Annotated in this window: 104 protein-coding genes and 1 riboswitch (1 of these 105 cut by a window edge); of the genes, 52 read left to right on the forward strand and 52 right to left on the reverse strand. The window is 60.4% G+C overall.

Annotated elements, in window-relative coordinates; all coding sequences use genetic code 11:
* Positions 1–82 precede the first annotated feature (82 nt).
* From ACYVRU_RS05860 to ACYVRU_RS05875, 4 genes are read right to left on the reverse strand one after another with little or no spacing between them, the layout of a single operon-like run.
* The gene (locus ACYVRU_RS05860) at positions 83–3,514 is read right to left on the reverse strand and encodes an ABC transporter ATP-binding protein (protein WP_461185828.1); all 3,432 of its coding nucleotides are present in this window, start codon (positions 3,512–3,514) and stop codon (positions 83–85) included.
* A gap of 38 nt (positions 3,515–3,552) precedes the next feature.
* Positions 3,553–4,167, reverse strand: a complete 615-nt coding sequence (locus ACYVRU_RS05865; protein ID WP_015760586.1) for an MptD family putative ECF transporter S component — start codon at positions 4,165–4,167, stop codon at positions 3,553–3,555.
* Between the two features lie 50 nt (positions 4,168–4,217).
* On the reverse strand, positions 4,218–5,633 hold the full coding sequence (locus ACYVRU_RS05870; RefSeq protein ID WP_086414765.1) for an ABC transporter ATP-binding protein: 1,416 nt from the start codon (positions 5,631–5,633) through the stop codon (positions 4,218–4,220).
* Positions 5,630–6,307 (reverse strand): energy-coupling factor transporter transmembrane component T, encoded by a 678-nt coding sequence (locus tag ACYVRU_RS05875; protein WP_015760584.1) that lies wholly within the window; start codon positions 6,305–6,307, stop codon positions 5,630–5,632. The genes ACYVRU_RS05870 and ACYVRU_RS05875 overlap by 4 nt, the downstream gene beginning before the upstream one ends.
* A 196-nt stretch (positions 6,308–6,503) precedes the next feature.
* Here ACYVRU_RS05875 and ACYVRU_RS05880 point away from each other — a divergent pair, with 196 nt between their 5' ends.
* From ACYVRU_RS05880 to ACYVRU_RS05925, 10 genes are all read left to right on the forward strand, one after another.
* Complete coding sequence (locus ACYVRU_RS05880) at positions 6,504–7,541, forward strand: helix-turn-helix domain-containing protein (protein WP_015760583.1); 1,038 nt, start codon at positions 6,504–6,506, stop codon at positions 7,539–7,541.
* Positions 7,542–8,318: 777 nt separating this feature from the next.
* A complete protein-coding gene (locus tag ACYVRU_RS05885) occupies positions 8,319–9,323 on the forward strand; it encodes a permease (RefSeq protein ID WP_114539416.1) in 1,005 nt (334 codons plus the stop codon).
* Positions 9,324–9,480: 157 nt separating this feature from the next.
* Positions 9,481–10,425 (forward strand): permease, encoded by a 945-nt coding sequence (locus ACYVRU_RS05890; RefSeq protein WP_114549294.1) that lies wholly within the window; start codon positions 9,481–9,483, stop codon positions 10,423–10,425.
* 51 nt (positions 10,426–10,476) lie between these two features.
* Positions 10,477–10,839, forward strand: coding sequence for a thioredoxin family protein (locus ACYVRU_RS05895; RefSeq protein ID WP_302683489.1), 363 nt, complete (start codon positions 10,477–10,479; stop codon positions 10,837–10,839).
* A 97-nt stretch (positions 10,840–10,936) separates the two neighbouring features.
* The gene (locus tag ACYVRU_RS05900) at positions 10,937–11,212 is read left to right on the forward strand and encodes an ArsR/SmtB family transcription factor (protein WP_114539525.1); all 276 of its coding nucleotides are present in this window, start codon (positions 10,937–10,939) and stop codon (positions 11,210–11,212) included.
* Between the two features lie 965 nt (positions 11,213–12,177).
* Complete coding sequence (locus tag ACYVRU_RS05905; protein WP_302683488.1) at positions 12,178–12,567, forward strand: hypothetical protein; 390 nt, start codon at positions 12,178–12,180, stop codon at positions 12,565–12,567.
* A gap of 154 nt (positions 12,568–12,721) precedes the next feature.
* Positions 12,722–13,402, forward strand: a complete 681-nt coding sequence (locus tag ACYVRU_RS05910) for a DUF3800 domain-containing protein (protein ID WP_302683557.1) — start codon at positions 12,722–12,724, stop codon at positions 13,400–13,402.
* A 97-nt stretch (positions 13,403–13,499) separates the two neighbouring features.
* Entirely contained in the window at positions 13,500–13,715 is a 216-nt protein-coding gene (locus tag ACYVRU_RS05915; protein WP_417179393.1) for a hypothetical protein, read from the forward strand.
* A gap of 570 nt (positions 13,716–14,285) precedes the next feature.
* The gene (locus tag ACYVRU_RS05920; RefSeq protein WP_231699577.1) at positions 14,286–14,567 is read left to right on the forward strand and encodes a Fic family protein; all 282 of its coding nucleotides are present in this window, start codon (positions 14,286–14,288) and stop codon (positions 14,565–14,567) included.
* Between the two features lie 29 nt (positions 14,568–14,596).
* Positions 14,597–14,956, forward strand: coding sequence for a Fic family protein (locus tag ACYVRU_RS05925; RefSeq protein WP_231699578.1), 360 nt, complete (start codon positions 14,597–14,599; stop codon positions 14,954–14,956).
* 226 nt (positions 14,957–15,182) lie between these two features.
* On the opposite strand, the gene ACYVRU_RS05930 is transcribed toward ACYVRU_RS05925, so the two are convergent.
* The 4 genes from ACYVRU_RS05930 to ACYVRU_RS05945 form a co-directional block, all read right to left on the reverse strand.
* Positions 15,183–15,473 (reverse strand): addiction module antidote protein, encoded by a 291-nt coding sequence (locus ACYVRU_RS05930; protein WP_114549300.1) that lies wholly within the window; start codon positions 15,471–15,473, stop codon positions 15,183–15,185.
* A 12-nt stretch (positions 15,474–15,485) separates the two neighbouring features.
* Entirely contained in the window at positions 15,486–15,782 is a 297-nt protein-coding gene (locus tag ACYVRU_RS05935; protein WP_114549301.1) for a type II toxin-antitoxin system RelE/ParE family toxin, read from the reverse strand.
* A gap of 70 nt (positions 15,783–15,852) precedes the next feature.
* A complete protein-coding gene (locus ACYVRU_RS05940) occupies positions 15,853–16,260 on the reverse strand; it encodes a hypothetical protein (RefSeq protein WP_114549302.1) in 408 nt (135 codons plus the stop codon).
* 219 nt (positions 16,261–16,479) lie between these two features.
* The gene (locus ACYVRU_RS05945) at positions 16,480–16,908 is read right to left on the reverse strand and encodes a peptide-methionine (S)-S-oxide reductase (protein WP_114549303.1); all 429 of its coding nucleotides are present in this window, start codon (positions 16,906–16,908) and stop codon (positions 16,480–16,482) included.
* A gap of 82 nt (positions 16,909–16,990) precedes the next feature.
* Here ACYVRU_RS05945 and ACYVRU_RS05950 point away from each other — a divergent pair, with 82 nt between their 5' ends.
* Positions 16,991–17,515 (forward strand): type IV toxin-antitoxin system AbiEi family antitoxin domain-containing protein, encoded by a 525-nt coding sequence (locus ACYVRU_RS05950; RefSeq protein WP_114549304.1) that lies wholly within the window; start codon positions 16,991–16,993, stop codon positions 17,513–17,515.
* Positions 17,516–17,732: 217 nt separating this feature from the next.
* On the opposite strand, the gene ACYVRU_RS05955 is transcribed toward ACYVRU_RS05950, so the two are convergent.
* The gene (locus ACYVRU_RS05955) at positions 17,733–18,695 is read right to left on the reverse strand and encodes a DUF5692 family protein (RefSeq protein WP_461185829.1); all 963 of its coding nucleotides are present in this window, start codon (positions 18,693–18,695) and stop codon (positions 17,733–17,735) included.
* A 136-nt stretch (positions 18,696–18,831) separates the two neighbouring features.
* On the opposite strand from ACYVRU_RS05955, the gene ACYVRU_RS05960 reads away from it, so the two are divergent.
* Together ACYVRU_RS05960 and ACYVRU_RS05965 are read left to right on the forward strand one after the other, a co-directional pair.
* The gene (locus ACYVRU_RS05960) at positions 18,832–19,548 is read left to right on the forward strand and encodes a TetR/AcrR family transcriptional regulator (RefSeq protein ID WP_461185830.1); all 717 of its coding nucleotides are present in this window, start codon (positions 18,832–18,834) and stop codon (positions 19,546–19,548) included.
* Between the two features lies 1 nt (position 19,549).
* A complete protein-coding gene (locus ACYVRU_RS05965) occupies positions 19,550–20,692 on the forward strand; it encodes a hypothetical protein (protein ID WP_461185831.1) in 1,143 nt (380 codons plus the stop codon).
* An 875-nt stretch (positions 20,693–21,567) separates the two neighbouring features.
* Here the strand turns inward: ACYVRU_RS05965 and ACYVRU_RS05970 are convergent.
* Positions 21,568–22,560 carry a restriction endonuclease gene (locus ACYVRU_RS05970; protein WP_461185832.1) on the reverse strand — a complete coding sequence of 331 codons (993 nt, stop codon included), beginning with the start codon at positions 22,558–22,560 and terminating at the stop codon, positions 21,568–21,570.
* Positions 22,561–22,776: 216 nt separating this feature from the next.
* Positions 22,777–23,049 carry a hypothetical protein gene (locus tag ACYVRU_RS05975; protein ID WP_461185833.1) on the reverse strand — a complete coding sequence of 91 codons (273 nt, stop codon included), beginning with the start codon at positions 23,047–23,049 and terminating at the stop codon, positions 22,777–22,779.
* A gap of 1,313 nt (positions 23,050–24,362) precedes the next feature.
* Here ACYVRU_RS05975 and ACYVRU_RS05980 point away from each other — a divergent pair.
* The 6 genes from ACYVRU_RS05980 to ACYVRU_RS06005 are packed head-to-tail and all read left to right on the forward strand — an operon-like array spanning position 24,363 to position 33,992.
* A complete protein-coding gene (locus ACYVRU_RS05980) occupies positions 24,363–24,965 on the forward strand; it encodes a restriction endonuclease subunit S (RefSeq protein WP_461185834.1) in 603 nt (200 codons plus the stop codon).
* Between the two features lie 2 nt (positions 24,966–24,967).
* Positions 24,968–26,443, forward strand: coding sequence for an N-6 DNA methylase (locus ACYVRU_RS05985; protein WP_461185835.1), 1,476 nt, complete (start codon positions 24,968–24,970; stop codon positions 26,441–26,443).
* Between the two features lie 5 nt (positions 26,444–26,448).
* A complete protein-coding gene (locus tag ACYVRU_RS05990; protein WP_461185836.1) occupies positions 26,449–28,035 on the forward strand; it encodes a type I restriction-modification system subunit M in 1,587 nt (528 codons plus the stop codon).
* Entirely contained in the window at positions 28,032–29,153 is a 1,122-nt protein-coding gene (locus tag ACYVRU_RS05995) for a restriction endonuclease subunit S (RefSeq protein WP_461185837.1), read from the forward strand. Before ACYVRU_RS05990 ends, ACYVRU_RS05995 begins: the two co-directional genes overlap by 4 nt.
* A complete protein-coding gene (locus tag ACYVRU_RS06000; RefSeq protein WP_461185838.1) occupies positions 29,150–32,317 on the forward strand; it encodes a type I restriction endonuclease subunit R in 3,168 nt (1,055 codons plus the stop codon). The genes ACYVRU_RS05995 and ACYVRU_RS06000 overlap by 4 nt, the downstream gene beginning before the upstream one ends.
* A gap of 37 nt (positions 32,318–32,354) precedes the next feature.
* Entirely contained in the window at positions 32,355–33,992 is a 1,638-nt protein-coding gene (locus ACYVRU_RS06005; protein ID WP_461185839.1) for a hypothetical protein, read from the forward strand.
* Positions 33,993–34,202: 210 nt separating this feature from the next.
* On the opposite strand, the gene ACYVRU_RS06010 is transcribed toward ACYVRU_RS06005, so the two are convergent.
* Complete coding sequence (locus ACYVRU_RS06010; RefSeq protein WP_461185840.1) at positions 34,203–37,931, reverse strand: YobI family P-loop NTPase; 3,729 nt, start codon at positions 37,929–37,931, stop codon at positions 34,203–34,205.
* 258 nt (positions 37,932–38,189) lie between these two features.
* On the opposite strand from ACYVRU_RS06010, the gene ACYVRU_RS06015 reads away from it, so the two are divergent.
* Positions 38,190–38,696, forward strand: a complete 507-nt coding sequence (locus ACYVRU_RS06015; protein ID WP_461185841.1) for a hypothetical protein — start codon at positions 38,190–38,192, stop codon at positions 38,694–38,696.
* A gap of 313 nt (positions 38,697–39,009) precedes the next feature.
* Here ACYVRU_RS06015 and ACYVRU_RS06020 read toward each other — a convergent pair whose 3' ends face one another.
* Together ACYVRU_RS06020 and ACYVRU_RS06025 are read right to left on the reverse strand one after the other, a co-directional pair.
* A complete protein-coding gene (locus ACYVRU_RS06020) occupies positions 39,010–40,311 on the reverse strand; it encodes an ATP-binding protein (RefSeq protein WP_461185842.1) in 1,302 nt (433 codons plus the stop codon).
* 113 nt (positions 40,312–40,424) lie between these two features.
* Positions 40,425–40,874: a hypothetical protein gene (locus tag ACYVRU_RS06025; RefSeq protein ID WP_161128382.1), complete on the reverse strand. Its 450-nt coding sequence runs from the start codon at positions 40,872–40,874 to the stop codon at positions 40,425–40,427.
* 10 nt (positions 40,875–40,884) lie between these two features.
* Positions 40,885–40,975: riboswitch (SAM riboswitch) on the reverse strand.
* 24 nt (positions 40,976–40,999) lie between these two features.
* Here ACYVRU_RS06025 and fic point away from each other — a divergent pair.
* The gene (gene fic / locus ACYVRU_RS06030; RefSeq protein ID WP_461185843.1) at positions 41,000–41,776 is read left to right on the forward strand and encodes a protein adenylyltransferase Fic; all 777 of its coding nucleotides are present in this window, start codon (positions 41,000–41,002) and stop codon (positions 41,774–41,776) included.
* A gap of 170 nt (positions 41,777–41,946) precedes the next feature.
* Positions 41,947–43,065, forward strand: a complete 1,119-nt coding sequence (locus ACYVRU_RS06035; RefSeq protein WP_198161068.1) for an AAA family ATPase — start codon at positions 41,947–41,949, stop codon at positions 43,063–43,065.
* A gap of 38 nt (positions 43,066–43,103) precedes the next feature.
* Here ACYVRU_RS06035 and ACYVRU_RS06040 read toward each other — a convergent pair whose 3' ends face one another.
* Positions 43,104–43,670, reverse strand: a complete 567-nt coding sequence (locus ACYVRU_RS06040) for a radical SAM protein (RefSeq protein WP_461185844.1) — start codon at positions 43,668–43,670, stop codon at positions 43,104–43,106.
* A gap of 36 nt (positions 43,671–43,706) precedes the next feature.
* The gene (locus tag ACYVRU_RS06045; protein ID WP_461185845.1) at positions 43,707–43,928 is read right to left on the reverse strand and encodes a hypothetical protein; all 222 of its coding nucleotides are present in this window, start codon (positions 43,926–43,928) and stop codon (positions 43,707–43,709) included.
* Positions 43,929–44,120: 192 nt separating this feature from the next.
* Between ACYVRU_RS06045 and ACYVRU_RS06050 the strand changes: the two genes are divergently transcribed.
* From ACYVRU_RS06050 to ACYVRU_RS06075, 6 genes are all read left to right on the forward strand, one after another.
* Complete coding sequence (locus ACYVRU_RS06050) at positions 44,121–44,921, forward strand: SDR family NAD(P)-dependent oxidoreductase (protein WP_288219380.1); 801 nt, start codon at positions 44,121–44,123, stop codon at positions 44,919–44,921.
* Positions 44,922–45,079: 158 nt separating this feature from the next.
* A complete protein-coding gene (locus ACYVRU_RS06055; RefSeq protein ID WP_461185846.1) occupies positions 45,080–46,825 on the forward strand; it encodes a SulP family inorganic anion transporter in 1,746 nt (581 codons plus the stop codon).
* A 74-nt stretch (positions 46,826–46,899) separates the two neighbouring features.
* Positions 46,900–47,628: a glucosamine-6-phosphate deaminase gene (nagB, locus tag ACYVRU_RS06060; RefSeq protein WP_461185847.1), complete on the forward strand. Its 729-nt coding sequence runs from the start codon at positions 46,900–46,902 to the stop codon at positions 47,626–47,628.
* A gap of 319 nt (positions 47,629–47,947) precedes the next feature.
* Complete coding sequence (locus ACYVRU_RS06065) at positions 47,948–48,424, forward strand: DUF454 family protein (RefSeq protein ID WP_288219382.1); 477 nt, start codon at positions 47,948–47,950, stop codon at positions 48,422–48,424.
* Between the two features lie 7 nt (positions 48,425–48,431).
* The gene (locus ACYVRU_RS06070) at positions 48,432–48,614 is read left to right on the forward strand and encodes a hypothetical protein (protein WP_412668717.1); all 183 of its coding nucleotides are present in this window, start codon (positions 48,432–48,434) and stop codon (positions 48,612–48,614) included.
* Positions 48,615–48,702: 88 nt separating this feature from the next.
* Positions 48,703–48,996 carry a ferritin family protein gene (locus tag ACYVRU_RS06075; RefSeq protein ID WP_022740591.1) on the forward strand — a complete coding sequence of 98 codons (294 nt, stop codon included), beginning with the start codon at positions 48,703–48,705 and terminating at the stop codon, positions 48,994–48,996.
* A gap of 56 nt (positions 48,997–49,052) precedes the next feature.
* On the opposite strand, the gene ACYVRU_RS06080 is transcribed toward ACYVRU_RS06075, so the two are convergent.
* The 4 genes from ACYVRU_RS06080 to ACYVRU_RS06095 are packed head-to-tail and all read right to left on the reverse strand — an operon-like array spanning position 49,053 to position 52,459.
* Positions 49,053–49,919, reverse strand: coding sequence for a DUF4118 domain-containing protein (locus ACYVRU_RS06080; RefSeq protein WP_461185848.1), 867 nt, complete (start codon positions 49,917–49,919; stop codon positions 49,053–49,055).
* Entirely contained in the window at positions 49,909–51,444 is a 1,536-nt protein-coding gene (locus tag ACYVRU_RS06085) for a TrkH family potassium uptake protein (RefSeq protein WP_418911330.1), read from the reverse strand. The genes ACYVRU_RS06080 and ACYVRU_RS06085 overlap by 11 nt, the downstream gene beginning before the upstream one ends.
* A 5-nt stretch (positions 51,445–51,449) precedes the next feature.
* Positions 51,450–52,031, reverse strand: coding sequence for a potassium channel family protein (locus tag ACYVRU_RS06090; protein WP_461185849.1), 582 nt, complete (start codon positions 52,029–52,031; stop codon positions 51,450–51,452).
* Positions 52,028–52,459, reverse strand: coding sequence for an NAD-binding protein (locus ACYVRU_RS06095; protein ID WP_461185850.1), 432 nt, complete (start codon positions 52,457–52,459; stop codon positions 52,028–52,030). The genes ACYVRU_RS06090 and ACYVRU_RS06095 overlap by 4 nt, the downstream gene beginning before the upstream one ends.
* A gap of 163 nt (positions 52,460–52,622) precedes the next feature.
* On the opposite strand from ACYVRU_RS06095, the gene ACYVRU_RS06100 reads away from it, so the two are divergent.
* Positions 52,623–53,009: a C97 family peptidase gene (locus tag ACYVRU_RS06100; protein ID WP_161128387.1), complete on the forward strand. Its 387-nt coding sequence runs from the start codon at positions 52,623–52,625 to the stop codon at positions 53,007–53,009.
* Positions 53,010–53,216: 207 nt separating this feature from the next.
* Complete coding sequence (locus tag ACYVRU_RS06105) at positions 53,217–55,307, forward strand: SulP family inorganic anion transporter (protein ID WP_461185851.1); 2,091 nt, start codon at positions 53,217–53,219, stop codon at positions 55,305–55,307.
* A gap of 50 nt (positions 55,308–55,357) precedes the next feature.
* Here the strand turns inward: ACYVRU_RS06105 and ACYVRU_RS06110 are convergent, their stop codons facing one another.
* Positions 55,358–55,921 carry a hypothetical protein gene (locus ACYVRU_RS06110; protein ID WP_461185852.1) on the reverse strand — a complete coding sequence of 188 codons (564 nt, stop codon included), beginning with the start codon at positions 55,919–55,921 and terminating at the stop codon, positions 55,358–55,360.
* Between the two features lie 67 nt (positions 55,922–55,988).
* Positions 55,989–56,204 (reverse strand): helix-turn-helix transcriptional regulator, encoded by a 216-nt coding sequence (locus ACYVRU_RS06115; protein ID WP_461185853.1) that lies wholly within the window; start codon positions 56,202–56,204, stop codon positions 55,989–55,991.
* A 582-nt stretch (positions 56,205–56,786) separates the two neighbouring features.
* Between ACYVRU_RS06115 and ACYVRU_RS06120 the strand changes: the two genes are divergently transcribed.
* Complete coding sequence (locus tag ACYVRU_RS06120; RefSeq protein WP_461185854.1) at positions 56,787–57,227, forward strand: GNAT family N-acetyltransferase; 441 nt, start codon at positions 56,787–56,789, stop codon at positions 57,225–57,227.
* 64 nt (positions 57,228–57,291) lie between these two features.
* Here the strand turns inward: ACYVRU_RS06120 and ACYVRU_RS06125 are convergent, their stop codons facing one another.
* Positions 57,292–57,936 (reverse strand): GyrI-like domain-containing protein, encoded by a 645-nt coding sequence (locus ACYVRU_RS06125; RefSeq protein WP_461185855.1) that lies wholly within the window; start codon positions 57,934–57,936, stop codon positions 57,292–57,294.
* Positions 57,937–58,233: 297 nt separating this feature from the next.
* Between ACYVRU_RS06125 and msrA the strand changes: the two genes are divergently transcribed.
* Complete coding sequence (gene msrA / locus ACYVRU_RS06130) at positions 58,234–58,764, forward strand: peptide-methionine (S)-S-oxide reductase MsrA (RefSeq protein WP_461185856.1); 531 nt, start codon at positions 58,234–58,236, stop codon at positions 58,762–58,764.
* Positions 58,765–59,108: 344 nt separating this feature from the next.
* Here msrA and ACYVRU_RS06135 read toward each other — a convergent pair whose 3' ends face one another.
* Complete coding sequence (locus ACYVRU_RS06135; protein WP_461185857.1) at positions 59,109–59,687, reverse strand: 4Fe-4S dicluster domain-containing protein; 579 nt, start codon at positions 59,685–59,687, stop codon at positions 59,109–59,111.
* Between the two features lie 19 nt (positions 59,688–59,706).
* Entirely contained in the window at positions 59,707–62,379 is a 2,673-nt protein-coding gene (locus ACYVRU_RS06140) for a molybdopterin-dependent oxidoreductase (protein ID WP_461185858.1), read from the reverse strand.
* A gap of 219 nt (positions 62,380–62,598) precedes the next feature.
* Between ACYVRU_RS06140 and ACYVRU_RS06145 the strand changes: the two genes are divergently transcribed.
* Together ACYVRU_RS06145 and ACYVRU_RS06150 are read left to right on the forward strand one after the other, a co-directional pair.
* Positions 62,599–64,275, forward strand: coding sequence for an ATP-binding protein (locus ACYVRU_RS06145; RefSeq protein ID WP_461185859.1), 1,677 nt, complete (start codon positions 62,599–62,601; stop codon positions 64,273–64,275).
* A gap of 3 nt (positions 64,276–64,278) precedes the next feature.
* The gene (locus ACYVRU_RS06150) at positions 64,279–64,995 is read left to right on the forward strand and encodes a response regulator transcription factor (RefSeq protein WP_461185860.1); all 717 of its coding nucleotides are present in this window, start codon (positions 64,279–64,281) and stop codon (positions 64,993–64,995) included.
* Between the two features lie 331 nt (positions 64,996–65,326).
* On the opposite strand, the gene ACYVRU_RS06155 is transcribed toward ACYVRU_RS06150, so the two are convergent.
* The 3 genes from ACYVRU_RS06155 to ACYVRU_RS06165 form a co-directional block, all read right to left on the reverse strand.
* On the reverse strand, positions 65,327–66,562 hold the full coding sequence (locus tag ACYVRU_RS06155) for an ATP-binding protein (RefSeq protein ID WP_461185861.1): 1,236 nt from the start codon (positions 66,560–66,562) through the stop codon (positions 65,327–65,329).
* 204 nt (positions 66,563–66,766) lie between these two features.
* A complete protein-coding gene (locus tag ACYVRU_RS06160) occupies positions 66,767–68,476 on the reverse strand; it encodes a bifunctional aspartate transaminase/aspartate 4-decarboxylase (RefSeq protein WP_461185862.1) in 1,710 nt (569 codons plus the stop codon).
* 156 nt (positions 68,477–68,632) lie between these two features.
* Entirely contained in the window at positions 68,633–68,986 is a 354-nt protein-coding gene (locus tag ACYVRU_RS06165; protein WP_461185863.1) for a GIY-YIG nuclease family protein, read from the reverse strand.
* A 122-nt stretch (positions 68,987–69,108) separates the two neighbouring features.
* Here ACYVRU_RS06165 and ACYVRU_RS06170 point away from each other — a divergent pair, with 122 nt between their 5' ends.
* Positions 69,109–69,420, forward strand: coding sequence for a rhodanese-like domain-containing protein (locus tag ACYVRU_RS06170; RefSeq protein WP_461185901.1), 312 nt, complete (start codon positions 69,109–69,111; stop codon positions 69,418–69,420).
* Positions 69,421–69,549: 129 nt separating this feature from the next.
* A complete protein-coding gene (locus tag ACYVRU_RS06175; RefSeq protein WP_117283826.1) occupies positions 69,550–70,077 on the forward strand; it encodes an adenine phosphoribosyltransferase in 528 nt (175 codons plus the stop codon).
* A 29-nt stretch (positions 70,078–70,106) separates the two neighbouring features.
* Here the strand turns inward: ACYVRU_RS06175 and ACYVRU_RS06180 are convergent, their stop codons facing one another.
* The 3 genes from ACYVRU_RS06180 to ACYVRU_RS06190 form a co-directional block, all read right to left on the reverse strand.
* On the reverse strand, positions 70,107–71,651 hold the full coding sequence (locus ACYVRU_RS06180) for an APC family permease (RefSeq protein WP_223899993.1): 1,545 nt from the start codon (positions 71,649–71,651) through the stop codon (positions 70,107–70,109).
* A 225-nt stretch (positions 71,652–71,876) separates the two neighbouring features.
* Positions 71,877–73,787, reverse strand: coding sequence for a fructose-1,6-bisphosphatase (locus ACYVRU_RS06185; protein ID WP_461185864.1), 1,911 nt, complete (start codon positions 73,785–73,787; stop codon positions 71,877–71,879).
* A 132-nt stretch (positions 73,788–73,919) separates the two neighbouring features.
* Positions 73,920–74,570: a putative ABC transporter permease gene (locus ACYVRU_RS06190; RefSeq protein ID WP_114539363.1), complete on the reverse strand. Its 651-nt coding sequence runs from the start codon at positions 74,568–74,570 to the stop codon at positions 73,920–73,922.
* Between the two features lie 189 nt (positions 74,571–74,759).
* Between ACYVRU_RS06190 and ACYVRU_RS06195 the strand changes: the two genes are divergently transcribed.
* Complete coding sequence (locus ACYVRU_RS06195; RefSeq protein ID WP_288219393.1) at positions 74,760–75,803, forward strand: deoxyguanosinetriphosphate triphosphohydrolase; 1,044 nt, start codon at positions 74,760–74,762, stop codon at positions 75,801–75,803.
* On the opposite strand, the gene ACYVRU_RS06200 is transcribed toward ACYVRU_RS06195, so the two are convergent.
* The gene (locus tag ACYVRU_RS06200) at positions 75,800–76,021 is read right to left on the reverse strand and encodes a 4Fe-4S binding protein (RefSeq protein ID WP_302808162.1); all 222 of its coding nucleotides are present in this window, start codon (positions 76,019–76,021) and stop codon (positions 75,800–75,802) included. The genes ACYVRU_RS06195 and ACYVRU_RS06200 overlap by 4 nt on opposite strands.
* A 229-nt stretch (positions 76,022–76,250) precedes the next feature.
* Between ACYVRU_RS06200 and ACYVRU_RS06205 the strand changes: the two genes are divergently transcribed.
* Positions 76,251–77,045 (forward strand): ZIP family metal transporter, encoded by a 795-nt coding sequence (locus ACYVRU_RS06205; RefSeq protein WP_461185865.1) that lies wholly within the window; start codon positions 76,251–76,253, stop codon positions 77,043–77,045.
* An 18-nt stretch (positions 77,046–77,063) separates the two neighbouring features.
* On the opposite strand, the gene ACYVRU_RS06210 is transcribed toward ACYVRU_RS06205, so the two are convergent.
* The gene (locus ACYVRU_RS06210; protein ID WP_461185866.1) at positions 77,064–78,761 is read right to left on the reverse strand and encodes an FAD-dependent oxidoreductase; all 1,698 of its coding nucleotides are present in this window, start codon (positions 78,759–78,761) and stop codon (positions 77,064–77,066) included.
* Between the two features lie 347 nt (positions 78,762–79,108).
* On the opposite strand from ACYVRU_RS06210, the gene ACYVRU_RS06215 reads away from it, so the two are divergent.
* Together ACYVRU_RS06215 and ACYVRU_RS06220 are read left to right on the forward strand one after the other, a co-directional pair.
* Positions 79,109–80,956: a flavocytochrome c gene (locus tag ACYVRU_RS06215; protein ID WP_461185867.1), complete on the forward strand. Its 1,848-nt coding sequence runs from the start codon at positions 79,109–79,111 to the stop codon at positions 80,954–80,956.
* Between the two features lie 166 nt (positions 80,957–81,122).
* Positions 81,123–82,607: a S10 family peptidase gene (locus ACYVRU_RS06220; protein WP_461185868.1), complete on the forward strand. Its 1,485-nt coding sequence runs from the start codon at positions 81,123–81,125 to the stop codon at positions 82,605–82,607.
* A 103-nt stretch (positions 82,608–82,710) separates the two neighbouring features.
* Here the strand turns inward: ACYVRU_RS06220 and ACYVRU_RS06225 are convergent, their stop codons facing one another.
* From ACYVRU_RS06225 to ACYVRU_RS06235, 3 genes are all read right to left on the reverse strand, one after another.
* Entirely contained in the window at positions 82,711–83,463 is a 753-nt protein-coding gene (locus ACYVRU_RS06225) for an SDR family NAD(P)-dependent oxidoreductase (RefSeq protein ID WP_461185869.1), read from the reverse strand.
* 148 nt (positions 83,464–83,611) lie between these two features.
* Positions 83,612–84,064 (reverse strand): hypothetical protein, encoded by a 453-nt coding sequence (locus ACYVRU_RS06230; RefSeq protein ID WP_022740562.1) that lies wholly within the window; start codon positions 84,062–84,064, stop codon positions 83,612–83,614.
* Positions 84,065–84,348: 284 nt separating this feature from the next.
* The gene (locus tag ACYVRU_RS06235; RefSeq protein WP_114539355.1) at positions 84,349–86,061 is read right to left on the reverse strand and encodes an FAD-binding protein; all 1,713 of its coding nucleotides are present in this window, start codon (positions 86,059–86,061) and stop codon (positions 84,349–84,351) included.
* A gap of 254 nt (positions 86,062–86,315) precedes the next feature.
* Here ACYVRU_RS06235 and ACYVRU_RS06240 point away from each other — a divergent pair, with 254 nt between their 5' ends.
* Positions 86,316–87,857, forward strand: a complete 1,542-nt coding sequence (locus ACYVRU_RS06240; protein WP_452039397.1) for a helix-turn-helix transcriptional regulator — start codon at positions 86,316–86,318, stop codon at positions 87,855–87,857.
* Between the two features lie 101 nt (positions 87,858–87,958).
* Here the strand turns inward: ACYVRU_RS06240 and ACYVRU_RS06245 are convergent, their stop codons facing one another.
* From ACYVRU_RS06245 to ACYVRU_RS06270, 6 genes are all read right to left on the reverse strand, one after another.
* Positions 87,959–89,290: a helix-turn-helix domain-containing protein gene (locus ACYVRU_RS06245; protein WP_452039398.1), complete on the reverse strand. Its 1,332-nt coding sequence runs from the start codon at positions 89,288–89,290 to the stop codon at positions 87,959–87,961.
* Positions 89,291–89,376: 86 nt separating this feature from the next.
* On the reverse strand, positions 89,377–90,552 hold the full coding sequence (locus ACYVRU_RS06250) for an SLC13 family permease (protein ID WP_452039399.1): 1,176 nt from the start codon (positions 90,550–90,552) through the stop codon (positions 89,377–89,379).
* 476 nt (positions 90,553–91,028) lie between these two features.
* Positions 91,029–91,784, reverse strand: coding sequence for a carboxymuconolactone decarboxylase family protein (locus tag ACYVRU_RS06255; protein WP_452039400.1), 756 nt, complete (start codon positions 91,782–91,784; stop codon positions 91,029–91,031).
* A gap of 665 nt (positions 91,785–92,449) precedes the next feature.
* Positions 92,450–92,878, reverse strand: coding sequence for an MOSC domain-containing protein (locus ACYVRU_RS06260; RefSeq protein ID WP_114539533.1), 429 nt, complete (start codon positions 92,876–92,878; stop codon positions 92,450–92,452).
* Between the two features lie 240 nt (positions 92,879–93,118).
* Positions 93,119–93,499: a fluoride efflux transporter CrcB gene (gene crcB / locus ACYVRU_RS06265; protein ID WP_418389592.1), complete on the reverse strand. Its 381-nt coding sequence runs from the start codon at positions 93,497–93,499 to the stop codon at positions 93,119–93,121.
* 87 nt (positions 93,500–93,586) lie between these two features.
* Positions 93,587–94,102: a hypothetical protein gene (locus ACYVRU_RS06270; RefSeq protein ID WP_452039401.1), complete on the reverse strand. Its 516-nt coding sequence runs from the start codon at positions 94,100–94,102 to the stop codon at positions 93,587–93,589.
* A 192-nt stretch (positions 94,103–94,294) separates the two neighbouring features.
* Here ACYVRU_RS06270 and ACYVRU_RS06275 point away from each other — a divergent pair, with 192 nt between their 5' ends.
* The 4 genes from ACYVRU_RS06275 (at position 94,295) to ACYVRU_RS06290 (ending at position 97,928) form a co-directional block, all read left to right on the forward strand.
* Complete coding sequence (locus ACYVRU_RS06275; RefSeq protein ID WP_177720319.1) at positions 94,295–94,825, forward strand: GntR family transcriptional regulator; 531 nt, start codon at positions 94,295–94,297, stop codon at positions 94,823–94,825.
* Positions 94,822–95,949 (forward strand): DUF1648 domain-containing protein, encoded by a 1,128-nt coding sequence (locus tag ACYVRU_RS06280; RefSeq protein ID WP_177720321.1) that lies wholly within the window; start codon positions 94,822–94,824, stop codon positions 95,947–95,949. The genes ACYVRU_RS06275 and ACYVRU_RS06280 overlap by 4 nt, the downstream gene beginning before the upstream one ends.
* Before the next feature lie 68 nt (positions 95,950–96,017).
* Entirely contained in the window at positions 96,018–97,214 is a 1,197-nt protein-coding gene (locus ACYVRU_RS06285) for a DNA-deoxyinosine glycosylase (RefSeq protein ID WP_452039402.1), read from the forward strand.
* A 258-nt stretch (positions 97,215–97,472) separates the two neighbouring features.
* Complete coding sequence (locus tag ACYVRU_RS06290; protein ID WP_161127605.1) at positions 97,473–97,928, forward strand: hypothetical protein; 456 nt, start codon at positions 97,473–97,475, stop codon at positions 97,926–97,928.
* Positions 97,929–97,979: 51 nt separating this feature from the next.
* On the opposite strand, the gene ACYVRU_RS06295 is transcribed toward ACYVRU_RS06290, so the two are convergent.
* Positions 97,980–98,528 (reverse strand): phosphatase PAP2 family protein, encoded by a 549-nt coding sequence (locus ACYVRU_RS06295; protein WP_177720323.1) that lies wholly within the window; start codon positions 98,526–98,528, stop codon positions 97,980–97,982.
* A 345-nt stretch (positions 98,529–98,873) separates the two neighbouring features.
* Between ACYVRU_RS06295 and hypB the strand changes: the two genes are divergently transcribed.
* Positions 98,874–99,551 (forward strand): hydrogenase nickel incorporation protein HypB, encoded by a 678-nt coding sequence (gene hypB / locus ACYVRU_RS06300; protein ID WP_452039403.1) that lies wholly within the window; start codon positions 98,874–98,876, stop codon positions 99,549–99,551.
* A 21-nt stretch (positions 99,552–99,572) separates the two neighbouring features.
* Here the strand turns inward: hypB and ACYVRU_RS06305 are convergent, their stop codons facing one another.
* Positions 99,573–100,904, reverse strand: coding sequence for a DNA-binding protein (locus ACYVRU_RS06305; protein ID WP_302384187.1), 1,332 nt, complete (start codon positions 100,902–100,904; stop codon positions 99,573–99,575).
* 380 nt (positions 100,905–101,284) lie between these two features.
* Between ACYVRU_RS06305 and ACYVRU_RS06310 the strand changes: the two genes are divergently transcribed.
* The gene (locus ACYVRU_RS06310) at positions 101,285–103,108 is read left to right on the forward strand and encodes an FAD-dependent oxidoreductase (protein WP_452039404.1); all 1,824 of its coding nucleotides are present in this window, start codon (positions 101,285–101,287) and stop codon (positions 103,106–103,108) included.
* Between the two features lie 69 nt (positions 103,109–103,177).
* On the opposite strand, the gene ACYVRU_RS06315 is transcribed toward ACYVRU_RS06310, so the two are convergent.
* The 4 genes from ACYVRU_RS06315 to ACYVRU_RS06330 all read right to left on the reverse strand — a co-directional run bounded on the left by ACYVRU_RS06315 (position 103,178) and on the right by ACYVRU_RS06330 (position 105,970).
* Complete coding sequence (locus ACYVRU_RS06315) at positions 103,178–104,128, reverse strand: LysR family transcriptional regulator (RefSeq protein WP_302384184.1); 951 nt, start codon at positions 104,126–104,128, stop codon at positions 103,178–103,180.
* A 108-nt stretch (positions 104,129–104,236) separates the two neighbouring features.
* Positions 104,237–104,689, reverse strand: coding sequence for a cupin domain-containing protein (locus ACYVRU_RS06320; RefSeq protein ID WP_452039405.1), 453 nt, complete (start codon positions 104,687–104,689; stop codon positions 104,237–104,239).
* 170 nt (positions 104,690–104,859) lie between these two features.
* Entirely contained in the window at positions 104,860–105,288 is a 429-nt protein-coding gene (locus ACYVRU_RS06325) for an MOSC domain-containing protein (RefSeq protein ID WP_452039406.1), read from the reverse strand.
* Between the two features lie 220 nt (positions 105,289–105,508).
* Positions 105,509–105,970 (reverse strand): cupin domain-containing protein, encoded by a 462-nt coding sequence (locus ACYVRU_RS06330; RefSeq protein ID WP_452039407.1) that lies wholly within the window; start codon positions 105,968–105,970, stop codon positions 105,509–105,511.
* Between the two features lie 297 nt (positions 105,971–106,267).
* On the opposite strand from ACYVRU_RS06330, the gene ACYVRU_RS06335 reads away from it, so the two are divergent.
* On the forward strand, positions 106,268–107,464 hold the full coding sequence (locus ACYVRU_RS06335; RefSeq protein ID WP_452039408.1) for a DNA-deoxyinosine glycosylase: 1,197 nt from the start codon (positions 106,268–106,270) through the stop codon (positions 107,462–107,464).
* Here ACYVRU_RS06335 and ACYVRU_RS06340 read toward each other — a convergent pair.
* Positions 107,422–108,528 carry a twin-arginine translocation signal domain-containing protein gene (locus ACYVRU_RS06340; RefSeq protein WP_452039409.1) on the reverse strand — a complete coding sequence of 369 codons (1,107 nt, stop codon included), beginning with the start codon at positions 108,526–108,528 and terminating at the stop codon, positions 107,422–107,424. The two genes, ACYVRU_RS06335 and ACYVRU_RS06340, sit on opposite strands and share 43 nt — an antisense overlap.
* A 276-nt stretch (positions 108,529–108,804) precedes the next feature.
* Here ACYVRU_RS06340 and ACYVRU_RS06345 point away from each other — a divergent pair, with 276 nt between their 5' ends.
* Together ACYVRU_RS06345 and ACYVRU_RS06350 are read left to right on the forward strand one after the other, a co-directional pair.
* Positions 108,805–109,092: a type II toxin-antitoxin system prevent-host-death family antitoxin gene (locus ACYVRU_RS06345; protein WP_161127610.1), complete on the forward strand. Its 288-nt coding sequence runs from the start codon at positions 108,805–108,807 to the stop codon at positions 109,090–109,092.
* Positions 109,092–109,421 carry a type II toxin-antitoxin system RelE/ParE family toxin gene (locus ACYVRU_RS06350; protein ID WP_161127611.1) on the forward strand — a complete coding sequence of 110 codons (330 nt, stop codon included), beginning with the start codon at positions 109,092–109,094 and terminating at the stop codon, positions 109,419–109,421. Before ACYVRU_RS06345 ends, ACYVRU_RS06350 begins: the two co-directional genes overlap by 1 nt.
* A 79-nt stretch (positions 109,422–109,500) precedes the next feature.
* On the opposite strand, the gene ACYVRU_RS06355 is transcribed toward ACYVRU_RS06350, so the two are convergent.
* Positions 109,501–109,818 (reverse strand): hypothetical protein, encoded by a 318-nt coding sequence (locus ACYVRU_RS06355; RefSeq protein ID WP_114539541.1) that lies wholly within the window; start codon positions 109,816–109,818, stop codon positions 109,501–109,503.
* Positions 109,819–110,026: 208 nt separating this feature from the next.
* Positions 110,027–110,497 carry an MGMT family protein gene (locus ACYVRU_RS06360; protein ID WP_173112062.1) on the reverse strand — a complete coding sequence of 157 codons (471 nt, stop codon included), beginning with the start codon at positions 110,495–110,497 and terminating at the stop codon, positions 110,027–110,029.
* A gap of 193 nt (positions 110,498–110,690) precedes the next feature.
* Here ACYVRU_RS06360 and ACYVRU_RS06365 point away from each other — a divergent pair, with 193 nt between their 5' ends.
* On the forward strand, positions 110,691–111,146 hold the full coding sequence (locus ACYVRU_RS06365; protein ID WP_114539543.1) for a hypothetical protein: 456 nt from the start codon (positions 110,691–110,693) through the stop codon (positions 111,144–111,146).
* A gap of 219 nt (positions 111,147–111,365) precedes the next feature.
* Positions 111,366–113,681 carry an ATP-binding response regulator gene (locus ACYVRU_RS06370; RefSeq protein WP_256156567.1) on the forward strand — a complete coding sequence of 772 codons (2,316 nt, stop codon included), beginning with the start codon at positions 111,366–111,368 and terminating at the stop codon, positions 113,679–113,681.
* Between the two features lie 61 nt (positions 113,682–113,742).
* On the opposite strand, the gene ACYVRU_RS06375 is transcribed toward ACYVRU_RS06370, so the two are convergent.
* Positions 113,743–114,589, reverse strand: the 3' portion of a protein-coding gene (locus tag ACYVRU_RS06375) for a RidA family protein (RefSeq protein WP_256156568.1). The gene runs 416 nt beyond the window's last position; the window shows 847 of its 1,263 coding nt (coding positions 417–1,263); its start codon lies off the right edge, out of view — the gene reads right to left on this strand; the stop codon is at positions 113,743–113,745.

Raw genomic sequence — 114,589 nt, forward strand, 5'->3', positions numbered from 1 at the left:
GCCGCCGGCCAAAGTCCGGTAGCGCGATCGGCGCCTGTGCGGTGGCGCGATTGGCGGGAAGCGGGGGCCCAATCGGCGATTATTACGGTAGCGCTAACACGAGCGAGGCGGTCGCCTCGTCGAGGAGCACCACGGGCGCGTCTTTCAGGAGAGCCCTCGCAATGGAGAGGCGTTGGCGCTCCCCGCCCGAGAGGGAGGCGCCGTTCTCGCCCAGCACCGTGTCGAACCCCTGGGGAAGCCTCTCGATGAACTCCAGGCAGTGCGCCGCCCTTGCAGCCTCGGCCACCTCTTCGTCGGAGGCGCCTTCGCGGCCGATGCGAATATTGTTCGCAACCGTGTCGTCGAAAAGGACCACGTCCTGGAAGACTATGGAGACGTGCGCGAGCCACGATTCCTCGGAGAACTCGGCGATGTCCTTTCCAGAGCAGAGGACCCTGCCGCTGTCGGGCTCCCAGAATTTGGCCGCCAGCTGGGCGCAGGTCGACTTGCCCGAGCCGCTCGGCCCGACGAGCGCGGTGACTTCCCCCTCGCGCGCGACGAAGCTTACGCCGTGGAGCACCTCTTCGTCGCCGTACCCGAACCGGACGCCCTGGAAGGACAGGTCGTGGCCGGGCACATCCGCCGAGGCGGACCCCCTCGCTTCGGGCTCGTCCATGACCGCCTTGATGCGGGCGGTCTTCGTCGAGAGGTTGAGAAGGTTGGGCAGCTGCGAGACGAGGGCGAGGATGGGCCCGTAGACGCGGGAGACGATGAGCAAGAACATGAGCAGAACCATGAAGTCCACGCCGCCGGAGGCGAGAAGCACCGCCCCGACGCAGGCGGTCAAACCGACTCCCGAGCGGAGGATGGCGCTCGCGAGGGAGACGGAGACGTCGACGGCGAGCTCGACCCGCATCGTCACCCTCTTGAGCTCGAGCATCGCCTGCTCCATGGCGGCGGAGTCCTTGCCCACCGCCCTGCAGGCCCTCATGTCCTTGATGCCCTCGAGGTAGTCCTGCACGCACGCCAGCGCATCCAGGCGGACGCGGTTCTGCCTTTCGAAAAGGCGCGACTGATGACGGCGGCTCAAGGCGATGACCCCTGCCGAAAGCGGAAGCGTGACCATAACGCAGCAGGCGAGCCGCCAGTCGAAGAATGCCAGCATCGCGCAGATGACCACGGTCGACACGATTCCGGCGATGAGCTGCGGGAGCGTCGACGAGAGCATGGACTCCTGCGCCGTCACGTCCCCCATGATGCGGTCGGCCACGTCGGTCGTGTCCCGGCGGTTGAAGAAGCTCATGGGCAGCTTCCTCAGGTGGTCGGCGAGGCGCAGGCGGGTGCCTTCGGACTCGGTGTACGCGGCCACGTAGGTTTTCTTGTAGTCGTTTCTCGAAGCGACGAAGACCACCACCATCCCCGCAAGCCCCACGGCGAAGATCGACCAGAGCGCGGCGGCGTCGAACGGCTCGCCCGCAAGGGTCCCCACGAGAGCCGCGAACGCGGCGACCGTGCAGACGAAGGGGATCATGAGCGCCAGATCGCTCAAGGTGCAAGCAATGGCCGAGCGCTTGAGGCCGACGTAGCCCTCGTCGGAAAGGTTGAACGTCCTCTGAAGCCAAGGCGCCCTGCCGCTCGACGGCTTGCCGGGTTTCTCCGCAGGGTCGTACTCCTCGGCGGAGACGCCCTGCGTTGCATGCGGGGCGGTCGCTTCGGAGGATCGGGTGTCGTCGCGCGGGGCCGCTTCGATGCCCCATTCGACCGCTTCCGTGTACTGCCTCCACATCTTCGCGTACGTCCCCGATGCGGCGAGGAGCTCTTGATGGGTGCCTTCCTCGACTTTGCGCCCGCCGTCGAGCACGACTATCTTGTCGGCACCGACGACCGTGGAGAGCCTGTGGGCGACCATGATCACGGTCTTGCCGGCCATGAGCCTCTCGAACGCCTTCTGGATCAAATGCTCGTTCTCGGGATCGGAGAACGCGGTCGCCTCGTCCAGCACCACGATGGGCGCGTCCGAGATGATCGAGCGCGCGATGGCTATCCGCTGCTGTTCGCCGCCGGACAGGTGCACGCCTTCGGAGCCTATTACCGTGGCGTAGCCATGGGGAAGGCCGTTTATGAACGCGTCCGCCTGGGCGGCCTTCGCGGCCTCGACCACCTCGTCGTCGGTCGCCCCCGGCCTGCCGCGCCTGATGTTCTCCGCGACGCTCTCGCGAAAGAGGTGGGAATCCTGGAACACCAGGCTGAGGCTGCCCATCAGCTCATCCTGGCCCATCTCGCGGACGTCGACGCCGCCGACGAGAACCTGGCCCGAATCGACGTCCCAGAAGCGGGCGACGAGGTTCGCGAGGGTCGATTTGCCCGAGCCGCTCGGCCCGACGACCGCGCACACCGTGCCGGCGGGGATTTCCAGCGAGACGTTGCGCAACGCCGGCTCCGCGTCGTCTTCGTAGGAGAAAGTCACGTCCCGAAGGGACACCGAGGCGTCCTTCGGGGCTTTCGGCGCCTCGGGACAAGAGAGCTCTTCGATGCCGAGCACGGAGTCGATGCGGTCGATGTTTGCCTGGGCGAGCATCCCGTCCTCGCTCACGTAGAGGATCTTCGTGAACACGCTCGATATCGAATGCACGAACAGGAGGTAGAAGACGAGCGAGAGCACGAACGTCGGCCAGTCCTGCGCGCCCGGGGCGAGGAGTATGCCGACGGGCAGAACGAACAGGTACGCGTTGTTGAGGACCGCCGTGAAGCCCGGCATGGAGTTCCTGAAGAAGAGCGTGACGTCGAGGGAGAGGCCGGTGTAGTCCTTTATCGCGTCGGAGAGGCGCTTGAACGAGCGCGCCGTCTGGCCGAAAGCCTTCACGACGCGCATTCCGCGGACGTACTCCACGGAGGCGTTGCCCATCTGCTCCTTGACTTCCTGGTAGCGCCCCATGCTCGCCATGACGCGCTTGTCGGCATAGCCGGAGAACTGCACGACGCATGCGACGGCGACCGCCGCCAGCGTGGCGACGCCGAAGCGCCAGTCGAAGACGAAAAGCAGCGCCGCCAAAACGACGGGCGCGGCGGCGGTGGCCGCCAGGTCCGGGATGGAATGGCCGATGAACTGCTCGATCCCGCCGACGCTCTCGTCCATGACCTTCGAGATCCTACCCGTGCCGAGCCGCGCTATGTGCCCAAGAGGGATCCTCCCGAGATGGGCGGCGATATCGAGCTTCGTGCGGTACTGCGCGTCGAACGCCGCGGCGTGAGAGCACAGCAGCGCGGCAAGATAGCACCCCACGTCAACGACTATGCCTGCCACCGCCAAGCCCGCGTAGCCCGTCATCGCCGAAACGTCGACGGCGGCCAGGTTCGGATAGACCCCGACCGCATCCCTAATCATGAAGTAGATCGCCACGTATGGGACGAAGGACGCCGCCGCGGATAGGACCGCCAGCGCCATGGAGGCGAACACGAGGGGCTTTCTTCTCCCCGCGAACCGCAGGCAGCGGGAAAGGGCCCCCGGCTTCCTTCCTTTGCTTTCCTTGCTCATTGAATACCTCTTCTCTCATGTTGCTTTGAAAAAGGGCGCTAGGCGATTCCCGCGCGCTCGAGGTGCTTCTTGAACACCGCCCGTCCGACCAGCGAGCCGATGATGCCGCCCGCGAAGGTCACGACCGCGATGATCGCGAACGTCTCGGGAGTCACCGTGGACAGAAGGGCTTCCATGTAGGCCGGGTCGATGCTGTTGGACCCCATCAGCTCGCGGTAGTAGTCCTGGGAGGCGAACATGGGAACGAAAAGGCCCGCCGCCCAGCAGGTCTCGAAAAGCGCGTACCCCACGGCGACGCCTGCGAACCTCCCGTACCCGAGCGCTTTCCGCGCCAGCTCGGAGACGGCGCCGCCGACGGCGAGGCCGAGCGCCACGGGCCATCCCGACCCGATGACGAAGATGACCACGGCGAAGACGAGGGCCATGATCAGCGAGGTTCCTGCGCGCGGCACGCGCGCATGCATGTAGACCCAGACGATCCCGGCGGGTATCGCCGCGATGGCGCAGCAGCCGCAGTACGCCACGACGCTCATGGAGGTGATTCCCACGACGAGCATGCTCACCACCATGAACAGCAGAGAGAAGACGCCGAGGGCTATGAGGTCCCTGGAGCTGAGGCTGCCGCTTTCCTTCTGTTTTGCTTTTGCTGTCATTTCCAAATCCTTTCTTTCATAGGAATCCTTCTCAGTCTTTGCAGGCCGGCTCACTCGATGAGCACGATCTGGTCGCAGGCCTTAGACAGGAACTCCGTGTCGTGGCTGACGACCGCCACCGTCTTCCCGCGAGACGCCTCTTCGCGCAAGATGAGCGCGAGGCGCTCCATGTTCCGGAAGTCCAGGCCGCTCGTGGGCTCGTCGAGGAGAAGCGCCTGCGCTCCCGATTCCGACGCGATGGCGCAGACGCACCGCTGCTTCTGCCCTCCCGAGAGCGATGCGGGATGGCGGTCGGCGACATCTCCCAGGCCGAACTCCTCCAGGACCGCTTCGAGACGAAGTTCGTCGACGTCGGAAGGAGACGGGGCCGCGGATGCCAACTCGTCGCGCACGCTCGGGCGAAAGAGCTGGTAGTCGGGGTCTTGCATGACCAGAAACGCATGATTGGGTCTTCTCTTGGGAGGGACTACCGAGCCTTGGAACCGGACATGCCCGAGCTCTTCTTTCTTGATCCCCGCCAGGCACTTGAGCAGGGTTGACTTGCCTGCCCCGTTTCGCCCGACCACGCCGACGACCCTCCCGGGGTCGAACGAGACGGTAATCCCCTCGAGGACCGGCACACCCCTCTCGTACCCCGCATAGATTCCCCTCGCCTCGACGGCGGGAAAGGCGGAGGCGGGACGGGAAAGGCGCTGCATCAGGTCGGCGAGCTTCGGCGGCTCGGAGGATCTGAGCCCGCAGGACTCTCGCTCCGCGTCGGACAGCCCCAGGAATCGCTGCGCGTCCCATTCGGCGGCGACGGAACCGCCTTCGAAGAGCAAGTACCGGTCGGCGACGCTCGCGAGGTAGGAGAGCCTGTGCTCGGCGATGATCACGGCAGACCCGCTCGACTTGGCTTTCGAGATGAAGGAGGCGAGCTTCTCCATGGAGGGAGGGTCCAGATTGCTCGAAGGCTCGTCGAGGACGTAGACGCTCGGCTTGCAGGCCCATGCGCTCGCGAAGGCCACCGATTGCATCTGGCCCCCGGAGAGCTCGAAGATGCCTCTGCCCATCAGGCACTCTATGCCGAGCTCGCGCACGACGTCGCGCACGCGCCTGTGCATCTCCTTCCTGGGAACGCCGAGGTTCTCCATGCCAAACGCAATCTCGCCGGTCGTGTCGAGGTTGAAGAACTGGGTGCGGGGATTCTGGAAAACGCTGCCCGTCAAAGACGAGAGCTCCCAATCCTCCAGGTCGTCGATGTCCCTGCTTGCTACAAGGATCTCCCCCGTCCGGCTGCCCTCGTAGAACCCTCCCGCCAGCCCGTTGACGATCCGGGTCGCGGTGGTCTTTCCGCAGCCAGACTCCCCGCAAAGAACGATGCATTCGCCCGGTGCGACGGCAAGGCTCACGTCGTCGACCGCCGGGGCATCGAACCCCGCATAGGTGAAGGAGACGCTTCTGAGCTCGACGGCGTTTTTCGTCACAGCAGGCCTCCGATCCCCTGATTGACCTTCACGGCTACGAGAAGCGAGCAGCAGATAACGAGGAACGCGAGCGACAGGAAATCGACCCGTCCGAACCGGGGCGCGTTGTAGGAGGTCTTCCTCCCGGGCCGGTCGATGCCGCGCGCAACCGCCGCAGCAGCGAGCTCGTCTGCGATCTTGGCGCAGCGCAGCATCACGGGCACGACCGCGGATTCGAACATCAGCGCCGGCTTCGAAACGAGATTCTTAAGCGAAAGGGCGAGCCCCCTCACCCTCATCGCGTCCGCTACGGCAGAAGACTCCTCCTTGAGCGTCGGAAAGAACCGCACCGCTATCACCAGCGGAACGACAACCGTCTTCGGCAGCCTCATCCCGTAGAGGGCGGCCGTGAGGTCGCCGATCTTGGTGGTAGTCGCGAAGACCGCCGCGAACAGGCAGATGGGCATGCAGGTGCGGCAGGCCAGGGCGAACGAGCCGAGGGCTCCGGCGGCGTTCGGCGGAAGCATCGTCGTGACCCAGAAGATGCCCATGAGAAAGAGATAGGCGAAAGAGAAAGAAGCCGCCATCCTTCCGCGCCCGATTGCGAAGGAGAGGAGGACGACGACGGCAAAGAGGACCGAGCCCAGAACGTAATCCTTCACGATAGCCCCGGTCGCTATGAGCACGACGAGCATGGCCACCTTCGTTCTGACATCGATGTCCTCCGCGAGTGTTTTCCGTGTTCTTCTTCGCAAAACCAGAGAGCCTTTCTTTTATCGCTATAATTGACAAAGAAATGTTAGCCTTGGTTAATATGAATCAGGTTGCACCTGGAGGGAAAAGTCCGAGCGCGCAAGAATTGCGTCCGAACGCGAATAAAAGGATCGGAAGATGTACGACAGGGAAACGATGTTCTCCCACGCCGCCCAAGCCGCGGCGGAGACCTTTGCGGCCTCGCTTGAGCCAATCGGCCTCGTCTTGGCGGACGGTTGGAACGGCGAGGGAGCCCTCTTCGAAGGCGACGGATGCCGATGCGAGGGGTGGTACTGGGCGTGGGAGGCGCGGCGGTTCTTCTCCGTCGTCTGCTGCGATTTCACTTTGAAAGAACCCCTGCCCTTCTGTTTCGATTCTGGCGGTTATTTCGCCGTCCGCCGCGAAAGACATGGCCTCATGCCGCAATCAAGCGTTTCCGCCTTTCTGGAAGCAAAGCCCAAGACAAGCTCGATCCTGCTTCCAAAAGAAGCGAGATTCTCTTACACGGAGATCGAGTACTACGACGAATACTGTCAAAGCGTCTTCGGGGAAAGAATCGACAAGGCGCTAAAACCGCTAGCGACCAGCCTGAAGGGTCTTAGGAACCAGGCTTCCTGGGATCCGGAAATAGCGGAGATGCTCGGCGAGATAACTCCAAGGGAGATCCCGGGGCCGGAAGCGAGCCTCCTGTATTCCGGAATCGCGAACTTGGTGATGGCAAGGCTGCTCAGGATGGGAGAGAGCCTGTGCGAGGGAGTGGCCGAGCAGGACCGCCTTTCGATCGCGAGAGCCGTATCGTACATCGAGAACAACCTAGGCGGTGCGATCAGGCAGAAGGATCTGCTCGAGGCCGCGAACATGGGGTCAACCAAATTCAAGAAGACATTCAAGCAGGTGACGGGATTGACAGTGACCGAGTTCGTCTCCTCGGAAAGAATCGAGCTGGCGAAAAGACTGCTCACCGACCATGATATGAGCATAGACGAGGTAGCGCATCGTTGCGGGTATGCACGAGCAACAAGCTTTTCCGCCCTCTTCGCGAAATCGGTCGGCATGCCCCCACGCAAGTGGAGATCGATCGCGAAGGTCGCTTTCGATGACGACCCGGAATCGAAATTACTGGGTGTTCTCGCAAGCGGGCGCTCCTGCGTCAGCGAGGCGGAATCTCATTCTTAGCTATCTTCGGAGACGTCGTGAGTTTGCCCTGAAATGACAGCGAAATCCTTCTGAAGAGCGAACTTGCCCCCTTTGAGTTTCGATCAGAATGATGCTTGGCAAGCCGACTCGAAATGAAGGGCATCAAGAACCCTTATCGTAGTCGCGTTCTCGATGGGTGTTTCATTCGAAAGAAAAGGATTCAATCGAACGGGGATAGCGGGTTTTCGCAGGCCGCGCACCAAATCCATCCTTCGTCGAAACTCAGGCGTAAAACTCACGAAATGGCAAAATGAAAAGAGCTGAGTTTGGGATGAGTTTTCTCTGAGAGAGGCTAACCGAATACAGCTGACAACGAGAAAAAACCACGGATAAAACGAGGACAAAATCGTAAAAATGAAACACTATTGTTTTATCGAGTGGGAGTGAGTTTTACCAGTTCAGAGGCGCTATTTTGCTTCACCATTACTTTCTAATTCTTTGTAAAACTGTGTAATTCTCCACAAGGATTTTGCAAGCCACTCGATTATCCTCTCACTTTCGATTTGATTGAAAATGACCCGTCAAAGCCTTGACGGGTCTTTCTTTTCCCGGTTCCAATACTGTATATTGGCGGCTTCTGGAGTGCTGTGCCTAGAGACAATGTTTCAAATATGCGCTTAGATTTCAGATTCCTTAGCTTTATAACTTTGAATTGTTTTAAGAATCCAGCGATTCATAGACTATACATTGACACATTTCAATGTATGAATATACTAAGCGTATTACATAGACGGTTATCGATGTAAAGGATTTATAATGGAAGTGGTCGGCTCGTACCTTATGGATCAGGTGCTCAAGATGCAGTGGCTTTCGGATCTTGTGACCATGCTCGTGGGCGCATTCGGTTTGGACGTCAACTCCCAATGGGGAGGCACGATACATTTCCTCATCTACGACACCGTCAAGATAGTCATTCTGCTCTGCGTGATGATCTTCATCATCAGCTACATTCAGAGCTACTTCCCGCCCGAGCGCAGCAAGCGCATCCTGGGGCGGTTCAAGGGCATCGGCGGCAACATCGTAGGTGCTTTGCTTGGCACGGTGACGCCGTTCTGCGCCTGCTCTTCTATCCCGCTGTTCATCGCGTTCACGCGCGCGGGGCTCCCGCTCGGGGTGACGTTCTCCTTCCTCATCTCGTCTCCCATGGTGGACATCGCCTCCATCATCCTCATCATGAGCATCTTCGGCCCGCACGTGGCCCTCATCTACACGGTGGTGGGACTCGTGATCGCAGTGGCGGGGGGTACCGTCATTCAGCACCTCCACATGGATGACCAGGTGGCCGACTTCGTGCGCGGCGAGGCGGTGGACGCCGTGCAAGCCGAGACGATGACGAAGCAGGAGCGCGCGACCTACGCACTCGGGCAGACGGCGGAGACTTTCAAGAAGGTGTTCCCCTTCATCCTCCTGGGCGTCGCCATCGGCGCGCTCATCCACAACTGGATCCCGCAGGACATCGTCGAGGCGGTCTTGGGCGACGGCAACCCGTTTGCCGTCGTGCTCGCGACGCTCATCGGCGCTCCCATCTACGCCGACATCTTCGGCACCATCCCGATCGCCGAGGCGCTCTTCGGCAAGGGCGTGGGACTCGGCACCATCCTCGCGTTCATGATGAGCGTCACCGTGCTCTCGATCCCCTCGCTCACCATGCTCTCGCGCGTGGTGAAGCCGAAGCTGCTCGCCACGTTCGTCGGCATCTGCCTTATCGGCATGATCATAAGCGGGTACGTGTTCAACTGGCTGCAGCCATTGTTCGTTTAGGAGCTCTTATGTGCAGGTGCAAGAGAAGACATAGATGCAGGTCGGTGTAGGCCTCCCGGGTTTCAATTGACGACCGTATAGCTGATTCGATTGATTGCGGCCGATGGGCTTTGGGCCATACCCCTTCCCATCGGCATGCGAGCCCAAGGAGGCATAGATGTTCGACAACTTATTCACCGTGGAGAACCTGCTCAACGTTCTGGGCGCGTTCGCCTACCTGTTCGGGGAGCTCTTCCTGCTCTTCATCGCCATAAGCTTCTTCGTGGCCCTGTTGCAAGTGTGGGTGTCGAAGGACCGCATCAAGCGCATCCTCTCTCGTCCCCACAAGGTCACCAACGCCGTGCTCGGCGCGGCGCTCGGGGCGGTGACGCCGTTCTGCTCATGCTCCACCATCCCCGTGCTGGTGGGGCTCTTCAAGAGCGGCGCTCCGTTCTCGGGAGCCATATCGTTTTTGATGACATCGCCCATCCTCAACCCGGCCATCATCGCGCTTTTGCTCGTGTTCTTCGGGCCCGTTCCCACGCTGGTTTACACCGTCATCACCTTCACGTTCGCGGTGTGCGTGGGGCTTCTGCTCGACGCTCTCGGGTTCTCCCGCTACATCAAGAACGTCGCCGTCAAGGGCGGGTGCTGTGGAGGCGACGAGGTCACCTGGGAGAACCTGAAGGGGACGTTCTGGCAGAAGCAGGCTCAGGCATGCAAGTACGCCTTCAAGGACGCCATAGGGCTGTTCAAGGGGGTCGTCGGGTGGCTGCTCCTCGGCGCGGGCATCGGAGCCTTCATCTACGGATTTGTTCCCACCGAGCTTCTGGAAGGGCTTGCCGGGGCGGACAACCTCTGGGCCATCCCGCTTGCCGCCGTGATCGGCATCCCCATGTACATCCGCGTGGAGACGATGATCCCCATCGCGGGGATCCTCATGGAGAAGGGCGTGTCAGCGGGCGTCGTCATCGCGCTCATCCTGGGCGGCGCGGGCTGTTCCATCCCCGAGGTGTCGCTTTTGAACAGCATATTCAAGAAGCCCATGGTGGTGACGTTCGTGCTGTGCATCCTGCTGGTGGCCATAGGCACAGGCTTCGCGTTCACACTCGTCATGCCCTAGCGGCATGAGAAGCATATAGCAATGAAGGCCCATTAGAGAAAGGATAGGAAGATGGGACTGTTCGAAAAGGTGTTCGGCAAAGAGGACAAGAAAGATAGCTGCTGCTGCGACATGGAGATCGTGGAGGTACCCGAGGGCGAGGAGGCACCTGCGGCATGCGAGTGCGATTCATCTGGGGCGGATGCAGTCGTGCTGACCGTGCTGGGGCCGGGATGCAAGCGCTGCCACCAGCTCAACGATAACGCGCAGGCCGCCGCATCGAAGACGGGCGGCGCGGTGAGCGTGGAGTACGTCACCGACCCGGTAGCGATAGCCGAGGCGGGCATCATGGCTACGCCTGCGCTTCTCGTGAACGGCAAGGTCGTCTCGCAGGGCAAGGTGCTCGCGCAATCGGAGATCGAGGAGCTCCTGTAGGCGGAAGCCGCTATCTGACGGGGTGCGTTCTGCGCTTGACAGCCGTAACATCCTGATTGAATATATAGATAAGCATCAATTTCTAAGGTTTGGAATCATGGAGACAGAGAAGACAGCGCTGCTATTCAAGGCTCTCGGAGACGAGAATCGCTTGCGTATCCTAAAACTTGTATCCCAAGGAGAGGATCTCTGCGCCTGTCGTATTCTCGACGAGCTCGACATCACCCAGCCCACCTTGTCTCATCACATGAAGATATTGAAGGATGCCGGTCTGATCAGCGCTAGGAAGCAAGGGCGCTGGATGCACTACTCGATCAGCGAGAACGCAATCAACAAGGGCGTTGAGTGCCTACAGCGTTTTCGAACGGAATAGGCACTCTAATTCGCGACTAGTCTAGTTCATGGAAGCTGCTGGAGGCTTTTCTTCTGCTGAATGGCCGAGGGCATCCCTCGGCCTTTCTTATGCTCTGCTATCTCTGCCTTGACCTAAGTCAGTCTAGTCTCCGCAGAACAATGGCTCTCGCATGGCGGCTAATGGCTTGGATGTGATGTTTTACAGTGATTTGGCCTTCGGAGACACTGAACTCATCGTGAACTCACTTTGAACTCATGGTTTTTCGTTTGCGCAGTTCAGGACTTTACACCCATAGTCTGTTTTTATTCCTGCGTTATTCCTGGGTATAAATGTGAGTCCTGTATAATGGGTAGTTGAACTCAACATAAACATGTGCAGAGAGTTTCGGCTGGTCAGACAAAGTGTTTTCTAGTTTTCTTATTTACTCCCTCATGCTAAGACTAGAGATTGCGAAATAAGTGAGTTCAAATTGGTACTAGGAATGCTCGACACTAGTCGGACATCCTATGATGAGGTGATACGAAATGACTCTGCTCGAACAATTATCCGCCCCTAAAACTATCGAGTGGGAGTGAGTATTGCCAGGTAAGAGGCACTATTTGGCTTCACTAGGCAGCTTCGCGGCAAGGAGGCCATAGATGGCTGCCTGTTCTAGTTTTCGAGAAGTGTCGCCTGCTCAGAATCACTGTGACAATTTGTCACAGTGATTCAGGGAGGTCATTCGATGGGATGGATAATAGCGATACTTGTCATCGGGTTGGCAATAGCCGGATTGGTTGGAGGAGCTGTCTTGCACCCGCCACTCTACGGTCTGTTCATCGCCTCGATACTGATTGTTCCTCTATGGCTCGGGTCTTCGATCGTCAACGGCATCATAGATGCGATCTTCGGAAAGAGGCGATAGGCCATAGGGTGTGCAAAAGTGGCTCTCCGTGCCTGCCGTTATAATTACATGTGAAGGAACCATAAACGAGGGAAACAGCTTGGCCGACATCAGATGCAGGAGATTCTCGGACATTCTCAGAACCAAAGAGGATCACTACCCATATTCAGACAGGTACATAAGCGAGGTTCACGACTCGTCCACCAAGACGGGAAGGACCGAGCGCGAGCACATGGTCGAATGGTTTCGCGCGAACGAGACCAAGGGAAGCGGTTCGTACAGCAGGCAGACTCCGAACTCCAGCGCGAGACGATGCTACAACAGCCTGATGAACGCAGCCTCGCTCCTCTGGATCGCCGAGGCTGTCGGTATAGACGAGCTTACCGTGAAGATTGCATATGAGGCTGCTGTTGGTGCCGGAGATTATCGCCGAGCATGCGGGGCGATTCGAAAGATCATCACCTGGGACATGATCTACGCCTGCGTATAGCCACGAGAGGTCACGATTTCGTGTAGGGCGGAATTGTCTGTTGTCGCAGGGGCTTGCAGGCCTTATAATGTTCAGCAACGGACTGGTCGAATAGATCTTGGTCCACCCTGCGGCGGGGATATTCCCCGCCATTTCTATATCTAGGAGCAAAACCGTGTCTGACCTTGGGATATTCATCGACGAATCTGGAGACGTAGGGTCGAACTCCGAATTCTATCTGATCACGATGGTATTCCATGACCAAGCATCGAGCATCGAACAGCAGGAGCAAAAGCTTTGCTACGAGCTCGATCTTCTGGATGTGCATCCTGAAGAAGCAGTCCATTCCGGGCCCATAGTCCGCAAAGAGGACGAATGGAAGGACGTCGATCTCGAAAAGCGCCGCAAAGTCTTCTTCAAGATGTTCTCGTTCGTGAGACTTTGCCCTATCAGCTACAAGACGTTTTCCGTCAGGAAGAGGGAATGCGCCGATCGGTTCGCGCTGAGGGGGCGGCTCGCAAACGAGTTGGGTTCTTTCCTGAGGGACAACCTCGCTTTCTTCCAGGGCTTCGAGTCGGTCATCGTGTACTACGACAACGGGCAGGCGCTTGTCACGGACCTCATCAACACCGTGCTTTGCGCGTATCTGACGAATGTGGATGTCCGCAAGATAGCTCCCTACGAATACAGGCTTAGCCAGGCGGCGGACATGGTCTGCACGCTGGAGCTTATGCGGGAGAAATCTGAAAATGGCGCAGGCATGAGCAAGTCCGAGTTCATCTTCTTCGAGAGCAGGCGAAGGCTCAGTAAAGTGTTCCTAAAGACGCTGAAGAGACTGGAGTTTCCCAAGAGCTAGCTCACCGGGTGAACCGAGCCCCCTCGTGACATTACCGCCGCAGCCCCAGCCAGAGCGCGCGTCTTCGCAAACGAGTACTTGAGATAGGAGAATTACCATGGAGTCACCCAGGGTCCTGCCAGAAGCGGGCGACAGGGTTCGATTCGAATTCGACGGAAACCTCATCTCCGGTACCGTATTCGTCGTCGATCCTAGGGGTGGCGGCGTTTGTTTCGGTGTTTGCCCCAGCTGCGATGTGAGAGCCGATGACGGCACGCTTTACAAGCATGTTCCCATCAACGAGGTCGTGCCTTTATCGGTTGAGCAGAAGTAAGTTGGCGGGCCCCTTCTTCGCCGCATGCTGGATCTGGGCGACAAATGGGCAGTCGATGCATGCTGCCAAGCGGTTTGGAGCGATTTTGCTCTGCGAACCGGCTCATAAAGACCCTGTACTCACTTGGAACTCACTTTGTACTCAGCGTTTCACGTTCTGCCTGTTCGTGCCTTTACACCCCTATGCTGAATTTATTCCTGAGTTATTCCTGGTAATAAATTTGCGGAGTAAACGATCGGGATCTCGGCATTTTTGTACACTCAGCATTTTCGAAATAGGAGAAAACACCTGTTCACAGGTGCTTTATTGTAACGCCGTATTTATTCCCTTTCCGAGGTGTGTAAAACGGGGATTTAAGGTGAGTACAAAACGATACTGTTGATTTGCTTAACTAGGTGGACGTCATGATACAGGTTGGACGACATAACATGATTTGATACGTATTGTACGCCTGACGGCAAAAACTACGATTGAGTGGGAGTAGGGGTTCTCCTCTTTCCTTTGACGCTTGATCACCCTAGCGGGTGCTCTCCGTAACGAGGGCACCCGCTTCATTATGAGGAGCGCCCCGTGGATGCCCTGCAATTCACGCGCGATCACCAGGCTTATTTCGAAGACTACGTGACACGCAGCACATACCACTCGAACGCCATCGAGGGCAGCACGCTGTCCTTTGCCGAGACCTATGCCATCCTCTGGAACGACAACACCATGAAGGTGACGGCCACGGCTCGCGAGCTGTACGAGGCGATCAACCACAAGTACGCCCTGGCCACGGCATCGGAAAACATGGACGACCCTCTTTCGGAGCGGCTTGTCAAGGCTATAGCGCGGGATTCAACCGCAACATAAGCGGCATCGACGACTATCGTCACGGCCAGGTGATCATCCGCGGGGCGGAGCACCTGCCGCCGGCCGCCAATCAAGTGAACCAGCTCATGATGCAGCTCGTGTACGAGTACAACCACGACGAGGGAGGGGACCCCTTCCTGCGCGAGGCTCGCTTCCATGTCCGCTTCGAGAGAGTTCATCCCTTCGAAGATGGCAACGGTCGGACAGGTCGCATCCTCGTAAATCGCGGTCTCATGCGCGCCGGCCTCGCCCCAGTAGTGATTCTCGTGGAAGAGCGCGCTGCCTACATGGACTTGCTGGCGCGCAGCGACTACGATGGTCTGGCCGCCATGCTGCGCCGCCTGTCCGAGGCGGAGACCGAGCGTATGGAGAGATTCGCCGAGCTATAGCGGCGTTTGGCGCAAGTGGCGAAAGCTATTCCGCCTTTTGAAGATACTTCGTCATGAGCTCCCTGGGGATGTGGCAGTAGTCGTCGGGGAACTTGTCCAGCCGGTCCTGGTACTCCTCGGCGCTCGGGGCGTAGCGGGCAAGTGGCAGGATCTCGACTTATTCATGCATTGCTCCATTGGAAATATAATGAGCAGTCGCAGGTGTGAAGGACTAGGATCCATCTGCTTAAATTTGGGCTGAGGGGGCTACATCCAGTTTTAGTCCAAAAGCCCTTAAGATTTTCTGTACAGTATCGAATGAAGGGTTCCCTGTGGGCGAAAGTGCTTTGTAGAGGCCGTCGCGCGTGATGCCGGTTTCCTTTGCAAGTTGCGTCATTCCCTTTGCGCGGGCGACGTCGCCAAGAGCGGCGGCGATTACGGAAGTGTCGCCGTCTTCAAAAGCGGCATTTAGGTAGGCCGCAATGTCGGCTTCTGTTTCGAGATAATCGGCTGCATCCCAGCTTGTCGCTTTCTTCATTGCGGACTCCCATCATCTGTACTCGAGGTTAAGCTTTTTTGCTTTCGCGATGTCTCGCTGTTGCGATGATTTGTCTCCGCCGATGAGGAGCAAGACCACCGCATTGTCCCGTCTTGCGTAATAGAGGCGATATCCAGGCCCGTGTTCGATGCGCATCTCATAAACGCCGTCACCAACTGATTTAGCGTCTCCGAAATTTTCCGTTAGTGAAAGGCGCCGTATTCTCACGAGAATACGTGCTCGCGCCTCAACGTCTTTGAGTCGTTTGAGCCATTTCACGAACTCGTTTGTTTGCAGGACGGTTATCATCGCTCATGCTCCTTAAGTGTATACTATGTTATACATGTAGTCAATCGTTTGAGAGATGAGAGCTTCAGTTTCATGCGTCTTTTCCTCCCTCTTGGTTGTCGTCTATGTCGGCGAGGGAAACCACTGCGTAAACCACTCGCGATCGGGCCTCCCTTACGCGGCGATAGGCGGTTGCTCGTCCCACGTCGAGCGTTTTCTGGATCTCGGCGATGGGGGCATCGAGAAGCCATTCGTCCATTTGCGCCTGGGTCATTTCCGAAAGTTCGCTGTCTGCCGGAATGGTCTTTCTCTTCCGTCCGGCATTGCGCTTGTGGGCCTCATCATCGTATTCAAACACCAGCGCTCCGCCGGGCAGCGCATCGGGAATTGTGAGGCGTACGCCCATCGTGGCGAGGTCTTTCTTGAGAGTGTTGAGGTCTTCTGCCGCAGAAGCATCGATCTCATCGCTCAGGGGTATTCGGATGGTGCGCTCACTCATTGTCTCCCCTTCTTTCTGTTTTGAAGCATTGTATCATAATTAAAATTGATACAAAGCATAAAAGGAGAGAGAGTCAAGCCAAGGAAGGAAGCGCTTGATTCGAGGAAGAATTGGCTCGGAAGAGGCGAGATGACTTGAGGTCACAAACCGTGACCTCAAGTCATACGGCAGCAAGCTCTCTTATTGCATTTGTGCAGATGGGCCGTAGAACTACTCCTTCTAAAGGTGCTTCGTCATGAGTTCCTTGGGGATGTGGCAGTAGTCGTCGGGGAACTTGTCCAGCCGGTCTTGGTGTTCCTCGGCGCTCGGGACGTAGCGGGCAAGCGGCAGCACCTCGACGCGGATCCGGTCGCGGTCGGGCCTCGCCCGCATGTAGGCCTGCGCCTCGCGCAGGTGGGAGGGGTCCTCGCTGTAAACGCCGGTGCGGTACTTCTCGCCGACGTCGGCGCCCTGCCGGTTCACGCTGTAGGGGTCGATGATCTCGAAGAAGTAGCCCATCAGCTCGGTCACGGTCACGCGGCCCTCGTCGAACGTCGCCTTGACGCACTCGGCGTACCCGTCGTAGGGCCCCTCGAGGTCATCGCCGGCCCCGTTCGGCCGCCCCGCCTCGGTGGCGACGAGGCCGGGCAGCGTCTGTTCTGCCTTCAATCTCTATCTCTCTGGGCGAACGCGGCCAATTGTTGATTTCTTCCGATTGCCAAAAGGTATACACAAGTGTTAACCTTTTGGCATGGCGCATTTCGATGACATATATGAGTTAGCGGCCGACAATTACGGTCTGATCACCTCTGCTGAAGCAAAAAACCTTGGCGTTGCGAAATCCGAGCTAAATCGATGGGTCGGTATGGGAAGACTTCTTAAGCGAGGGCAGGGAGTGTACAAGCTCGTTCGCTATGTGCCCACGGAATACGACAGGTATGCGGAAGCTGTGGCTCTTGTCGGGGATGGCAGCTTCCTTTTCGGCGAAGCAGTGCTCGCAATGCATGGGCTGGCCCTTGCCAATCCGAGGCATATCAGCGTGGGAACGACAAAAAGAGTGAGAAGGGAGCTTCCCGAATGGGTCCAGCCTGTCACCGTGTCTGGCAGGACGGTAACTAGCTACGAGGGCATTCCCTCACAAAGCCTCGCTGAGGCGATATTGGAGTGCCGTGGAATAGTGATGGGGGAGCGGTTAAAAAGTGCTGTCGAAGACGCAAGACGCGAAGGACTCATCACTAAAGACGAGTTTGAGCACCTGAGAAAGGAGCTGTCTTGACTAGGTCTTGTGTGGCTGCAGGGCGCGATTGGGAGATTGGATATAACGCTGCAGCCGAAGGATTGGATATCCTCTCGTTTGATGATGCGATCACTTGGGTGAATCATCTTATTACGGCTATCGATTCATCGCGAGACAGCTAGCGCGTACGCCATTGTGGGGCTACTCTTTCGGAAGGTATTTCCTCGTGAGCGCCTTCTGGATAGGGCGGTAGCTGCTACTCGTTCTCCTCCACAATGCGCTGGTAGGTCTTCGTGTCGGCGTAGATCTGGTCCTTCAGCGGGTTGAGCTTCAGTTTGCGGATGCGGTAGAGCTGGTAGGCCGCCAGCGCCACGTTCGACGCCAGCGCGATCAGGCTCACCACGAAGAACGCCGTGGGGTTGTGCGTGGTCGGAATGGGGGCGAGCACGTCGGCGAACTGGGGCACTGTCATCACGAACATGATCCACAGTGCCAGTGTCTGCGCCTGATGCTGCAGCCATGCACCGCGCTTGATGAAGAACGTCGGGATGGTGCAGGCCAGAAGCAGCGCCAGGCCGCAGTAGGCGGAGTGGTCCGAGATGCAGTTGTAGGTGTAGGCGAAGTTCCAAAGGTCGTAGGCGATGATCCAGGCCCAGATCATGTCCGGCCAGATCATGTCCTTCGAGGGATCCTTCGAAATGAAAATGCCGAACCAACCGCAGATCGTGAGGATGTTCAAAATGCCCGCGATGCCGTTCATGATGTTCCACGGGCCCGATATCGTCCAGAGGTTCTCGACGACGCCGCCCTGCCACAGCCCGAAGCTGAACACCTGAAAATCGCGGATGACCGCCTCGGCGATGTTGATCGCCAGGATGAGCGGCGGGAAGCACAGCGCCCAGCGCTTCTCGTACAGGTAGTGGGTCTTGCCGTCCTTGCCGCGCCATTTCACGAAGCGCAGGGCGATGAACCCGAGGCACCCTGCCAGCGCGGAATAGGTCTTCACCCAGTTGAACCAGGTGCCTGTGCCGTACTCGTTGCCGGGGGCGGCGGTTACGGGCCACACAAACAGGGTGAGCGCAATCGGCACGACCGCGAACAGGGCGAGCCCGCACCACAACTTGACGCGCCCCAGCTCGTTGAAGGCCATCAGGGAGAAGAGAACGAAGAGCCAAATGACCCAGTAAATCGGATCGGCTGCTTGATAGAGGATGCCCATGGGGTCTCCTTTCGTCGGCATGTGCCCGCGCGTTTCAGAAGCGGGAATGCGGCTTGCGATGCGCCCGTGTACGGGTCGGTTTGTTTGAAGTCTAGCAAATGCCGGTATCGCAATTTTTCACAAAAGGATATGATTTGTGCAGGACATTTCGCGGAGAAGAGACGGGGCGTTCCAGGGGATGACGATGGTGCACGACTATGGGAAGATGACGCCGCTGCAGGCGGCCGGCTGCGTACGGGAGAGGCGCCGCGACCTGAAGGAATCGCGGCGCCTGACCGACACGCCGGGCGCGATTGTGGCCACGGCGCGCAAGCTCTTCGAGCTGAGAGGGGTGCGGGCGACCTCCATCGCGTCCATCGCGAAGGAGGCGAACGTCACCCGCGAGCTTATCTACTACCACTTCGCGAACCGCAACGGGTTGATTGAGGCGGTCATCGACGACTACGTGGAAGACTTGGTCGAAAGCGTGATCGTGTGGAACGAGGCGAGGGTCTTCGGCGACACGTCGGGATCGCTGAAGAAGTGCATCCGAACGTTTCGGTACTCGCTCTACGACGGGACGGGACGTCCGCGCCCGATGATAGGCGTGCTGGAGGAGCTGGGCGTGCGGGACGCCTTCGACGTGCGCGCCACGCGCGAGACGGCGGACTGCCTGGCGAACCACATCGCGAAGGAGTATGCAGCCTACCACCGGATCGAGATCGAGCTCGTGCATGAGATGTTCTGCGTCGTGATATTCGGCCTGGTGGGCCTTGTGAAGATGAACCCCCGAATAGAAGACGACGTCCTCATGAAGGTGATAGAGCAGACCCTGCGCCTCGACATGGCACCGATTGGGAAGGGGGAGGGGTAAGATGAGCGATGTCTGGGGCGAGAGCCTGCCGATTCTCTACGGCAGGAGCGTTGCGACTGGCGAGCTCGTCCATGTGGACGATGCTCCGAACGGGAAGGCGTGTGGGTGCGTGTGCCCTGATCCGGCGTGCGGCCAGCCACTCATTGCTCGCAACAACGGCAAGAAGAAGATCCACCATTTCGCCCATATCGGCGGCACGTGCGCCTGGTCAGCCGAATACCTGCTGGCCGAATTGGCCTTGGAGGTCATAAGCGAACGAGGGAGCGTGTGGTTTCCGGAGCTGTCTTACGAAGTGCCCGGAACGCATCTCCCGGAGAGAATTTCGAAGGGCATGGAGCTGCCGGTGGATTACGCGGAGAAAATCGATGTGGAAAGCAGAAAAGCACCAGCTATTGCCCTGGATGTCCGAACATCTCGCGGCTGTGCCCGATACGTGTTCGTCTCCGAGCTGGCGCACGTTCTCAGCGGCGAGCAAATCGCGAGTCTTAGAAAGGGATGCCGTGGGATTGTCAAAATCAATCTGCGTGGCTTAATGCGCGCGATGAAGGCGCTTGAGGGAAAACACTACGACCGTGAAGAGCTTGCGGTTAGGATCCAAAGCAAAGAGATTATGGAAGAGCTGCTGTCTGGGAAATGGCAGCGGCATTTGGAATGGGCGTGGAATGCCAAGGCAAAAGAACTCAGCGATCAGGTATGGAAAGCTTACATGCAGCGCAAAGAAGAGGAAAGACGAAGAGCTCAGGAAGAGAGAGATCGTCGGGCCGCCATTGAGCTGGCGAATCAGGAGAGGGAGCGTCTGGCGGCTGCCAAAAAGGCTGAAGAGGAGCGTGAAGCTCGGGCTCTAGCGGCGAAGGCGGCTGCAGATAGGGAGGCCGCACGTTGGGCTTGGGAGGAGGCGCATCCCGTGCAGGGGAGGGCGATACGCGACGAGGCGCGTCGCCAGAAGGCCCTTAGCAGCATGGATCGCGCCCGCGAGATAATGGTTCCCGTTGTGGACGATGCGCGAAAGCCTGCAAAGAGCTTGGGCGGCAAACGATGGTATCGGTGCGAGAAGTGCGGCAAAGTGGGCCCAGCTGATGAGTTCGCCGTCGGCGACGTGGGCGGAGTCTGGAATCGTGGACTTTGCTGCGAATGCGCTCCATGACGGCGAGGCCGCGGAGAGCGGCGACAGCATCCTCATTTTTCGAAAACATGTGTGTCGCCTAAGATGCTTGTGCATGCTGGATGATCGTAGATTTTGCAGGATCTTGAGATCATAGAGCCATATTCAATCACAAAGCTGTCGCTTGATAGGGAGTAGCTGAAATGCTTTCCGATAGGCGTGTCGTCCAATTGCCTTAGGAGGCGTTCGCTGCCGCACCATAAAATCTCACTCAATGCGCTAAGCCCTACTTCGAGGGCGCGCTTTATGATCTCCTGTGTCTTTTCCGGCGGAACACGATAGCTGACATTGAACGTGAGCGCCCCAGGATACTTGAGCTAATATAGGACTCAAGCTCCTCAAAAGGAAGCTCGTCGCCGTCGAAAGAGCAGTAGGTGATTCCTCTTAACTCGAGAGGAGGTCGGCCGTCATCCCCTTCGGCGTAGAAGTCCAAACACCAATCGTCTCTATAGCAGAAGCCTCCGGTTCTGGAGTGCATTGCTTTGTCGTCTACCCCGCGCATTGCGTCGATGCACTGATCGGTCAGCAATGCTTCCATCTTCGAGATCTGTACGGGAGTTAGCTGCACCCCAATGACACTAGCTCGCTCCTCGGTCCGCTCTGTTATCTTGTGCGCAGCGAAGCGCTCGTCTCGGTTATGGCTGTACAGCAGGGAGGGGAGGTGCTCTTCTGTGTTCTCCGGCCAGTATCGAAGAACGCCTTCATCTAAGTCACAAGTGAGATAATAATTGATCATCGTCCCGTATGCGCGGAACATAAAACGCCTAGCGCCTGAAGGCGAAGATGAGGTGCAGCTCACGAGAGTCCTCTTTCTGCGGTGACCAGATGCTGAGTGCTTATATCTTCAATTGTTTTCACTAGGCTGGCCAATAGATGCGAACGAGGGGCAGGATTGCCCGCGTATCCATGTCGGCGTTGTCGTAGTTGTCTACGATCAGGCGAACGAACTGGTCGAGGTTGAGCAGTTTTATCGGCATGAGCGCCCGATCTGCCTCGTAGATAGCTTCTTTAGTGAAACCCCCTGTACTCACGTAGAGTCCACTGTCGGTGCTACGAAGGCCGCCGATGAAAGAACGCAACATGGGAGCGCTTATGGCTTCTTTACGATGCTTGACTTCGACCACGATGCGGGGCGATTCAAGCCCGAGCCCGTCAGGCGATGCGATGATGTCGCGCCCACCATCGGAGCCTCTTGAAGTCATTGAGGTCTTGTAGCCCATGGAGCGGAGAACGCCGGCGACAAGGTATTCCATATCGTCCCAGCTAAGTTGCAGCACTCGATCCTTGATTCGCTCGATGCCGTCTTCGGCTGTAGCTTCGCGGATCTCGGACGAACTCTCCTCTTCTTGCTCTTCCTCTGCGTCCGGGTGCGCGCCGCTTGATGCCTTCTCTAGCTCACGCAAAGTGTCGGCGGAAACGGCGAACAGAGTTGAAATGCTGCCTAAGGAATGCTTGGCACGTGCCGGAAGGGCATCACGGGGAGTCGTGAACTCCCAGTCGACCGCGCGACGATAAGATCCGTCGTCATCGTCGGAATCCTTCGGAGACACGAACACGCAAGGGCCAGACACTTTGCCGATATGGTACAAGCGAGTTGCGGGATCGTACATAACCACCGTCGATCCCTTGGTTATTTCGGTGGCAAAACGGAAAATCATTCCTGCGTTAGCAGCAACAACCTGGCGCGAGGCGTCGGGAAACTGAGTCCGGTACAAAGCTTTTATATCATCCTTGCTAAGTGCGGAGATATCGGCGCCGCTTAGGTTCCAATAAATAGCAATGTAGCCGCCATTGATCCATTCAGGGGCCCTGACGCCTCCCTTACCGGCTCGAATAATCCAAGCAGACATACGACTCCTTCGACAAAGTGGCTGATCTCATTATAAATCGAGTCTGTTAATTTGCTGCTATGGCTTGAATGCCCCAAATCGAATGCGCGCAGACAAACTTTGTGACACTCGAGACAACGAAAACAACGAGCCCTCAAGCAATGAGGCAGCTAATGACAGGAAATCGTCAAGCGTTGCTGCTCTTGCTCGTATGACCGTTCTGATCGAATTCTGAGATCAGGTAAACCAATACTCATACATCGCTTCGAGGAACTCCTTGGTGATGGGATAGCCACTGGCATCTCCTATTACGGAATCGATATCGCAGTAAGGGCAAAGAGCCGTAGGTCCATTTTTGTCCTCGATCCACTCCTTGATTTCTGCCGGGTCGAAGATCTTTAGGCAGTAGAAGCATCCGCATATCGACGATGCTTCCAGCTGATTGAAGTTGGACATACTGCTCTTGCGTGCCTCTATGATAGCGTTGTTGTTCACGATGGCTTCTTCCAATTAGGTACAGATCCTTTTCCCAGCAAAGGAGTATGCGTGATCGCTTATTTTGGCTCCTTGGTGCTCAGCTGTCAAAATGCTCAGCGCGAATTCCCGCGGCGAGTCATAGCTGTTCTCTTTTGAGATACTTAGGATGGTTTTCTCGACCATGAAATACATCAGACGCGAGACTGTTACCACAGATCAGTGATATGCCAAGTTCTTCCGATGTATTCGTCGCAGCACGTCGCTTCGACCCTATGGATCCAGTAACTCTTTCCGCCAGAAAGACCTAAGGTCAGTTTGCTTTCGGATGCTACCGCTTTAAGGCAAAGATGCTTGCTCGGGTCGCTTTTCGCTATTACGCATCCGGTTTCCTGGATAATTGCATAGCCCTCATCGAACGGAAAGTTTGCGACGAGGTTCAAGTACTCCTCGGCATCACCGGCGTGGGTTGAAAGTGCAAGAGTCAATCGCATCAAGCAAGTTTGTAGATAACGCAACCGTTTTGCAGCATCAGCACGCAGGGTCTTATCCCTTGTTGCTTTGGCGAGCTTCTGTTCAAGAATGTTTATCTTTGTTTTTCGGAGAGCCTATTTTCGTTGTTTTCACTGGTCCTGATTTTCGCTTGCAGTATTCCTCGTAGCGCCTTGCTCTCTCCCTTTGCCTTTTACGCCATGCGGGAGAGGTTTCGTATGCCCCCAGAGATTCACCTGTGATGCCTTTGCGTGCCATATACCTTTCTCAGCCTTTAACTTGCTATCAGTAATCGGTTGGATACTCGATCGTCTTAATCTCATTAGTACGCTCATTTCTGCTGGAGGTGGGGGTGCTTCCTGATTCTGGGAAAAAACTCCAAAAGATGATTGAAGCGAAGAGGCCAAACGGGCTCTCCTTTTAGCTATCCTCCTTGCTTTGAATTCCGCTATTGCTCTTCGTGCTGCTTGGTAGGGCAGAAGGGAGAGTGATGCCTTCCTCGTTGCCGTCACGGTATCGTCTTTATACTTTGAATTAGTTTGTCCAAAATAATTTGGACAAACTAATTCAAAGTACTTGACTCATGGAACAAGTTCATAGATACTGCAACCAGAGTGATTTGGACACAGAGATAACAAGTCCCAATCAAAAAGCACCTATAACAGGAAAGGAGGCGAGGAACGAAGTAGCGACCAACTAGAAGGGGGTACCAAGCAAACAGAAGTAACGCCCAGTCGGAAGGAGGAATCAGCCGAATACAGCTAGTACTTCGCAAAAAAACAGCACCCGCCCCAGAGGGGGCGGGCGACAACCCAAAAAAATTATACCAGCAGATTATCAGCATTGAAAGGATTCTAATGGATATCACAACTATGAAGCTCGAAGAACTTTGCACCATCAAGACAGGGGCTCCGACGAGCCGTGCGAAGAAGATCGCTGAGGGTATAGAGCCCAGGGAAGTCAAGGTTCTCCTGCCCCGCGCGATGCAGGGCGGTGCCATCATCGACGAAGAACTTGCTATCGAGACGGTTGGCGAGGTCAAGGAGGAGAACTTCACCCGCGAGGGCGACGTCGTCATCAAGCTCTCGACCCCGTACGACTCTGTGTACATCGACAAGGCCCACGAGGGCATCATGATCACCTCGTTCGGCATGGTGCTGCGCAAGAAAGACGATGCCGAGCTGGACATGCGGTTCCTGTCCCTGTTCCTCAACCTTCCGCAGACCAACTCGATTCTCCAGGCAGTAAGCACCGGCCAGAGCGTGGCCATGGCGATGCTCAAGCGCCAAACGGTGGCCGATATTGAGGTGTCGCTGCTCCCGCTTGAGCGCCAGGAGAAGCTTGCCAGTCTATTCCAGGTTGTTCGGGAGCGCAAGAATCAGTATGAACGTCTAATCGAGCTTGATAACGAGCTCGTCACCAGCCAGATGATCAAATCGATCTGGGGAGAGGAGAACTAGCCATGCGCAAGAGGGTAGGATTCGAGTTCGCCTCGCTCTCCGTCTCGACCCCAGACGGCAAGAACCTAGCGCCGAAGCTGCAGAAGCTCATCTGGTCTTTCTTTAGCGAGATGCGCCCCTATGACCCGAATGATAAGCTCGACCTAGCGTCCTTCATGCTCTACTGTTCGTACGTTTCGCGGAACATTGACGATCTCGGGCTCGACGGCTTCGATCCCAACTACTCCATCGACGAGGTGAAAGACAAGCTTGGGAACAAGTACGTGGCATCCGAGTTCGTGGAATACTACGCCGCACTATGCACCCAGAATGCTGATCTTCCCGACCTCCGGGGCATCGAGCTTCGCGCATACGACTTGTCGAAGGCTATTGCAAGCTGGTCGTCAACTCTCGGCGCGTCTGGCCTGAGCCTGATGGAGAGCTCGGGCGGTGAGACGGCGGCCGCCATCCAGCGCGTTCTGGCCGAAACGCTCGCATCCGATGCCTGGGGCAGGTACGGCGGCGAGTTCTCGACCCCGCTGCCGATCACGGAGCTCGCCACGAAGCTCGCCGGCGTCGAAGGTAAGGGCGTGCTCGATTTCGCCTGTGGCAACGGTATCTATCTCGCTGCGGCGCTTTCGAAGGGAGCGGCGTCGGTTACTGGCAGAGATGTCAACGCCCAGGCTGTCATGCGGGCAAAGATCCTCTGCTTCTTCGCAAATCCGACTTCCTACCGCGATATCGTCGTCGCCGACGTCTTGACGGCCGCCTCTGCGACCATTCCGGCGCAGCGCGTCTTCGTTGCGCCCCCGCTCGGCATGCGGCTCCGGGAGTTCGACATCCAGGAGAAGGGCTACTACGCAGACGTACTTGCCTCTGTTATGGGCGATGCGGTGACAAACGCCCCCAACATGGAGGACTTTTGCATCGCGAAGGCATTTGCCTCGCTGGCCGATGACGGCGTCGCAATCCTTCACGTCTCGGCAAGCTTCCTGTTCCACCAGCAGAGATCCCGCCAGTCGCTTCGCCGGATCCTGGTCGAGGGCGGCTACCTGCAAGCAGTCATCGAGCTTCCGGGCGGCTGCATCCCGGGCACGGGAGTCAAGAGTGCCCTGATTGTCATCGCCAAGCAGCCCACGCAGGAAGGCGTCTTCATAGTCGACTTCGGCAGCAAGGAGATTGCCGACAAAGGTTATGTCAACAAGGGCAGGGGCCGATGCGACATTACGGATAAGGGAATCGACTGGCTTGTCGAAGCCGTCAAGGGCAGAGAAGAGATTCCGCTGGTCTCGATTGTCGCCGACCGCGAGAGAATCCTCGCCTCCGGCAGCAACCTGTGCTATTCCTCCTACGGAGACGTCTTCGACTACAACTCGATCCTGGCCGAGACTCGCCCAACCAAAGAAATCATGGGCGACATCCAGGTCGTCCAGACAAATATCGACTCCCTCAGCGAACAAATCGCTGATATCCTGAAATCTATCGAAATGAAAGGCTAAACGATATGTCTGCAACAAAAGAGCAGCAGCGCAACGAGCTGCACAAGACCATCTGGTCCATTGCCGATGACCTGCGCGGCAGCGTCGACGGCTGGGATTTCAAACAGTATATCCTGGGCACCCTGTTCTATCGCTTCATCAGCGAGAACCTGTGCAGCTACCTTGCCGAGCAGGAGGGCGACCCCTCGTTCGACTATGCCAAGCTTCCCGACGAGCAGGCCGAGTACGGCCGCGAGGAGACGGTCAAAGAGAAGGGCTTTTTCATCCTCCCCAGCGAGCTCTTCTCTCGCGTGCTAGACACCGTCGACAAGGACGGCATGTCTTTCGCCGAGGGAGGTGACGATCTCAACGAGATTCTAGTTCGCGTGTTTGCCAACATCGAAGGAAGCGCCGTGGGTACGGAGTCCGAAGACGCCCTTAAGGGTCTGCTCGCCGATTTTGACCCCAATAGTCCCAAGCTCGGCAACACCGTCATAGAGCGCAACAAGAAGCTCGTCACGCTCATCACGAAGATTGCCGGCCTCGACTTCGGCGGGGCCTTCCAGGACAACTCCATCGACGCCTTCGGCGATGCGTATGAGTTCCTGATGACTATGTACGCATCGAATGCGGGAAAGTCGGGAGGTGAGTTCTTCACTCCTCAGGAGGTCGGCGAGCTCTTGGCCCGCATCGCCATCGGCAACCGCACCAGCGTGAACAAGGTCTACGACCCCTGCTGTGGCTCGGGCGGCCTGCTGCTCAAGTTCGCCAAGATCCTCGGCGCGGACAACGTGCGCAGCGGCTTCTTCGGCCAGGAGATAAACCTCACCACCTACAATCTAGCCCGCATAAATATGTTCCTGCACGACATCAACTTCGACAGATTCAGCTTCGCCCGCGAGGACACGCTGAAAGCCCCGGCCCACTGGGACGACGAGCCCTTCGACGCCATCGTGTCCAACCCGCCCTACTCCATCAAGTGGGAGGGCAAGAATAACCCGCTCAACATCAACGACCCGCGCTTCTCGCCGGCGGGCGTGCTCGCTCCGCCCAGCAGGGCTGACCTCGCCTTCACCATGCACATGCTCAGCTGGCTCTCCACCGAGGGCACAGCTGCCATCGTCGAGTTCCCGGGCGTGCTCTACCGCGGCGGTGCCGAGGGTAAGATACGCGACTACCTCGTGCGCAACAACTTCGTGGACGCCGTCATCCAGCTGCCGTCCGATCTGTTCTTCGGCACGACCATCGCCACCTGCGTGCTCGTGCTCAAGCGGTCCAAGGCCACGAGTGATGTCCTCTTTGTAGACGCTAGCGGCGAGTTTGTGCGTGCCGATGCCAAGAACAAGCTCACGCCCGCCAATATCGACTGCATTGTCTCGGCCGTCATCAACCGTACCGAGAAGGACAACTTCGCGGTGCTTGTTTCCAACGATGACGTATTGGCGAACGATGCTAACCTCTCCGTATCGAGCTACGTCGAAAAGCCCGACGATCGTCAGGAGGTCGATATCGCAGCCCTTAATGCCGAGATAGCCCGTATCGTCGCCCGTGAGCAGGAGCTACGCGATGCTATCGACGAGATCATCGCTGACTTGGAGGGTGGTGTGCGATGAGTAGGATTGACGAGCTAATCAAGCGCCTTTGCCCCGATGGGGTGGAGTATAAGAAGTTGGGCGAGATTATCGTACTGAACTTTGGCGAGCGAATTACAAAGACAAGCAATATGGGGACCAAGTTTCCCGTTTACGGGGGAGGTGGGGAAAGTTTTAGAACCGACTCATTTAATAGAGAAGAAGAATACGTTGTCTCCCGTTTTGCTATGTCGCCACATTGCGTTCGATATGTTTCAGGAAAATTTTGGATGCTTGATTCAGGCTTTACGTTCAATGTTGTCGACGACAATAAAGTATCTAAGGCCTTTGTAGCTCAAAACCTTTTGGCTATGCAGCCTGCAATTTATGCGTGTTCAAATCAATCAGCTCAAAAGAACCTTAAAACTTCGAAATTTCTTCAGTTTGAAATCCCTGTTCCTCCCATGGAAATTCAGCTAGAAATTGTGAAAGTGTTAGACTCCTTCGCGGAGCTGGAGGCGGAGCTGGAGGCGGAGCTGGAGGCGGAGCTGGAGGCGCGCAAGGCGCAGTACGCCTACTACCGGGATAAACTGTTTGCGGAGTGTGATTCTATCCAGTGGGTTGGACTTCTTGATCTTGCAACAGATTGCGATAGAGCACGTAAACCGATCAAGCAGGAAGAACGAACTCCTGGTGCTACACCTTATTACGGCGCCTCTGGCATTGTTGACTATGTCGAAGGATTCACGCATGAGGGCGATTATCTTCTCGTGTCGGAGGATGGTGCAAATCTCACAACCCGAACGTACCCCATAGCGTTCCAGATTCATGGTCGTAATTGGGTGAACAATCATGCTCACGTCTTGCAGATTGATGACAATCTGGAACGAAAACTTATAGAGATTTACCTAAATTCAATTAGTCTTGAACCGTACATTTCGAAGGGTGCCCAGCCTAAACTGACGAAGAAAAAGCTGGGTGATGTGAAAGTACCCGTTCCTTCCAGTGCCGACCTTATACGCATTGTTGGAATTTTGGAGCAATTTGACGTGCTGACGACTTGCATTAGTCAGGGGTTGCCAGCAGAAGTTGAGGCGCGTCGTCGACAGTACGCATATTATCGCGATAAGCTTCTCTCGTTTAAGGAGAAGGTTGCATGAGTGAAGAAATCCGGTCTCATAAAGCAGATGGTTATGGCAAAAACACAGCTCGTCGTACCAAAGATGGAGACGAGAGCCCTATCAATTATGCAGTTGTAGAACTGCATGATGAAACGCATGAAGACGAACAGCCAGATTCTCTGGTTCATGGTCTTCCAACATCAATTGATTTTGAGGTCATGGCCTTTGGTGGGCAGGCAACGGTGTGTGCAACCGCACCAAAACAAGGACGACGTTCGATCGCATTCCAGAGCGAAGCGGACTTAGAGGCTGCCTTCATTGCACAGCTGCAGAGTCAGGCGTATGAATATGTAACGTTTTCAACAGAGGAACAGCTCGTCGATAATTTGCGCAAGCAGCTTGAGTTACTGAATGGCTTCATGTTCACTGATAAAGAGTGGCAGCGGTTCTTCAGAGGTAGCATCACTAACGAGAATGAGGGAATCGTAGAAAAGACGCGCCGTATTCAACGCGATCATGTGCAGGTGCTCCATCGCGATGACGGCAGTGTGAAGAATGTGCAACTCATCGATAAGCGCAATATCCACAACAATCGTCTTCAGGTGATGAACCAATATGCGCAGTCGGGCACTTATGGCAATCGATACGATGTCACCATACTGGTCAACGGATTGCCGCTTGTGCATGTGGAACTCAAGCGGCGTGGTGTCGCGATCAAGGAGGCATTCAATCAGATAGAGCGATACCAGCGTGATAGCTTCTGGTCTGGGTGTGGGCTCTATGAGTATGTTCAGATATTTGTCATATCGAATGGCACTCATACGAAGTACTACTCAAACACTACGCGTTGGAGCCATATCGAGGAGACTAAAGGCAAGAAGAAGGGAGGCAAGAAAACTTCGAACAGCTTCGAGTTTACCAGCTGGTGGGCCGACGCCGACAACGTCTCCATCTGCGACCTCGTGCCGTTCACATTGTCCTTCTTCGCCAAGCACGCAATCCTGAACATCCTCACGCGCTACTGCGTGTTCGACGTCGATGAGCGCCTGCTCGTCATGCGCCCGTATCAGATCGTGGCGACGGAGCGCATCCTCAACCGCATCCTCGTGTCGGAAAACGACAAGTCGATGCTCGGGACGTTGCGGGCGGGCGGCTACGTGTGGCACACGACGGGCTCGGGCAAGACGCTCACCAGCTTCAAGACGGCACAGCTTGCATCGGCTATGCAGGGCGTGGACAAGGTCATGTTCGTCGTCGATCGCAAGGATCTCGACTACCAGACCATGCGCGAGTACGACCGCTTCGAGAAGGGCGCGGTGGACGGAAGCGAATCCACGGCGGTGCTCGCCAAGCAGTTGGCAGACCCGAACTGCCGAATCCTCGTCACCACCATCCAGAAGCTCTCGACCTTCATCAAGAAAAACAGAAAGCACTCGATATACGCAAGCCACGTGGTCATCATCTTCGACGAGTGTCACCGCTCCCAGTTCGGCGAGATGCACCAGGCTATTACTGAGCACTTCAAGGCTTACCATCTGTTCGGCTTCACAGGCACGCCCATTTTCGCGAACAATGCCAGCTCGTCCGGCAACCCCAAGCTGCGCACGACTGAGCAGGCGTTCGGCGACAAGCTGCACACCTATACCATTGTGGACGCCATCCGCGACGGCAACGTCCTGCCGTTCCGCATCGACTACATCCAGACCATCAGAGAGCGCGAAAAATACGAGGACCAGAAGGTCTACGACATCTATCGCGAGGGCGCTTACAAGGCCAGGGAGCGTGTCGACCTCATCGTCAACTATGTGCTCGACCGCTTCGCGCAGAAAACGCGCCGAAGCTCTGGCTACCTGCTCAAGGACCAGCGTGTCATGGGTTTCAACTCGATTTTCGCCACAGCGTCCATTGGCATGGCCAAGGTTTACTATTCGGCATTCAAACGCATCCAGGAGGGGCGCGGTGGCGAACGGCTCAAGGTCGCCCTCATCTACAGCTTCGGCGTCAACAAGGACGATGGCGATTGCGGGCTTCCCGACGAGAGCTTCGACGTGGAGAGCCTCGATACGCCCGACCGCGACTTCTTGGCCTCCGCTATCGCCGACTACAATGCCATGTTTTCCACGTCGTTCGACACGTCCGCCGACGGGTTCCATGGCTACTATAAGGACCTCTCGGACCGCATGAAGAAGCGAGAACTCGACATGGTCATCGTGGTCAACATGTTCCTTACCGGATTTGACGCTACCACGCTGAATACCCTATGGGTTGATAAGGATCTCAAGGATCATGGTCTCATCCAGGCGTTCAGTCGCACGAATCGCATCCTCAACAGCGTGAAGACCTACGGCAACATCGTGTGCTTCCGCAACCTCGAAGATCGCGTCAACCGCGCCATCAGCCTGTTCGGAGACAAGGACGCGGGCGGTATCGTGCTGCTTAAGCCCTACTCGGAATACCTCGGCGAATACCGCGACAGGCTCGATCAGCTCTTCGGCAAGTTTCCCCTCGGAGCGGTCATATTGGGCGAGTCCGCCGAGAAGTCGTTCATCCGTCTGTTTGGCGCCATCCTGCGTCTGCGCAACGTGCTCACCGCCTTCGATGAATTTGAGGCCGACGATCCGCTGCTGCCTCGCGATGAACAAGATTATCGGAGCGTCTATACCGACCTTTATCAGAAGTGGCGCAGAGACAAGGAAGAGGCCGCCATCATAAACGACGACCTCGTGTTCGAGATCGAGCTATTGAAGCAGGTCGACATAAACATCGACTACATCTTGATGCTTGTGCAGAAGTACCACGATGGCAACTGCGCCGACAAGCTGATCCTTGCCGACGTGGAGCGCGCCATCAACGCCAGCTACGAGCTGCGCAACAAGCGCGACTTGATCGAGCGCTTCATCGACAGCCTTGAGACGAGCGAGGACGTTACGGCGGACTGGAAAGCCTACATTGCCGAGCAGAAGGAGAAGGAACTTACGGCTATCATTGCCGACGAGGAGCTGGACTGCGCGGCTACGCGCGAGTTCGTGGCTCGTTCGTTCGCCGAAGGCGAGGTAGCCGAGACCGGCACCGAGATAACCAGGCTTATGACCAGAAAGCCCAGCCGGTTCGCCCCGTCAAACGTCTATGCCGAGATGAAAGCACGCGTCGTCGAGAAGCTCAAGGCGTTCTTCGAGCGGTTTTCAGGTATGGGGCCAGAATGATTGTCCGAACCGTTAGTTCTAACCAACGAGGTGACGCATGCCCAAAACTTTAACACGCTATACAGTATTGCTATCCGCCCCCGGTGATGCAGCGCATGAATGCGAAATCGCAGATGAAGAACTGCAGAAGATCACTCGTACGCACAGCGGTGAAACCGGTATCGAGTTCTATCCGACGGACTGGAGAAGGGACTCGCGAGCCGACAGCGGCGATGAGCCGCAGAAGCTGTTGAACAAGCAGATTGTCGAGGACGCCGACATAATCCTCGCTATTTTCAAGGAGCGTTTCGGTACGCCGACGAGTCAGTACGGCTCAGGTACTGAAGAGGAAATAATGCTCGGTCTTGAAATGGGTAAGACGGTTCTTGTGTACTTCTGGGAGCCTGAGAATGGGTTCGTGCCGAGGGATTCCGCTCAGTTTGCAAAGATTGCAGAATTGAGGAAGAAGCTGCAGACTAAGGCGGTTTATAAGTTTTTTGCTGACGACGCAAAGCTCGGAAACTTGATAAGGCACGATTTCACGAAACTGCTATTCGAATTAGAGGGCGGAGCGGTCTTGCCGAAGCCACAGCTTGCGCTCATGGGCATTTTGGAAAATGGCGAAATCGCCCAGGGGTCGGTTCCTTTCGTGCGCTCTGTAATTTCAAGTCGGTTAAATCCGGCCGCTTACGATGGAGCTGTTAGGGAGGCGTATGAACGCCTGCGCGGAATTAAGCTTCCGCGCAAGCAAGAGCCTGAATGCCGCCCTGCAGAAACGAACTCACTTTCGCCGGCCGTGGCTTTTCCGGGCCTGTCTGCGCAATTGGGTGAGTTGTCTGAGCGGCCGACGCCTTGGGCTTCGATTTTTCCTTCGAAGCTTATAGAGGTTACGCAAGCTTCGCGCGATCTAGTAGCTTCGGAGCTCGAATCGCTTGGTCTGCGCATGACGGAAGAGCTCTTTGATCTTGGCGGCCTTAGAGAAAGTGAGCGGTACATTCCAACAGGCCTGAACTCCTCTGAGAGGATGTTGCTTGGCAGCGATGTTGAGAAACGGAAATATAAAGCATTGCAGACGCTGATTCACAAGTGTGAACTCAGGCGTGACTTCGCCGTTTTCCTAAGGACGAATGTTGATGCAGGAGCCATATCGCTCGCTATATCAAATAATGGTGGGGTGCCAGCGCATCACGTGAATGTGGATATCGAAATCCCTGCGGCAGCTTGTGTCCAACCGCGAGAACTGGTGGCTCCATCCGACTTTTTGATGGCGCATGGAATTGACACGCAAGAGAATTGCGAAAGCATCATCAACCATATATTTAGTATTGATGAGACCGTGAGTTTCAAGTCGTACGAAGATTCCTGCGTGAAGACTGAGTCGGGGCCAAGGATACCGCCGATGCTGATCGGGCCATCAACGAATCCGCTGTACGGCACACGTTACCTTGAGTCCACCGACTTCGATGATCTCATTGATTTCAGGTTCGGGGAATATAAGTTCATCCCTAACGCCAAGGAACATACGGTGCTAGTGCGACTCTCGTTCGACAGGTTGCAACAATGTCGTTCGTATGCATTCCCGACAAAAATCCTCGTTCGTAATGCTGAACTCGCGTGCATTCGCTACTGGATAACAGCGGATGAGCTTGAGAAGACGGTTATGGGCGAACTTGCGGTGGCCAAGGTGGCGGAGTAATAGCTGGCTGACGTTCTTTCGACGTCGTCGAGGAGATTGTCATGTAATGGAACGGCATGAAGGAGGTGGCGCTAGCATCTCGGCTAGAAGTCTAGACTGCGCAGTTTCGTGTTCAGGATGGTTGGCGTTAGCTAGTGCAATGGTTCGTATTCCAGGGGCGGCGGATTTTTGCAAAGATGCATAGACGGGCTGCCCCCTCTTTCTGTTCGTTTATTTCGGGGTGCGCTTACGGCGATATCCGAGAGAACTCACCCTTCTCATTCCGCGATCATTTACCTCGGATGAGATAGCGCCGCACATTTCGAGGGCCGACAAAACTTCTAGCAAGTAATCATCCGCAACGGTAGAGTGGATCATCGATGATGGTCCCTCAATTAGTTTCACGTAATTCGTTAAACACGCCTTCTGAAGTATTGATTGCACGCCAGCCCGATTTCCCTTTCTGCCCAAGGCGCGAATGCGGCGCGCGGCGAGATCGACAAGATCAGCGCGTGATTCCTTTCTTGGACTCTGCATTAATCTCGTTTCCAAATCGTCGGGTAGGGCAATTTCGGCGAAATCGTCAGGTCGTGATTCGACCTCTGATGCAATCGATTCTTTGAGTGGCTTGCTGCCGTGCTTATATAGCGGGATTAGTGAGTCGAATGAATCGTACAGATCGCGCTCGATTAAACGGATGTTGACCTCGTCGGGATAGCTCGCTTTCAGCGGAATCTTCTCGTCGAGCGCCTCTGCGATCTTCGCCTTCTGTTCGGCATCGACGCTTGGGTTTTCGAATATCTCAATGGCTTCGGCTGCAACAAACGCGCATTGTTCCTCCACGGCTTCCGTTCCGCATACTAGGTCGATGTACGCTTCTAAATCGCACATAGCAAGGCGCACAGCGAGCGTAGGGTAGGTGTCTCTCACTGATGTTAGATTCTGCTTCGTTACCTCTAGGACATGAAGGTCTATGAGCTCTGCAATTGCCTGAGGCGTGCTTGCTGGTAAGGATAGCTCGCTAAAAGAGCACTTGAAGGATCTGGCAACGTTCGCAATGGTGTTAATGTTTAAGCTGGCGTCAGTTAAGCAGCACTCTAGCAGGTTTCGGGCGAGTTTTTTGGTCGTTGCGTCTTCGATGTTAGGCGCGTCTGCTTCGATTTTTCCGCATTTAGATATAAATTTGCGCAGACTAGCCTCAAAGCCTAAGCGGCTATAGCTATTCAGCAGGTTTGTCGTTGTTGCTTTTAGCTTACGCTGCTCGATGATGATTCGAGCAAACTCATCGGACGTAACCTTGCTTAAATCGTGGATAGGCTTATCCAGGGAACTGACATATCCGTTGCATGCAGACGCCGACAGGCCATCAGCGCCTAATATCATCAGGACAGCTTCGTCCCCATCGTGCAATGATTCTTTTGCGCTAGAAACGAGCGACCCGATATAGTCATTAATATCGCGCAATGCTCTTTCGCGTATATCTCGGTTCTCCTCTCTGCAAAGCGCTTCGTTTAGCTTGGAGAGGGGGATTGGATTGCGTTGCCCTTGCTTCCAACTGACAAGCTTTGATACGAGATTGGCGTTAGGGACGTACATACCAAGTTCGATAATCTTCCCCAAGACGCAGTCGTCGCAAGTGTTTACGTCGATGTCGTTTGGATTGTAGGGCACTTTTGCGAGCGATTCTGCAAAACGCTGGGGATTGGAGATGGGGGCGGAGGGAAAATCGGAAAGTACGGAAATGTATTCACCGACTTCCTGAGCATTATCTGCGATGGCGCTGGGAAGATTGTTGGCGGCAAATGCGTGACGTAAAGAGAGAGTCTTCTGGCTATCTGTTATTGCGCTGTCTGCGATGACGTCAATGGCCCAGGCGGGATAGATTTCATCTAGCAAGGAAAATGCGGATTGATTGAAATGATCGGACGAGAGAAATCCGGCGATGAATCGGCCGTCTCTGTCATGGCCGACTCCTCTAAGCATAGCTTTAGTCATCTGCTCGTTGTCGGAGGATAGTAGTGATGCGAGCAGCGAATAATTCCGTGCGCTCGAGCGCGAGATCGCTTTATCGTCAAGGCGAATGACGACGGCTCTAGAATTCGCTATCTCGTATTCTGGTTGGGGCAGCCCGGCACCTAACACGGAATTCACAAAGTCAAGGTCACTGGGCAGTATGGAATCAGGATAGATGTGACTCATGTATCGAGGGTACGTTTCGTCAAGCCATCCCTGCGAGACAAGAAACCGTATCAATGGAAAATATCTGCTCGTCATGACCTGACCGATAGCGAATTCGTCGTAGTCTTTCCCCCGTGCGAGTTCTTTTGGGCTCACCATAAAGAAGGTCTCCCTGTCGGCGCTTTCTTCGATTAGGTCGGATAGCTTCATTCTTGCATATTCAGGGGAACGATTCTTGAGGGCTTCGATTCGGCGACGATATATTGCTGAGGCTGCGTCAGAGCTTCTTCTGATTTCTTTGAGGCGGTCTGTGTACTTCGTATCGCTGTTTTCGATTCGCTCGAGCATTTGATCGATCCTGGAATCCTGTCGTAGGGATTCGCGCCACTGTGAAGGCTCTGTCGGGCTGTTGGTATTGTAGCGCTGGTATGCACACACATCCCTAAAGTCTGGCAACGTTGATAGGTAAAGCAACTGCAGCTCGTTTTCATTGAGCGCAAGGTTTTGCCCAATGCGGCGAAGTTCTTCTTGGCACTTATCGATCTCATCTTGATTCTGACGGAGAAGACTATCAATGAGTCTATCCTTTTTATCGAATAACGATTTGACATATCCTCGTCTTCTCTGGAGATTCTCATAGTCCTCGGGAAAGATGACTTTGTATGAGACGATGCCAACTAGTTTCTCGGGAGAATGCTTGGATATTTCATCTTCCGGGAACAAGAAATCCCTGTAATGGATGCTCTCGTTGCAGATTTCTGTAAGGATTCTCGGGTCGTCAACGAAGCTAGAGAGTTGGTACAAAAACGCTTCGTCGACTTCCAGCCCTCCCGCCTTCAGCCCTCTCTTCAAGAGGTTAACGGAGTTGCTCGGGTCAACGAAGGGGATGATTGGGATGATGAAATCAAAAAATTTAGTTCGGTCATGAGGCTCATCGAAAAGGCTGTCCTTGATGAGGTAGAGAAAGCGCAGAGTCGAAGATCTCCCTTCGTTGGACAAGTCGTTGATTCTTCTCAGTTTCTCAAACACCGTTAGATTACCGAAACGATCTATGTCCTCAAACACAATTGCGTCAATCTGTGAATTTTTTAGCACATAGACGATGTCGTCCATGTATTTGTCGAGTGCCGTGTCGCTGTCGCCGTCGAATAGCTCTACTTCTGCGTTGAGCATTTTCAGTCTCTTGAAGGTTCTTGAGATGGATTTCGTTCTGATCTCGCGATAAATAGCGTAACCTGCCAAAAGACACCATGTTGTAGTGGCGATTGCAAAAATGAGCTCGGGCGAAGCGAAGGGTAACGAGAGGGTTATTCCATGGCGTGCTTCGTAGGCGAGGAACGCTGTGTCCAGTCCAAAAAGTATGAGTAGGGCAGTGCGGAGCAAATCTTTACATGGTGGTTCATCGCGGAGCGGCTTGAGTGCGGATTTGGACAGGGCTTTTGGCGGAACCTTGTAAACGAGTTGGCTTAAGATTTCGTCTTCAACGGACCTTTCAGTGGACACACCTTTGAAATCGGCTAAAGAAATATGCGTCCAAACTTTACCCTTGGTCGTCTCCTTTGCCTCTATTGTCCTTGCCACGGAAGACTTGCCTGCTCCGTATGGGCCAGACAGCGCGATATTTCTAGCGTCTTGATGGGTGAGCGCAAAGTCGAATTCGTTTGAGTAACGTGCTGCTTCTTGTTCTTCGAGAAGGGTGGGGGACAGCAGGGAGTATTTGCACTCGGCGACAGAAGTGTTGGATCCCTCCCTCCGAAACTTCGCCCCTATCTTCAAAAGCAAGTTCTTCATCCTTCGCGTCATTAATAGATCATCCTAAAACATCGCAGATTTGCCTATCGGATTAGTTGGCATTTTATAGTATTCCAAATGCATTTTGTGCATGAGCTGGAGCGCTGCGCTTCTCTTTCGATCCATGGTGACTCTTGCTAGCTCAAAAGTATCAATCCCGAATCGGACTAGTGGGACTGTTGAATGTGACTGCTGTCGCCTGGTATGGTGGTGGCCATCAAATGGTCGGCGCGTGGAAGAGGTGGTCGCGTGGAATTCACATCGGCTAGTGCCAACAAGTACCTGCGGAGGTTGCAGGACGAGAAGGATCGGCTCCTGCGGACCGAGCAGGAGGTGAGCACCTACGTGCTCGCGGACGGGGAGGCGGCCGAGCCTCCTGCCTACAGCTACGGGGCTGTGCGCGAGAAGGTTGCGCAGATCGACGGGCAGGCGCAGGCCATTCGCCACGCCCTGCATCGGTTCAACATGCAGACGGTTCTGCCCGAGCGGGGCATTACCATCGACGAGGCCCTTATCCTGCTCGCGCAGCTGTCGGGGCGAAAGGATCGGCTGAACGAGCTCGCCTCGCGTCAGCCCCAAGAGCGACTGGGCAACCGGTACTTCGGCAGCGGCAACGGGCCCATCGAGTACCGGTACGCGAACTACGACGTCGCCCAGGCGGAGGCGGACTACCGCGCCGTCGCGGACGAGATCGCCGCGCTGCAGCTTGAGCTGGATCTGGTCAACCAGACGGAGGTCTTCTCGGTCGAGCTGTAAGGGTTCGCCTGCTTTCCGGATCTGCGGCTTTTCCCGCAAAGGATACTTTGGAACGTTGCGGTTTCGCGTTGGAGTTGTCGGGTAGTTCGTTGTCGGCAGTGCCGTGCGGTTTGAGCGTTGGCATCTTGCCGGAAGATCTGGCTTCCACCCATTCCGCCGCAGATCGAAAGCTTCGGGCGCCTCCCCGCGAGGTCGCCCGCGATGCCGAAGCACGGTCATAGGCATCACTTTCCGCAACGGCTCGTGGCGGCTAGCGAGATCTTGGCTGAGTTCGGCCGCATCGAGTTGTAGGGGCGGCGAGCCGCCCCCTGTTTTAGCGTAAGCGGTACCTTGTCCCGCGCGCTGAGCCTTCGGACGCAATAATGCCCATGCCCAGCAATTCGGCGATGAGCCCCTTGGCCTTGGTCGCCCCGCAGTTCAATGCGGATTCAACATCTCTACGTGTGAAACCTCCCTTTTCTTGGGCGACTTCCACGATTTTTGCGAGATCGTGGGAGAGGGCAAGTTGTGGAGCGGGCACGGATGGCTGGGCAGAGCTGGAAGAAGCCGGCGTGTGGTTTGTCTCGGAGGGAGAGCTATTGCTGGGTGCGTCGGTGTCAAGATAGAACGCAGACAGCTTCCCTGTGTAGACTTTTACCATTACGCGGTCCGGGTTGAAAAGCTCCTCGATTTCGGGCGGGGGAGCGCTTGCCGCTTTCGCAGCGTTGCTCATTACATCGAATCCGCTTCCCATTCGCTCACAAGCGCTGATAAGCCCGAACATTCGCATCAGAGTCGGATTGCGCGCATCTGAAATTCCGCCCGCTCTCACCACATCGAGCGCTACGCGTGAATTGCCGGGATTGGCTATTTCGATTCGGTCAGAATATCTCAGAGCGACGATGCCTCTTCTTCCATAGTAGTCCGAATGAACGAGTGCGTTCGCGAGTGCCTCTCTTATTGCGGCGTGCATCTCGGTGTCTTCGATGCGCTGGAGATTGTTGTCGAGCGCAAACGGCTTCTTAAGGCCGCTTGTCAGTCGCGGTAGCGCTTCCGTCCAAAAATCGAAAAGGTTTCCCGTCCATGTTCCGTCTTGCGATGTGATGCGGTCTGCCCATCGGCGTTCTTGGTCTGCTTCGCGATAGTCTAGGAAGTAGTTCGCATATTCCTTTGCGATTTCGTACTCGAAACCGAACATGAGAAGACCGGCACGTGTTGGATGAAATTCTCCCTCTCCATTTGTTCGTCCAATGGCATTCAGCTTCACGAGGAACCCCTCATCATCGAGCTTGAGCCACGGATGATTCGGTCGGGCAGCTGACACCACGGCTCGATATCGGCTTACCGTGTCCCATGAAAGAGCATCTAACGGGAACTCTTCAAGCACGGTGTCGTCGAGCGGCTCGTTGCTCGCATCGCGAATCATGGCAACGATTTCTTCGGATGAGCAGCGATAATCTCCCTTGCCATCTCGACGGTAGGTTCCCTTTTCCCGATTGCCGCAGATGTAGATAGGTCTCAAATGACGGCTGGCGCGAGGAACTTGAATGCGGATAATGTCGCAGTCGTTAATTGTCTCAATGGTGATCGAATCATTTGTGAGAATGTTGGCGCTGACTTTCGAGGGATTGTGCACTCCGTCCCAGAATTTCTTAACGAGCTGTTCAGGGTTCGGGACTCCGACGTACTCTACCTCTCCTTTTCGGTCGTTATCGGTCGTTATCGGTCGTTATCGGTCGTTATCGGTCGTTATCGATTTGCTGGACGAGAGGCGCCCGCTTCCACCGCCGCTATCCTTCGGGCGGTGCGCAGCAGGTCGTAGTCATGCGCGCTGCGGGAGGGGAGGGCGGCGGCGCGCACGGCTTCACGGCAGACGTCCATGAACGCGTCGGCTGCTTCGCAGAAGCACGTGCGAGCGAACTCGCTGGTTCCATGGGCACACTTGAGACCGTCGGCGTAAAGCGTCCACGACTGGGGCTCGCGCTCGTCGCCTTCGCAGGCCAGCTGGAGCACCCGCGGCTCGCCGTTGCCGGCCAGTTCGGCTTCCAGACGTTCCACGCTGTAGCGCATCTGGTGGCCCAAGTTGGCCTTCCCCATGGCCGAAATGTAGCCCGTGGGCTCATCGAGGAGGTGCATCCTCGGCCGCTCGACGCTCAGGTTAAGGAATTCGCGCGCATCGCGCACAGAGACGTTGTCCATGGCAGGACTCCTTTCATCGATGTTGGCGGGACCACCGTGCCGCACGGCCGGTTGGTGCCGGGATCGTCGAGCCAACTCTCTACCCCGACTCTGGATAAAATGCGCCAGCACTCTCGCTGACGGAAGTGCAGTCTAGCAGCAGAAGGGCCAACCGCGCAAGAGGGAGGGCCGGGTATTGGTATACTCGTTTTCCGCAAGGCGGGATCGAAAGGAAGGCTATCGAGCGCATGGCGGGTGGTCGCGGCGGCTTGATTGCTGCGGCAGCCGCGCGACCGATGCGACAGGGAAAACATATGGTTCTTGGTAACAAGTTGGGCATAAGCAGCGATGCCGAATTGGCGCGCGAGGAAGAGCGGCTGACGAAGGTGCGGGCCCTCGAGCTTTTCGAGCGCGGCCTGCTTGACGAGCTGGAAGCGGGAACGTTTGCCGGCCTTGCCGAGATTCATGCCTATCTTTTCCAGGACATTTACGACTTTGCCGGGCGCATGCGTCGGGAGAATATCTCCAAGGGCGGCTTTCGCTTCGCGCCCTCGCTCTATCTGGAGGAGGCGCTTGCCGCCATCGACCGCATGCCGCAGGCAACGTTCGACGAAGTGATCGAGAAGTACGTTGAAATGAACGTCGCCCACCCTTTCCGCGAGGGCAATGGGCGCAGCATGAGAATCTGGCTCGATCAGATGCTGAAACGCTCATGCGGCGTCGTGGTCGACTGGAGCCTTGTCGACGGGGAGGACTATTTGCTCGCCATGGAGCGAAGCCCCGTGAAGGATGTGGAGATCAAAGCACTTCTCAAGGAGGCCCTTACCGATCAGGTGAATGATCGGCGGGTGTACATGAAGGGCATCGACGCCAGCTATCGCTACGAGGGCTACAGCACGTATTCCATGGAAGATCTCTCGTAAGATTCTCCATCGCGATTATCCGTATAGGCGTGTTTCGGGCAACGCCTCGCACTCAAGGCGCTCAAGGACGCTAAAACAAATCAAGGACGCTAAAAGAGATCAAGATTGCTAAAAGAGATCAAGGATGCTACGATCTTACTGTTGCGGCGGGCAGATGGCAGGAGGTTTCCGTGGCAGACAAGATTGCGAAGGTGCAGCAGGAGACCTTCAACCCATTTACGCCGGAATTCGGAAAAGTGCCCGCTTATTTCGCTGGTCGCGAACAGGTGCTCTCGGATATCTTGAGTGCCTTCGAAGAGCAGACGATGAATCTCTGCGCATTATTTGTTGGTCCGCGCGGATGTGGCAAAACGGCGCTCCTTACCTATCTCGGCAACGAGGCGTCTCGGCTCGGATGGGTAGTGGCCAACGTTTCGGCAACTTCGGGTATGCTCGAAGATATTGTCCAGCGCACCGAGGAGTCGGCTTCGCACCTCATTGCGGCCTCGTCCGAAAAACGTCTCACGGGCGTGAACATAGCGGGTATAGGAGGAGCGACTTGGGACGCGAAAAGCAACACGAAAGCGAATTGGCGCACCCGCATGAACAACCTTTTGGAGCGTCTCGGCGAAGCGGATATTGGCCTGCTGATAACCGTTGACGAAGTGGACGTGTCTCTCGACGAGATGAGCCACCTGGTTTCAACGTACCAGCATTTCGTGCGCGAGAATCGTAAGGTCGCTCTTGTCATGGCGGGGCTTCCCTTCCATATAAGCTCGCTTCTGAGCGGAAAGAACACGTCGTTTTTGCGCCGGGCTCAGCGGTTCGAGTTGGGCCCGTTGGCCTCCTATGAAGTTGAGGAGGCTTTCCGTCTGACCGTGGAAGAGGGCGGTAGGCTCATCAACGAAGAGGCCTTGGGCGAAGCCGTTGAAGCCATCGACGGGTTTCCCTTCATGCTGCAGCTTCTGGGCTACCGGGCGTGGCGAATGCATCCCGATGACGCCTTCCTGAGCGTTGACGATGTCCGTGCCGGTGCGCAGAGGGCTCAGCGCGAGTTAGAGGATCGCATCTTCGATGTCACCTATGCGGAACTCTCCCGAGCGGACAGGGCATTTCTTGCGGCAATGGCTCAAGATGGGAAAACAAGCCGCCGCATCGATCTGATGGAACGGCTGGGTAAGCCCTCGGGGCATATTTCCACCTACAAGAAGCGGCTCGTGCAAAGCGGCGTTATTGGCGAAACTCTCGATGGCGACTTCTACTTCGCATTGCCCGGCTTCAAGGAGTATGTCGAGCGGCGACAGGGGTAGTCGGTGCTTTTAGTGGCGCGGCCCTTAAGTTTTGATCGTTAGCAATTTCCTACGTAGACGTGCTTCAAGTAGCGCCTCGCTACGTTGGCTAGGTGATGGACGGTTTCGGGCGGGGTGGCGGGGCGATCCGTCAAGCGGTGGCAGGGGAAGAAGCGGGTCAGGTGGTAGGGGATCGACGGATCCAGGGAGGCGAGCCATTGGGCCGCCTCGGCGATTTCCTGATCGCTGTCGTTCAGGTCGGGGATGACAAGCGTCGTCACTTCCAAGTGGCAAGTGGGCGTGACGGCCAGCACTTCTATGGTGTGCTTTACGGTTGCCAAGTCGCCGCCGACGAGGTCGTAGAAGCTCTGGGTGAAGCCCTTCAGGTCGATGTTCGCGGCATCGATGAACGGTGTCACCTCGTGCAGCGGGCCGTCGTTCACGTAGCCGTTGGATACCAGCACGTTGACCAGGCCACGCTCGTGGGCGAGGTGCCCGGTGTCGCGGACGAACTCGAGGCCCACGAGCGGCTCGTTGTAGGTGAAGGCGAGCCCGATGTTGCCCTCGGGCGCAAGCGATGCGGCCGCATTCACCAGCTCGGCCGGTGCGATTTCGCGCCAGGGCACGTCGCTTTCGCCGGCGCAGGCGATGGAGGCGTTCTGTCAGAACGGGCAGCGCAGGTTGCAGCCGTAGGAACCTACGGAGAGCACCTTGCTTCCAGGGCGAAAGCGGGCCAGCGGCTTCTTCTCGATGGGATCCAGCGCCAACGACGTGATGCGCCCGTAGTTGGCGTCCACCACCTGCCCGCCCTCGGCGACGCGCGCACGGCAGAGCCCCGTCTGCCCCTCGGCCAGCGCGCAGGCATGCGGGCAAATCGAACACACAGCGTGGTCTGCGCCAAGGTCGCGGGGCTCTTCCTTCGAAGAACCCTGCGCTGCAATTCTGCCTTCGGTATTTTCCACGACGTCTCTTTTTCTCGCTCGCCTTGTTTGTGCGGCCTCTATGGTAGCGCAAAGGATGCCTACTGATAGAATCATCGTTGTTGGCTGGCATTCTTGCGTAGAAAGAGGGAAACCATGGATCGTTTGAAGGACAAAGTCGCCATCGTCACCGGCTCCACCAGCGGCATCGGCACGGGCATCGCGAAGATGTTCGGGGCCGAGGGCGCGCGCGTGGTGGTGTGCGGCCGCAACGAGGAGCGTGGCGCGGCCGTCGTGGACGCCATCGCCGAGGCGGGCGGCACCGCCTGGTTCCACAAGCTGGACATCACGCGTCCCGAAACGGTGGACGCGCTGTTCGCCGACACCAAGGAGAAGTGGGGCTCCATCGACGTGCTGGTGAACAACGCCGCCGGCATGGCGCTGAAGGACGGCCGCGTGGACGAGATCTCCCTGGAGGACTGGGATGCCGTGTTCGCGAGCGATGTGCGCTCCACGTTCTACTGCACCAAGACCGTGCTGCCCTTCATGCAAGAGCAGGGCGCGGGTTCCATCATCAACATCGGCTCCATGGCCTCCTGCGGCGGTGACTTGGGCTCGACGGCCTATGCCTGCGCCAAGGCCGGCGTCGACATGCTGACCCAGTACACGGCGCTGCAGTACGGCAAGCAGAACATCCGCTGCAACTGCGTGCGCCCCGGCCTCATCGTCACGCCGCAGAACGAGGCGAAGGTGCCCCAGGCGCTGAAGGACATCTTCCTGGACAACATCGAGGTCGCCCGCTACGGCACGCCCGAGGACATCGCCGCCATGTGCGTCTATCTGGCCTCCGACGAGAGCTCGTACTTCACCGGCCAGGTAGTGACGGTGGACGGCGGCCTGAACTCCCACGTCTCCACGGTGGCCCAGTTCCGCGCCATGGCCTCCCGCACCTGGTAGCAGGGCGAGCGAGCGGCAGCAGAGCAGCTGAGCGTATTCAGCATCCGACGGCCCCGCACCACCCTGCGGGGCCGTTTTTCATGCGTCGAAGGGCGACTTTCGGCCGAACGCGGGTTCTCTATTGCTGGGCGATTTGGTCAGCGATAGAATGCGGCCTCGTGTCTTTTCACCCGCGATCACCGAAGGAGCCGAGTTTTCCCGCCATGCAGCAGCGCGACAAGTTAAAGCCCATCCTCTTCAGCATCATCAAACATTCCAGCAAGGAGGAGCTGAAAGAGCAGATTCCCAAGGACATCGTGGCGGGCATCGTGGTGGCGGTGGTGGCGCTGCCGCTTTCCATCGCGCTGGGCATCGCCTCGGGGGTGTCGCCGGAGCAGGGCCTCTACACCGCCATCGTCGCTGGATTCCTCATCGCGTTCCTCGGCGGCAGCCGCGTGCAGATCTCTGGTCCCACGGCGGCGTTTGCCACCATCGTCGCCGGCATCGTGGCCACCGATGGCATTGAAGGCCTCATCGCCGCCACCATCATCGCGGGCATCCTGCTCATCTTCATGGGTCTGTTCAAGCTGGGCGCCCTCATTCGCTTCGTGCCCTTCACTATCACGACCGGGTTCACCGCGGGCATCGCCGTCACGCTGACCATCGGCCAACTGAAGGACTTTTTCGGCCTTACCTATCCGCCGGGCACCGCCACGGTGGAAACGACGGAGAAGCTGGCCTCGCTGGCGGGCAACTTCTCCACAGTGAACGGGCAGGCGTGCCTGGTGGGTGTCGTCTGCCTGGCCGTGCTGTTCCTCTGGCCGCGCGTGACCGAGCGCGTGCCCAGCTCGCTTATGGCCCTGCTCGCGGGCATCGCGCTGGTGAGCGGGCTCGGCCTTGACGTCAGCACTATCGGCGACCTCTACGTCATCGACAGCGCCCTGCCCACCTTCCATATGCCCCACCTCAGCTTGGAGCTGTTCCGCGACCAGTTCGCCAACGGCGTCACCATCGCCATCCTGGCCGCCATCGAGTCGCTGCTGTCCTGTGTGGTGGCCGACTCCATGATCAGCGGTCACCATCGCGCCAACATGGAGTTGGTGGCCCAGGGCGTCGGCAACATCGCCTCGGTGCTCTTCGGCGGCATTCCCGCCACCGGCGCCATCGCGCGCACCGCCGCCAACGTGAAGGCCGGCGGCCGCACGCCCATCGCCGGCATGGTGCACGCGCTTGTGCTCATCGCGGTGCTCGCGTTCCTCATGCCCTATGCGGCGCTCATCCCCATGCCCACCATCGCCGCCATTCTGCTGTACGTCGCCTACAACATGTCCGGCTGGCGCAACTTCTCGCACCTGTGCCAGACGGCGTCGAAGGGGGCCGTCGCCACGCTGCTGCTCACCTTCGTGCTGACCATCGTGTTCGACCTGGTGGTGGCCATCGGCGTGGGCATGCTCATCACCGTGGTGCTGTTCATGAAGATGGTAAGCGAGGAGACTGAGGTCAAGGGCTGGAAGTACTACTGCGACGAGAACTCCGAGGTCACGCATTTGCGCGAGCTGCCGAAGAGCGTGCGCGTGTACGAGATCAACGGGCCGATGTTCTTCGGCATGACCGAGCGCATCGCCGACATCTCGGTGAAGGACTTCACGCACTACCTGATCATCCGCATGCGCGGCGTGCCCTCCCTGGACGCGACGGGCATGAACGCGCTGGAGAACCTCTACGACTACTGCAACGCGAACGGGGTGAGCCTCATCTTCTCCCATGTGAACGAGCAGCCGATGAAGACCATGCGCCGCGCCGGCTTCGTCGATCTGGTGGGGGAGGAACATTTCCGCAGCTGCATCGACGACGCCATCGCCCACGCCCGCGAGCTGCTGGCGGCGGAGGAAGGCGCTGAAAACCTGATGAAAACTCACGGCTGACCTTCGCTGCAGGGAAGGCATGGTTTAGCATGAGCACACATATTTATCTAGCGGCTCCAAGAGAGAGGCTTCCCATGAAGTTCATCGTCACCGAAGATTACGAGGCCATGTCGCGCACTGCCGCGCGCGTGATAAGCGGTTATGTTTCCTCGCACCCCGATTGCGTGCTGGGTCTGGCCACCGGCTCGACCCCTATCGGCCTGTACCGCTGCCTGGTTGAGGACTACGAGGCCGGCGCGCTGTCCTTCAAGGACGTGACCAGCTTCAACTTGGACGAGTACCGCGGCCTCGATCCGCAGCACGACCAGAGCTACCGTTACTTCATGGAGCACAACCTGTTCTCCCATGTCGATATCGACCCGGCTCGCACCCATGTGCCGGACGGCGCCTGCCCCGACGCTGCTGCCGCGTGCGCCGCTTACGAGCAGAGCATCGCCGAGGCCGGCGGTTTGGGCCTGCAGCTTCTGGGCCTGGGCCACAACGGCCACATCGGCTTCAACGAGCCCGCGCCTGAGTTCCCCAAGGAAACGCACTGCGTCGAGCTGACGGAGAGCACCATCAACGCCAACTCCCGCTTGTTCGATTCCATTGACGACGTGCCCCGTGAGGCGTACACCATGGGCATCGGCACCATCATGGCGGCCAAGGAGATCCTCGTGGTCGCCAACGGCTCCGACAAGGCCGATATCGTTCGCCGCGCCTTCTTCGGGCCGATCACTCCTGAGGTGCCCGCCTCCATCCTGCAGTTCCATCCGAACGTCACCGTTGTGGTGGATAAGGAGGCCGGCGCCCTCTGCCAATAGTGCCGGACCCCAGCTCTTGGCTGATCGGATCGCCCCGCTCTTGCACGTTGCCGTTCTGTCGCGCTGCAAGATGCGGGGCGTTTTGCGTTGGCCGTCACGTAGCGCGCGTCGGGCCCCTGCGAGGCAAGGCGACCGCAGCTGATGGGATGGCCGCGGCTGGCGGGGGCCTTGTCGCGTTCCCATATATAGCTCATTCGGGTGATGCGGCGGCCGGGCGCTGGTCGCTAAGATGTCTCTACTGTGGTGCACGCTGCGCCTTTGGGACGGCGAGCTATCGAAATGACGGCCCATCGGGTCGGTGGATGAAACGGGAGACACAATGACGATCAAGCGCTATCTGTATGCGGGGTTGGGGCTGCTGTTCTTGGGGCTAGGGGGCATAGGCGTCATCATTCCCATTATCCCCACAACGCCGTTTCTGCTGCTGACCTCGTTTTTCTTCCTGCGCAGCTCCGAGCGTCTGAACACGTGGTTCGAGGGAACCCGCATGTACAAGCGCTTCATCGCCAACTTCATGGAAACGCGCTCGCTCACACTGCGGGCCAAAATCCTGTGCGCTGCCCCCGGCGTGACCGCCATGCCGATGCTCGCGCTGGTGGTGCCGCAGTGGTGGCTGAAGGCCATCCTCATCGGACTGACCGTGTTCGAGATCTGGTACTTCATCGCCCGCATCGAAACGGTTTCGGTGGAAGAGGCCCGCGCCCGCGGCAAGGCCCGCGTCGCCGAGGCGAAGCGCGACCAGGCCGCCTCGGCCGCTTCCGCCGCCGAGGGTCTCGCCCTGGCGACCGAGGAGTAAGGGCCTCATGAGGATCGCGTTTGTGATGGACGATCTGAGCGTGCATTCCAACGGCACGTCGGTGACGGCGGCGCGCTACGCCCTGGACTGGGCGCGCCGTTGGCCGTCTAATCCAACGCTTCTTGTCGCAGTGTCTACAGGCCGGTGGCAACAAGGCGGCCTGGGCTGCGGCTCCAACCCAATCGCCTAGGATGGCCCACAGACCCTCGCGCTTGCCGCCGTGCTACCGCAGGCGTTGCAGGCGCGGGCCTTTTAGAAGCTGCGAGAAAGGAACCGTCATGGCCACAATTTCGAATCCGTTCGTGATGGAAGTGCCGCGCAAGCTGACTGACGAGGAGCTCGTCAACGCTATTCGCCAGGACATCATCGGGGAGCTTGAGGCTATCCACGAGTACGACGCCCACGTCCAGGCGACGGATAACGAGGATGCGAAGAAGGTGCTCTCCGACATCCGCGACGAGGAGCGCGAGCATATGGGCGAGCTGCTGGAGCTTCTGGAGCGCCTGGCGCCCGACGAGAAGGCCCTGCACGACGAGGGCCGCGGCGAAGTGCGCGAGATGCTGGACAAGTAGCGCGCCTGGAGCCGAGAACCGCCCGTCGCGATTGGCCTTGGGGTATCGCGATCGGTCTATGAGAGCGCTGCCGGACGTATCGGTTCGGCAGCGCTCTTGTCGTTGGACGGGGCCGATGTGGCCGCTGGGGCGCCGGCGCCGTCGGGCTCGCCTTCCGCCAGCTCGTTGCGCTCCACGGCCACGAGGGTCTGGGCCACCACGGCGTTGACGAGGGAGAGGCTGCCGCTATCCACATCCCCCGAGGAGCAGTCGATGGCCACTACCCCGTACAGGCGCCCCTTCATGCCGAGCGGCAGGTACTTCTCCGTCGCATCCCGCCAGCCCGGCTCGCCGTAGCCGGTGGGCGCGCGCCGCTCGTAGCAGTCGCGGGCCGCCGCGCTGCCCGCGGCCGGCGGCTCCCCCAAGGTGATGGTCACCGGCCGCCTCAGCACCCGGGTCAGGAACTCCTGGGCGAAGCTGCAGGCCGCCTGCGGGGTGGAACTCTCCAGCAGCCCGACGCTCAGCCGATTCAGCCGCCCCAGCGCGCAGGCCGTGCGCTCGGCCGCCTGCACCTGGCGGCTCATGCGGTGGGTGATCACGCCCATGATGAGCGACACGACGAGGAAGATGGCGAGCGCCGCCACGTCGGTGCGGCTGAGCACCTTCAGCGTGAAGAGGGGCGCGGTGAACAGGAAATCGTAGGAGAGCAGGTAGGCCACTCCCAGCGCGGCGCCCCACAGCCCCGAGTCGGTCTCCAGGCTGGTGATGAGCACGCCCAGCACGAAGACGGGGAAGGCCACAAGCGTGCTCACCCCCAGGAGCGAGAAGCCCCACACGGCGGCCAGGCCGGCCCCGTAGAGCAGGGCGAAGGCGACCAGGTTGCGCAGGACGCGCCGTGCCGAGAGGGAGCTTCTCGGCGGGAATCTGCGACTGCTAGCGGCCATGGCGAACCCCTTTCCGAATCATCGACGCCAAGGTGCCCACCCCCATGAACAGGGGGATGATCTCGAGACGGCCCAGAAGCATCCCGGCGCTCCCGATCAGCAGCGGCGCGGGGCCGCTTTCCGTACCGAGGAAGCCCGTGCCCACGCCGGTGCTGCCGAGGCACGAGACGAAGTCGAACACCGCCTCCTGCAGGGTGGCCCCGCAGAGGATGAGCGCGAACGCACCGGCCGCGCACAGCAGCAGGTACAGCACCACGTAGGTCTGGGCCTCGGCCACGTCCACCTCGGTGAGCACCGACCGCTTCCCGAAACGGTTGATCTTGATGCTCGTCACATGGCGCTTGTTACCGTAGCGCTCGTGCAAATCGTGGCCGAGCCCCAGCGAGGCGACGGCGACGCGGTAGAGCTTGATACCGCCGGAGGTGGAGCGCGCCTCGGCCCCGACGAGCATGAGCAGGCCGAACAGGAACAGGAGCGCCGGCCCCAGATCGGCGAAGGAGGGGATGGTCTGAAACCCCGTGGAGGTCAGGATCGACACGACCTGGAACGTGCCCTGCCGCAGCGCCTCGGCTCCGTCGCCGCTGACGCCCTGGCCTAGGAAGAAACCGGCCACCACCAGGGCCATGACGGCGATGGTGCCGAAGTACAGCGGCGTCTCGATATGGGTGAGGAACGCCTTGAGCTTGCCGCGCAGCAGCAGGAACAGCAGAAGGAAGTTCGTGCCGCCGGCCACCATGAGCACGATGGTGATGGCCTCGATGACTGGGCTGTTCCAATAGGCGATGCTCTCGCCGTGGGTGGCGAACCCGCCGGTGGGCACGGCGCACATGGAGATGTTGATGGCGTCGAAGGGGGTCATGCCGGCCGCCCAGTAGGCCACGGCGCCGGCGATGATGAGCCCGTTGTAGATGAGCAGGATCATGCGGGCGGTCTTGGCGGCGCTCGGCAGCAAGTGGTCGGTGTGGCCCTCGGCGTTGTACACGCCCAGGCCGCCGGTCTGGGTCACCACGCAGGTAAGGATGAGCACGAGCCCCACACCGCCGAGGTAGCAGGTGAGGCTGCGGTGGAACAGGAAGATGGCCGGGCAGGCGTCCACGTCCACCACGCTTAAGCCCGTGGTGGTCAGCCCGCTGGTGGACTCGAAGACGGCCTGGACGGGGGAGAGCAGCCCCGCGGCCACGTAGGGCAGCGCGTAGACGGCGATGGCGAGAACCCAGACCAGCACCGTGCAGGCGGCGGCCTGCCCGCGGGTAAGGCGGGCGCCCGGGGCGGGGTCGGGCGAGGCGAAGTACACGAGGTAGCCCGCCATGGCCGCGCCGATCCCGGGGAAGATGAAGCACGGCGCGAGGGCCACCTCGTCGGGGTAGGCCGGCAGCACCGCCAGGGGTGCCAGGCCCGCCAGGCCGACGAACATGACGGCCACGCCCACGTAGCGCGCGAGCAGGGGCCCGGGGCCGGAGCGCTCGCCGCCCGGCTCGCCCAGGGCGATGGCCGGCGCAAGGTTGTCGCCGCGCGTCTTTCCCATGACGGTCACCGGCGCTCTTTTCCCAAGTGGTGCCACGAGCCCAGAATCGAGCGGAAGGGCGAGGGGGCACCGGGGTCTTCCTCGTCGTCGGTGGTGCCGTCGGCGCCGTCCCCTTCGCCGTTGCCGGCCTCGGCCGCAGCGGCGGCCACCGTCGCCGCGGCCGAGGCCTTCGCGTCGGCGGGGTCGGGAAGCTCCAGGGCCCCGCGAATGGCCTGGGCCAGGGTGGCCGTGGCGCTGATGGCCGCCGTGACGCCCAGCTGGCGGAAGATGGCCGTGTTCTCGGGGTTGGACACGATGCACAGTTGGATGCGGATGCCGAGGAACTTCTTGGCCACCTGGCAGATGGCCAAATTGTCGGCGTCGAGGCCGGTGAGGGCCACGATGGCGTCGAACCCGGCGACGCCGGCCTCCTCGAGCACGGCCAGCTTCATGCCGTTGCCCCAGATCACCGTGCCGTCATGGCGGCTGGAGAGGTACTCGCAGAAGCGGCGGTCGTCGTTGATGGCCACGACGGTGTCGACGGTTTCAGCTAAGGCGCCCATCAGATAATCGGCCCGGGAGCGGCCGCCCACGATCACCACCCTCATAGGTCGGCCTCCTTCCGTGTCAGCCCGGTGAGGCGGAAGAACTCGTCCTCGCAGATGCGATGGGGGCAGATGGGGGCGATGCCCATGTCGTCGAGGATGTCCGCCAAAGCGTCGTCGTCCACGAGGGGCAGCACGTGGGGCACGCCGAAGATCTCGCTGGCCAGCTCGGCGATGAGCAGGTTGGAGGCGTCGTCGTCCGTGGCGGCCACCAGGTGGGTGGCCCGGCGCACGCCGCACTCCTCCAGCACCAGGGCGCTCTTGCCGTCGCCGGTGAGCGTCTCGCCGTCGAAATCGGGCCCCAGCCCTTCCAGGGCGTCCTCCTGCATGTCCACCACGATGACGTCGTGGCCGGCCGCCGAGAGCGCCTGGGCCACGGCGCACCCGAACAGGCTGCATCCGACCACGATAATGCGGGCCCTCTTCGCCACTGCTTGTTCCTCCTTCGCGCAGGTCTTTTCACGGGAAAATGCTAATGATTGCAACGGCGGCGGAAGGCGAGAAGGGCGAACTGTCACCAAGCAGTGACGGGGCCGAGGACTGGGAGGGCGCCCGAATGGCGAGGTCGCGGTAGAGCCTATGAAACGGTAGCGGATGGCGGTCGGCCCGCGCCGGCCGGGGAACTGGTGGAACGAGCACGTGAACTGCGCCATCGCCCTGTGGTGCGACGAGGCGACCTTCCGCGCCGTGCAGGCCTGCGCCGAGGACCGCCGCGCCCATACCGGCACCTACAACCTCATCACCTACAACTGCCTCACCTTCTGCGACGAGGCGCTGGCGGCCGGCGGCATCCACCTGCTCACGGAAAGCGGCCGCGAGCTGCACACCATCGTCCCCAAGGACGCCTTTAGGGACGTGGACCGGGTGGAGGGCGCCCATCCCTTCGAGGCGTGGAAGTACTGGTTCCCCCTCGGCGAGCCGCCGTCAAACGGCCTGCGCACCATCCAGGACGTCCCTGGTCGGGACAAGCCGTTGGAATAAGCGCTGCGATCTCGGCATTTATCTGGTACAATCTCGCCTTTCTGGAAGACGGGCGCCCCATGATGCGAGGATTGCCGAAAGTCGGCGGAGAGGTGGCGTCGGGCGTTGGACGGCTGTGTGGCGTAAAAGGCCATGGGCGGCGGCCGGACGAGGCACGCGAGCTGAGCGGGAAACGGGAGACGAGAAGATAAAAAGTGAGGAGGGGCGATGATCGTTGAGGCCATAAAGGGGTATCGAGCGGCCGATCTGCCGAAGGACGCCGTCGCGGGCCTGGTTATCGCCGCGCTTTCCATCCCCATTGCTATGGGCTATGCGGAGGTGGTGGGGCTGCCGGCCATCTATGGCCTATGGGCCTCCATCGTGGCGCCGCTGGCCTTCGGGCTGCTCACCGGCACGCGGCGGGTGGTCTTCGGCATGGATTCGGCCGCGGCCGCCATGACCGCCTCGATGCTCGCCGCCGCCGGCATTGCGGCCCAGGGCCAGGACGCCATTGTCTCCGCCATGCCCCTGCTCACGCTTCTCACGGCGCTGTTCCTGCTGCTGCTCGGCTGGGCCGGTGCCGGTCGCCTGATCCGCCGTACGCCGCTGCCGGTCATGCACGGGTTCATCTTCGGCATCGCGCTCACCGTGGTCATCGGCCAAGTGCCGCTGCTTCTGGGCACGACGGCCGACACCTCCGGCGCCATCGTGTCGAAGGTCGCCGCCATTGTCTCGTGCCTGCCGGGCGCCTCGTGGGCCTGCGCCGTGGTGTCGGCTCTCTGCATCGCTGGCATGTATCTCCTGAAGCGCTTCTTCCCGAAAGTGCCCTCGGCCATCGTGGTGCTCGTCGCGGCCGCGCTTGTGTGCAACGGGCTGGCAGCGGCGGGGCTTCCCATCGTCTTCCTTCCGCAGGTATCGGGCACGCTTCCCCATATCGCGACCGTGCTGCCCGAGGGGCTCGACATCGTGGCACTGCTTCTGGCCGCCTTCGCCATCGCGGTGGTGGTGTCGTTGGAATCTTTGCTGTGTGTCGAGGCGTTCTCGGCGGGCGATGTGCCCGCGCCGTCTCCCGACGGCGAGATGCGCACCTTCGGCCTGGCCAACGCGCTGGTGGGCCTCATCGGCTGCCCGCCGTGCTCGGCCTCCATGTCGCGCACGGCTGCGGGCATCGCCTCGGGCTCCCTCTCCCAGGTGGCCAGCGTGTTCTCGGCCCTCATTGTGGCCGTGGTCGCCTTCGCCGCCGGCTCGTTCATGGGCTTTCTGCCCCGCTGCGCCCTGTCGGCCATCGTCGTGGTGGCCCTGCTCGACATTGTCGACTTCGGGAAGATCACCACCTACGCCTTAAAGACGCGCCGGGAGTTCATGGTCTTCGCCGCCTCGGCGGCCCTCGTGGTGCTGCTCGGCGCCGTGGCGGGCATCCTGGGCGGTTTCATTCTGGCGCTCGCCCTGCGCGCCGGCCGAGAGAAGATCGACACCTCCGGCCCCGAGCTTTTGGGCGCGGTGCCCTACAAGCCCGACGATCTGCCGGCGAAGAAGGACATCGAGGTGGGCTACGCGCTCGGCATCGCGAAGCTCTCGGGCGATTTGTCCTTCATGAACATCGCGAAGGCCCAGGAGGAGATAGAGGCCGCCGCTGCCGGCAACGAGGCCCTCATCCTGAAGCTGTCGAAGCTCGACACCATCGACACGACCGCCGCCGACAAGCTGGACGAGACGCTGGATTCCCTCATGGCGCGCGGCGTGCACGTGAAGCTCGTGCGGCCCATCAAGGAGACGAGCGACCACTATACCCGCTACGAGCTGCGCCGACTCATGCAGGACTTCAAGTTCTACCCGTCGGTGCGCACGGCCATGCACTCGCTGGCCGAGGAGTACGCGGCCGGTATGGAACCCCAGCGCCCCGACACCTGGCTCGCCGATGCGCCGGCGCCGCGCCGGTTGCGGAAAGTGGCGGCCGAGGCCTCCATCATCGACGGCGATCGTCCCGTGGTGGCCATCGCCGGCTTGCGCAACCACGCCGGCGACGTCGTGGACTCCGACGGCGCCCCCTTTCTGGAGGACATTCGCGGCAAGTTGTCGTTTCTGCAGTCCCGCCGCGCCTTCCAGTTCTCTGCCGACTATTTGGAAGGGGCCGCGCGCGGGCAGGCCGACGAAAACGGGCACTTCTTCTCGAAGCTGCTTTTGTGGGACGAGGTGACCGGCGAGGTGGTGCTCGACTACCGCGGCGGCGCCATGCGAATTTGCCGCGACGAGGCGGTGGCCGTGGCCCTCATGGAGCCCATCGACCGCACCATCCGCGAGTTCGCCCTGGCGCAGTGAGCGTCGCGCCTAAGCGCGCGGCAAGGGCGCTGCCGGGCGCACGTTTTCGATTACTCCTCCAGCTCTTGCTCCAACTGGCGACGGCGGTCGATGGCGCTGTGGAAGGTGGCGGCGAACAGGCCGAAGGCCAAAAAGAACGCCAAGGTGAAATAGACGATGCCCATGGCGATGTCTCCGCCCCAGGTCACGTTCTCGACGCCGACGATCTGCACTTCCGCGAGAATGCGCATGGCCGTCGTCGTGACGCCCAGGCCGAGGCCGCATAGAAGCGACACCAGGGCCACGTAGTCCCAGGGAATGCGATCCGCTTGGGCGATGCGCGTATGGGTGTCGAAGGTGCCGCTGCGCACCTGCAGGTACGTGGAGATGAGCCCCGAGGCGAGAATGATGATAAGTAGGGCCGTGTCCACAGGGAAGACGGACTGCCCCAAAGGTGTGAGCAGGGGATGGCCGGTCGTCTCGGCCACCTGGTTCAACATGATGCCGTAGTACAGGCACAGGGCCGAGCCGATGATGAGAATGGTGTAGCCCACGGCGGCGCAGCGGTTTGATTCCGCAGCCAAGCGCTCGTCTTTCGGGCCCATGAACTCGTTCCAGCGATCGATGATTTTCATGACGGAACCTCCTCGTTCCAAAGTTGTGCCGTTGCAGGGGGGTGTTCTTCTTTGGCGCGAGCCCTGCTCACGAGGCGGCGTCCTCGTCCCAAAACAGGTCGTTCAGGGTAGCGCCCAGGGTTTTGCAGATGGCCGTGCAAAGCTTGAGGCTCGGGTTGTAGCGCCCCGCCTCGATGAGTCCGATCGTCTGCCGCGTGGCGCCCACGTGCTCGGCCAGGTCGGTTTGGGAAAGACCGAGCCGCGTGCGTGCGTCCCTCATCCGCAGGTTTTTCTCTTCGTTCACGAAATGCTCCGCTCCTTTCTGCGCGCTCACTGCTATGTTGCGACTGAACGGCGCGTCTCCGGATCCGAGCGCCTTGATCATCCCGTCGGGATCGCTGGCTACCATGTTGCGCTTGAATGGGTGCTCTCTTGGATCCCTCTCGCGCTTCTTGGGTAATGCAAGATATATCTTCCATTTGCAAATTATATATTGCATTCCTGAGCTGTCAAGAAGTGAGGTAACCCTTGGAGACAAGGGGAGTGTTTTGCACAGGACAAAATTCCGAGTTGTTAGACATTTCCTGCGGCCGCGCGTCGGCCTCGGAGGGAGCTGCGTAAAAGACGACTGAAGAAATGCCTGATCGCGCTATATTCCGGGAAGGGGCGATCAGGCAAAGTCTTGCAATCGTTCGGGCGGAAGTCTAACAAGTCGAAATTCTTGCCCAGACAACCTCGGATGATTGTCGGGAGCGGTCGATGGAGTGTCGCGGCTTCTTGCGAATAGGCACGATACAATAGCTCCATGAGTAAGAGTGCGGCAACCGTGGAATCTGCGCTCGCTCCAGTGGGCTTTGCGGTTGCCCGATCAAGAAAGAGGCTGGCTATGGAATTGGTGGCGAAACGTTTCAACGAATTGAGCCTGGACGAGTACCACGAGCTTTTGAAGCTGCGTTGCGCGGTGTTTCTCGTGGAGCAGCAGAGTCCCTACCAGGAGGTGGACGATGCCGACAAGGAGGCCATCCACCTATACTTCCGCAACGATGAGGGGGCGCTTGCCGCCTACGCGCGGGTGCTGCCGGCCGGCGTCACGCACCCGACGGTCTCCATCGGGCGCGTCATCGCCGTGGAGCGCGGGTGCGGCATGGGCCAGCGCATCATGGAAGAGGCCATCCGCGTGGCCCAGCAGGAATTGGACGCCGACGTCATCACTATCGAGGCCCAGGCTTACGCCCAGGGCTTTTACGAGAAGCTCGGTTTCGTGCGCACCTCCGACGAGTTTGACGACGGCGGCATCATGCACGTCGAGATGAAGCTCGCGCGCTAGCGAAGGGCCGCCGAACCAGGGCGCTTGGGGTTCGGCGCCATGCGAGCGACGCGCTGTCCGTACGCTAGTCCCGTGCCCGCACCGGATGCCGCAGAACCGTCTTTAGCTTCTCGGGCGCGGTGCGGCGCGGATCCGACAGATAGATCTCATGGTGGTGGCGTCCCGCGGCGGTGTCTGACATATCGTTTTCAAGCCCCTGTTCGGCGACGAACGCATCCAACAGCGCCACCGTGGCCGGTTCGTCGTCGTAGGGGCCCAGGTGCATGATCTGGGCGCACAGGCCCTCGTCGATGGTTAAAAGCTCGGCAGCCGTTGTGTCCAGCCCCTTCTTGCGGGCCGCCTCCTCCTTCGCCCACTCGAACTCGTCAGGCGTCACGAAATCGGGCAGGCGGATGGCGGCAATCCAGTGGAACGTTGCCTTGTTCGCGAAGTCGACGCCTTCCACGCCCGGCTGCCACCAGAAGCCCTCCAACGGGGGCACTACGAAATCGTAGTAGCCGTCGATGCGGTGGTCGCCCATTTTCGACATCTTGATGGTATAGGCGATGGCGTACAGCACGCCGACGGCCTCCTTGTAGGCGCCGCCCTCCACGTTGGGGTCGCCCTCGCCGCGCACGGCCACAAAGGTCATCGGCGGCACGCCCACCAGTTCCGGCGTGCGTTTCGGCAGGTAGAACTCCTTGTATTCCTTCTTGAAGTCAAATGCCATGGGGGATCCTTTCCGGCAGAGGAGCAAATTGGAGGATAGCGCTATGCTACCACAGGCTGCGGATCGGATAATCGCCGGGAGCGTGCGACTTCGGCGTGCCACGTGCCTGTCGGTTCCGCCCTCGTCGCCTCCCTCCGCTGATTAGAGCAGTCGCCCATGCAATCGTCTGGCGATGCTGCTCCGATGAGCTCTGCAAGCGGCAACGGCCCCGTGCCAGCTTGCCTTTCACAGTGCCCCTCCGGTCTCGTTCTGCTACGGTAGAGAGGTACGCGAGAAGGCGTCTTGAAAGGGGGCGGCATGAACAGGCGCGAGATCTACCTGGCCGGAGGTTGCTTCTGGGGCACTGAGGCGTACCTGAAGCGCATCCCCGGCGTTCTTGAAACCGAGGTCGGCTATGCGAACAGCACGGTGGACGATCCCGCTTACGAGGAGGTGTGCTCGGGCGAAACAGGAGCGGCCGAGACTGTGCGCGTCATCTATGATGCCGAGGTGCTACCGCTGCCCCTGCTTCTGGCGGCCTACCTGCGCACGGTGGATCCCTTCTCGCTGAACCGCCAGGGCAACGACCGTGGCACCCAGTACCGCACCGGCATCTACTGGATCGACGACGCCGACCGGGCCGCCGTGACCTCGGCGCTTGTGAACCTTGCGTGCACCAGCGGCCGCAACCCGCGCATTGAGGCGGCGCCGCTCGTTAATTTCTATCCCGCCGAGGCTTACCACCAAGACTACTTGGGCCGCAACCCCTTCGGCTACTGCCACGTGAACCTCGCCGACGCCCGCGCCTTCGTAGAAGAGCACGCGGCGGATTTTGGCTCCGCCCGATAACCGGCCAGCGCTGCTGCATCAACGGCAGCGCCCTCCGCTTCGTCCCCGCCGACAAACTAGAAGCCGAAGGCTACGGCTACTTGTGCAACATCGTATCCCGATGAAGAGAGATCTCCATCTCCAATTCAGGCAGTTAGCAATATTCGAATTTTGAACTATACGGATAGAGTGTGCTTTTGTTGCAGGAGATTGTGTTGCGCAATAATAGGTAGCCGCCTGTCGCTACGGCTCGAAAGGGAGTGAGCAGCGGCAGGCGGCCGATAGGGGATGGCCTAGTCTTTGTCTTGCGTAATCGAGTTGGACTAGAGACGGTTCACTCGATAAATTCTCTGGACAAGAGCGATTCAGAGGCGTAATTCTTTAAAGGCTGTCTCCAGAGCGGCCTCCTTTGTTTGGATTAGCAAGCTAGGTCCAGTGGCGGATGATTCGGGCAGAGCCGCAATGTCGCAAACTGCCTCGGGATGGGCTGCCTGCAGCTCATCGAGAGGGCCGAATTCGATAGCTCGCTGGCCGCACGCAGCGACACATGTCGGTGACCCATCGACCTCTCGAGTATCACGGCAGGCGTAGCACTTTCCCGAAATATTTTGATCTGGAAGGTAACGCGGTACGCCGTAGGGACAAGAGTTCACGCACTGCTGGCAGCCGATGCATACACCGTCGTCGTGCTGTACCGTCCCGTCGTCTTCCGACTTATACATGGCACCCGTTGGGCATGATCGCACGCATGCGGGATTCTCGCAATGGTTGCATGTTGCTGCGAAGTGGTACATACGTGCGTTGGGGTATTGACCGGTTTCGTAGGTGTATACGGTTCGGTAATTAATCCCTATGGGAAGTTGGTTGCGCTGTTTGCAAGCCACCTGGCATGTCTTGCATCCTACGCAGCGCTCCATATTGAAGAAAAAACCAAGCTGTGTCATTTCTGCACCTTCCTAGCATCTAAGCCGACGCCTGAATAACTGACTGCCATTCGCAGTCTTCGTCAAGCTCGTTGTCCTCCCATTTTTCGATATTCACCCATACATTGTTGTGCCCTGTGACGCCCATGCCGCTCGGTTTGCCGCCGATGAGGGTGCTTCCACATCCGCCGCGATCGATTCCCTCTTCGTCTATCTTCGGCCAGCAGCCATTCGGGAGACCGACGGTGCCTTCCATGATGAGGTTTGTTACGCAAACCTTGCGCAAGATACTTCCCGCGGCACTTGAGATATGAGCGACATCTCCGTCAGAGATGCCCAGGTTCTCCGCGTCTTTCGAATTGAGCAAAAGAGGCGCCGGCCATGCCTCGCGTAGCGTCAGTACGTTCGAGTAGGTGGATCCTGCAGAGCGAGGATAGTGCGGGCTGAAGCACCGGAAGCGGTAAGCTTCGGGCTTTGTCTGCTCCGAGTAGATGGGATAGGGCTTGAACGTGCGACCATCGAAACTGATCATGTTGAACGTTTCGGCTTTTGCTTGGCAGTACAGCTCAAACTTGCCCGAAGCAGATGGCAATGGATTGGCGTCGGGGTCTGCAAAAAAGTCCGCTAATCCGATATGGGTAAAGGCATCTCCGGCTTTTCGTTCAACGGTATAGATACCCTTTTCCTTGAATTCGCTCAGGCCGATTTTCCCTTCCTGAGGGGCACCCTCTACCCCCATTTCATCTATATCGCTCTGGGTGATCGTAAATAGTGTTTCGTATTCCCCCTTCTCGTTCATGACCGTTGCGCCAGCCATTTGGTTATAGAGGGCCTGCTGGGGGCTCACGGGGTAAACTTGGGCGGGATCGTATCCGAGCCGCTCGAGAAGTTGCTCGTTGACCCACCGATTTGGCTTTGCTTCGTCATCGGGACTGGCGACAACGGAGTAATAGCATACTTCCTCTCGCCTTGTTCCCAAACTCTCCTGCTGCTGTCTGCCTGCCAAGGGAAGAACGATATCGGCATATACGCAATCCATTTTGGGAACATGGTCACGCATAACTACGAAGTCCACCTTTTTAAAGGCCTCGATTCCCCTCAGAATGTCTGCGCCCGCTCGAAGGGCTGACGAAAACTCTCCCCAAATCAAGTGTATGTCGCATTCGCGTTCCTCGATCGGGCGCCATTGGCCACCCCAGCATATGCCGACGTTGCTGTATCGTCCGTCGAGTACGGCGTTGTAGAGCTCCAGTCCGTTCACGTTATCGTCAGCGGCAGTGCGAATGATGCTGCTGCCGGTTTCTCTCACGACGACTTTCTCGTCGGGCGAACATAGCGGCACGCACGAAGACACGTCCCATCCATCACCGCCTTTGCCGAGCTTCACCAATGCAGGGCCGCCGCAGCCGCTGCCGTCTACCCATAGCGGTCCATAGCAGTTTCCGGGTTTTCCCATATGGCCGCCCATGCAAGCGATAGTCAGGAAAAGCTGGGGAATATCTTCTGAACCGGAGCAGCGTGCCGCAGCGTAGCCGTGAGACATCACGACGTTGTCTTGCTTGCCCACGGTGCGGGCGAATTCGGTGATTGTTGACTCGGGTGTGCCGCAAATTGCGCTCGCCCAGCTGGCGGTTTTTGGAATGCCATCGTACTGGCCGAGTACGTAACCTTTGATGTTCTCGTTGAGGGTCGCGTCTTGTGGCATCGACTCGTCATCGAAGCCTATGCAATACTTATGAAGGAAGTCCCAGTCGATGATTCCCCCTTCTTCCTCGTCCAGCCTCAACATTTCGAAAATGACACCCAGCATAAATGCGGTATCTGTGCCCGGGAAGACGGGAACCCAATCTGCGTCAAACGCATTGGCGCTTGCGTTGTAGAAAGGGCCGACGCAAACGAAACGGGCACCTTTGTCCTTGGCGGCGCGTAGATTCCAGGCCGCAAATGCAATGGCCGACCATGCTGGGTCTTGGGCGTACAAGACGATCGTCTGAGCATTTTCGATGATATCGAAGCGATCGTTCACCGTTCCCAAGCCGCCGTAAGCAACTTCGGGAAGCCCCAGTTGGGCGAGATCCATAAGATAGCTTCCGAAAGACTGGGTGTCCCAGCTTGCGATATAGCCCCCGCAGGCATCAAGCACGGGCGTGCGGTCATTGCGCTGATCCCAAGGATAGAAAACTGCGCGCGGGCCGTAAGTGGTGTATACCTTCTTCAACTGGTCGGCGACGATATCGAGGGCTTCATCCCAACTGATGCGCTCCCACTCATCTTGGCCCCGCAGCTCTCCATGCGGATCGTCGGGACTCCAGTGCTTGCGCTTGACAGGATAGGTGAGCCTGTCGGGACCGAAATCGAGTTCTGCAGCGCACCTCCCACGAAGGCATCCGCGAAACTGAGGGTGCTCTAAGGAGTCCTCATGGCTAGAGTCTGTTTTGGTTCTCACCACTTTGCCATCTTTGACTAAGGCCATGTTGACGCATCCGCCCCCGCAACCTTTGTTGCATTCCATGAACTTCCACTCGCCGTCGTTGAGCGATGTGTTGGCGAGGCCGCCTTCGTAGGCGCCTTGCTGCGCATAGCTCGCTTCCTTGCCAGTGCCCACCATTGCCTCGGGCGCGCATCCGGACGCCAGGCAAGCGCTAGCGGCAACGCCTGCAGCCACGAAGCTGCGTCGGTTGAGCGTCGGTGCGGACGTGGTGTTCTTTGCCACGGTTTCCTCCTTCTCCTCAAGGTCATCGACGCCGGCGAGTATAGGAACGGAAGGTGCCTAAGGGTATTGATAAGTTATAACAGATATCTAAACAAATTATTACTTCCCTGTTCAAACCCTATTTCTTGCCCCCTCGCTAAACCGCTGTGCACTCACGGGAACCTTATCTGCCATGATAAACTATACGTTGTTGACAGAAGGGCGACAAAAGGGAGTGCCGTGCGGCGTTTCGAGACGATTCGCGCCAAATTTATCGTGCTTCTGGCGTCGGTTATCGTGGTGATGCTGGGAACCAACATGCTATGGCAGCACTATGCCAGCGAGCAGTCCACCGAGCGCGAGTTGCTCGACCAGGCGCGGGCACTGTCGTCAAACATGGATGCGGTATGGACGTTTATGACTCGCAATCAGGACCTCATCAACTACGATTCGGCGGGCAACTACGAATTCAAGGGGTTGCAGTGCTCCATCGCCGGACGATCCATCGGTGCGTTGTTCTCGCGGGTCACGGACTATGGCACGAGCTATGTGGCACTTTCGCCGCGCAACGACTATGACTACCCCGACGAGTTCGAAGCATCGGGTCTGAACGCTTTCGCGCAAAATGCTCAGGCAAACGAGTACTATGGCTACGACGAGATCGATGGACACAGCTACTTTCGCTATCTGCGTCGCATGAACATGGAAGAGACCTGCCTCGATTGCCATGGCGAGCCGGCCGGCGAGCTGGACATGACGGGCTATCCGCGTGAAGGGCTGCACGAGGGGGATCTCTACGGTGCCATCTCACTTGCCATTCCCGTGGATGCCTATCAGCAGGCGAGTCGCACGAGCATGATGCAGACGATTGCGCTCTCGGCACTTATGATCCTCGCGTGCATGGCGGTGATCTGGCTGGCCTTAAGTCGCCTTGTCACACGGCCCATCGACCGGGTGCGCAAGGGTATGGAACGCTTCGAGAAGGGGAACCTGGACACTCGTCTTGTTCTCGAGGACACCACGCGTGAGATGAAGCTGCTCACCCGAGGGTTCAACAGCATGGCCGATGAGCTGCAGGAGTCGCACGAATCGCTGGAAATGAAGGTGGAGGAGCGTACGAGTCGGCTGTCGGAGGCCAATGAGGAGCTGGCGGCTCAGCAGGCCAAGCTAGAAGAGGCCAACGGCCGCTTGGCTGACGAGAGCCAGTACAAGAGCGATTTCCTTGCCATGATGAGTCACGAACTGAAAACGCCCTTGGCGGCCTCTATGGCCTTCTCGCGCATTCTGAAGGAGCGCCAGGGCGAGCCAAGCGACGAGGACGCCCAGTTGTGGGCCGAGCTGGAAGCGAATAACCGCTCGCTCCTTGCGCTCATCGAGAGCATTCTGCAGATGGCCCGCATTGAGGCTGGCAAGGAGACGCTCAATCTGGAGCTGATCGATCTGGTGGATGTGTTGGGGCCGCTTCAAGCCACCATTGAGCCCTTGGCCAGTGACAAGGGCATTGTCCTGGAATGGGATATCGCCGACGACATGCCACTTTTGTTCGCCGACGGGGAGAAGTTGCGCCGGGTGTTCGAGAATCTGACCAGCAACGCCCTCAAGTTCACCGAGTCGGGTGGTCGCATCGCGGTGCGCTGCCAGAGTCTTGCTGCCCAGTCCGCCATCGAATTCCGCATCACCGATACCGGCATCGGCGTCAGCGCGGCCGATGCGGCGCGCATCTTCGAGAAGTTCACCCAGGCTGACAGTTCCATCAGCCGCAGCTACGGCGGCAGCGGTCTGGGGCTTGCCATGTGCAAGGAGCTGGTGGAGATGCATGGGGGCACCATTGCCGTGGAAAGCGAGCCAGGGGCGGGAAGCACATTTACCGTGCGCATACCGGCGAACCTGCAGCCGCCTGTAGAGAAAGGGGAGTAGCCCGTGTACAAGATCATGCTCATCGACGACGATCCGAGCTTGCAGCTGGCGTTGCGCCACATTGTGACCGACGAGGGCTATGCGTTCTGCGGAGCCACCGATGGTCGCCAGGGATTAGCGATGCTAGATGAGGAGCATCCCGATCTGCTGCTGCTCGACATCATGATGCCGAAGATGAACGGCTATGAGGTCTGTCAGGAAATGCGCGACCAGGGGCGGCGCATCCCGGTGATCTTCCTGTCTTCGAAAGGCGACATCGTCGACAAGGGCATGGGGTTCAAGGCCGGAGCTGACGACTACTTGGTGAAGCCCTTCGACAACGAGGAGCTGCTCATGCGCATTGAGGCGCACCTGCGCCGCTACAAGAGCGATTTTGCAGCGGCCCGCGCTCGGAAGGCGCCCCCCGTGATCCGAGCGGGAGATTTGGAGATTGATCTGGCCGGTCACGAAGTGCGCAAAAGGGGCGAGGTTGTTGAGCTGACGAACAAGGAGTTCCAGACCCTCGCCCTTCTGGCGAGTCATGCGGGCCAGGCGTTCACCCGCGAGCAGATCTACGAGCATTTGTGGGACGAAGACTGTGTGGTGGACGGTAATTCCATCACAGTATTCATCCGCCGCATCCGCGAGAAGATCGAGGACAAGGCGAGCCAGCCGGCCTACGTGCTCACGGTTTGGGGCGTTGGCTACAAATTTGCCGCCGATTTTGGCTCCGCCCGATAACCGGCCAGCGCTACTGTATCAACGGCAGCGCCCTCCGCTTCGTCCCCGCCGACAAACTAGAAGCCGAAGGCTATGGCTACCTGCGCAACAACATGCCCTAGCACGCCGTACGGGCCTGCACGGAGATGGACTCCTGCGCTATATAAACATGGCCATGAACTGCGGCGATGTCACCTTGCAACCGTCTTCTCCGATGTTGCCATCGATGAGCTTGTAGGCCAATGTGCCATATACTTGGGACGATGCATCGTTTTTTGACGATGGTGTACCGCATTTTTGCATCATTTTCGACCTTTATTGCCTGGATAGGTTGATGCACGCCGCTTGCCGCTTAGGCCGTTAGTGCCCGGATGGGAATAACGTAGATGCCGTCTTCGACGACGCGTGCGTAGGTGCCGATCCCTGTGATGACGGCCATGAATGCGGGAGGCTTCATCTGGGCACGAGGGTTCTCGCAGAGTTTCTTGCGAAGCCGTTTGAGGTTGGCGACTGCGGGAGCGACTTTGCTTTCGCTGGTTTTGATTTCGAAAGCGGCCCAGCGTCCGTCGGCCAATTCTACGATGGCGTCCACTTCAAGTCCGGAATCGTCGCGGTAGTAGCGCACGGGAACTGGCCGAGCGAGCTCGTGGGCTCGGGCGTACACCGTAAGATCGCGGAGGCAGAGGTTCTCGAAAACCAGTCCGAAGGTCTGCCAATCCTCCATAAGGCCTTCGGGGGACAGGCCGAGGGCGGCCACGGCCAGCGAGGGATCGGCCAGATAGCGCTTAGGCTTGGTTTGGAGCCGCTTCTTCGGGCGAGAGGGGGGCTCCCAGCCGGGTATCTCGGCGAGTAGGTAGATGCGGCGCAGGAAGCTCAGGTATTCACCGATCTGCCTATCCGTTAGGTTGAAGCCCGTTGATCCCAGGGCGTCCTCCCTAATGGTGCCGTAGGTGGCGGCCTGCCCGAGGCTGCGCGCCAGCGAAGCGATGACGCGCTCGGTTACAAAAGGATCGAGGTTGTGGTCCGGCGCGCTTTCATAGCATACGGCCGTCAGATACTCGCGAGCAATCGTCTGCGCGTCCAGGGCGGTCAGGTCGAGCGCTTCGGGCCAGCCTCCCCGGCATGCTAGTTCGACGAGCCGTTGCGTGTCGTCCTCTACGATGGCGGCGGCGGGAGGTTCCTCGAAAAGCCGAGCGAGAGAGACGGCGTTTTCGGAATCTCCTGATTCGGAAAGTGTCATGGGGGACATCTTGATGCGCCCGATTCGCCCCGCGCCGCTATGCCGTTTGGTCGCCTCGTCTGCTCCGCCCTGTCGATCCGGTGGCGTCGAGGAGCCGGTGAGAATCCAGCCGCCGCGCAGGGCCCGCGTCTCGTCGATGCCGTGACGCACGAGGTTCCAGATGGCGGGAACGCGTTGCCACTCGTCAATGATATGCGGCTTCTCCCCCAAAAGCATGAGCGAGGGGTCGTCTTGGGCGAGTGGCAGTTGCTCATCGACATAGCTGATGGAAGCGCCGTGCTGACGCGCTGTCCATGTCTTGCCACACCATTTCGTGCCTTCGATTTCGATGGCGCCAAAAATTCGCAAGTAGTGCTCAACTTGCTCGTCGACAATACGTGGAAGGTATCCTTCTGGTTTAACGGAGTTGTTACCCATTGCGATTCCTATCAGGAGTTTTACTAAAATCCGAATTTGTTACAACCAAAATCCGAATCTTGGGCGCGAAGGGGTTGATTGCCGTTCTTGGGCGCAGGGGATTAGGCGCGGGGCCAAACCAGGGGCCAGTCGCTACTACCGGCTCATCTCTGCCTTCCACGTCTCGGCGTAGTCGGCCAGCATGGCCGAGAGGCGCTGGCCGATGGCGATGTAGTCGTCGGCGTTCAGGTTCGCCAGCGATACGCGCACCGACCATTCCGGGGCGTCGAAGCCGTGGCCGTCCATGAGCACGACGCCGGTGTCCTGGGCGAGTCGCACCACGATGTCCAGCGAGTCGTAGTTCTTCTTCAGCCACGTGAAGAAGTCGGCACCGTACAGGCGCGTGGCCCAGATACCCAGGTCGATCACCGAGTAGTAGCCGGCGCGCTCGGGGTCGGGCTCAAGCGTCCAGCCGAGGCTCTTCCACAGAAGGCCCAGACGGTGCTGCACGAGCTGCTGCATCTTCGTGCGGTACACGTCGGCGTTGTCCAGCAGGCAGTACAGCGCGAACAGCGACATCATCACCTGCTGGGGTGTGCCGAGCCCCGCCGTGCCGTTTAGGGCCACCAGTCGCGAGTCGGCCACCATGCGGTCGGTGAACTTCACCTTCTCGATATGGTCGGTGAGACATGCGTAGCGGCTCGCGAGCACCTTCTTCTTGTCCTCGGGTAGTTTTGCGATGAGGTCGTCGAACACGTTGTTCTGCGCCGTGGCAATGACGGCCAGCCGCCAGCCGGTGGCGCCGAAGTACTTCGAGAACGAGTACACGCAGGCGGTGTTGTAGGGCAGATCGTCCAGAAGCGACCGGTAGTGGGGAACGAAGGTGCCGTAGACGTCATCACTGATGATGATGAGGTCGGGCCGCTCGTTCTTCACGAGGCTGACGAGCTTGGCCCGCGAGGCATCGTCCAAGGTCACCGACGGCGGGTTGGACGGGTTCACGAGACACAACAGCTTAATGGACGGGTCGCGTAGTTTCTCCAGCTCGCTGTCGGGGTACTGCCAAGTGTGCAGCCCGTCCGCATCGATGGTGTTCGCCTGGATGTAGGTGACGTCCAGGTCGTAGTCGTTCAGGGTGGGGATGTTCAGATACGGCGTGAAAATGGGGGTCATGAGCGCGATGCGGTCGCCCGGGTTCACGAGGAAGTTGCACTTCAGGCTGTAGAACAGGTAGCACATGGCCGCCGTGCCGCCCTCGGTGGCGAACAGGTCGTATGGGGTCGCGGGCGCGTGGCCGTCGTCCAGGGCCTTCACCAGGTAACGGTTGACGATCTCTTGGGTGTAGCGCAGGATGCGGTCGGGCATGGGGTACTCGTCCCCGGCGATGCCGCCGGTCCACTCGTGGACGAGCTCGTCGCCGGCCAGGCCCTCGGCATCCAGGTAGTCCCAGGCGCGCTTGAGGAACTGCGCCGGCCTCTCGCGGTCGTGCTCGTCGAGGAAGGCGAGGAAGCGCGCGGCGGCCCCGTCGGCGGCGGGCATGCCGGCCAGGTCGTAGTCCGGCTCGTCCATGGTGCGCCGCGCTTCTTCCATGGCGAAACTTCCCAGCAGGAAGAAGGCCTCGCGGGGCAGCGTGGTTATCCAGTTCGGGTTGCCGCGCCCGGCGTTCAGCAGGGTGCGCGTGGTGCCCTCATCGCCCTTCTTGGCCATCTTCACCAGGAGGTTTTTCACCTCGAAGGGCGACATGGCCCCGAGGGATTCCTCGAAGGCGCGATCGTCGTTGGCCTTGATGCCGGCCTCGATGGCGGCGGGGGAGTCGGTGGCAGCGGTGCCGGCACCGTGGGAAGTCGAAGGGGTGGAAGTGCTCATGGGGCGTCCTTTCTCGTGTTGGCCCCATTGTGCCGCGCGCGAGCGCAGATGCCCCTCGCGTGCCGTCACCTGTAAGGAAAGTGAGAACCTCGAAGGCTCGTTTTGGCGCAGCCGCTTAAATTGCGCGCAGCCGCTCGTTCAGCCGCACGCAGTCGGTTACTTCCACAGAAGCGAGGCGTTCTCGTCGCGCTCGAGGCACAAATCGCGTAGCTGCTCCAGTTCCTCCTTGTAGTCGGCGGGAGCATCCGACTCGTCGCGGTAGTCGAGCTCCTCCAGCACTTCCACCTGGAAGTTCTCCTCACCGTAGCGCCGCCAAAGCTCCAGCAGATGCCGGTTGGGATGGTAATCCGAGTTCAACTTGAACGTGACGCCGTTGGTGTCGCCGGGGATGTTGCGCGATGCCAGAAGGAAGCTCTCTCCCGTAGGCACGCAGCGAAACGACAGCACGCCCATAGGCGGCCGACTGGTGCGATACGCTTCTTTCAGTTCGCGTTTGCGCTGGTTGTTCATCGATGCCTCCTGTCCGTTGAAATTTAGTGATCGAGAGTGCGCGCGAATAGGCGAGAACGCAGAGTATCATAAGCGGCAGCAAGCAAAAATAACTTCACAAGGAGGATGCAGCGGTGGGACTGATGGATTTTCTGAAACCGGCCGATATCAACGCCGGCGTGGAGGAGTTCCGCGCGACGCCCGGCGCGCGACTGATCGATGTGCGCACGGCGGGGGAATACGCGGGCGGCCACATTCCCGGCGCGGTGAACGTGCCGCTGCAGCAGATCGGCGCCATCGCGAGCGAGGTGCCCGACAAGAGCACGCCGCTGTTCGTGTACTGCATGAGCGGGGCGCGCAGCCAGCAGGCGGTCGGCGCCCTCAAGCAGATGGGCTACACCGACGCGCGCAACATCGGCGGCATCGGCAGCTGGCGCGGAGACGTAGAACGCTAGGGCCATCGCTCGGCTTACGGCCCCCACAGGAGAGGACCGCGACGGTTACAGTGAAGCTTCGAAGTTGGCCGAAACCTCGCCAGGCGAGTGCGTCTCAGCGAAAATAGGCGGTGCGAGAAAGGATGCCCCATGCGCCCCTATGAGGAATTAATCGTCGACATTCCGAACTATCCGAAGCCCGGGGTCGTGTTCAAAGACCTCACGCCGGCCTTCGCTGACGCCGACGCCTTCGCCGCCATGGTAGACGATCTGGCGGCCCATTTCGCCGATCGCGGCATTACCAAGGTGGTGGGCGCCGAGGCCCGCGGGTTCATCGTGGGTGCGGCCGTGGCGCTGCGGCTGGGAGCCGGGTTCGTTCCCTGTCGCAAGCCGGGCAAGCTGCCGCGCACGGTGCTGCGCGAGTCCTATGCGCTGGAATACGGCACCGACGTGCTGGAAATTCACGCCGACGCGCTCACCTCCGACGATGTGGTGCTCATCGTGGACGATCTGGTGGCCACGGGCGGCACCACGACGGCCATGGTGCGTCTCGTCCGCGCAAGCGGCGCGCGTCTGGCGGGCCTCGGCTTCGTCATGGAGCTCGCCTTTCTGAACCCCCGCGCTGCCATTGCCGCCGAGACCGACGCCGAGGTGTTCTCGCTGGTCGCCGTCGAGTAGCCGCATCGGACGGTCGCGCTTCTTGGACTCTACCCTAAAAACAGCAGGTTGATCAGCAGATTCAGCACAAATAGGCCGGCAATGATGAGGGCGAACAGCCCGATGCGGCGCGTATCGCCCACAGCGAGGCCCGTGCGCGGATCCTGCGGGTAGGCCACCGGGTTCTCCACGGTAAGGCCTCCGTAGATCTTCTTGAAGATGATGTAGGCCACCACGCCCGAGGCGAGGAACGCCGCCGTGAAGAAGAAGTTCTGCACGGGATTCAAGCACAGCGTGAAGGTGGCGATGATGAAGGCCAGGGCGGAGTACACCACCACGCCCACCTTGCCGCCGCCGATGACGAACATGTCGGCGGGGCGATCCTGCACAGGGTACATTTTTCGCAGCTTCAAGACGATGAAACCGAGGAACATGTAGCGCGCCAAGATGAAGATGATGTTCATCTCGATGATGGTGGTGAAGTCGAACTGCGAGAAGATAAGCGATGAGACGGCAATGGTGAGTACGCCGATGTAGGGGCTGCGACCTGCGCGATCGACTTTGCGGATGAAGCGAGGGAACAGGTTGTCCTCAGAGAGCACCCAGAAGCTGCGCGATCCGCTCGCCAGATACGTGTTATAGATCGTGCACTGGCTCATAATGGCGATAACAAGGAACAGCACGACGCCGGAGTGCCCAAGCACCGTCGAGAAGATCGTGCCGTAGCCCAGCACGTCGGAAGAGAAGCCGCCGTCGATGCCCCATTGGGTCCAAGAGCCGGCCGGGTAGGCCGCAAGGCAGGCGAGGGTGGGCAGCACGTAAGACAAGGCGATGAGCGGCAGCGCGATGCGGAAGCCCTTTGCCACATTGCGGGACGAGTCCTCGTATTCGCCGGACATGGCGGCAATGCACTCGTAGCCGCAGTACATCCAGATACCGATGGAAAGCGAGTCCACCAAACAGCTCATAGGGGCCTCGGGGTTGGCAAGGATGGGATCGAAGGGGTTGGTCTGCCAGTTGACGAGGCCGAACACGACGGCCATGCCGAACACGAGGATGATGAGCACCGAGAAAAACGAGCTGATGCGCTCGACTTCCACAAGTCCCACCAGGTTGATGACGGTGAAGCTCGCCACGACGAGCAGCTTCACGCCGAAGGTGCCGGCATCGTCCAGCGAGAGCAGCTGCGAGGTGTAGCCACCGACCATGGCGATGTAGGCGCCCGATGAGATGTAGGTGTCCATGGAGGTCCACCAGCCGGCCTGAAAGCCCCAGAATTCCCCGAAGGTCTCCTTGGCCCAGGCGTAGATGCCGCCCTCGCGCGGAAGAATGGCGTTGGCCTCGGCAACGAGGCGACTGATGGGGCGCGCCCAAACGAAGGGCAGCACGATCAAAATGATAAGAGTGAGGCCCGGGCCGGCGGAGGGAATGATCTCCTCGATGCCGAAGGCACCGGCCGATACCAGGCAGAAGAGCATAAACGCAATGCCAAGAGCGCTGATTTTGCTCTTGCGGAGGTTGCCGACGGTTCCATCAGGAGAAGCCGGCGGGAAGAAGTCTTCGCTGCCCGGAGGGAGCGCATCTTTGGCAGACAAGCTCAAACCACCCCAATCGTTGTATGAGAAATGCGACAAGGACGAAGTGTAGCCCATCGGGGGTGGTTTAGCGAGGGATGTTTCGTGCATGCGCACAAACGGCCGCCCCGCGGTGACGACGGCTCTTCGCGCGAAGCAATCGGCGTTTTGGCACCCCTGGGGCGGCGTTGCAGTGCCGGCTTCAATTGCCCGAGTAGGGGCTCATCGAAGCCGGCGTGCGGGCAGCTAGAGCAAGGTGCGCAAAAGCGCGATGCGTTCGCGCAGGCGCGCTCCCTCGTCGGTGTCGGCCACCGTGCGGGGCATGTCGTAGGCGGCAAGCACGCGGCGCTCGGCATGGATGTCGGCGGTACCCTCCACGGCGGCGTCGCGGGAGATGAGCGGCTCGTTGGCATCGAGGAACAGCCCCTCGGCGTTCGAAACGAGCGTGAAGCCCGCCAGCCCCGTCGTCTTCTGGTAGGCCGCCGAGAAGCCGCCATCGATGCAGAGCACCCGTCCGTCCGCCTTCACGGGGTCCTCGCCGTCCTTCACCTTCACCGGCACGTGCCCGCAGATGATGCGCGAGGTGGCCGGATCCATGCCGAAGTCGCGGAAGATGCCGTCGACGACCGCCTCGTCATCGAGCAGCGAGTAGAACGGGTTCTTCACCTCTTTGCGGGCCGCTTTGTCGGCGATGAGGTACAGCTCGAAGGTCGCCATCTTGCTCTTGGCGAACAGGGGCGAGCCGGGGCCGAGCCATAGGTACCACAGCATGTCGAGCCCGCGCTTGCGCTCGGCCTCGTCGGTGGCCGAGAACGCCGCGCGCACCGAGGCGTCCACCATGTCGTAGAGGGCGCGACCCCGGTAGGTCTTGCCGAACAGGGTCACTTCCAGAAGCGATCCGTCGTCGGCCAGGGGCACGCAGGCGTGCAGCATGAGGTTGCCGTTCTCGATCTTGTACAGGCTGCCCCGATCCAGGAAGAAGCGCATGTGGCGCTGCAGGCGCTCGCTGCCGGTGAATGCGGCGCACAGCTGCTCGATGACGGCGGCCTCGTCTTCGGTGAGGCGGTAGGGGTCGTCCCAGTCGACCGTGGGGAAGGTCGTGTCAAGAAGCTCGTATTCGATGCCGTCTACCACGACCGTCCCGTGCTCGCGGTCGATCAGGTGCAAAAGGTTGCGGTCGTCCAGGCCGAACGAGGGGTTCTCGGCAATGAGCGCTGCCTCTACCTTGAACTGGATGACAGCCATGGCCTTCTGGATCTTCTCGGTGAGGCGTGTCTCGGCCTCGGAAAGCCCGGGGTTGCCCTTCAGGGCGAAGGCGGCGCAAGGATCGTTCGCGTAGGCGTCGGCGGCGAAGGTGGCCAAGGGGCGCAGGTTGATGCCGTAGGCGTCCTCCAGAATGGATAGGTTGCCGTAGCGGGCGCAGATGCGCACGACGTTGGCCACGCTGCCGGGGCTGCCGGCGGCGGCGCCCATCCACAGGATGTCGTGGTTGCCCCACTGCACATCGACGTTGGGGTAGGAAAGAAGCTCGTCCATGATGAGCTGGGGCGCCGGCCCGCGGTCGTACACGTCGCCGATGAGGTGGAGCTGGTCGACGACGAGGTGCTGGATGAGAGCGCCCAGCACCTCCAGGAGGGCCACGCCCTCGCCGGAGGCGACGAGGCTTTTGATGAGTGCATCGCGATAGGGACGCCGGGCCGGCGTGCTGCGCCCGGCGACGAGCTCCTCGACGATGGCCAGCTCGTCGGGCAGAAGGGCGCGCACCTCATCGATGGTGCGGGTGCCGGCGGCTCGGCGGGCGACTTTGGACAGGCGCGCGGCGGCTTCGGCAAGCCATGCGCTGGCGTCTTCGACGTGCCCCAAAGCGTAAGCGCAATGTTCGGCAGGATAGCAGGCGAGTGCGAGCAGCGCGGCTTTCTCGTCGTCGTTCAGCGTGCTGCCGAAAACGTCCTCGATGAGCGCGCGCACCGCGCCTGAGCCACCGCGCAGCACATGGGAGAAGGCGTTGTACTCGCCGTGGATGTCCGAGGCGAACAGCTCGGTTGAGCGCGGTAGCGTAAGGCGCCCCTCCAGCTCCGCGATTTCCGTCGCCACGTCGGCTCGTGTCGGGTACAGCTCGGAAAGTGCCTCCGTGTACGCCCACCCGCTTGCTTCCATAAACGCCTCCTTGCGTCCGTGCCCCGCGTCAGTTGCATCGCCCTATTGTATCTGCTTGGGCGTGCCTGTGCAGCGCGGGCACGCAAAATTGGCGCTTCGGAATGCGAGAGGGCGGGCGAGCCGCATTGCTGCCTAGTACTTCTCCCAGAGCTTCAGCTCCAGGTAGGAGGCGGTCACGCAGGCGGCGAAGCCGACGATGATGAGGGCGAAGGCGACGTTGGCCGCCTTGGGGGAGAGCCGCGAGAAGCCCTCGCAGACGAGCGGGAAGATGACCCATACATATATCATGGCCACCAGTCCGATGAAGAAGTCGTTCACGAGCCACGCCTGGCCGAACACGTTGCCTGGCAGTTGGGAGTTGTCCCAGAAGGGGTATTCGCCGGTCGTGGGATCGGGCTGGTTGATGAGCCAGCCCATGACCAGCTCCAGCACCATGGCCGCGAGAATAGCAATGACGAGCGATTCCAGAAACGCGCCCCACAGCGTTTTGCGGTGCAGGATCAGCCGCTCCTTCAAAGGCTCGATGAGCAGCGTCATGAACACCGCGCCGAAGCCGTAGACCCAGTAGGGGTGATACCACGGGTCGGTCCATACGGCGTAGTCGTCGGCCACAATGCCGAAGAGGCGGTCCATAAGCCAGCAGTAGGGCATCTCGAGCCAATGCCCCAAGATGCAGCACAGGCAGAAGCAGACGATAAGCGCGCGCCAGAAATCCCACGTGCGCGGCGCGAAGTAGCCTATCTCGTCTTTCTCGGTCAGTTTATGTATCCTGAGAAACGCCATGGCTGCTTCTTCTCTTCGGCTCCTTCGACCCCTTCGGACGGTCGATAGCTCAAGGGTACTCCCTGAAACGCCCGCGCGACGCCGCGATCGCCTTCCATCGTTCAGCTTTTGACTCAACGTTGCTTGCCTGTTGCCGAACGGGCTTTCTGGAATTTGCTACACTGGGAACATCCGTGGAAGGGAGGATGTATGCGCGTTGTGTATCGGGAAGACCAGCAGCAGCGGGAGCACGAGGTGCTCTCCGAGGAGGCCGCCTTCGCCGACGGCACCGAGGGGCGCCGCTCCTCCAGCGAGCCTGACGCGCTGCGCACCGACTACCAGCGCGATCGCGACAAGATCTTGCACTCGAAATCGTTTCGGCGGCTTTCCCACAAGACCCAGGTGTTCCTCGCTTCCGAGGGCGATCACTTCCGCACGCGGCTCACGCACACGTTGGAAGTGGCGCAGATTGCCCGCACCATCACGCGGGCGCTCGGGCTGAACGAGGATCTGACCGAGGCCATCTCGCTCGGCCACGATCTGGGCCACACCCCCTTCGGACATACCGGCGAGGCGGCGCTGGCCGCGTGCCTCGCGCGCCATAAGGGGCTCGCGCCCGGCACGCCCGAGGCCGCGGCGCTCTACCGCCACAACGAGCAGTCGGTGCGCGTGGTGGAGCGCATCGAGAACGGCGGCGCGGGTCTGAACCTCACTTTCGAGGTGCGCGACGGCATCTTGAACCATACGGGCGACCTGCAGGCCGAAACCTGCGAGGGCCGCATCGTGGGCACCGCCGATCGCATTGCGTACGTGAACCACGACATCGACGACGCCATCCGTGCAGGGATTCTGCGCGAGGCCGATCTGCCGGATACGACCCATCGGGTGCTCGGCGCCAACCACTCGGCCCGCATCGAGACGCTGGTCACCGACATGGTGCGCACCTCGGCGGAGACGGGGGACATCGCCATGAGCCCCGAGGTGTGGGACGCCATGATGGAGCTGCGGGCGTTTCTGTTCGAAAACGTGTACACGGCGCCTTCGGTCATGGCCGAGGTGGAGAAGGCGAAGCACCTGTTGGCGGATCTGTTCGACTACTACGCCGCGCATATCGACGAGGTGCCCGAGGACTACCGCGCCATCTCCGAAGGCGACGATCTGCGCGCCGTCACCGACTACATCGCCGGCATGACCGATCGCTACGCCACCGCCACCTACCAGCGCCTGTTCATCCCCCACGCCCTTTCGTATTAGGGAAGGCGGCGGCCCTTCTTCAGCTGATACAGCTCGTAGGGGCGCGTGACGGCGCCGAGGCGGCAGGCGCGGAAGCACATGCCGCAGTGGCGGCAGAGCGTCTGGTCGATGACGGGTACGGGGCTCGCCGTCGTAAGGGCCCCGTGGGGGCATACCTTCTGGCAGGCCCCGCAGCGGCAGCACAGGCGGCTGTCTATGACGTAGTAGGTCTGGCGCACCGTCTCTCCTTCGCTCCTCGTTGCGGCTGTCGTCGGCCGGCCCCGAATCGTGTTGGCGTCATGTCGCGGATCCTCTTTCGGCGTCGATGCCAGTGTAGCAGGTCGCGGGGCTCTATCTCTACAGGGCAACAACGCATGAAGGCTGATGCCACTGTATCGATGGCGGTACGCTATGCTTGTTCCGCGACGGCGTCAAGAAGCCGTCGAGAAAGTTGGAAAGGAAGCAGCGATGGAAAATCCCCTGGTCGCAGGCGTGCTCGTGGCGCTCCTCGTGCCGTTTCTGGGGAACACCCTGGGGGCGGCGCTCGTGTTCCTCATGCGCCATGGCATGTCCGAGCGCTTCACCAAGGCGCTTTTGGGCTTCGCGGCCGGCGTCATGATCGCCGCCAGCGTGTGGAGCCTCATCACGCCGGCGCTGGAGGCGGCCGAGGGAGGGCCCGTGCCGGCGTGGGCGCCGGCTGCCGTGGGCTTTCTCGGCGGCATGCTGCTGCTTTTGGCCATCGACCACTTCACGCCGCATCTGCACGTGGGCTCCGACGAGCCGGAGGGGCCCGTCACCACGTTGAAGAAGCCCACGATGATGTTGTTCGCCCTGGCCATCCACAACCTGCCCGAGGGCATGGCCGTGGGCGTGGTGCTGGCGGGCTTTCTGGCGGGGGATCCCACCATCACGCTTGCCTCGGTGGTGGCGCTCTCCCTCGGCATCGCCATCCAGAACGTGCCGGAGGGCGCCGTGGTGTCGCTGCCGTTGACGGCCAACGGCATGTCGCGGCCCAAGGCGTTTCTCGCCGGCACGTTGTGCGGGGCCGTGGAGCCGGTGGGCGCCGTGCTCATGGTGGCCATCACGGGGCTCGTGACCCCGCTTCTGCCCTACGTGCTGGCCTTCGCCGCCGGCGCCATGATGTACGTGGTCACCGAGGAGCTCATCCCCCAGACCCAGCAGGGCCGCCACACCAACATCGGCACCATCGGCGTCGCCTTCGGCTTCGTGCTCATGATGGTGCTCGATGTGGCGCTGGGGTAGGGGAGGTTGCGGACGCTTCTAACAGGCGTCGGCGCCGCAGGGGGCGGCGCGTTCGATGAGGCGCGCGTCGCCCGTCACGATGTCGTGGAAGCGCAGGCCCCCGGCCAAATGGCTCACGTCGGCGAAGCCGTGGCCCGCCAACATGCGGGCGGCCACGTAGCTGCGCAGGCCGCTCTGGCAGACGAGGCGGACGGGCAGCGCGGGATCCAGCTCGCCCAGGCGCTCGCGCAACTCGTCCAACGGGATGTCGCGGAAGCCGGGGAGGGCGCCGCGCTCGAACTCGGCGGGCGTGCGGATGTCGATGAGCTGCGCCGACCCGTCGCGCGGCAGCTTCGCCACCTCGTCCCAGCGGTACTGGGACACGAGTCCCAAGGCGAGGTTCTCCACCATGAAGCCGGCCATGTTCACCGGATCCTTCGCGGAGGAGTAGGGCGGCGCGTAGGCGAGGTCGAGATCCTTGAGTTGGATCGCGGAAAGCCCCGCAAAGAGGGCCGTGGCCAGAACGTCGATGCGCTTGTCGACGCCCTCGTAGCCGATGGCCTGGGCGCCGAGCAGGCGGTACGTCTCGCGCTCGAACACCACCTTCAACGTCATGACCTTGCCGCCGGGGTAGTAGCCGGCGTGGCTCATGGGGGAGAGCACCACGGCGTCGTGCGCGATGCCGGCGCGCTCGCAGACGGCCTCGGAGAGCCCGGTGGCGGCGGCCGTCAGGTCGAACACCTTGATGACCGAGGTGCCTTGGGCGCCGGCGAAGCGGCTGCTCAGCCCGCAGATGACGTCGGCGGCCACGCGCCCCTGCTTGTTTGCCGGCCCGGCGAGCGAGATGAGCGCGTCGTCGCCGGTGACGAGGTGGCTCACCTGCACGGCGTCGCCCACGGCGTAGATGTCCTCGATGCCGGTCTCCATGCGGTCGTTCACGACGATGCTGCCCTTGATGCCCGTTTGAAGCCCCGCCGCATCCGCAAGGGCCGTATCGGGCGTGACGCCGATGGCGAGCACCACCATGTCGGCGCGCAGAGGCTCTTCGCCGGCCAAGAGCACCTCGATGCCGTCCTCGCGTGCTTCGAAGCCCTCCACGGAACGGCCCAGCGCCAGGTGCACCCCGTGGGCGCGCATCTCCTGGTGGATAAGGGCGGCCATGTCGGCGTCGAAGGGGTTCATGAGGTGGCGCGGCCGCTGCACGATGGTCACGTCCAGCCCCAGGTCGCGCAGGTTCTCGGCCACTTCCAAGCCGATGAAACCGCCGCCGCACACAACGGCCGAGCGCGGGCTTTCCGCGTCGATGAACTCCTTCATGGCGAAGGTGTCCTCCACGGTGCGCAGGGTGAACAGGCGATCGAGTCCTACGCCGGGAAGCTTCGGTCGCGTGGGGCGGGCGCCAGGCGAGAGAATGAGCTTGTCGTAGGGCTCTTCGAACACCTCTCCGGTTTCAAGATTGCGCACGGTCACCACATGGCGCGCCGCGTCGATGGCCTCCACTTCGTGGCGTACGCGCATGTCCACGTTGAAGCGGGCGCGGAAGCTTTCGGGGGTCTGCAGGGTGAGGGCGCTCTTGTCGGCGATGGTGCCGCCGATGTAATAGGGCAGGCCGCAGTTGGCGTACGAGATGTAGCCGGAACGCTCGAATACGACGATCTCGGCCGCCTCATCGAGGCGCCGAAGCCGGGCCGCCGCCGTGGCGCCGCCGGCCACGCCTCCTACGATAACGACTTTCATAGAACTTCCCTTCTCGCGTTTTCTCTTGCCCATAGCATAGCAGAGCCTTGCTGCAGGCAGCGTTCTCGCCGCGGCGATTGCCCGTGGCGCGGTAGGCCTTTTTACGGGCAGGTAACGGGCCGATGGAGAAGCGGCAACGCTTGGATGCAGGGTGGCAACGGGTCGGTAGAGGATGGCGGTACTTCGCCGAAAGCTCGTGTGATGGGTCTATGATGGAGCCATCGAAGGGAGCGAAAACGACGAAAACCGTCAATGTTGATACGTTTTTGGTACCAAACTGGTGAAATTCCCAAGAAGCAGGTGACGTACCAGCACGCTCGTTCGAAGCTCGACCTAGGGAGGCTATTATGTCAGGTTGTTCTCGTCGACAATTTCTCACAGGAGGCGCTCTTGCCGCGCTGGGAGGCACGCTGGCTCTGGCCGGCTGTGCGCCCATGAGCCATGAAGAGGCTGCGGCCAAGAAGAGGGAGGCCGCTGCCGGCAACGACAAGAACGCCGATGGCGAGGTAACGGCTATCGGCACCGGTATGGGCAAGCATGGCGAGTTCACGGTAGAGGTGTCGGCCAAAGACGGCGCCATCGATCGCATCACCGTGCTCGATTCCCGTGAGACGCCGGGGATGGGCGATGTGGCCATGGAGAAGATGACTCAAGCGATCATCGACAATCAAACGCTTGCGGTAGACACCATCAGCGGCGCGACGCTTACCTCGATGGCCTTCCTCACCGCCGTGGGCAGCGCCTTGGATGCGATGGGGGAGAGCGCGGACGATTGGAAGAATCGCGAGCCAGCCGCTTGGGTGAGCGACGTTGAGCTCCCGGAAGAGGCGGACGTCGTGGTCATAGGCGCGGGCGGTGCCGGCTTCGCGGCGGCCATTACGGCGGCCAATGAGGGCAAGAGCGTCGTGCTTATGGACAAGATGGGCGTCTTCGGCGGCGATACGGCCCTCTCGGGAGGCGAAATGGCGGTGCCCGGCAACTGGATCCAGGTGACGCAGGGCATAGAGGACAGCCCCGAGAACCTCGTGTCCGACATGCTCGTCGGTGGCGACAACAAGGGCGATCCGGAGCTGGTGGCCATCATCGCCAACGGCGCGCTCGACTCGGCCAACTGGCTCACCTACGAGGGCGGCGTCTCCTGGAAGCACGACCTCATGCAGTTCGGCGGCCACAACATCAAGCGCTCCATCATCCCCATCACCCATTCCGGATCGGAGATGACCACGAAGCTGACCAACCGCGTCAACGGCATGGACGACATCGTGCTCATCGACAACACCAAGGCCGTCGAGCTGGTCACCGACGATGCGGGCGCCGTGGTGGGCGTGAAAGTGGAGAACCCCGTGACAGGCGATACGTCCGAGGTGAAATGTAAGGCCGTGGTGCTGGCGACGGGAGGCTTCGGCTCCAACGTCGATATGCGCGTGAAGTACAACCCCGAGATGGACGACAAGATCCTCTCCACCGACTCGGTGGCCGCCCAGGGCGACGGTATCGTGATGGCCGAGAAGATCGGCGCCGACACCATCGATATGGAGTATATCCAGACCTATCCGGTGTGTGACCCCGAAACGGGCGCGCTGCTGTACGTCGGCGACGTGCGCCTGGAGAACCATGGCATCCTCGTGAACAGGGAGGGCGACCGCTTCGTGCAAGAGCTCGACCGCCGCGACGTCATTTCCAACGGCATCAAGAACCAGACCGATGGCGTGGCCTTCCTCCTGTTCGATCAGGCGGCCGCCGATGAGACGGGGCTGCTCAAGCAGCATGCCGACGAGTACGAGAACAGCGAGGCTCGCGGCGTTATCGTGAAAGCCGATACGCTGGAGGACGTGGCGAAGGCCCAAGGCGTCGATGCCGCCGAGCTGAAGAAGACCGTCGAGAAGTGGAACCAATACTGCGCCGACGGGAAGGATCCGGATTTCGGCTACAGCGCCGAGATGAACGTCATCGGAGACGGTCCTTACTACCTCATGGCCTGCAAGCCCGCCGTGCATTACACCATGGGAGGCCTGCACATCACGCCCGAGGCAGAGGTGCTCACCGTGGAGGGCGCGCCTATCGCCGGCCTGTATGCCGCCGGCGAGGTGGCCGGCCACAAGATGGGCACGAACCGTCTGGGATCCTGCTCTATGACCGATATCTACACCTTCGGCCGCATCGCCGGCAAGAACGCCGCCGACTACGCCGCCTAAAGAGCTGACTGTCCGGTCAGTTCACGATTCGGCCACGGCTGCCCCCGCGTTTCGTGACAGGGGGGCGACCGTGGCCTTTCTGCATCGGCGATGCGTGTAGGCTCAGCGTTGTTAGTCGTGCGCGCGGCCCTGCGGCCGGGCGCCTCAACGCGAGTAAGGAGCCATTATGGCAGAGACAAGCCCCTCCTTCACCGTCACCATGAACGACGGGAAGAGCGCCAAACCAGAGCAGCTCGTTCCTGAGCCGGCCAGCAAGGATATGACCTGGACTGACGGCAAGCAGACCATCAAATACACTGCCACTGCCGAGATGCTGCCGTTGCATACCGACGACGGCACGCTCATCGGGCACATGTTCGCTCTCTCCTACGTAAGCGATGCGGCCGACAAGTCCGATCGCCCCGTCACCTTCTGCTGGAACGGCGGCCCGGGCGGCTCGTCGGCCATGGTCAACATCGGCGGCTTGGGCCCGCGTCGCGTGCCCATCAATACCATCAAGCAGCTGCCCTGCCCCACGAAGCCCGAGGACAATCCCTACTCGCTTCTGCCCACGACCGACCTGGTGTACCTGGACGCCATGGGCACTGGCTACTCGAAGGTGGCCGAGGGCTACGACCCGAAGAAGGTCTGGGGCGTCGACGGCGACGCTGACGCCTTCATGCGCGGCATCGCCCAATGGCTCACCACTCACGAGCGTTGGAACACGCCTCTGTACCTGTACGGCGAGTCCTACGGCACCATGCGCAACTCGGTACTCATGCGCGTGCTCGGCGAGCGCGGCATCGCGCTGACCGGCGTCATCGAGCAGTCCACCATTCTCGATTACGCGCCGACGCTTTCGGGCAACGACCTGTACTACATGGGCATGCTGCCGGTCTACGCCGCCACGGCCAACTACTTCGGCAAGGCCGGCGCCGGCGTCGACCAGTTCGAGTGGTTCGACCGCGCCTGGAGGTTCGTCGATGAGAAGTACGGCCGCGCCCTCATCGCGAGCGACTCCATCACCCCAGAAGAGGAGCACGAGCTGGCCGTCGAGATGAGCGAGCTCATCGGGCTTCCGGCCGAGTTCATCGAGGGCAAGCACCTGCGCATCGAGCTGGACACCTTCCGCAAGACCATCATGGCCGACGAGGGCCTGTTCACCGGCCGCTACGATACGCGCTTCACCGAGCCGGCCTACATGGATGTGCAAGGCGACAACGAGTTCTTCGCCGGCGAGGATCCCTCCGGCGACGCCATCATGACGCCGGACCAGTCCGCCTGGATGAAGCTCGTCCAGGAGACGGGCTTCAAGGGCTCGCCGATCAACCTGCTGCTTTCCATGAAGGTGAACGAGGAGTGGAACTGGACGCACCAGGCGCCCGGCACCATGGGCAGCCCCGTGTGCCCGAACACCGCCTACGATATGGGCACGGCCCTGCGCCGCAACCCGTTCTGCCGCGTGCTGTTCTTCGGCGGCATCCACGACGCGGCCACGCCGTTCTGGAACGTGAAGCACTCCATCTCGAAGATGTTCTTGCCCGAGTCCATCACGAGCCGCATCGAGTACAAGGTGCATGAGAACGGGCACATGGCCTACGAGGACCTGCCCACCTTGGAGAAGATGGCCCCGGAGCTGGCCGCCTTCTACGAGAAGAGGCACGAGGCGTAAAACGCGCTGTATTGCTTGTGCGGATGCTTGGAACTGCAGATGCATGAAAACGGCCGCCGCCCTTTGAAGGACGGCGGCCGTTCTGTATGGCTCTGCGAAGTGCTTACGGACGCGACAGGCCGTCGACGGGAAGCACGGCGCCCGACACGTAGCTGGACATATCGCTGGCCAGGTACAGACAGGCACAGGCGATGTCCTCTGGCTCGCCCATGCGGCCGAGCGGGATGGACTCGATGAGCGGCTTGATGACCGAGTCGGGCAGCGCGTCCACCATGTCGGTGTGGGTGACGCCCGGGGCCACGGCGTTCACGCGGATCTTGTGCTTGGCAAGCTCGCGGGCGAGCGACAGCGTGAGCCCGTTCACGGCGAACTTGCTCGTGGGGTAGGCGAAGCCGGAGGGCTGGCCGTACTTGCCCACCATGGAGCTCGTGTTCACGATGGCGCCGCCCTCGCCCTGCTCGATCATGATGCGGGCCGCCGCCTGGGTGCACACGAACACGGCGGTCACGTTAATGGACATGACTTTGTTGAACTCCTCCAAGGTGTAGTCCACCAGCGGCGTGCGGGAACTCACACCGGCGTTGTTGCACAGCACGTCCAAACGGCCGAAGCGGTCGACCACTGAGGCGAAAGCCGCCGCTACGGAATCGGGGTCGGTCAGCGAGGGCGCGATGCCCATGACGTTGTCGGTGAAGCCCTCCTCAGCGAGCTTGGCCAAGGCCGCATCCACGGTCTCCTGGCGCGAGCCGGCCAGCGCCACCTTCGCGCCGTTCTTCAAGAACTCACGCACGATAGTGAACCCGATGCCGCGTGTGCCGCCGGTGACGATGGCCACCTTTCCTTCTACGATGCCCATGGGCGTCCTTTCTCTAGGGTAAACTCGCATAATCATATCGCGGAGGAACTGTCCCGTTGGTTTCGGGACGGTTACAAAGCGAGAGGCTCAGAGCGAAGGCTAGGGCAGAGAGGGGCAAGGGCAGGGGCGGGGCGCAAGTCGGCAGCTGCTAATTCCGCGTCCAGCGTTCGTTCTCGTCGTACCACATGAACAGCTCGTAGACGCGAAGGCTGGGGGCGATCAGGTAGGTCTCGGGCGTGAAGCCGAATGCGGGGCTGTCGCCGTTGACGACGGCGGTGCCCAAAAGCATCTCCGGCGTGGCCTGGGTGCGGCGGTGCTCGGCGGCGATGCGGGCCGCCTCGTCGGGGTGCTCTTCCAGCCAGCACTCGGCCTGGGCTTCCACATGGCGCATCTCGGCCAGCAGCGCCTCGCGGCGCAGGGCGCGCAGTTCGTCGATGCGGTCGTAGTAATCGATGCGCACCCGTGGCGTGCGCACGCCCTCGGTCACGTAGAGGCGCACGAGCTCCATGGGCATGCGTTGGGCGAGATCGTGCAGGCCGGCGCTGAACTCCTTGGACTTGCGCCACGTGGAACGGGCAAATGCCACTTCAGTGGTAATCATAAGGGCCCCTTTTGTCGTTTCAGCAGTGTTTGAAGCCACGCGCTCACTATAGCATGCGCGTACTCGCGGCGCGAGGGCGATTCTGTGTCGGTTTGCTGGCGATTTCAGGGAAAGGGAGGGTGGTCTGGATGGCGTCCGGCTTTTCAAGCCAAAAACCTGCAGAAAGTCCACCGCCGCGCGACGGGGAGGGTCGTACGCGCGGCGGTGGCGATGGTTGGCGGTTGGTGAAGCGGGCTCACGGGAAGGCGAAATGGACGAATGAGCCTTCCCGTGCTCGCAGGCTGCTATTGAGCGGCGCCGGCGAGCAGCTTCGCCACGTGACGGCCCTCAACGGAGCTGCGGCCGCAGGCCACGCCTACGACATACTCGGGATAGTTACCCGAGAAGAAGCTGCCGGATACGTCACCAGCGGCATACAGGCCCTCGATGACGTTCAGCTCCGGATCGAGCACCTGGCAGTTCTCGTTAATGCGCAGACCGTCGATCGTGGTGAGCAGCGAGCCGCCGAACCAGCAACCGTAGAAGGGGGGCTGGCGGATGGCGGAGAGGCGGTAGGCCTCCTTGCCGAAGTCCTCGTCCACCTGGTTGTCGTAGAAGCCGTTGTAACGCTCCACCTCGGCGAGGAAGTTATCCTTGTCCTGGCCGGTGAAGCCGAGCATGTCGGCCAACTCTTCAATGGTGTCGGCTTTCATGAGGATGCCGGCCTCTTGGGAAGCGGCAGTGTACTCGTCGTAGGTCATGCCCATCTCGATGTAGGGCACCACGCGCGAGCAGCCGACGGTTTCGAAGCGCAGCATATCGTCCATCATGTTGCTGTCGTAGACCTGGCACCACACCCCGCCGGGCTGGTAGGTAGCGGCGAAGCAGATGAAGTCATAGGGGGTGGACTCGTTGGCGAAGCGCTGGCCGTGGCGATTCACCTTCATGAAGGGCTGGCTGCCGATATTCTCCTGGAAGATGCTTCCGCGGAATATGGCGCCTTCGCCTTCGCCCTCGTAGCCGGCATCCACGCCAGGAGCCACGGCCCCACGGTCGAAGACCATGGGGGCGGCGTCCTTGTCTTTAGAGGCTCCGGCCCACAGCCCCGCCTTGATGCCGTCGCCTGTGCAAGTGGGATTGAAGCTGGAGGCGGTGCAGCAGGCTACAGCGGAGGGCTGCAGGGCGGTCATCATCACGGGGTTGGCCGCGTAGCCGCCCGTGGCGAGCAGGGTGTTTTTAGCATTGATCTGCTTCATACCGTCTTTGGTTTCGAAGATAGCGCCCGTCACCTTGCCATCGGCGTGAACAAGCTTCACCATCTTATGCTCGAACAGAATGTCGTGACCTTGGCCGGACAAGCGCTCGGCGATGACGTCGTTGCGCGTGGGCGGGACGTAAGAGGGCTCCCACAGGTGCTGCACATAGGGCACATAGTAGTCGGTACCGCCCGTGGCGTGCTCGGGCGGCATGTCCAGCATGACCTCTTTGCCGGCGTCTTTCATTACCTCGGTCACCCAATCAATGTATTCGGCCGAATCGTCGATCCAACGCTTGATGAGCTTCTGGTTGCACTTGCCGGAGGCGTAGCGCGTCAGCTCGTTCAAGAGCTTCGGCCGGTCGATGGTCACGTTGTTGGCCTTGGCGTAAGCGGTGTCTACGCCGCCGAGGTACTCGCGGGTCTCGGGAACCTGGTTGCTCTTATCGCAGGCAATGAAGTTGAGGCCCAAATCGGCCGCCGCGCCAGCAGCGGCAAGGCCGGCCGTGCCGGCGCCAATGATGAGGAAGTCGGTGTCGAGGGTTTCGACGATGTCGCCCTCAGCGACTTCGGGCTCTGCGCCAAGCCAGTCTTCTGCGGCCGCCGTGGCTTCGGGCGTCGCGGCTGCGTCGCCGGTTGCGCTGAGGTCTTTCTCGGCCGAAGTCTGGGGCGCGCATCCTGCCAAGCCCATGGCCCCCACGGCGGCCACGGCGCCAAGGCCGAGGAAGTCGCGGCGGTTCATCTTCATCGATTCTTTGCTCATAGTCCCTCCTGTATCGTGGATCTCTCTTGCGTCGACGAGCGGTGTGATTGGCCGACGCAATGCGTCATCATGGAGGAACTGCGCGATAGAGGCCATCGCTTGCGCGCGGTTATTCGAGAAATCACCTCTCTGAGGTGATACCGCTACCAGGGGTTTTCTGAACCTGAGGGAGGCGAGTTGCTATACTTCTCTTTTGAGGAGGGACTCCTGTGGAGTGCGGGTGCGATGACATGAGAGGCTCGGGGAGGGAATCGATGGGAAAGGCAATAACCAAGGACAGCGTATTTGACTCGATGCGTCGTGTTGAAGCGGCGCTCAAGTTGCGCTACATGGGCATTGGGTTTGTCTGGGCGTGGCTGTATTGCACCTATGCAACGTCAGCGGTGTTTCCCTATCGAAGCGGTCAGTCCATCAACTCCGATGAATCATGGCTCCTCTCGGCGGTAGCTGTCGTGCTCGGATTTTTCGTCGGCGGCTTGTTGCTGAGTCGAAGACCGCTCGGGGCCCGCTGCTTGCGAAGATTTTCCATAGCGGCAGCGCTGCTTTTGGCGGCGGGAACCATTGTTTCGGCTCTGGGCGCATTTGCATTGGGGCTTGCGTGGCTGGGAGGGGCCATGACAGGCGTGGGCTATGCGTTGCTCAGTCTGCTGTGGGCCCGTGCGCTCATGGTGCTGGATGTGGAGGAGCTGGAAGCGGTAGTGCCTCTCTCGTCGCTAGTTATCGTGCCGTGCGTTGTGGTATACCCTCTGCTGGAGGGGGTTGTGGGCGTAGTGGCGACGGCGTCGCTGCCGCTGATGTCCGGCGTCTTGCTTCTCCTTTGCTTGCGTGAGGGGGCTAAACGGTGCGGCGTCGAAGAGGCGGCGTCAGGCGTTGGGGGGATGTCGCCCTACCTCAAGGAAGCTGAAGCGTCGGGCGCCGCTTCAGCTTCGTCGGGTGCCGGCGCGTCTCTATCCCGACGCTTCGGAATTGCAGAATCGTGGGGCTTCTATCTTGGACGCGTCGCGGTTGTTCTCGTGGTGCTGTATCTCGCCATCGGGTGGCAGGCCGCTTTGACCGATGTCCGCGACAGTATGCATGCGCTCATCGATCTTGATGTCTCCATGCTCATTTCCAGCCTTGCCAGCGTAGCTTTGGGCATTGCCATCGTATTCTTTTCGAGAAGGGTGAGTTTCACGGGGTTGTTCCGCTGGGCGGTTCCGTGCGTGATCATAACGCTTGTACTGCATGGGTCTTCCGGTCTGTGGGCCGGATTTGTCTCCAACGCCATCGGGGATACTCTTGATTCGCTCATTCAGGTGCTGGTGTATTTGTTTGCGATCACTCTTGCCAAGCAAGGAAAGGCGCCTGTGGCCTTGGGCGTGGGGCTTCTCAATGGCTCCGTGCAGCTGGGTGTGCTTTTTGGCAACCTTGCGGGGAGCGCATGCGCTGGTCCCGCCGCGGCGTCTTCTGAGGTTGCCTTTCTGTCGGCGCTCATCTGCCTCGTGGCCCTCGTTGGCATTGTGGCGCCCCAGCGCGAACCGATTGAAGTGCGGCCGATGGCTGAGGCGGGTTCGGATGCGCTTGAGCACTCACTCATGGTGGGGTGCGAACTGCTGCAGAAGAAATTCGGCCTGTCTGATCGCGAGACGGAAATAGCCTTTCTCCTAGCCCGTGGTTACAGTCGTCCCTATATCCGCGAGAAGCTGTTCATCTCCAAGAACACGGTGGCAACGCATATCAGGCACATCTATGGAAAACTCGGCATTCACTCGAAAGAGGAACTTATCGATTTAGCTACCGAGGCGGCAAGGAAGTAGAAGGCTCGGAGCTGCCTCTTCTTTCGATGCCTTTACGGAGATGTCTTTGTGGGCGTTTTCTGGGCGCGATGGGCAGGGCGGTGCTTGGTCGTGTGTTGCTTCTAGCCGAACAGCAGATGCAAGAAATCGATGCGCTTCTGCAACCCTTCGTAGATGAAATCGGTGCGGCCGTACATTGAAGGGTTCTCGTCGAGAAAATCGCTGGCCCATTCGGGGAATCCCGCGAGTTTGTCCAGATCGAGCCAAGAGGTGTCGCCTATGAGACGCAGCTGCCGGTCGGCGTCTTCGTAGAAGGGACGCATATCCACCACGAAGGGCGTGTAAGCCAGCTCTCGCGTGGGCACGCGGCACCAGAGGCTCGAGCCGGTGTCGAACAACGGGGCAGCGCGGTACTCGAGGGTTTCCACATCGCGGATGAGACCGAAGTTGCGCCAGTGACGATCGGTGTTGGCCATGATGTCGTCGCAGAGGATCATCTTTCCGAGGGCTGTTTCGATGTCCTCCACGCCCAGCGCGGCGCAGCATTCCACGTAATGACGGTAGCTGTCGCGGTGGGGGGCCTGAGGGAGAACCTCGTTCACGTAGTAGGCGGGGATGAACTCCTCGGTGGGGCCGACGAAGTTCGGGCACGAGCTGACCGGCGCGCCGCCCCATTCGATCAGCGTGTAGGGAACGTAGTCTCCGTCAGACAGCAGGCGCGAGAAAAGCTCCGTGGCGATAACCTCGTTGTAGGGTTCCTGATCGAGCAGCGTACCTCCCTTGAGCAAGCATCGCTCGCCATTGCGGCACACCCAGCGTTTGGAAAGAACGCCATCGGAGGTGTTGTCGGGGGAGTCGAGGCCCACATCGGCCATCCATTCTTCGACCGGCGCTTCGGAGAAATCGTTCTCAAAGTAGTTGACGTCGCTCCAGCGGATTTCGCTTCCATAGGGCTTGATCCAGTACTGGTCGGAAAGGGAGAGCCCCATACTTTTGAAGGGGAGGTCATAGGTGTCGGCAATGCCGAGCTCGACCAGCTTCGCTTCGATGCCGTGGCGCGCCTTCGGAATGGCACGATGGGACCACCAGTAGGAAAGTGCGGTTTTCGAGGCTTTTGTTCCCCGCGGGGACATGATGGAAAGGGGAGCGCGTTTGGCGTCGATGATCTCATCGGCATCGAGAAATTCTCCCGTCGAGGCGTCGAAACGGAAAGCGAGCACCTCATGGTCGCGGTTCATGAGCAGGTAACGGGAGATGTTTGGCTGGCTCAGGCGCGCGCTTGGTCGGCCGCGACCGGGGTTGTGCTCGCGGCGTGCCTCGACGCTCTTTTCGTCTATGAGCCAAATGCCCGCAACTTGTTCGGCGGCTAACACGCCGCTTCTGATGAGCTGGCGAACACGGGTGGGACTCACGCCGAGCTTTGCGCTGGCTTCGGCAACGGTAATGCTGAACATAGGCTCCTCCAAAAAATCTTTCGATTGCGAAATATTATCACGGAATTAGTAATTCTAGAAAAATCTTTCGAAATCGAAATATTTTTCTAGAAGGAAGACGCCGTCCCGCAAGCGATCAAGAGGATGGCCAGGAAACCAAAGTTCAGCACGCTGAACAGGGCGAGGAAGCGACTGGTGGATAGCTCGGGCAATGCGGTCGCTCGGGGGAAGATTTTGCGCACGCTGGTGAAGTGCTGCAGTGTGATGAGGCTCGCGAGCGAGCCGACGAGCGTGCCGGCGCCTCCGATGTTCACGCCGACGAGCAGGGGCTGCCATGCGCCCGTGAAGTGGGAGAGCAGCACAGCGGCGGGCACGTTGCTGATGATCTGGCTTAAGCCGGCGCTCACGAGCAGGCCGTGATTGGCCATGAGGGGCGAGAGCCATGCGGACACCTCTGGCACGCGCGCCAGGTTGCCCGCGAACACGAAGAAGCAGGCGAAGGTGGCGAGCAGGCCCCAGTCCACGGCGGCCAGGGCGCGGCGGTCGAGGGCGGCGAGCGCGGCGGCTACGACGGCGACGGCGGCAGCGACGGGCACGATGCGGAATACGGCCAGCAAAGTGAGGGCGACAAGCGCTCCGTAGATTGCCAGGCGCCGTCGGCTGAGCGGCATCGGCGCGGCGAGACTGCGCGTATCATCTCGGCCACAGCTGCCGTTCGACTGACCGCACAGCCACCAGGTGCAGGCGACGATGCCGGCGGTCGACAGCGCGAAGGGCAGTGCCATAGCGGCCAGGAAATCGCCGAGGCCGAGCCCGTAATAGGAATAGAGGTAGAGGTTCTGCGGGTTGCCGAAGGGAACGATCATGCCGCAGAGGTTCGCAGCCAGGCTCTGCAGCACGAACACGGGAGCCACGAGACGGGGGAGGTTCGCGCCCATAAGGGTGGCCGCCGAAAGCGGCAGCATCATGATGAGGGCCATGTCGTTGGTTGCCATGCACGAGAGCGCGGCCGTCGTGAGCACGAGGGCCAGCGCGAGGGGCCCAGGTCTGCGAAACCGTGCGATGACGGCGCGGGCCGCCCGGTCGAAAGCGCCCATGAGCCGCAGCGCGCTCGCCACGGCCAGCACGCAGAACAGGCATCCAAGTGTCTTCCAATCGAAATACCCCAGATAAGCCTCGTCGGGCGGTACCGCCAGGGCGGAAGCCGCAGCCGCCACCGCCGCCACGACGAGCACGGCGTGCTCGCGTAGAAAGGCAGCAGGAGTGGTGGCGGAGATACGCAAGGGACGCTCTTTCTCGAAACAGGACAGTGCCCGTAGTGTACCCCAACGTCGCACAAACAAAGAGCGCCGTTACCGGGATGAGCAGTAGCCCCGAGCCACCCGGGAAGGGCTTTGCTCTCGAGGGAGGCCTTTTTTGCACGAGATCTCGAGTTATAAGCGTCTGAACTCTGCGTTGCGTTCGGTCTTCGGAAGAAGTTTTTGGAAAACACCTGGTCAAAGCTTCGCGCGCATCGAGACTATTCCGGGTCACTGAAGGATATGTCTCCCAAGACGCTTATAACTCAAGATCTCATGCATTTTCCGAACGGTTCGTTGACCGAGAGGCGGCGAGGCGCTTATAACTCGATATTTGACGCATGCTTGAATGCGATGCAAGTATGCGGAACGGCTCGGCTCCTACTTCGATGGCGTCGGAGCCGAGCCGTTTAGGGTGCCAGCGATTTGCGAGACACTTGGGCGGCCACTCGTGCGTGCTGTTACGAAAGGGCGGCGTACTCTTCGTCGGTGACGGGCTCGCACCACTCGTTGGAACAGTCGGTGCCCGGGGCCTCGAAGGCCACGTGGCTCATCCAACGGTCGGCGGTGGCACCGTGCCAGTGCTTCACGTTGGCCGGGATGTACACCACATCACCCGCGACGATCTTGCGGGCGGCCTGGCCCCACTCTTGGTACCAGCCCTCGCCGTCGGTGACGAGCAGAATCTGGCCGCCGCCTTCAGCCGCATGGTGGATGTGCCAGTTGTTGCGGCAGCCCGGCTCGAAGGTGACGTTGGCGATGAATTGGGTCTTTTCCGGGTCGGTCAGCGGGTTCAGGTAGGACTGACCCGTGAAGTACTGCGCGTAGGCGTCGTTGGGCGCGCCGAGGCCGAACAGGCCGCCGTGACCCTCGGGGTTTTCAAAGTCCAGCGAGTCTGTGGCGTACACCTTCAGCGCCACGCGGAAGGCAGCCCAGGCGTTGGGCCAGCCGGCGTAGAAGGCCACCTGGGTGAGGATGGCGGCCATCTCGCGGGCCGTGACGCCGTTCTTCTTGGCGTTGGCCACGTGGTGCTCGAACGAGCCGTCGGCCATTCCCTTGGCCACCAGCGTGGTCACGGTGAGGATGGAGCGCATCTTCAGGGTAAGCTCGTCGCTGCTCCACACCTCCCCGAACAGCACATCGTCGTTCAAGGCGGCGAACTGAGGCGCGAAGGTGCCGAGCGCATCGCGGCCGGCGGTCTGTACTACTTTGGGCATGAGGTTCCTCGATTCTTTTGGGGTGTTTCCGACGCTACTGCTCATTGCGCGCCTTCAAGTTTTGCGCACTTGCTTTCTCGTTACCCTAAACCTTCGAGTAAGCTCAAAGTCAAGGCACAATTGCGAGAGCGAAGAAGTTTCTGCCGGTCGTTGAATCCCCCTGTTTTTGCATGAGATTGACGGTTATGAGCGTCTGGTTCTCGCGCGAAGGAGTTCAGCGCGAAAGGCCCTTGGCAAAACTCCAGGTCAACAGACTGTATGTGATACGGCTCTTTCAAATCCGTATTCGGTTAGCGCCTCCAGACGCTCATAACCGGTGATTTGCTGCAATTTCGAGGTGGTTCGTCGACCGAGAACGTGAGTGAGTGCTCTTATGCCTATCTTTTATGGGCCATGACGAACATGCAGTTGCTTTTGACGAGAGTGCCCGCGACAATAGGGAAAACGATGCGGAAAGCGGCGGCCCGGCCGCCGCTTCGAAGCAGGCGTCTCGGAAGAGGCCATCGACGAGTTCGTTACCCCCTACGCCGAGTGGCCGCGCAGTTTAACCTTCACAAAACTGGTCAAGTTGCCTTGCCAATTATTGAAAAACTGGCAGAGTTACTTGGCCAGTTACGGGGACGTTAGATTCTGCGCGTCCCCGCTGTCTGCCTCTTCGCGACCTGCTATGCGATCTCGATAAGGTCGCCGGGGGCGATGGTGCCGCCGGCGAGCACCTTGCAGAAGACACCCTCCCGGGGCATGATGCAGTCGCCCATCTGGTGGTAGATGGCGCAGTGGGCGTGGCACTGCTTGCCGATTTGGGTCAGTTCCAGCACCACGTCGTTGCAGACGAAGCGCGTGCCGATGGGGAGGCTTTTCAGGTCGAAGCCCTCGACGATGATGTTCTCGCCGAACGCCCCATGGCCCACTTCGGCGCCGCGGTTCTTGAATGCCTCGATCTGCTCGTAGGGCAGAAGGCTCACCTGGCGGTGCCACGGCGCAGCGTGGGCGTCGCCCTCGATGCCCCAGTTGGGCCTAAGCTCGATGACGGCTTGCTCGGTTTTCTGGATTCCCTTGATATCGCTCGTGCATACGGCTTTGATCACGCCCATGATGCACCTTTCTCGCTGGCGATGGGTCGTGCGCCACTCTCGACCCACCCGGTGCATAGGACTTGGCCCCCGACCCGCTGCACGACGCTGAAGGGGGAATGCCGGCGCGCCCAAATTCTAGCGAACCCCTAGACTATTTGCAAGCGGGGATAGTAGAAGCGAATGCTCCTTTACCAGTTTTAGAGCCTTTAGAATTTTTAGCAGTCTTAGCCAAGGCACCCGACGCGGCTCTTCTGGCGTCTAGCCTGTCGGCATGAGCGCGCGAGCGAGCACCTTTCCGACCAGCACGCCGGCGACGCACAAAACGACGCTGACCAGGGCGTAGGCGCCAGCGATGGCGTATTGACCGCCCTCGATGAGCTCGAGGGTCTCCAGCGAGAAGGTGGAGAACGTCGTGAACCCGCCGCATAGGCCCACCTTCAAAAACAGCACCGCCTCGCGGGAAAGGGCGCCGGCGGCCAGCTCGGAGGTCTCCACGATGGCCCCTATGGCCACCGACCCCAGGAAGTTGATGAGCAGCGTCATGAGCGGCAGCTCGCCTCCCAGCGGGATGAGTCCCAGGCCGTAGCGCCCCATGGCGCCCAGCGCGCCGCCCGCTCCCACGCACAACAGGCCCATCATCGCTCGCTCTCCTTTCCCGAGTCCATCGCGCGCCCAGTATACGCTATCGGGGGAGAACGCGCTGCGCCATTGGGGGAGCGCGCCCCTCTAGCGGCGGGTGTGGCGCACGCCGTCGGGGAGGCCCGCTTCGGGCATGCGCAGGGTGCCGGCCTTCTCGCGGCGGCGCATGTTCCACAGCATGGTCGCGGCTACGACCAGAAGCGGCAGGCCGCCCACGATGCCCGTGCACAAGGGCCCCACGAAGGGGTTGCCGCCCGAAAGCGAGAACAGCGTCACGCCGTTAGTCGTGCCGTTCGCGGCCCCGTGCCCGATGGCCGCGGCAAACGTGGAGCCGGTGCGGATGGTCACGTAGCTGAGGAAGATGGCGAGCACGGTGCACCAGGCGCACATTTGGAATCCCTCGCGCGTCACGAGGCGCGTGAGCACCACGCCCAGGGCGGGGAAGAGCATGGTGAGCGCCACGGAGACCATGTAGGCGAGGTCGGGCGAGAGGAACTCGCTCGCGTAGGGGGCGGTGCCTTGGGCGATGGGGTACACCACGAGAAAGTCGTAGGCGTAGGTGATGCCGAAGGTGATGGCGAGAAAGACAAGGGCGCGTTTCATAGCGGAGTCCTTTCGTCGGGAACGAGCGGGCAGGGCTTCGGGTGGCCGCGGCGGCTTTCGCGGGGCGACGAGAAGCCGATCGCCCGTATTTTGTTCTATGACAACTAGAACAGTTTATGTTATACTCCGAGTAGAACAAGAAGTCAATGGCCCGTAGCGCGCCGCTACGGGCCGCTCGGAAAGGACGCCCCCATGCTCATCGCCGTCGACGCCGCGGCCGCCGAGCCGCTCTACCTGCAGATACGCAACCAGATTGTGGCCGGCATCGCCACCGGCCAGCTGGAGCCGGGCCAGTCGCTGCCCTCAGTGCGCTCCCTAGCGAGTGACTTGGGCATCAACCTGCACACGGTGAACAAGGCCTACGCGGTGCTGCGCGACGAGGGCTACGTGCGCATGCGCGGTCGCGCCGGGGCGGTGATCGCCGATCCGGCTGCCGCCGATCGCGCCGACGCCGACGCATCGGCCCAAGTGAAGATGGAGGACGACCTCTTCAAGCTGGCCTTGGCCTTCCGAGCCCGGGGCGGCGCGCGCGGCCAGTTTCTGGAAGCGGCCGCTGCCCAGGCCGCACGCGCCTACGGGGTGATGGAAGATGCCGAGCCCGCCCCGCGCCCGACGCGGAAGAAGAAGGCTGCCGATGGGTCGTCGGTGGCGGCCGCGGGTGCAGGCACGTCGTCGGTGGCAGGTGCGGCTGCAGCCGCGGGCGAGGCGGTGGTGCCCCAATGAGCGTGACGTCTCCCGTAATTCCTCTTCTCGGGCTTTTGACCCTCGTCGTTCCCCTCATGGGCGTGCTCATGGCGCTCACGCCCTACCTCATGCCGAAGCGCGAGTGCTTTGCCGTCACGGTGCCCGACGATGCGGCGCGCGATCCTTATCTGCGCCGCCTGAAACGCGCCTATCTTGCGATCATGCTGGCGCTTGCGGCGGCGGCAACGATTGCGTGCGCGGCAGCCCTTGCGCTCGATCCCGAGCATGCCTTCGTCGCGACGCTGGTCGTGGCCGCCCTCGTCCTGTGCGTGGGCGGCTACGCCCTCATGCTGTATTTCCGCGCGAAGGTGCAGCGCTACAAAAAGGCTCAGGGCTGGGTGGCCGAGGGGCGCCGCAGCGCGGGATTTATCGGCGACGAGCCCTTCCCGAAGCCTCTCTCCCTTGCTTGGGATCTGCTGTACGTGCCCGTAATCCTCATTACGCTGGCCATGGGCATCGTGGGCTATCCCGCCATGCCCGGCAAGGTGCCCCTGCACATGGATTTGGCGGGGAAGGTGACCGAGTGGGCCGACAAGTCGCCGGGCATCGTTGCGTTTCCCGTGCTGTTCGTGGCGCTCATCGCCGTGTGCCTCACCGTGGCCCATTGGGTGATTCTGCGATCGAAAAAGGGCAGCGATCCCGCCATGCCGGCGGCGAGCGCCTGGGCCTACGGCATGTTCGCCCGCGCTCAGAGCGTGATGCTCGTCGGCATGGGCCTGTTCGTGAGCTTGCTGGGGCCCGTTATCCAGCTGACGTTTCTCGGCGTGCTTTCCATGGCCCAGGCTCTCGTGCCCATCGGGGTCGTGGTGGCGGTCATACTGGTGGCGAGCACCGCGGTGAGTCTCGTGTACGGCCAGAACGGCAGCCGCCTGCTCGCCCGGGTGAGCGCCGACGGGCGCGGCGGCGCCATGCCGCGCGACAACGACCGATATTGGAAGGGCGGCATCTTCTACGTGAACCCCGACGACCCGGCGCTGTTTCTGCCTGAGCGCTTCGGTATCGGCTGGACGATCAATTTGGGGCGACCCGCAGCGTGGGCTTTTGTGGTAGGCTTCGCTCTGGTGATCGCGGGATTCATCGCGGCGTCGTTTCTGCTCACCTAAGGGGTCGGGCGCAAGCGGCCGTTCGCGTCCCGCCGGGGCCATCGCGCGAGGAGCAAAGGGAGGCTGCCATGAAAGATTGCGCCCAGCCGCTGCAGCACATCGAGCACGGTATTCCGCCGGTGTTTGACGAGCGCTCGGAGGTGCTCGTGCTGGGCACGATGCCCTCGCCGAAATCGCGCGAGGCGGCGTTTTTCTACGGGCATCCGCAGAACCGGTTCTGGCGCGTGCTCGCTGCGCTGTTCGACGAGCCGGTGCCCGAGGACAACGCCGAGCGCGCCGATCTGCTGCTGCGCCATCACATCGCGCTGTGGGACGTGCTGGAAAGCTGCGACATCCGGGGCGCCTCGGACGCCTCCATCGCCAACCCCCACCCCAACGATCTGTCGCGCGTTTTGGAAAAGGCGCCGGTGCGCCGGGTGTTCTGCACGGGTGCGGCGGCGGGGCGCTACTACGCGAAGCTATGCGAGGCTGCCAGTGGCTTGGCCGCCGAGGTGCTGCCCTCGCCGAGCCCGGCCAACGCGGCCTGGTCTCTGCCGCGGCTTGTGGAAGCCTATCGTCCCGTAGCCGATGCGACGACCCCCTTTAAGCCTCCCGTGCTTGAGGTGTCCCAGGTGGTGGCGCTCGAGCGGGCCATCGCGGAGGCGGGCACGCCGCTCGACGCGCTCATGCGCCGCGCCGGCCGCTTCCTTGCTTTCGAGGCGTGTAAGGCGCTGGAAGGGATGGAAGGCGCGAAGGAAATAGTCATCTTTTGCGGAAACGGCAACAACGGCGGTGACGGCTGGGTGGCCGGGGAGTACCTGGACCGCTGGGGCATCCCCGTCTGTCTCGTGACAGCGGTGGAGCCTGCGGCGCTTACGGCTGAGCCGGCGCGTGCGGCCGCCCTGCGGGCGACGGTGTCCCTGAGCGCGCACAGCCAGGTGGTTCTCGCGCCGACGGACGCGGAGGTGTCGGCCCTGCTTAACGGCGCCTCGCTCGCCATCGATGCCCTTTTGGGCACTGGGTTCGCCCACGAGACGGTGAAGGCGCCCTTCGACGGCTGGATCCGCGCTCTCAACGCTGCCCGCGACCGAGGCACGTTCGTGGTGGCCGCCGACGTGCCGAGCGGACTTTCGGCCCAGACGGGCCGCGCGGTGAAAGACACCGTGCGCGCCGACCTCACCGTCACGATGATCGTGCCGAAGCCGGGTCTTGCCGCCAAAGACGGTGCCGCACACTGCGGACGCTTCGTGGTCGCCCCGATTGCCTACATCGAGCCGCTCGTCTAGAACTTGCCAGGATTAGCCATCGCAGAATACGCGGGGATCGGGCCGAACTGCTGCCCCGCATCGCATTTCGACTGACGCGGATGCGTGTGGCCCCTATAAGGTTTCCGCAAGTTGAAATTTTGCTGTCGAGACCATGTGCCTTATGGAAGTGGGCGGGCGAGGGTGCTATGGTGCCCAGGAAAAACTAGTGACCGCGCGGCACCCTCCCCAAAAGGGGCGAACGCGCCGCGGCGGCATTCAATCAAAGGAAAACTCGCCATGTTCAAAGTTCGCTCGAAGTACCTGCTGCTCATCGCGGCGGCCGTGTGGCTCATTGCCGGAAGCCAAGTCGCCCGCATGGGCATCGAGGCCATCGCGGCCGGCAACGGCAACCTGTGGCTTCTGCTCATCGGCATTCCCGCCGCGTTCGTCGTCTTCCACATGATGTTCTCCAAGCTGGTGGGCAAGCATGCCGCCCGCATCCGCAGCTACGGCGAGGAGAAGATGCACGTGCTGAAGTTCTTCGACGTGCGCGGCTACCTCATTATGGCCGTCATGATGGGCGGCGGCATCGCCCTGCGCTCCTTCCACCTGGTGCCGGGTTGGTTCATCGCCTTCTTCTACACCGGTCTCGGCATCGCGCTCGCGCTTGCCGGCGTGGGCTTTCTCGTGCACTACTTTCATCGCGACGGGTATATCACCTGCCCCGTGACCGGGAAGGTGCGAGAGGGATAGGGGCTTCGGCCTCAAGGTGATTCCTCGCGTGCCCGTTTCGCGCGTCGGCGCCTAGGTGTGCGATTGCGATCGCCGTTCCTGAAGTTTGCGGCTTGCCGCTTCGACGATTTTGGCGGCGGCGAATCCCGCGAGCAGCCCGACGACGGTCCCCGCCAGCACATCCGTGGGGTAGTGCACGTAGCAGTACAGCCGCGTGAGCGCCATGAGCAGCGCGCCGATGCCGACGACGATGACGAGGGGCTTGGGCCCCTTCGAGAACAGCAGCGCCCCGAACGCGGCAAAGGCGGCGGTGGCGTGCCCCGAGGGGAACGACGAGCCGTGGGGTCGGTCGACGATCATGGGCACGAGCGGGTTCACGTCGCACGGTCGCGGGCGTATGATCAGGGGCTTTAGAATGCCGCTCGTGACAATGGCGCCGATGAGAACGGCGACGAGGACGGCCGCGCCCAGCTTGCGCGTCTTTGGAATGATGGCGAGCACGATGCCGAGCAGGATCCAAATCTGGCCGACGTCGCTCGTGCTCGTATAGGCGGCAACAAGGGCGTCGAGCCAGGGTGTGTGGATGAGCTGGATGGCATCCAGGATGGCAAGTTCGTTCACGGCAGGGGAGGCGAGTGTCTTAAAGAGAGGGATTCGGGAAAGGCTCGCCCCGCGCTCCTTTCAGGCACAAGGCTACAGGAAGCGGCGCCGGCGGGCAACCCGTCGCGCTCTCAAAAACGCAATGCCGATCGTCCCGAAGCGCTCCACCGGCTGCGATATCCATGGTTTTCCAGGTAATCCGCGCGCTTGCTTGCCCATGCGCGAACGCGGCGATGCGCATTCGGCAATCCGCATAGCCGATTCCCTTTCTGCATTGCCCAAAGGGCGCTGCGCCCGTTACTATGGAACTGAACAGTATTTGGAAGGCGCCGGGCGGCAGGGCTCGGCGCCGGCGAAGGAGGCATCATGGATCAGACGCGCGTCATCGAAGTGAAGAAGAACATCCTGGCGGCCAACGACGAGGCGGCTGACGCCTTCCGCGCCGAGCGCGCCCAGGAGGGCACGTTCTTCGTGGACGTCATGGCGAGCCCAGGGGCCGGCAAGACGACGCTTTTGCTCGCGTTCATCCGCGAGCTGCGTGCCCGGGGCGTCGAGGCCCTCGGCGTCATCGAGGCCGACCTGGAATCCGACGTGGACGCCCTCAAGATCAAGGAGGCCGGCGTCGCCTCCGTGGAGCTGAACACCCGCGGGGTGTGCCATGTGGAGATGGGCATGGTCACCATGGCCTTCGAGGCCTTCGACGGCGACCGCTTCGACTACCTGTTCCTTGAGAACATCGGCAACCTCGTGTGCCCAGCCGACTTCGATACCGGCGCCCACACCCGCGTCATGCTGCTGAGTGTCCCCGAGGGCTGGGACAAGGTCATGAAGTACCCGCCCATGTTCGCCGCTGTGGACGCGCTCATCGTCACGAAGTGCGATTACCTGCCCTTGAACGAGGATTTCGACATGGATCGCCTGAAAGAGCAGGCGCGCCTTTTGAACCCCGCGCTCGACATCTTCGTCACGAGCGCCCGCACCCACGAAGGCATCCCCGAGCTGGTGGACTGGCTCGAGGCCCAGCGCGCCGCGAAGGTGAAGTAGCGTCTCCGACGCTCCATCGGTTTAGCCGAAGAGCAGCTGCAGGAAATCGATGCGCTTCTGCAATCCCTCGTAGATGAAATCGGTGCGCCCGTACATGGAGGGGTTCTCGTCGAGCAGGTCGGTGGCCCATTCGGGAAAACCCGACAGCTTGTCGAAGTCGAGCCAGGAGGTGTTGCTCGCGAGACGCAGCTGCCGATCGGCGTCTTCGTAGAAGGGACGCATGTCCACGGCGAAAGGGGCATAGGCGAGCTCGCGGGTGGTAAGGCGGCACCACAGGCTCGACCCGGTATCGAAGAGGGGTGCGGGACGGTACTCCAAGGTCTCCACATCCCGGATGAGGCCGAAATTGCGCCAATGACGATCGGTGTTCGCCATAATGTCGTCGCAGACGATCATCTTGGCGAGAGCGTCCTCGATATCATCCACTCCGAGCGAGGCGCAGCATTCCACGTAATGACGGTAGTCGTCGCGATGGGAAACGCGCGGCAGAATGTCGTTCACGTAGTAGGCGGGAATGAGCTCCTCGGTGGGGCCGACGAAATTCGGACAGGCGCTGACGAGTGTGCCTCCCCATTCCTCGAGGTGATAAGGAACATAATCCCCCTCGTTCAGCAGGCGTGAGAAGAGCTCCGTAGCAATGACCTCGTTATAGGGTTCCTGCTCCAGCAGAGTGCCGCCTTTGAGCAGCGTGCGCACCCCGTTGCGGCAGACCCAGCGCTTTGAGAGCACGCCATCGGAGGTGTTGTCCGGTGAATCGAGGCCCACGTCGGCCATCCAGTCCTGCACTTCTGCTTCGATGAAGTCGTTCTCGAAGAAGTTGACGTCATGCCAGTGGACGTCGCTGTCGTAGGGCTTGATCCAATACTGGTCGGAGAGAGAAAGCCCCATGCTCTTGAAGGGCAGGTCGTACGTATCGGCAATGCCGAGCTCGACGAGCTTGGCCTCGATACCATGGCGCGCTTTGGGAATGGCCCGATGCGCCCACCAGTAGGAGAGGGCCGCGCTCGAGGCCTTCTTTCCCCGCGGCGACATGACCGACAGGGGCGCGCGTTTTGCGTCGATGATCTCGTCTGTGTCGAAAAACTCACCAGTGCTTGCGTCGAATTTGAAAGCAAGCACCTCGTGATTGCGGCTCATGAGCAGGTACTTTGCTGTGGACTTGCCCTTGGGCTTAGAGCTCGGACGCCCGGGTCCAGGGTTGTTTCGCACACGTGCCGCAACGCTGCCTTCGTCAATCAACCAGATGCCCGCCACCTGCTCTGCGGCGAGCGTGCCGCGGTTGACAAGCTGGCGAACCCTCTCGGTGCTAACGCCGAGCATTCGACTTGCTTCGGCAATAGTGATGCTGAACATGCGACCTCCAAAACCTTGGTTCTAAACAAGGTTATCATGAAAAAGTGAAATTACATAAAACCTTTTATGAAACCAAGGTTTTTTAAACGGAAAAATTTCTGCGTACGCCGAAATTCTACATACTGAGGCAAGAATTACTGCGTACGCAAGAATTACGGGATAGGCAAGTACTTCGTCTTTGACGAAAAAAGTCTTGTCTGGCTTTTCATTTTCTTTAGGGGTGTAAATATGTTTGCCAGGGAGCTTTGAAAGAGAGGTTTGGCGGCAAAGCTTCTTTGGCAAAAACGTCCACCTGCCCTTCTTAAAATCAAATGCGTCATTGGTCTTGCTTGCGATGAGACGTTGCAAGGCCTGGAATGCTACATAAGGAGGTAAGAGACATGGGAGAGGCGAGGAACACGAGACTTCGTGGAAACGGGCTCAGTCGTCGCGGGTTTTTGAAGGGAGTAGCGACCGCTGGCGTCGCGGCAGCATCGGCTGCAGCTCTGCAGGGATGTGCCAGCCAAGGGGGATCCTTAGCCGACACGGCGAGTGATGCTGATGAGAAAGCGCGTGCTGCCTTCGAGGCCGAGGCTGCCCCGATTCCGCCCGTTGATGTTCCCGACACGTGGGATGCTGAGACCGATGTGATCGTTGTTGGTTCGGGTGGTGGCGGAATGGTCGGCGCTCTGCGCCTTGCTCGCGCTGGCAAAAAAGTCATCGTCTTGGAGAAGGATCCCGAGACGGGTGGCGCCTCCCGTTACTCGGGACTCATTGTGAATTTGGGCGGTCACCGCTTGGCGGAGGAAGTAAAGTGGGCCTGGCCGAGCTACCCTTACGACCCCGATGCCATTGTCCAGTACCTGAACGATCGCTGGCAGATGACAGCCGATACGGTTCTGCTCAAGGAAATGCTTGTCCAAGGGCCGAAGTGCATCGACTGGATGGAGAGTGAGCTTGGTGTTCCGTGGGCGCCCATGATTCCCGGCCTGCCTGCGGGAGTACAGGCCATCTACTGGGATGGCCAGATGACGCCGAAAAACTCCATAAAGATAAATGATCACACGTTCAATTACTTGACCGACCTCGCAGAGCAAGAAGGCATTGAGATTCGCGTAAATACTCGCGTTGACGCCCTCGTTGCCGAAGATGGTGCGGTAGTTGGCGTGAAGGCTACCGCTTCAGATGGCTCAGAAGTGTATCTAAAGGGCGCTGATGGCGTGCTCCTCACTGCTGGCGGTTTCGAAATGAACCGCCCTATGATGTTCAAATACCTCGGTGATATTACTGACGGCTTCGCTAATGTGGCGTGTCCTCCGTGCAATACTGGTGAGTGCATTCGCATGGGTCTTGGCATGAATGCCGATATGTCGGGCTTTGGATCGACCCACAGCTACGATGGCGGTGTTTGGTGGCGCGAATACGACGAGTATGAGACGCGCATGGATGCCCATATCAACAAAGACGGCAACCAGGGCATCCGTCAGCCGTGGCTGCGTATCAACAACCACGGCGAGCGTGTGCCTTATTTGGGGGCAAGTTACACAGCCGCACCTTATGCCCCGAGTGGTAACTTCATGGTGCATGGCCTGACTGACCAGGCGGCGTTGGAGGTGGCGCAACCCAATGGCGTTACCTACGTGTGCTTTGACTCCAAATACGAGGACCTTGTGACAGAGAACTACTTCGGTCAGGCCGTGTGTCGCGTGGGAAAGATTATCCCTGACGACGATCCTTGCATCGATCGCGTCCCCGAGTTCCAGCGCGATTGGCGCACGGGTTTCAATCAGATGGTCGATCAAGGAGCGGTGGTGAAGTGCGACACTATCGAGGAGCTGGAAAGCAAGCTAGGGCTTGAGCGGGGCATTCTCTCAGATGCTGTAAAGCAGTGGAATGAGGCCTGCGAGCGCGGCGAGGACTATCTGGAGAGCTATCCGTACGATCCTTCGTGGCTCGTGTCCATAGATGAGCCCCCCTATTACGGCGCGAAAACGGGAGCACATCTGTTTACCACGAAGTGCGGTTTGCGCATTACCCCCCGCATGGAGGTGCTCGATGTCGAAGGCAACGTTATTCCCGGACTTTACGCCGGCTGGCATACGGCTGGCGGATCCAATGGAGAGAATATGGTCTCAGGTCATCCCTTCGGCGGTCCCTTTGGCGATGTTGGCCTGTCGTTCTTGGGCGGCTATATGGCTGCTGCAACTATTGCGGGTATCGAGTAATCTCGGTCTTCCTAGGGGAAGATGCTCGAATACATAATGCGACAGGGGGCTTCCCTCCCGGCCCCCTTGTCAATCGCCCGCGGTTTTGTTCTTGTCTTCGGCCACGTCGGCTAACGCATGGACAAAACCGCGGGCTTGCTCGCTAAGACGCGACTCGTCGCAAATAGCGTAGATATCGGTCGTGAGCGACAAATCGCTGAGGCGAAACGCATGAAACCCTTCGCGAGCCTGTCGGCTCTCGTCGAACTCTTGCAGGGTAATGCCAAAGGTTTCTGCCCCGTTTGAGAGCAAATAATCCGTGTAGGTTGCGAACGGCTGATTGTCTGTTTTGATGGCAATGCCCTTATCGGAGAAGTGCTGTGCAATAAGCGATGCCGCCGCATTCATGGTCGGGGTGTTTCCCAGTAAAAGAGTCATGCCTTCCAAATCAGCTGCGCAAAGATCGTTGCGCCCGAAGAGCCGGTTGCGACTCCCCATCCATAATTGGCATTCGCAACTGCCCAAATAGACCGATGTTCCCTCAGTTGTTGATGGGGGAACATGGCGTACCCCGCCAAAGCCAGATTCTCTGATGGCGGGGTAGACGGTGATATCTACTTGCCCGTTTTGCAGAGCTTCCCAATTGGCGCTCATGCTGCTCGAGAAGAGGAACTCCAAAGTTGAATCGGGGTGATTGGAGCAGTAGCGTTCGCGTGCTTTGAGGAACAGGTCTTCTACCCATCGGCATTCAAGAAAGCTAACGAGCAGCGAGACGGATTGCTGCGCTACAGCCCGTGTGTGCTCGACCACATCCTCAGTGTTTTCTACAAGCTCTCGTGCTTTCGTGAGAAAGAAGCGGCCTGCAGGGGTGAGGACGATGCGATCCGCCCGTTTCGTCGCCAAATCGACGCCGATCTCTGCTTCGAGGGAGCGAATATGCGACCTCAGTGTGGGCTCCGATAGGTACAGCTCTCTCGCGGCCTTTGCGTAATTGAGCGACCTCGAAAACACGATGTACTCATGCAAGAATGAGATGTCCATGTTCCTCCTCCTTTGCGATACTCCCATTATAGAGGAGCAAGGGGGTCTTCAAGGACATCGGTGCTGAGGTTTAAGGAGCGGTGTGCAAAACACTTGGATGCGGAGACTCTATTGCGGCAGCACGTCGTACTCCACGTCGGTGACGGGCTCGCACCACTCGTTGGCACAGTCGGTGCCCGGGGCTTCGAAGGCCACGTGGCTCATCCAGCTGTCGGCCGCAGCACCATGCCAGTGCTTCACGTTCGCGGGGATGTGCACCACGTCACCGGCGACGATCTTGCGGGCCTCTTCGCCCCATTCCTGATACCAGCCCTCGCCGTCGGTGACGAGCAGGATCTGGCCGCCGCCCTCGGTCGCATGGTGGATGTGCCAGTTGTTGCGGCGGCCGGGCTCGAAGGTGACGTTGGCGATGAACTGGGTCTTCTCTGGGTCGGTCAGCGGGTTCAGATACGAGCGGCCCGTGAAGTACTGCGCATAGGCGTCGTTGGGGGCGCCGGTGCCGAAAAGGGGCGCGAAGGTGCCGAGCGAATCGCGGCCGGCGGTCTGGACTACTTTGGTCATGGGGTTCCTCGATTCACGAGCGACTTTGCTAACACGTCCGACTCTATAACTTTGAGCGAACTCAAGGTCAAGAATCGAAGAGCGGATAATGAAGGGTTGCGGCGGGTGGAAAAGAAGTTGCAGAAGCGGAAGTCATGTGCGGCTCCGCCGTTCGAGTTCCTCGCGTCCTGTTATACGAGCTCGATGGTGTCGCCGGGGGCGATGGTGCCGCCTTCGATGACTTTACAGAACACGCCCTCGCGGGGCATGATGCAGTCGCCCATCTGGTGGTAGATGGCGCAGTGGGCGTGGCACTGCTTGCCGATCTGGGTCAACTCCAGTACCACGTCGTTGCAGGCGAAGCGCGTGCCGATGGGGAGGTTCTTCAAGTCGAAGCCCTCCACGATGATGTTCTCGCCGAATGCACCGTTGCCCACTTCGGCGCCACGATTCTTGAAGGCCTCGATCTGCTCGTAGGACAGAAGGCTCACCTGGCGGTGCCACGGCGCGGCGTGGGCATCGCCCTCGATGCCCCAATCGGGCCGAAGCTCGATAGCGGTCTGCTCGGTTTTCTGGATTCCCTTGACATCGCTTGTGCACACGGCTTTGATAACGCCCATCATGCACCTTTCTCGCAGGCGACAGGCCGTGCGCCACTCTCGACCTGCCCGGTGCACGGAACACGCCCCCAGCCCGCTGCACGACGGCGAAGGGGGAACTTCTCGGCGCAAGAAAATTCTAGCGAACTACTAGACTATTTGCAAGAGAGAATAATTGCAGCTATTGGCTTGCCCCCCCGAGTCTGGCTGCCGGCTCGGGGGGGGGCTTGTGCTTGTCGCCCTAGAGTGCGGCGTACTCTTCATCGGTGACGGGTTCACACCACTCGTTGGCGCACTCGGTGCCCGGCGCCTCGAAGGCCACGTGGCTCATCCAGCTGTCGGAGGCGGCCCCGTGCCAGTGCTTCACGTTCGCGGGGATGTAGACCACGTCCCCCGGCAGCAGCGCCCGGGCATCTTGGCCCCACTCCTGGTACCAGCCGCGTCCGTCGGTGACGAGCAGGATCTGGCCGCCGCCCTCGGCGGCGTGATGGATGTGCCAGTTGTTACGGCAGCCGGGCTCGAAGGTGACATTGGCGATGAACTGGGTCTGCGCGGGGTCGGTCAGCGGATTGAGGTACGAGCGCCCCGTGAAGTACTGCGCATAGGCGTCGTTGGGGGCGCCCAGGCCGAACAGACCGCCGTGTGCCTCCGGGTTCTCGGTGCCGAGCGCATCGCGGCCGGCAGTCTGGACTACTTTGGTCATGAGGATTCCTTTCCTTTGGGGCTCGGCTCCAACGGTATAACTTCGAGCAAACTCCAAGTCAAGATTTCGATTTTGGCAAGGGACGCTTGAAGGGGCTTTTGAGCGCGTGCAAGCTGACGGTTCTGGTAGGGCGACCGGGCATCTTGCATGAAGGATGTCCGACAAGTTGTCTTCTCGTGCGTTTATCGCGTTCGATCTTTTGAGATTCCGTATTATAGTTTTCTGAGAAACGCCTTTGCCGACGCGCAAGGTGTAGCTTGCGGTTTTGGATGCAGGGCAGTGATGAAGGGAGGCTCTATGGCGCAGGTGGAGCATATCGAGCACGGTATCGAGCCGGTGTTCGACGAGCGCTCGGAGGTACTCGTGCTGGGAACCATGCCCTCGCCGGCCTCGCGGGAGGCGGCGTTCTTCTACGGGCATCCGCGCAACCGCTTCTGGCCGGTGCTGGCGGCGCTGTTCGACGAGCCGGTGCCCGAGGACAACGCCGAGCGCACCGATTTGCTGCTGCGCCACCATATAGCGCTGTGGGACGTGCTGGCCTCCTGCGACATCGAGGGCGCCTCCGACGCCTCCATCGCAAACGCCCGGCCCAACGATTTCTCTCGCATTTTGGGCACGGCACCTGTGTGGCGCGTGTTCTGCACCGGTGCCACCTCGGCGCGGCTCTACGGGAAGCTCTGCGAACCCGATACGGGAATAGCCGCGGAGAAGCTGCCGTCCACAAGTCCCGCCAACGCCGCCTGGTCGCTGCCACGGCTCGTGGAGGCCTATCGGCCTGTAGCCGAGGCGGTCACGCCCTTTGAGCCGGCGGCGCTCGATGTGCCTGCGGTGGTGGCGCTGGAGCAGGCCATCGCCGCCGCTGGCACGCCGCTCGATACGCTCATGCGCCGTGCGGGCCGCTTCCTGGCCTTCGGGGCGCGCAAAATGCTGGAAGGGGAAGGCCCCATCGTCATCTTCTGCGGCAACGGCAACAACGGGGGAGACGGCTGGGTGGCCGCCGAGTACCTGGATCGGTGGGGTGTCCCCGTGCGTGTGGTGACGGCGCGGGCTCCCGAAGATCTGACGGCGGAGCCGGCGCGCTCTGCGGCGCTCCGGGCCCAGGCGGCCCTGAGCGATCGCAGCACTGTGCTCGTTGCGCCCGATGCCGGGGAAATCGCCGGTCTTCTGGAGGCGGCGCCCCTCGCCATCGACGCCATTCTCGGCACCGGCTTCCCTCACAATGCAGTGAAAGCCCCCTTCGGCGGGTGGATTCGCGCTATGAACGACGCCCGCAACGGCGGCACGGTTGTGGTGGCCGCCGACGTGCCGAGCGGCCTTTCGGCCCAGACGGGGGCGGCCGCCGCCGATACGGTGCGCGCCGACGCCACCGTCACCATGATCGTTCCCAAGCCGGGCCTGCTCGCGCCCGAAGGCGCCCTGTTGTGCGGTCGCGTCCGCGTCGCCCCACTCGCCTATATCGAACCGCTGCTCGAAGCCGAGTCGCTAGCCTCCTGATCGTTCACGGGCACGTAGAGCACCTCGATGTCGCTGCCCTCGCCGTCGAGGTTTAGGAACATGGGCATGATGAGGATGTCGCCGCGAATCGCCAGCTGTCGGGTATCAAGGTAGGCGAACAGGTCGTCGAAGGTCTCCTTGCGGACGGACTCCTCGCGGGTAACGGTGCGGCGGAATCGCACGCAGCGACCCAGTTCCAAACGCTTGACTCGCTGCTGGGCATAGTCGGAGAGGAAATGGCGCTCCTCTACCGAGGCGATGTTGATGTAGTCGGGGTCGACCGCCGGGCTGTCGTCCAGAAGATTTTCTCGCGTGATGATGCGCGCGCAGCTCGTGATGCTGAGCAGATCGTAGTACTCGGCGAGCACCTTCTCGTTCTCCATGGAAACGGTGAAGTCGCGGCCGTGGGAGGCGTTCACGTACAGCTGATCGGGGATGTGCACGAGCTTGAAATCCACCTTGCCGTCGGTCTCCAGCACGTCCAGCATGCTTTCGATGCGCCGCTGGCGATAATCGAGCAGGATGCGCTCGCGTTCCAGCTTCTGGCGCTGCTCCTGCAGCGATTCACGGAACTCGGCGGTGTCCTGCTTGGCGTCCAGCATCTCGATGGCCTCGCTGATGCTGAAACCGTACTGCAAAAGCACGCGGAAGGCGTTCGAGCGAAAGGCGTCCTTGGGGGTGAACGCGCGGTAGCCGTTCTCCATGCGGTCGGACAGCACGAGCCCGTGCTGATTGTTCTCGTTGGTGAAGCGCTTGCCCTCTTCGGTGACCATGATGCCCCAGTTCATCGCGCCGGGGAAGTACACGCGCTTCTCCACGAAGGTGGAGGGCGTGGCGTTGCTGAAGTTCATAACCGGCTGGGGCAGCGAGTCCATCTCGGCGCCTACGGCCAGGCCCATCATGTGGCCGTCGCCGGTGGTTCCCCAGGAAGGATTCCACCAGGAGGAGTACTCGTAGTCCTCGGGGCGCACCCAGGCCTGCATCATCTCGGGGTTGGCATCGTAGCCGCCGGTGGCTCCCGCGCCTTTGAGGAAGTCTCGCCGCGATAGCTTGCTTAGGGTCATAGATTCCCTCCTTCTCGCGATTGGTATTTTGCGCATCTTCTCCTAATACCATGCACAAAATCGACACAACCCGAGGTTAAACCCTCAACCTAGTTGAGGGTCAAGAGGATTTTTCCAAAAAGATAGTTTTGCCTGTTCAAGATATGAAGCGGAATTGGTGTCATGGGGATACGGGAATGAGTAAGTTGGATAACGCTTTTGGAATGGCGTTGAATTCGATACTCATCTGTGGTAAAAACCTCTATAAATAAGTTACTTATTTATAGAGGTGATTCTATGCCCGCTGCCGTGCCCCTTATTCGCCCTATTAGCGATCTGCGAACCGATCTCAACGACGTCTGTGCCCAGGCTCAAGAAACGCAGCAGCCCATTTTCATGACGAAGAACGGGAAGGCGAGCCTTGTCGTGATCGATTGCGTTGCCTACGAGGAGCAGCGTCAGCATGAGCGCTACGTCCAGAAGCTCCGTGAGGCGGAGATAGAGGAGAAGTATCGCAAGGAGACGATCTCCCAGGCATCCCTCGATGAGACCATGGAGCGAATCTTCGAAGTTTGGGGCGTCTGATGCGGGAGCCGATTTACCGCCCCCGCGCGGCCTTCGATCTGGAATCGATCATCATCTACGTGGGCGAAGTGTGTCGAAATCCTGCCGCTGCGCGGCAAACCTACACGAGCATCAAGGCGGCCGTAAAAGAACTGTGCGCCATGCCCACGCTTGGCCGCCCCTTCATCGATGAGGCGCTGGGCCGTCGAGATATTCGCTCATGGCTTGTCGGCAACTATCGGGTGTTCTACACCTACGACGAGGAATTCCTCACGGTTCGCCGCGTCATCCACACGCGGCAGGACATCGACGACTTCGCCCTTATCGATTGGGAGGAAGACGAGGATTAGTTGGATCCGTAAAGGTGCAAAATGCGAAGAGGCCTCTCGATATCGAGCGGCCTCCTCGACAATAGCTGACACTGCGCAGTTACACCCCGAGCGGGGCGTCGTCATCGTAGGGGAGGCGGGCCACCAGCTCGCAGTACTCTTGGATCTGCTGGCGCGTCTCGTGATCGAACAGGGCGATGTGCTCGTGGGCCTCTTCGGCGAACTGCTTCACCGGCCAGCGACGGGCTTCCTTGTCGCGGCCCTCTTTCTTCTCGATGACGTCGGCCCATTCCTCGGCCGCGGCCATGGCGTGGCGCAACTTCTCGGGGATGTCCTTCGTCTCGCCGGTCTTTTCCATGGCCGGAATGATGACGCTCTGCTTCGCGATGATCTTCTCGAGCAACTCTTTATCTTCCATGATGACGCCTCCTTGGTGCGTTGGGATGTGCGACGGGATGCCGTCGGTTCTTTCGGGAAGGCGAAGGAGTCGGCGGTTCCGAAGACCCATGGTAATCCGCGCCGGGCGCGGTGGCTCCTTTTGGCAGGAAACGGTCATCGAGCCAGGGGAGACCCGTTGCCAAATGGCGAATGTGCGCACCGGCGCCCGCCTCGGAACGAATGGGAACTTAGGCGTGGCGTTCCTTTTTGCAGTCGGGGCGCGGCGCGGCGCAGGTCTCGCAATGGTGCAGCGGGTGCTCGGCCAGTTCGGCTTCCCAGTCGAAGTCCGGGGGCGGCGCGGTGGGCATGTCGTTCTCGCCGGGTGCGGCGCTTTCCGGACGGCCGTCCCACTGGAACTCTTCCATGAGCACGCGGCCCTCTTCGTCGAAGGCGATCCCCTCGGCGGCGAGCATGCCTCGCTGCTCGTCGGGGCCTCCGAACGCGAAACCGGTGGCCATGCGTCCGTCCTTGAATACGACCCGATGGCAGGGGATGCAGCCCGGATCGGTGCCGGGCTCTGGGTTGGCGTGCAGGGCATAACCGACGTAGCGCGCCGTGCGCGGGGCGCCGATGAGCCGTGCCACCTGTCCGTAGGTGGCCACCTTTCCGCGCGGTATGCGCCGTACGACGGCGAACACCCGGTTGGCGTAGTCTCCCATGAGGTCTCCTTCGGTGCGCTCTTCGCTGATTGGGGCCACCATAGCAGACGAGCGGGCGATGTGAAAGCCCTTCTTCTCAGTTGCCCAACGTATGGGAGATGAGTATTGCTGATGCTGCCGCTTACGTATAAGATGACCGCGCTGGCTGCAAGGGACGCGATGGGCGTCGAAGAATGCGATCAAAGGAGCGGGAATGAAGCTTAAGGCGAAGATCATCGGGGCGGCAGCATGCGCCTTCGCGCTGTGCGTGGCGCTGGCAGGATGTGCCGGTGCGCCGGCGGGCAACGATGCCGCGAACTTCCAGGGGGATTGGATTTTGACGAGTGGCACCGTCGATGGCCAGGAGGCCACCGAGGAGACGCTGGCCCAGGCCCAGGAGATGGGACTTTCCGTTTACCTGCAATTGAACGAGGGCGGTTCTGCCGTGCTCAGCGTGCTGGGCACCAACATGGACGGCTCCTGGACCGCCAAGGACGCCACCACGGTGGAACTCACCTTCGACGGCAGCTCGGCTGAGGCGACGCTCGAAGGCGAGGAGCTCGTGATGCAGCAGGACGGCGACGTCATGCGCTTCAAGCGCGGCGAGATTCCGCCTGCGGCCAGCGAGGTTCAGCGCGACGAGAACCAGGCAGCCGAGCCAGAGGCTTAGACAACCTGCTGAAACGTCTGTCAATAACGACCATCGTAAGGTCCTTCGCCAGTTGCGGAGGGCCTTTTTGTGCACGTGACCAAAGAAAGGGAATTTTGCGAAACCATCTTTATACGGGTAAGATTTCCTATAAAATGACCTTTTGGCTCAGAAAGTGGTACACTGTAATAGTGCAACGTATGGGATTTTTTCAACAAACCTGTCAAGGGGAGTTTTGCCGTGGATGAACTGTTGAGAGCCTGGGAGACGACATTTGGCTGCAGCACGCTGCCTTTCGGTGTCGCCGAAGTGCTGCTTGACGATCGGGGGCGTCCCTATGATTTCGCCTATCGCTATATCAACGCCGCGGCGGCCTCTCTGACCGGGCATGTGGCGGAGGACCTGCTCGGCGAGGAGGCCTACGCCCTGTGGGGCGGCGATCCCATCTGGCTCGACCACTTCTACGAGGCGGCCTACGAGGGCCGCGCCTCGGAGTTCGAGGCGCCTTCCGAGATGCTCCAGCAGTTCTTCCGCGCCGAGGTGTTCCCCATTTCCGAGGGGCTGTGCGGATTCACCATCCACGACGTGACGGACTGGATTCTGCCCGCCCAGCGCTCCATGGAGAAGGCGGCCGCCGGCCTGTTCTTCTACGATATGCGCTACCGTCAGATGCTTCTGACGGAGCAGGCCCGCGAGCAAAGCGGCGTGGACAGCAACTATATCAGCCTGACCGAGTTCATCGACCTCACCTTCGGCAGCACCTTAAGCGAAGAGGTGCGTCAGAAGATGAAGGCCTTCCTCGAGCGACGCGAGGCCTTCTACCAGGAGGGACGCCTTCCCAACGGACGGTGGCTGCGCATGAGCCTCGATCACACCGACCGCTCCGAGCGATTCGCCTTCGGCTTTCTGGAGGATTTCACACGCACGAAGCTGGCCGAGGAGCGCAGCGAGCAGTACATCGACATCATCGACAGCCTGGGAGCGGAGAACTTCGCGCTGTACCTGGTCGATTTGGAAACTCAGGAACTCGAGGTGTACCGGCGCGGCGAGGAGATGACGGCGGAATTCGCCCTGGCCAGCGCGGAAGAGGGCGACTATCCCGCCGCCATGGAGCGCTACATCGACACCTTCGTGGTGGCCGAGGACCGTGCCCGGGTGCGAGCGGAAATCGGCGGCGAGGCCTTGTGGCGCCGCCTGGAAGCGGGGGAGACCGACTTCTCCGTGGGCTATCGGCGCCTGTTCGGCGACGAGGAGCAGTACGTGGAGCTGCGCATCATCCGCCTGCCCCAGCGCGATTCGAAGGTCATTTTAGCGGCCCGCAACGTCACCGGCGAGATGCGCGAGCAGCTGCGCCAGAAGGTGGCGCTGCAGAACGCGCTCGATTTGGCCGAGCATGCGAGCCAGGCGAAATCGACCTTCCTCACCAACATGTCCCACGACTTCCGCACGCCCATGAACTCCATCTCGGGCTTCGCGTCCATCGCGCTGGACCACCTGAACGACACCGATCGTGTGCGCGATTGCCTGCGCAAGATCATGCTGTCCAGCGATCACTTGCTGAGCCTGGTGAACGACATTTTGGATGTGAGCCGCATCGAGAGCGGCAAGATGTCCTTCAACGAGGACATCGTCAGCCTGCCGGATGCCGTGATCGAGGTGCAGGGCATGTTCGGCGAGAAGGCGGCGGCCAGCGGCGTCGATCTGACGATCGATGTGGACAACGTGGCCCATCCCCAAGTGGTCACCGATCCCTTGCGCCTGAACCAGATCCTCGTGAACACCGTGGGCAACGCGGTGAAGTTCACGCCCTCCGGGGGGCTTGTCACCGTGGCGCTCACTGAGCTTTCCGACGCGCCCCGCGGCTTCGGCGCTTATCGCTTGACCGTGAGCGACACCGGCTGCGGCATGACGCCGGAGTTCCTCGATCGCATCTTTCTGCCCTTCGAGCGCGATGGCCTCGGGTACGCCAACAAGACCGAGGGCACGGGGCTGGGCATGACCATCACCAAGAGCCTCGTCGACCTTATGGGCGGCGAGATAGCGGTGGAAAGCGTCGTGGGCCGCGGCTCGACGTTCGCCATCACGCTGCCGCTGCGCGTGGCCGACGCCGACGAGCTGGCCGAGGCCCGCGAGAAAGCGGCGGCGGCCGAGCGGTGCCAGCGCGATTTTACCGGCTGCAAGGTGCTCGTGGTGGACGACGACGATCTGTCCCGCGAGATTCTGGTGGAGATTCTGAAGGACTACGGCTTTAAGCCCGAAGAGGCGCGCGACGGCGATGCGGCCGTGCGCAAGGTGGCCTCCGTGGAGCCGTTCTACTACGATGCCGTGCTCATGGACATGCGCATGCCCCGCATGGACGGCGACGAGGCCACGCGTGAGATTCGCGCCCTGGATCGGCCAGACGCCGCCACGCTGCCCATCATCGCCGAGACGGCCGACGCCTTCGAGGAGGGCCAGCGCCGCGCCCGCGACGCCGGCATGACGGCGCTGACTACCAAGCCGCTGAACATCCACGAGTTGGTAGCGCTTCTGGCCGAGTACATTCCAGAGAAATAGAAACGCGCGGGCCACGAGCGGCCCGCGCGTTCTTGCATCGACGGTTCGAAGAGGTGCGCTCTTAGGCCACCGGCGGGGTGCCCTCCCAGTTGCCGGCGATGGCGTCGATCATGACGCGGGCGCCGAAGGGCAGCTCACCGCATCCCACGACCTTGCGGGCCGGCTTGTGGTCGCCGAAGAAGGCGGCGTAGGCCTCGTTCATGGCGGCAAGATCGGCGATGTCGGCCAGGTACACATTCACCTTCACGATGTCTTCCACCGCGTGGTCGACCGACTCGACGATGGCCTTCACATAGGCGAGGCACTGGGCGGTCTGCTCGGCGACGGTGCCGTCGATGAGCTTGCCGGACAGATTGAGCGGCAGCTGGGCGGAGATGTTGTTGTAGTGCGAGAAGGCCACGGACTGGGTGGCAAGCGGGCACTTCGGAGCGGCGTCGGTGTTGCACGCCTCGATGATGAGGCCGTGACGATCCTCGATGGCCTGGGGCGGGGTGCCGTCGCCATGGGAGACCACGGCCTCGACGGCCACGTCGCAGTGGTAGGGCAGATCCTTCACCGGCACCACGGTGCGGGCCGGCAGGTAGTTCACGGCGCGCGCGATGCCGGAATCGGGGAAGAACGTCTTGTACACGTCGTCCACCACGCTCGCATCGGCCAGGTTCTTCACGAAGATGGTCACCTTCACGATGTCGTCGAAGGGCACGTCCACGGAGGTGAGGATGGCCTTCACGTTCGCGAGGCACTGCGCGGTCTGCGCGGCCACGTCGCCCAGGATGGGACGGCCCGTGCCGGGATCGAGCGGCAGCTGCATGGTGATGTTGTTGTAGTGGGAGAACGCCACGGTCTGGGTGGAGCCGGCGTCGTAGGGGGCGGCGTGGGTGTTGTTGGTGAGCTTCACCAGGTCGCCG

The sequence above is a fragment of the Adlercreutzia sp. CNCM I-6216 genome (assembly GCF_977113345.1).

Coding starts and splice junctions, on each gene's coding strand:
- ACYVRU_RS05940 (WP_114549302.1), bottom strand. CDS start 16,260: ATGAGTGAGCGCACCATCCGAATACCCCTGAGCGATGAGATCGATGCT.
- ACYVRU_RS05885 (WP_114539416.1), top strand. CDS start 8,319: ATGGAAGTGGTCGGCTCGTACCTTATGGATCAGGTGCTCAAGATGCAG.
- ACYVRU_RS06245 (WP_452039398.1), bottom strand. CDS start 89,290: ATGTTCAGCATTACCGTTGCCGAAGCCAGCGCAAAGCTCGGCGTGAGT.
- ACYVRU_RS06310 (WP_452039404.1), top strand. CDS start 101,285: ATGGGAGAGGCGAGGAACACGAGACTTCGTGGAAACGGGCTCAGTCGT.
- ACYVRU_RS06085 (WP_418911330.1), bottom strand. CDS start 51,444: ATGGGAAAGACGCGCGGCGACAACCTTGCGCCGGCCATCGCCCTGGGC.
- ACYVRU_RS06290 (WP_161127605.1), top strand. CDS start 97,473: ATGTTCAAAGTTCGCTCGAAGTACCTGCTGCTCATCGCGGCGGCCGTG.
- ACYVRU_RS06210 (WP_461185866.1), bottom strand. CDS start 78,761: ATGAAAGTCGTTATCGTAGGAGGCGTGGCCGGCGGCGCCACGGCGGCG.
- ACYVRU_RS06350 (WP_161127611.1), top strand. CDS start 109,092: ATGCGGGAGCCGATTTACCGCCCCCGCGCGGCCTTCGATCTGGAATCG.
- ACYVRU_RS06050 (WP_288219380.1), top strand. CDS start 44,121: ATGGATCGTTTGAAGGACAAAGTCGCCATCGTCACCGGCTCCACCAGC.
- ACYVRU_RS06190 (WP_114539363.1), bottom strand. CDS start 74,570: ATGGCGTTTCTCAGGATACATAAACTGACCGAGAAAGACGAGATAGGC.
- nagB (WP_461185847.1), top strand. CDS start 46,900: ATGAAGTTCATCGTCACCGAAGATTACGAGGCCATGTCGCGCACTGCC.
- ACYVRU_RS06105 (WP_461185851.1), top strand. CDS start 53,217: ATGATCGTTGAGGCCATAAAGGGGTATCGAGCGGCCGATCTGCCGAAG.
- ACYVRU_RS05965 (WP_461185831.1), top strand. CDS start 19,550: ATGAGCGATGTCTGGGGCGAGAGCCTGCCGATTCTCTACGGCAGGAGC.
- ACYVRU_RS05950 (WP_114549304.1), top strand. CDS start 16,991: ATGGCGCATTTCGATGACATATATGAGTTAGCGGCCGACAATTACGGT.
- ACYVRU_RS06135 (WP_461185857.1), bottom strand. CDS start 59,687: ATGACACAGCTTGGTTTTTTCTTCAATATGGAGCGCTGCGTAGGATGC.
- ACYVRU_RS05865 (WP_015760586.1), bottom strand. CDS start 4,167: ATGACAGCAAAAGCAAAACAGAAGGAAAGCGGCAGCCTCAGCTCCAGG.
- ACYVRU_RS06090 (WP_461185849.1), bottom strand. CDS start 52,031: ATGAGGGTGGTGATCGTGGGCGGCCGCTCCCGGGCCGATTATCTGATG.
- ACYVRU_RS06360 (WP_173112062.1), bottom strand. CDS start 110,497: ATGGGAGACTACGCCAACCGGGTGTTCGCCGTCGTACGGCGCATACCG.
- ACYVRU_RS05900 (WP_114539525.1), top strand. CDS start 10,937: ATGGAGACAGAGAAGACAGCGCTGCTATTCAAGGCTCTCGGAGACGAG.
- ACYVRU_RS05895 (WP_302683489.1), top strand. CDS start 10,477: ATGGGACTGTTCGAAAAGGTGTTCGGCAAAGAGGACAAGAAAGATAGC.
- ACYVRU_RS06220 (WP_461185868.1), top strand. CDS start 81,123: ATGGCAGAGACAAGCCCCTCCTTCACCGTCACCATGAACGACGGGAAG.
- ACYVRU_RS06230 (WP_022740562.1), bottom strand. CDS start 84,064: ATGATTACCACTGAAGTGGCATTTGCCCGTTCCACGTGGCGCAAGTCC.
- ACYVRU_RS06345 (WP_161127610.1), top strand. CDS start 108,805: ATGCCCGCTGCCGTGCCCCTTATTCGCCCTATTAGCGATCTGCGAACC.
- ACYVRU_RS05970 (WP_461185832.1), bottom strand. CDS start 22,560: ATGTCTGCTTGGATTATTCGAGCCGGTAAGGGAGGCGTCAGGGCCCCT.
- ACYVRU_RS06335 (WP_452039408.1), top strand. CDS start 106,268: ATGGCGCAGGTGGAGCATATCGAGCACGGTATCGAGCCGGTGTTCGAC.
- ACYVRU_RS06260 (WP_114539533.1), bottom strand. CDS start 92,878: ATGGGCGTGATCAAAGCCGTATGCACGAGCGATATCAAGGGAATCCAG.
- ACYVRU_RS05985 (WP_461185835.1), top strand. CDS start 24,968: ATGCGCAAGAGGGTAGGATTCGAGTTCGCCTCGCTCTCCGTCTCGACC.
- ACYVRU_RS05860 (WP_461185828.1), bottom strand. CDS start 3,514: ATGAGCAAGGAAAGCAAAGGAAGGAAGCCGGGGGCCCTTTCCCGCTGC.
- ACYVRU_RS06285 (WP_452039402.1), top strand. CDS start 96,018: ATGAAAGATTGCGCCCAGCCGCTGCAGCACATCGAGCACGGTATTCCG.
- ACYVRU_RS06000 (WP_461185838.1), top strand. CDS start 29,150: ATGAGTGAAGAAATCCGGTCTCATAAAGCAGATGGTTATGGCAAAAAC.
- ACYVRU_RS05890 (WP_114549294.1), top strand. CDS start 9,481: ATGTTCGACAACTTATTCACCGTGGAGAACCTGCTCAACGTTCTGGGC.
- ACYVRU_RS06110 (WP_461185852.1), bottom strand. CDS start 55,921: ATGAAAATCATCGATCGCTGGAACGAGTTCATGGGCCCGAAAGACGAG.
- ACYVRU_RS06280 (WP_177720321.1), top strand. CDS start 94,822: ATGAGCGTGACGTCTCCCGTAATTCCTCTTCTCGGGCTTTTGACCCTC.
- ACYVRU_RS06325 (WP_452039406.1), bottom strand. CDS start 105,288: ATGGGCGTTATCAAAGCCGTGTGCACAAGCGATGTCAAGGGAATCCAG.
- ACYVRU_RS05915 (WP_417179393.1), top strand. CDS start 13,500: ATGGAGTCACCCAGGGTCCTGCCAGAAGCGGGCGACAGGGTTCGATTC.
- ACYVRU_RS05980 (WP_461185834.1), top strand. CDS start 24,363: ATGGATATCACAACTATGAAGCTCGAAGAACTTTGCACCATCAAGACA.
- ACYVRU_RS06340 (WP_452039409.1), bottom strand. CDS start 108,528: ATGACCCTAAGCAAGCTATCGCGGCGAGACTTCCTCAAAGGCGCGGGA.
- ACYVRU_RS06075 (WP_022740591.1), top strand. CDS start 48,703: ATGGCCACAATTTCGAATCCGTTCGTGATGGAAGTGCCGCGCAAGCTG.
- ACYVRU_RS05995 (WP_461185837.1), top strand. CDS start 28,032: ATGAGTAGGATTGACGAGCTAATCAAGCGCCTTTGCCCCGATGGGGTG.
- ACYVRU_RS05990 (WP_461185836.1), top strand. CDS start 26,449: ATGTCTGCAACAAAAGAGCAGCAGCGCAACGAGCTGCACAAGACCATC.
- ACYVRU_RS06205 (WP_461185865.1), top strand. CDS start 76,251: ATGGAAAATCCCCTGGTCGCAGGCGTGCTCGTGGCGCTCCTCGTGCCG.
- ACYVRU_RS06355 (WP_114539541.1), bottom strand. CDS start 109,818: ATGGAAGATAAAGAGTTGCTCGAGAAGATCATCGCGAAGCAGAGCGTC.
- ACYVRU_RS06170 (WP_461185901.1), top strand. CDS start 69,109: ATGGATTTTCTGAAACCGGCCGATATCAACGCCGGCGTGGAGGAGTTC.
- ACYVRU_RS06255 (WP_452039400.1), bottom strand. CDS start 91,784: ATGCCCAAAGTAGTACAGACCGCCGGCCGCGATGCGCTCGGCACCTTC.
- ACYVRU_RS06125 (WP_461185855.1), bottom strand. CDS start 57,936: ATGGCATTTGACTTCAAGAAGGAATACAAGGAGTTCTACCTGCCGAAA.
- ACYVRU_RS06240 (WP_452039397.1), top strand. CDS start 86,316: ATGGGAAAGGCAATAACCAAGGACAGCGTATTTGACTCGATGCGTCGT.
- crcB (WP_418389592.1), bottom strand. CDS start 93,499: ATGATGGGCCTGTTGTGCGTGGGAGCGGGCGGCGCGCTGGGCGCCATG.
- ACYVRU_RS06315 (WP_302384184.1), bottom strand. CDS start 104,128: ATGGACATCTCATTCTTGCATGAGTACATCGTGTTTTCGAGGTCGCTC.
- ACYVRU_RS06330 (WP_452039407.1), bottom strand. CDS start 105,970: ATGACCAAAGTAGTCCAGACTGCCGGCCGCGATGCGCTCGGCACCGAG.
- hypB (WP_452039403.1), top strand. CDS start 98,874: ATGGATCAGACGCGCGTCATCGAAGTGAAGAAGAACATCCTGGCGGCC.
- ACYVRU_RS06270 (WP_452039401.1), bottom strand. CDS start 94,102: ATGAAACGCGCCCTTGTCTTTCTCGCCATCACCTTCGGCATCACCTAC.
- ACYVRU_RS06165 (WP_461185863.1), bottom strand. CDS start 68,986: ATGAACAACCAGCGCAAACGCGAACTGAAAGAAGCGTATCGCACCAGT.
- ACYVRU_RS05935 (WP_114549301.1), bottom strand. CDS start 15,782: ATGATAACCGTCCTGCAAACAAACGAGTTCGTGAAATGGCTCAAACGA.
- ACYVRU_RS06080 (WP_461185848.1), bottom strand. CDS start 49,919: ATGGCCGCTAGCAGTCGCAGATTCCCGCCGAGAAGCTCCCTCTCGGCA.
- ACYVRU_RS06120 (WP_461185854.1), top strand. CDS start 56,787: ATGGAATTGGTGGCGAAACGTTTCAACGAATTGAGCCTGGACGAGTAC.
- ACYVRU_RS06235 (WP_114539355.1), bottom strand. CDS start 86,061: ATGAGCAAAGAATCGATGAAGATGAACCGCCGCGACTTCCTCGGCCTT.
- ACYVRU_RS06005 (WP_461185839.1), top strand. CDS start 32,355: ATGCCCAAAACTTTAACACGCTATACAGTATTGCTATCCGCCCCCGGT.
- ACYVRU_RS05880 (WP_015760583.1), top strand. CDS start 6,504: ATGTACGACAGGGAAACGATGTTCTCCCACGCCGCCCAAGCCGCGGCG.
- ACYVRU_RS05875 (WP_015760584.1), bottom strand. CDS start 6,307: ATGCTCGTCGTGCTCATAGCGACCGGGGCTATCGTGAAGGATTACGTT.
- ACYVRU_RS06175 (WP_117283826.1), top strand. CDS start 69,550: ATGCGCCCCTATGAGGAATTAATCGTCGACATTCCGAACTATCCGAAG.
- ACYVRU_RS05955 (WP_461185829.1), bottom strand. CDS start 18,695: ATGGGCATCCTCTATCAAGCAGCCGATCCGATTTACTGGGTCATTTGG.
- ACYVRU_RS06225 (WP_461185869.1), bottom strand. CDS start 83,463: ATGGGCATCGTAGAAGGAAAGGTGGCCATCGTCACCGGCGGCACACGC.
- ACYVRU_RS06215 (WP_461185867.1), top strand. CDS start 79,109: ATGTCAGGTTGTTCTCGTCGACAATTTCTCACAGGAGGCGCTCTTGCC.
- msrA (WP_461185856.1), top strand. CDS start 58,234: ATGAACAGGCGCGAGATCTACCTGGCCGGAGGTTGCTTCTGGGGCACT.
- ACYVRU_RS06100 (WP_161128387.1), top strand. CDS start 52,623: ATGGCGGTCGGCCCGCGCCGGCCGGGGAACTGGTGGAACGAGCACGTG.
- ACYVRU_RS05930 (WP_114549300.1), bottom strand. CDS start 15,473: ATGAAGAAAGCGACAAGCTGGGATGCAGCCGATTATCTCGAAACAGAA.
- ACYVRU_RS06320 (WP_452039405.1), bottom strand. CDS start 104,689: ATGACCAAAGTAGTCCAGACCGCCGGCCGCGATTCGCTCGGCACCTTC.
- ACYVRU_RS06195 (WP_288219393.1), top strand. CDS start 74,760: ATGCGCGTTGTGTATCGGGAAGACCAGCAGCAGCGGGAGCACGAGGTG.
- ACYVRU_RS06025 (WP_161128382.1), bottom strand. CDS start 40,874: ATGGACAACGTCTCTGTGCGCGATGCGCGCGAATTCCTTAACCTGAGC.
- ACYVRU_RS06275 (WP_177720319.1), top strand. CDS start 94,295: ATGCTCATCGCCGTCGACGCCGCGGCCGCCGAGCCGCTCTACCTGCAG.
- ACYVRU_RS06065 (WP_288219382.1), top strand. CDS start 47,948: ATGACGATCAAGCGCTATCTGTATGCGGGGTTGGGGCTGCTGTTCTTG.
- ACYVRU_RS06160 (WP_461185862.1), bottom strand. CDS start 68,476: ATGAGCACTTCCACCCCTTCGACTTCCCACGGTGCCGGCACCGCTGCC.
- ACYVRU_RS06070 (WP_412668717.1), top strand. CDS start 48,432: ATGAGGATCGCGTTTGTGATGGACGATCTGAGCGTGCATTCCAACGGC.
- ACYVRU_RS06305 (WP_302384187.1), bottom strand. CDS start 100,904: ATGTTCAGCATCACTATTGCCGAAGCAAGTCGAATGCTCGGCGTTAGC.
- ACYVRU_RS06185 (WP_461185864.1), bottom strand. CDS start 73,787: ATGGAAGCAAGCGGGTGGGCGTACACGGAGGCACTTTCCGAGCTGTAC.
- ACYVRU_RS06365 (WP_114539543.1), top strand. CDS start 110,691: ATGAAGCTTAAGGCGAAGATCATCGGGGCGGCAGCATGCGCCTTCGCG.